The organism is bacterium, assembly GCA_016708025.1.
Lineage (GTDB): Bacteria > Zixibacteria > MSB-5A5 > GN15 > FEB-12 > FEB-12.
In genome coordinates this window covers 170,540-269,009 of record JADJGQ010000005.1, presented here as the reverse complement: position 1 = coordinate 269,009, position 98,470 = coordinate 170,540, and the positions used below count along the sequence as shown (strand labels likewise).

Below are 98,470 nucleotides of genomic sequence, written 5' to 3'. Positions count from 1 at the left end.
AGAGTCGAACTGGTCACCACCCAATCCGAAATTAACAATTGGCTTGTGGACTGTCAATTCCTTTTCTTGGTACCCGTGAAGTGGGCGCTGTAGCCACCATGATTGAGTCATCCACACCCACTGACTGCACCACATCTTTGAGCGATTCCACCGGTCGGATAGACTGAACGATGCAGTTAATCATCGTTCTCTCACAATCCAACCAAAGGAGAGTCATAATAACCCGCCCTACCAAGGCTTCTGACAAGCAGCCGCAGCCGGCCTCTGCACAACAACCGTTGCGTTCTTCAGTAGCAGGGATTCAAATGACCAGGCGACAGGGTGCCTGCCTTAACCGTCAGTTGCGGTAGCGCGGACTGACCAATGAGGAAGCGGAGACCTGGCTCTGCCAAGCTGCCAACCTTGACTCATCGGGAGAGCTCACCAAGCGACAGGCAAGCGCTCTTATCGAGTGCCTGCTCCGCACGACCGATCCGCTTCCTCCTGTCCGGTCAGACGAAGGAGGTGAAGCATGACCAATCTCTGCGAGGCCCAAGTCCAGTGGGCCACTCGGCCAGCAGACGAGCGATTCACGTCGCTCGACCTACTCGCGAACCATGTCCTTGCCAGAAGGCAGGGCTCGCGTGAGGAGGTTGTCAAAGTTCGGGAGTTGTGTCTTTCAGCCGAGGACGGCAGCGGAATCGGCCTGAATCACCACAATCCTAACGCTCCATTTACCCATTGGGCGATTGGACAGCTCTGCACCCCCATTGGAGCACCAGCCAAATACCTGCGCACCTTGCTTCCTGAACTGGCAGGGGATTGCTTACGGCAAGGGATTGCCAAGTCATCTGATCTGTGTAAACTTCTGTTCCGGAACTTCGAGGAGGGGTTTTCGGGAAACGGGTCTATGCAGACGGCAGCCTTCATCGGTCCGGCGTATGGCAGAATTTGGGACTCGGACGTGGTTGCAGCCCTGCAGGAAGCTGTCAGTGGGTCAGCCTGGCACGTACCGGACAGCAGGCATTCGCTACCCAGTGGGCTGTATGCATCTGATCGCGACGTCTTCGCTTTTCTAGTCAGCGACGAAGCTCTGGTGGAGATTGGGATTGCCAGACTTGGCAGGGGGTTCTTTATCTGGAACTCGGAAACCGGGGCTTCGACTTTCGGCCCGACCACGTTTCTCTGCAACTATGTATGTGGCAATCACATAGTTTGGGGGGGGCGAAACAGGTGCAGTAGCTGCGGATCATTCACCGGCATGGCGCATTTCTTGACCGGAAAGTGGCAACGAAAAAAGTCCATTACAACCCTTGATGTGCCACGAGGAAGTTGGCGGCGTCAAGCGGTCTGGAGGTCCAGCAACACTTCTCGTGTCGCAATGATAGAGTCGCGCGTCGACGGGCTCACGCGTATCTTTCAAGGAGTACAACTGAGACAAATCCAGCACGGGGAGAAATATGATTACTATCCAAATTGGTTCCTATGCACGAACCATCGACGCCGCTGACGGGCAGGTGGGTTACCCAACAGGGTGAACCGCCACCGCGCCGATCACCAGCCCTTCTGCGTCCGCGTCACCATCCAAGACGGTGCCATAGACATTGTGTTGAACACGCCGGGATGCCCAACCAGTCGCGGCACGCGCTCACCACGTCCACGGGAGCGCGCGATTTTGGAGCTCTGGGCCAAGCATGGTCTCAATGACCCGAACTTCACCGCGGGTAGTGTCGTCGCGTTCCTCCACCAAGTGAAGCAACTGTTATAGCGTTGCAACAGGAAGGCACTATGGTTAAAGTATTTTTCTCCTATTCGCACCAGGACGAGGACTTCCGCAACGAGCTTGAGGTGCATTTAGCGCCGCTCAAGTGCTCGGGTGTGATCGTCTCGTGGCACAACCGCCGCATCACTGCGGGGCAGGACCTGGATCGGGCGATAAACAAGGAGCTGGAGGTTGCGCAGGTCATCCTGCTTCTGGTCAGTGCGCATTTCCTCGCCTCTGACTACTGCCAGAAGCAGGAGATGCGGCGCGCTCTCGAACGGCACCGCGAGAAGACGGCTGTCGTTATCCCGGTCATCCTGCACCGCTGCGACTGGCAATCGACGCCGTTGGGTCAGCTGCGGGCGACGCCCACAGACGGCAAGCCTATTTCGAAGTTTGCCAATCAGCACGAAGCATTCGCCATTGTCGCCCGTGACGTGCGTGCGGCAGTCGAGGCACTGGCCCCAACGGCGACCGGACCGGCCGCGCCTCACAACGTCGAGGCGGTACAGGCGCAACCAGCCCGGCCCGAGCGTTCGAGCAACCTGCGGGTCAAGCGGCAGTTTAGCGACCACGAGCGCGACGAATTTCTGGACGCGAGCTACGAATATATGGCGCGCTTCTTCGAAGCATCCTCGATGAGCTGGCGGTCAGAAACGGCCAGATTCGGACGAGGTTCAAGCGCCTCACCGCGACGAGCTTCACGGCAGCAATCTATGGCAGCGGCGAGCGCATGGCCCAGTGCACCATCTGGTTCGGCGGTGGATCCTTTACGGCGGCGGGGATTGCATACTCCGTGTCTGCCGACGAGCTGCAACGGAGCGGTTTCAACGAACTGCTCAGTGTTGTCGACGACAGATACACGCTGCAGCTGAAACCGCTCGGCATGCGGATGACCGGGCAGCGCGGGGAGGGCACGCTATCACGGCAGGGGGCGGCCGAATACTACTGGAGCTACCTGATGGAGTCGCTGCAGCGGTAGGAATGGTATCGGAGAGACTGGCAGCATGCCCCTCAGCTTGGTAGGAGCTAGAAGCACGCACGTTAGTTCTGAGAGCGAGTAAGAGGAGTATACAGATGTTTGACGACATGCCGAGGTTTGCTCGCCTCCACTTTGCGCAGTTACGAGCCCATGTGCGCGCAGAGTTGTTTCCGCACGGTTACCTGCCTGCTACAGATCGGGCCCGGCTAAGTCAGCTCGAACAGGTGGAGCGGATGGAGAGAGCACGATCCCTTGTTAACGAAGCGACTGTGGTTGCCTTTGTTTTTGTGATCAGCCGGTTTCTCTCGCGCGGCACGGACATGGCCAAAGCCACTGTGGATCTATTGCGCGAATCGGGAATTCCACGTTTCACCATCGGCAGCGTCGAGTACGCAGAGCGAAATGAAAACGTCATGATGGGACAAGTCCTCGCTGAGCAGTTGATACAATCTCTGCCGACGGAACTCCGAGCATTCCTGGTAGGCAAGAAGTACCTATACGAGGTTCTTATGCCTTACAAGGAGAGAGTGCACGATCAATGAGCTTCTACTTCGATCAACAGACGGCGACAAAGGACTTGCAAGCCTTCTTCGGCTCGCATAAAGCTCAACTGCAACTATTTGGATCGCGGGTGAATCAAACCTTTGAAGCGTTCGTGTTCGCAGCGACGATTCGGCACTACCAAAAGAATGGCTGGGCGACCACGATCGAAAACCCAGGGAGTCCATCTGGCCTACGCCTCAAGTTTTCAACGCGAGGTGCGCCCAAGAACTTCTCCTATTGCAGGGCGCAGAAAGGGCTGGAGACCGTGCAAATTCGACACCAACTGCGAGTCGACATCGCCAAGCGCTACCCGACCCAAAAGAAGCGCTCCAACATCTGTTGCGATGTCGTAATTATGAGAGACGTCAACATTGACCACTACTCGACCGACAGCTCGCTGCCAAACCAAGAGCTCATCAGCTTCGGCGAGTCAAGCACATGTCTGCGTTTGCGGAACTGATTGCGGGGTTCATTGGGCTGGTACACGAGCTCATGCCACAACGCCTTCGCAAGGTGCGTACACGGCGCTTTCAGAGCAACGGTCATTTGGCGCCATTTCTGCACGTTAGTGGGATCATGTACGCTACAGCCGAGGGTGTCTGTGAATCGGTCAATCGCCGCTGCTACGATGTCGACTTCTATTGTTTTGACAAGCCGCTGGCTTGAACGCGCACGAAACTGCTGAAGCTGGTCGACTTCGTTCATAACGAACCTCGAATACAAGGGAGACAAAGATCACTGACTCACTTCCGAATGGAAGGGAGCCGCGGCATTGCCGCTGTCGAATAGGATATAGAGAAAGCGTATTTCACATCAGTTCGTCTATGATTACTTTGCGGATTCGCGAGTTGGCGGTAAGGGCCTGTGCGCCATACCGAGACAGGGATCCTCAGACGTGGCACTCAGCACAGATAAACCTAGCATACGCTTTGGCCCTACATGGGACCACCGAAGAGATCACAAGATCGCTATCGATAGTCGAGAAATTGACCATAAATGCGGACAAGGAATGCCGAGAAGATTTTCACGCTATTAGATACGTGAAACTCTGTTTTGCGATGCTCCAACACGACAACAGCCTAAAGCGGTATTACTTGTTGTCGGCAAAGAGCTTGTTGGCACAAGCGGCTACCAGGCGTACCGCTGGGCTTTCCTCGAACTCAAGGCAGAATTCGACTGGGAGAAGATACTATATTAGTGAATGACGAACTAGAGTCCATAGGTGAGATGTAGACCGCAATTGCTGTAAACGTGTTGAAGTGCACTGGGTCGAATAGAAGTTGTACCTCTGGTGTTGTCAGGCAACAGGGACACACTTTTCAGTTCAAGTATTCTCCTGAGTACTTCGTAGGGAGTCTTATCGCTGTGCGCTCCATGGGGTCGGTCGAAGTTGTGGAAGCGTTCCTACCCTACCAGCTTTCGACTTAGGTCCACGTCGTCACTGTGCTGCAAACTGCTGATAGAATTCCTCCCCGTCAATGCGGTGCAACCGCTCCAACATGCCATTGAGCTCTGTTGAGCGCGGTTTGATGTACACGTGCCGAATGCCGTTATCCACCACGTCTAATTGAAACAGTGCTTGAAACTTGTGACCTTGATCCGTCCTGACCAGGAAGGAAACTGAGGTGGTTGGCAGCGAGCCGACCAACCTAGCGGCCGCCTTCACCAGTCAACGTACGGTCGTATCTGGGACTGTGACGTGCTCACCGCCTTTCTGGAAGCCATCTAGGGGACCGGGTGGCATACTCCGCCTTCATCGGTCGTCGGGCCACGCGGCCTGTACGCATCGGACCGGATTTGGCCTGTATTCGCGTTTCGCTCACGCTACTCGCTCATTCCGTGTGAATTGAAATCGCGTTTAGCGAACCATGTGCTGGAGTCGTCGCAATCAGTTCAGCCTACTTAAACTTCCCGTTCGCTTAGAAACTCAAGCAACAAGTAGATCAAACTCAATTCCATGAGCCTGGGGAAGAACCAAAACGGACCTCTTCAAGGCAAGCCCGCAAGCGGCCTCACGAGTAATCTAATTCATCAAACCTTGATGGCTTGAGGCAGACACGATTGACGTGCCTATACTAAATGAGCGTTTCCCGACTCCGGTCGGCTGCACGGGCGAATAGACATCGCAGTTCCCTCACCATTTCTCGGCTGAGATCATCACCCGCCCTTTTGGACGGCTTTGTCGACAGAGTAATACGATCACCGCTCACCGTGTAGTAGCAAAGCTTTCCTATCTCCATTTTGACTTCCTCAAAGGCTTGTTGGTCTACATGCAACTCGCCAGACTGCAGCAAAGCCGCAAGTTCGGATAGCAAAGCGTAGACGTTCAGTCTCAACTTCAACACCCATTGCGCTTCCCGTTCACTATTCAACGGCTCGGCGTACTGCTTCCAATACAGCTTCCGGTGCTCATTCGTGATGTCACTCTCCGCACTGATGTTCAAACCAAACCTTAGGGTAGTATCTGCGTCCTGTATGACAATCATCGTGGCTGGCCATGCGGTGTGCACCAAAGAATTTCTTCCGAAGGTCGCCACAATCGAGTGAACATCCGAAAGACTCGGCATGCGTCTGGCTACTCGGGCAATGTTCTGGCGATTGGAGTTGCATTCACCGGGATCCCTCAGAAACGATCCTATGTGGTCCATAACCGCGAACAGGGCAGTGGCAAGAACGAAGTTCCCTCTCGCCCTCACCTGCCCTGAGCAAAGTACCGTTGCTCCCTCAAATCCGTTCTCAAGCTCGCCAAGCGTACTGGGCAGCAGCCACTCTTTTCGACAATCCCCAAAGGTCGGAAACTCCTGTACGCCTTGCCAAAAGAGAGGTCTTGTCATGATTACTAACTCCTCGAAAAACATTCTTGAATTTCATCAGGAACCGAACCCGGCTGTTACTATTGGTTTTCGTCACTAGAGCACTTTGGGGCGGGGTCATCAGATGAAAGACAAATTGACTCGATATAGTTGCAGGAGTAATGGTGTAGCGGGGGGGAGGGGGAACGCTGACACCAAAACCCCTGCAACATTAACGTTCTCAACTCGTTAGGAATATAGCTCGCCGACCTCCCTTTATGATCGCTGTACATAGCTAAATGGCTGTCAGTAATATAACCACAGTTTGTTTTTTGTCAATCCTAATGAGCGCGATTTCGCTTCGGGTAACGCCGCTACCTGAATGCACAGAAATTGATCTCAGACAAAAACGTGATTATACTTTTAAGTTACTGCGATTTTCGATTCGTACAGATTCGCATTGATTTTGGTGGTTTGGGGCGCTGAGTAGTCACAAATTGGTCCTAACGTGATTTCTCCATTTCCGAAGTCCACGTTCTGTGACCTTCGGGTTATGAGAGTGATACGATATCCAGACGAGAGACAGCACCGGACAACAAGCCACAGTCTCCCAGTGAGATCGCCGTGACTTACTTGTCCGGTTTTTGTCCACTATTATGGCGTGTGTTGGCAGATCCTGTTAGAAAACTGTTAGAAAGGGGTGATACTTGCCGAATGTGTGTTTGCATCGGTCGAATCAATTCACCTTTCAAGTTATCGAAGCCGACACCGTTCCACATGACCACGGTCATCTATTGACGGCAGCGGTCCGAGATCTCCATAACTTTCCACTTTTGAACATACGCAGCTAGTTCCACGAGCGGCCGTACACCTCGAAAACGACATATCAAGAATATCGTATCTGAGCGCGTGAATGGCACGTTCCCCCCTGAAGTCGGTTAGCACGTGTAATAATTCGGTCACGGCCAAGGACGACACGGTCGAGGTCAGCGAAATGACCATCGGAGCCGGCCCATTGCCTTCAACATAGTTTTCCCGAATTCGTTCTTCCCGGACTTCCGGTGGCATCGATTCGGCGGCAATACGTTTTGCATTCAGATACTGATAACACCAGAGGCATGGCTTGTCAGGACCGATCGCATGAACCACTCCGGTTGCGCCCTGTATGATGCCGGATGGGGCATCCACACGGACCCCCATGTTGACGACGGGGATCAAGTATTGATAACTAATCTGATTTATCACACTGCGCCCCCAGTGTTCGTCAGTGCACAGCATAATGGCATCACAGCCCAGAAGGTGAATGAGATCATCGGTTACGGCGACATTCCCGAATATTGACTCGATTTGAATCCGGGGGTCAATGTTACGTAGATGTTGAGCTACAATCTCAACTTTCGGTGGATGGAGTTTTGTTGCTTTCTTGATCCCGCGGTGTTTCGGCAACTGACCGGGATATGAACCGTACACGCGAGAGAGGTTTGATTCGTCAAGCCGGTCATCATCCACCAGGACTATTTTTCCCACACCTAACCGGGTGAGTTGCTCTGCTACAGCAGAGCCAGTACCTCCCACGCCGACAATACCGATACACGTGCGCTCAAGCAGAGCCTGTCCGTCCGTGCCGAGCATGCGAGCCTGTCTATCGTAACGCGGCCCCGTTGTTGTTGTCGCCGTGGATGAATTGCCCGTTACCACGTGGATAGTATCGCCAATTGTGGTGATCCTGCTTAAACGTACAGGACCTCGCAGGCCTGGAAGCCATATTCGTCCTACGACGGAGTCGGGGAGGGCACAATAGGATACTACCTACAGGTCGGTCTCCTGTACATTCACGGAAGAATCGAGATAGTCGCTCTTCGCCGAAGTCGTCGGAGGGGGAATACCCTAACGAACCTGAACTCTGAATGTGGCTGTGGCACATTATGACGCTAAGACCTGCCCGTTCCGCTGCCGCGGCTACCCGGTTAATCTGCCGAGCGGCTACCTGCATGTGAATTTCGTTGCGTTCGAGATACTGATCCGCGGGGACGACGATAATTTCGCGTGCAAGAAGACGATAACCGTCCCGCTTACGGTGGATTCCGGCCAAAACGAAGGCCGCTGTCTCCCTGTCTGGGTCGGAGAATAACTCGTTCCTGAGTTTCGCATAGAGCCCGTCTGGAAAATCAATAGAATGGGTCATCATTGCCGTGCGCCCAGTCGACAGTTGATAAACTCAATGAACGTAATCAGAGTGCAGCTCCCAGGATTCCAGTTCTTTGGGTGCCAAGAAAACCGGCGCCATGATTCCCCACCAATAGACTCCATTGTTTCTGCTTGACGAGGAATCCCTCCTGCCTCAAAAGTCAGGTTTGGGGAAACCCAGAACATATCGGGTGCCCCCTGTGGGAAAGAAACGGGCAGCTTGATGAGCAGTCGCGTAGTCTGCAAATTATAGACGCCTGCAGGAAGGGGATAATCATCTATTACTATGTGGTGCAGACCGTCCGTCGATAGGTATGCCGCCCCGATACCCGTGGGCGGCAAGCTCTGCAATCGCATTGTCAACTACACTGTTACTCATATCACCGTGCCCCAAAAGTCCCGGATGGAACGACTCGGAACTTATCGCCACTCTTGACCTGTAAGGCACCAGTGATCAGAACGTCGTCAACGGGCGGTTGACCGGGCGCATCGGGGCTCTTCACCTGCTTCCACACCTCGTAATCGCTTGGCGCCGAAGCCAGTGTGCGGATTGCTTCAGCCGAGGTGGTTTCAGAATCCAGGTGATAGGGCCTCTGGTTGACAAGGATAGTGACATTTTCAGGCATGTTTTACTCCTTTGCCTTTGACTGTTACTCGGGGACAGCTGTTCTTTCATCAAGTCCCCTTATTAGCTACTGCTCACTTTCCGCCGATTTTTCCTTTCAATTCGTGGAAAAATCTGATTTTCTTGAGCAGAAGTAAGTAAGGACTGCAGCGTAGAACCCGTCAGCATAAAGGACCGGCATGACCAAAGGGCCCAATCCCCGGCTTAAGGAGGTAACCGACGCGGAGTGGCGCAGCATCGCATTGCGTCTCTTTGACTATGCCCGATATAAACGCCGTCTACTGCCCTCACACGTTACGCCAGAAGACATGGCATGCGAGGCCATCCAGTTGGCGCTCACCGGCGATCGCACTTGGGATACCATCCAGTATCCGGACCTGTTCGACTTTCTGACTGGGATCATCAATAGCCGGTGGCACAATCAATGGCGGAAAAAGGAGCACAAGCGCACGATTTCAGACGAATCGACGCTCGAGATTGTCACCAATCAGCAGGCTATAGATGAATTCGAAAAGCAGGAATCATCCACGCTCGGCCTTATTCCTGATCCGGGCAGCGAAATGGATAAGCGACTTGCACTTATAGAAGCGGCGGCACAGGGTGATGCCGAATGCGAGTCGTTTTATCTAGCTATTGAGTATGGCTGTTGCTCCATAAAAGAGGTGGCGGCAATGCTAGACTGGACGCCAAGCAAGACCTATAAGGTTCGTGTGAAACTTACCGAGAGACTTACTACACACCGTGCAACCAAGGTAGCGACCGATGACGCAGGATAAACGGCGGCCGAATGCCGAAGAAAAGCTAAATAATCTGACCAAAATCCTCTGCGAAACCAACCCCGAGGAAGTTCGAGAATTGACAGATGAGGAGCAGAGATTCATTCAGAAGGCAATGACGTTGGTATACGATTGGCGGCACGGATACCTGATGGATGAAGGACGAAGGCGCCAGAGTATATTTGAGTCATTTGCTGAACCTATTAGAAAGGGTATCGTGGCCGCGCGTAATTCTGGTGGGCGATTTGACATTAAGACATCGGGCCTACAATTGGCAGCTTCCGGAACGTGGTTTCGGAAGCTTGAACAGATTTCTCAATCAGATATCGAGGGAGCCGCGCTCGATGACGAATTGCTAAAGTTGTTCGACGAACTTGACGAACCGCCTGCAATCGACAAGTAAATTGGCAATATCAAATTTACATACCGAAGCCAAGCGTGCTGCACAAGAAATTGTTGATCGCCTGTATATCACGAAACCAGACCAACTGGATTTGGTCGCAATTGCCGCTACCTTAGGGGTTTATTCTCGCGAGGATATACTGGTCGGCTCAGAGGCCCGCATACAAATCGGCAGAAAGTCTGCCCTTGTTACGATTAAGTCGGATATCGCAGAGGAAGGGAAAAAACGGTTTGGCCTAGCGCATGAGCTTGGCCATTATGTACTGCATCGAGATAAGGCGCAAAGCCGTCGCTGTACAGAGGAGGACTTCCTTACCTGGTATCGGTCTACATCTGATGAGCCACAAGCCAATGTTTTTGCTGCTGAACTGCTCATGCCCCAGAAGTTGTTTCACCCGGCTTGCTCAGCCTGTCGGCTCAATTTTGAATCGATTGCTGCCTTATCCGAGACGTTTAAGACCAGCCTCACAGCCACTGCGATCCGCTATGTTGAGCTTAGCAGTCAGCCGTGTGCACTTGTGTCGAGTCGAAGTGGAAAGATTGCTTGGTCCTGCTCCAGCGATTCATTCCACCATGTGATTATTTCTTTCGGTACAAACTGCGAATCGAGTTCCTATGCTGGCGAATATTTTTCCGACGGAATCAGGCCCACAGGAAAGCCACGTTCGGTTCCGCCAATCGTATGGCTTGAGACCCCAGATCTGGTACGAGGATACAGGCTGTATGAAGATGCGATTTGCATGCCTCGGTACGAATGCGTACTGACGCTATTGTGGATCGCACGTTAAACAACTCAATAATGCCGATGATTTGTTCCTCGGAATAACAGGATCGCTTCATGTCCAAACCTCCTACGGGGTAATATAACTCCAAAATTCAGGTTTTACATGGACCAGTTTATAGGGGGAAGGTCAATTGATATCAATCAAATGGTACTCCTAATATAGAAAGCTTTGGACTGCTGTCAATACCAATTAACACCGGCCCATACACAATTCAACCTGACCGTGAAGTCTACACATTCGGATTTAAGATCAAAAAAGCAGGTTTTGCGACGCCGTAAGATCTATGAAGTGTTTGATATGCAATTGGAATAAGTATCAAAGATTCTCTGAAACAGATCTCACCTTCTTTTTCCCATTCCGGGAGGAAAGCCCTTTTCTGTTGCACTAATCACTTTCAAAGTACCTGCGCCACAACAGAGATAGAACCAATTTGGATATCCCCACAGTTAGCAGCACGACTCCAATCAGGCCCAGAAAGCCACCGATCTGATATCCTTTACCACCGAGATAATAAGTGACAAACATTATCGGGGCGTTGCCCAATAGCGTTGCTATCAAGTATCTCTTCCACGACACGCTAGTAAGTCCCGATAGATAGCTCACAATGTCAAATGCCAAGTTTGTGTACAGCCTGAAGCGCGTCCATTCAGCAAGTGAATCCAATCTGTCCAACATCTGCCGCCATCGTAGTGCCCAGTGTGGGATTCGAATTAAGGCAAGCACCCGGCCCCCAAATCGCCGAGAGAGAAGGAATGCACCGAATGCTCCAATCATTTGACCAGTTTGAGCATATAAGAAACCTGGAAGCCAACCAAATAAAGCAATTCCAATGGTGTCCAACAGCAGGCCACTTAGTGGGATAACAATGACTGATAGTCCGCCCAGTAAAACAAACGCCAGATGATCCCACCAAGAACCCCCATGCCGTAGCCTTGTCTAAGCCTAGAGCAAAGAAGGGCGGCAAAGTCCGATGGAAGGGCACAACCAAAGCGCAGCGGAACGAAGCGGCAAGAAGGCTGCCACGGCACGCTGGAAAAAACGCGATAAGTCAAACCTCGTAAGTCGTTGAAAATCAACAAATCATTTGTGGAATAATTTCGCTTGACTTTGCGCAAGCTGGGTGTAACTTACTGCCAAAACTGAGGATATCAAAAATGGCAGATTTTATTCTAAGTGAAAGCGAAGCCAAGAAAGAAATGGAGCCGCTCCGAAATCTTTTTAGCATCACCATCCACAGAGCCTTCTCGGATTACCGCAAACTAATAGGAATAGGTGACGAGTTGTTGAATGGTTGCAGTGGGACTTTCCAAGCAATCTACATGTCAGATCGAATACGTTATTACCTATCTGATGCAGTTGATGGGGACGGTTCTGTAAAATTCGAGCCGAAGAAGCGACAATCAAGCATCCTTATTAGAAACATGATGAGGGCACGAGTAAAGAAAGCAAATTCCTATGGAAGGGGAAGTTTTGGGAAGACTCAAGCAGCCCGTGATTTCTTGGGTCAGGTACAACAGGAAATCAATTTTGAAGGCACGGAACGTCGGATCACGAATGTGATTGTTTGCTACCAATTGAATGCTATGCGCACTGAACTTATGTATATCAGGTGCATTTGTCCTTTCGAAAAAGATATACTATGGTCATTTGATATTACCGGGGAAGAGCTCAATCGACAGCAACCCATGTTAACTCAACTCTCGCAGACAAAACAAGTAAGCATAAGACTAAAATCTCGAAAAGCTCAGGCGAACGAAGTTACGAAATGAGAAATGTAAACGCCGAAATGTTAATTTTGGCCCGCGAATCGCGCGGACTCACTCAGAGACAATTGGCTGATATGGTCGAAATTGCCCAGTCAGCAATATCTAAGTACGAGAATGGATTGTTGGATGTCCCAGAAGAGCATGTCACGGATATTGCCAATGCTCTTGATTATCCGGAGTCGCTATTTAGCAGACGGGACAGTATCGAGGGCTCCGGCAGCACCTGCATGTATCATAGAAAACGGCAGACATTACCAGTTCACGAGCTTCGCCGAATTCATGCCTATACCATTTTGACGATGATTCGCGTCGCGCGGCTTCTACGCAGTGCCTCAATGGAGCCGGCTTATCCATTCCCTCGCTATGATGTTAACGAGTATGGGGGGCCAGACGTGATTGCCGGTCTTGTTCGAAGAGCTTGGCGACTTCCTATGGGCCCGATAAAGGATCTCACCGCTGTAATCGAAAATGCCGGTGGAGTAATTATCCCTCTGAGCTTTGGCACGAGAAAACTGGACGCTATCAGTCAATGGCCGGTCGGCATGCCGCCAATGTTCTTCATCAACTCGGACATGCCATTCGAACGAATACGCTTTTCGCTTGCCCATGAATTGGGCCATTTAATAATGCATGCGATCCCAACTCCAGAACAAGAACCGGAGGCCGACGAGTTCGCTTCGTCTTTCCTGATGCCGGAAGAGGTAATCAGGCGCGATCTCCGATTTCTGTCCATTCCGAATGCCCTCCAGTTGAAGCCGACCTGGCGTGTTTCCATGCAGGCGATAATCTATAGGGCGTACCACCTCGGAGAGATATCCGAGAGTAAGTACCGTCGATTGTTTACTGACATTGGTAGGATGGGCTATCGTTTGAGGGAGCCAACGCCTATCGACCCAGAAGAGGCAACAACATTACAAAGGCTGGCCAAATTGCACTTGGAGGATCAACGCTATTCGCTGAAGGAGCTTTGTGGGTTATTAGACATTAGCGAGGTCGAGTTAAAGCGTGACTTCTTGGGGATGTCTGGTACCAAAATTACGATGATAGGAGAAAAATAAGACTCGGACTGGTTTGCACAATCCGATCTGTCTGATTTGACATTTCCGGAATCTCAAAAACACGCGATCGATTGTTTTTCAAGGAATCTGACCTCCTATGACAGTGTCAAATTGCTATGGCTACCTACTCACAGAGCCAGTAATCTACGCCGCCGTGATGAGAACAAGCGCCACTTCCAGTTGCTGTGTTTAGCTACCTTGATGTTGCACTGCTCAAATACGGTGTACGATTATTAAGCTTCCAATTGTCGCAAGTAATGCAGCTAGTGCCTTTGAAGCACCGTGAAGTTCTGTTTGGTCTCGCGAAGATTGAGCCCCAAAGCTCTAACCGCCACAAATGCGACAAGATTTGTCATCACTGGCTGAAGCGAGTCGAGCGAATACACGTGTGCAACACTCGCTTTAGACAGTGCCGCAAAGGTTAGAATGCCCCCTATTGCATCACACGATTTGCTGACAAATGTCTTGACAAGAAAGTTGTTCAGAATGGCTTCACGGAGGAGTATATTGGCCTTGCCAGTGAGCAGTATCAAAATTAGAAAAAATCCAGTTACTGGAATCCATGTACTTACGTAAAAGCTAATACTGTTCAGGCCTTCTGTGAGCGACAAATGTCTAAACAAGAACAACTCTGTGGCGCTTGTGAGTAGAGTGAAGAGGAGCATGCCCCATTGCCGCATTGTTATCGTAGGTGCCTTCGTTCGAAGATTAATAGTTGCCGTAATACCCCTATTATTATCAGGATCAATCCAACTACGTCTTGCCAAATTAACCCACCCTCAAAAAGAAGGTAGTCCGCTACGATAACTACGACTGAAAAACCAAAGGACAAGGTGGCATATCTAGTGATTTCGACCTTATTCAGGAAGTGACCGTATACTAATGAAGAGCCGACGTGTAACAGACTCCAAATCAGTAATAATGGCGACGCAGACAAGTGAACGCTACCTGCAACACCCAAAAGCCCGATCAGCATCAAACTGAATAGGAATGCGGAATTCCTGTAGAACGCCGCGCAAACCGGGTCGGGTCCACCTTTGCGGACAACCACTAACCATTTGTCTACAATGTGCTCTACTGAGCTTGCCAGTACACCGGCCAGACCTAGGACAAACCACACCATAAGATTAGATAGAGAAGGAAAATGCTGCGTTTGGCAATCGTACCATACCTACCGTAGGACCGCAAAAAATCATCTCCGACGGAAATGCACGTGCAAAAGCACTTTACTTGGTCGAAGTACTCGACTATTTTGATTTCATCTGGTGTGCGGTGGGGTTTCCGATAAGTTGCTGTAATTTATTTTTGGGTGTCCCAAGTTAACCTCTCAGGCAAATGCCCGTCCTGCACAATGGCGTAATAACTAAGGATTATTCTGACTATGACGGATTCTCACAATGTTTCGCGATCCCTAGTTCTCGATCAAGCGGTGGGTCGTCAGATCAATTTCGATGACTTCGATATTGTCACTACCAATAGTCCTGATTTCTTGAATTGCTCGCTTACAGGCACAGTGAAGCGTTCTCATGGTGTGAAGGATCCAAATTTCAAGTACTGTACCTTGGACCAGCTTGTTTTGATTGGAATTGACCTCAATCAGACTGACTTCAACGATTGTCATTTGAGGGCCGTGACTTTTGAGAAGTGCAATATGGATGGAGCCGGATTCAAGGTCTCCAGTATTGAGAATTCAGTCTTTAGAGAGACGAACATTACTTTGACCAATTTCGGCGATTCTGAATTTTTCGACGTTCGATTTGAATCATGTGACTTTTCAAGAATGCTAATTAAGGGCTGTCGCTTCTATCGATGCCAGTTTGTGTATTGCAAGACGACAAACAAGCTCTTTGAGTCATGTATTCTAGTTGACTGCACGTTTGAGGGCATGGAGCTACAGATTCAGAGCATTTGGGACAACTTTGGATTTCGATCTCAACATTTGACAGGAACGCGGCTTAGAACTGCTCGGACGAGTGAGGCATTTGCGTATGTTCTGCCAGATGATCTCGCTACCTATGTTGATACTAAGCTACTGACAGCTCTTCAACTTTTTAGTATTGAGTACTTCTTGCCAGATAACGAGAGCAGAGTCTATGCCGCTCTCGACCAAGTCTTTCATCTAGAGTCCTGGATAGAATATACACGCTCTTCCAGATCGTTTGCACTGGTATTGAACACCTGTGCAGAGTTTCTGCTCTATCTTTTCAAGCACGAGGAGCTGCCCTATACCCCATTCTCAAATGCCACTCTTTAACTTCACAGTTATCAGACATACTGGTTCCTAAGGCGGATATTCATGATGCGGGCCCAGCAGTTTCCTTATATCAGGATGTGGCAGGCACCCATATGCTATTGTCAAGGGTTGTCGAGGAGTACCTCTTTTTACTAGATACTCTTGCAAGGTCTATAGATAGACACATTACATTGGTATCGCCACTCAAAGGCGATTGCAGTTTTTTTGAGATAGCTCTTAGGGAAGCGCTGGATTTGCCGTCTTTCGACGGGAGAGTCGTAGAAGCACGCATCTACAATTCTCCAACGGCAGTTACAATTGACCTAGTTGAGACAGCCAAAGCGATCAGTTTCTTGGCAATATTCTTGGCTTCTCGGTTTAGTTTTCAATTACGAAGGTTAAGAGAAACCCTACCAAACCAAGCTACAAACAATGCGGCGCTGCCTCTCGCCGAACGAGGCGTGGTGCCATTTGAAATTCAGATTGGCTCTCAGGCAGATACCCCAACAGAATACGGATTTCGAGTCAGGGCCCTATTTCCAGGAGAGTTGTATAGCGAACTATCACTCACTATAAACCTAAGTGTTGGTGTTAAGTTGCAGAAGCTCTTCTCATCTATGGTGGAGCGCCAGAAAGCAGCGAGCTAAGAATTCGAGTGCTTTCTGCAAGTTCCTCATACCCCCAGATAATAGTTTATTCGGGCGTATTCCCGGCTATGATCTAGGGCAAAACCCATAGATGCGCCCAAAAGTATGACTGTCCTATGGTTTCGACACAGTTCAAGCAAATAGCGTCTCTTACTTGGTGCAGATCCATTCCAATGCGACATGTCTAGCACATAACAACCCGCGTATCCACCCGAGATCGGTGTCAATTGTAGTCGACTCCCACGCGTTAATCTCGATATTCTGTCGTACATTTTGTTAATGTGAACTCGACAGGTTGATGCTTGCATTCGAAATCTTTCCCAGTTTCCAAGCAACTCTGTGCCATATTCTAGACTGAAGACATCTAATGCTCCTTGACACACCCAGAGTGCATCCTCTACCTGAGCCTTAAGTGATTGATGGTGAATAATCATCGCCAGTCTTATTCCATTAATTCCAAGTCCCTTGCCTATTCCCCTAAAGCGGATCAGACGTCTTCCGCGAAGTCCAGCAGCTAATTGAGAAAGCCAGGATGGTATGCGAGTCTCGCTTGCTTCATCTACAATAACAGTCAAGCACGGAAGGCGGAAAAGTACATCTGACAATCTATCTATATTCTGATTCAGCCCGAGAGCAATTCGAGGCTGAGTAATCCACAGAACAGAGCCGCCGACCTGGCAGGCCGTTTGGATGGTCTCGACTCTCCAGTCGAATTGCGACTTGAAGTAAGTCGGAATCCTAATCACTTTGAATCCAAGAGCGAGAGCTTGACTATAGGTGGCATAATAATAGGGACTTTCCATAATGATCGTAGAATGCCCGTTGGACTTCAGCATGTACAAAATTGCCAACGAAGCAATAGTTGTAGAGTGACACAAGGTCAGTTCTTCGCCGCCGATCTGCATGCTAGCCTCCCAACTAGATATCGACGGAAGCAGTTTGTCATAGTACTTAGCGCAATTTGGTGTTGACCCTGATACATAGGTCACAGTATCTGGCTTTGGCGTGGTAATACGATCAAGCGAGTCTTGAATTGGATTCCTGATCTTCAGGAATCCAGAGGGGTTCAGATAGGGTTCCCCATCACCCATAATGGGTTTGAAGTATTCCTCCAGTAAGGCGTCGTAGTCATCGACCTGGAACGTGTGCTGAGTATCAGGGCTCAACAAGGTTGAATAATCCTTAGTTATTCAGCTATCCCGCTTCTTGTTATTGAGCGAAACTCATCTTGTTCCTTTCATGAAATGTTCTTAGAACCTCCTTCTTCCTGGTTGAACTAACGTGCACATAGATCTGGGTTGTTGTGATACTACTGTGCCCTAGAATCTCCTGAACCGATCTCAAATCGGCCCCATTTTCAATCAATAATGTTGCCATGCTGTGACGTAGACAATGAGGTGTGTAGTGGCGTTTCAGCCCTGCGTGGTCACAAATGCTCCTAAAAACTCGCTCCACCGCACAGTTGCTCAGCCGATTTCCGGACCGGTTCAGTAAGAGAAAGTCATGGCCGCTATTGATACTATTTCGCAGCTTGAGGTATCTTCGTACCAATTTGGTCAACCCATCATTTGGCATGAAGAGCACACGCTCCTTACGTCCCTTCCCAAGGACAAGAATAGAGCCTTCTTCGAAATTGATATCACTAATCCGTAACGAGGTCAGTTCATCGATTCTTAATCCCAAGGAGAAGAGAAGCTCTATTATCAGGGTATTTCGAACACCAAGAAATCTCTGGTTCTCAGTGAGGTTCACGCGCTTCCTACCTCGTTCATAGGCGGTAGCAATTAGCGAACGAATCTCCTCACGAGCCATGACACGCGGCAGCCTTCTGCCAACGTGAAACTTCTCGTCAATAGAAAACAACGGCACGTTTTGAGCATATCCTTTCTCTTTAACGAACTTGAAGAACACTTTGAGGGTGGCAATGTGCCGCTTGATACTTGAAGCAACTAGGCCACGATTTCGTAACACATTCAGGTACTCTGTCAGATTGATTGTCGCTAGGTCGTCGGTATTTTGGTCTGGGAAGAACTTCTTTAGCGACTCGAGATCGCAACGGTAAGCTTTGACGGTACGGATAGAGACATTTTTTCGGGCCCTTTGAGTCTCGATAAATGCTGCAATCATTGTATTCATTTGGATTACCTTTGTTTAAAGATCAAGCCGTGTTCTGCAATACTGTGTTGTCGGCAACCCACGATACATTTGTGACTACCTTCCTTCGCTTTAGTTTCCCACAATTAATAATCGAGTTCGATTGTGGAGCGATTCCATAGGTCGGACGCGAGCGCCCTAACAGAGACGATCGATAGTGCCATAGCCCCTCTAACTTCCATGCGCAGACAATGAACCTGGTTGTCAATAGGTCAGAGGCTGTGCCGAAGAGTCGCACTCAACTTGCACGCGTCAAGATGGTATTCAATAGCACTTAATGTGTTGTGGCACGGAAAATTACGGGAACAATCGTGAGGTCCGCATTCTGGGGGAGCGACTCGAAGCGCAGGAAATCTCACGCTGCCATAACCTGTATCAATCGTTCCGTGGAAAGCAGGGTCATGTCGGATACCATCTCGAATATGGTCCATAAGGCTATGTATAAGCCCGTTGGAAAGACGGTCGATGAGGTGATTGCCTGGTTTGCCTCAAAACCATTCTCGCAGAAGGAGGTATTTCTTGCCCATGCAACGGCTTTGCAGGATGGCGACGATCCGTCAACTCTTTGGAGAATGGTACAGGGGCTGACAGCTTCCGCTCGCTCGCTTCCGCACATAGACGCACGGGTCAGCCTGGAACGGAGGGCGGGGGCATTGCTATGCTGACGGGGAATACCAATCAGTCCTGTTTTCAGGTCGAAAACGCAGTACCCCAGCATTCGAGACTGCCATTCGTTTCGCTCGGATTGCAGGCGGCTCCAATGCATAGATACCTAATTGTCGTCGAAACTTTTGCTGGGATACATAATATCGTCCTACAATCGGATTCCGATTGTACCATGCTGTTCAACACCCGGGCGCTGGCAGAGGCTTACGCCGACGAGCACCCTGTGTCAGACTACCGTGTGATCGAATGGTAGCGTTGTGCACTATTCTTTCTGTACCGATGCCCCGGGATCCCAGTGATTTCGGGGCATTTTTTCGCTACCATTTCTCATATCGACGTTTCCGCAGCACAGGCTGCTTCCACATTTGGTTTAGTGGTTGCCTGTATCGGCTGGAGCAGTTATAATTAGTCTCAGTAATAAGACATTTTGTCAGTAATAACCAACTGGCTTGGGGGAATATGAAAGTCGTAGAAGAACTCATCACATGGGCTAAGACGCTACCCGCTTGGCAAGCTGACGCGGTACGTCGCATTTGGGTAAACCGGACTATCTCTGAAACGGATATCATAGAAGTCTATGAATTGCTCAAGGTCGAAAATGGCATGAGCACCAGTGAGACCGTGCCGATTCCGTTTGGAAAGGATCACGTTGCTTCCGGAACGGTACATCAGAAGCATACTGTACTAAAGGGATTGCTTCCAACTAAGAATGTCAACGCCATTGTTAGCGATGCACCACTTCGTTTTAGCTATCGAGGTGTCACAATTGTCTACGGTGACAATGCCGCTGGTAAGTCTGGATATTCACGAATTCTGAAACGAGCCTGTAGAGCGCGCGGAGCGACTGCACTCATTTATCCAAACGTCTTTGCGGCTACAGCTTCTAAAGAACCGGCGCAAGCAGACATTTATGCAGAAATTGACGGTAAACCAGAAGAAGCACTGCAATGGAGTGATGGTGAAACACCGCCCGAGTGTCTAGCAAACATCGCGGTTTTTGACGCGCAGACAGCGCGTTTGTATGTCGATGAAGCAAACGAAGTCAGATATATCCCATACGGCCTTGATGTGTTTGAAAAACTAGCGGGTTTGTGTAGAGCACTTCAACTCAGGATAAACGGCGAAATCCATGCACTCCCAAAGGATCCTGATATCATGAAAGACTTAGTTGGTGAGGGCAAGCCTATTCCGGTAGTATCAGCCGACACTACAGAAGACCTCATTGACGAACGGACACCTTTTCCCGAATCTGATGCTAAACGATTGGAAGAGCTCCGAAAGGAGTTGGTCAGGCTTAGAGCGCAGGACCCGACAAAGGAAGCGGCTATTTGGAAACGACTGTGCTCCAGAATCCAACAATTGCGCTTGACGCTCGGTCAGGTCCGGCAAATATGCTCCGACGAATCTGTGCAATTGCTGAAGACGAAGCAGAAGGAGTTGAAGGACTCAAAGGTAGCTGCCAGCTTAGCGGCCCAACAAGCGTTTGGCAAAAGAGCCTGTACAAGGAACAGGCAGCGAGACTTGGCGCTTCTTGTTTAATGCAGCCCGCAAATTCTCTGAGACGGATGCCTATCCTCAAAGGCCCTTTCGTTCACTGGCGACGACAGTCGTTGTGTGCTCTGTCAGCAAGTTCTAAACGGTGAGGCTAAGGATCGCTTGAAGCGGTTCTGGGAGTTTATTCAGAAGGACGTGGCAACTACGGTTCGGACCAATGAGGAATCCTTTGCTGAAGCGGTTAAGGGGTTCTCAGCTGTTTCTGGATACCTTGACAGGATCGATCAGTCATTGATGGAAGAGCTTGACGAACTAAATAAGGGGATTGGCGATACTATTCGTACGAACGTCGCGTCGTGCCGTCACCGTTTCGAGACAATCGGCGCTGCGCTCAAGGATGATAATTGGAATGCCGTGACTGTATTGTCAGTAGACGCTTCTGGAGAATTGAATCAATTGGAGACAAACTGTACCGAGAACTTGAAGCGTTGTGAGGCAAATACTAATGCGAGCGAGCGCGAAAGAGTAGAGAAGGAACTCAAAGACTATGAGTTCAGGGAGCTCGCCTTCAATAATCGACTTACTCTTAAAGGACATCTTCGCAATGTGCAAACCAGAGCTAGGCTGAACTCGTGCCTAAAGGCGACTGATACGACGAGTATCACCAGAAAGGGAAATCAGCTTATGGAGGATGCTCTAACCGGTGAGTTGCGTAAAGCACTTCATACTGAATGTGAAAATCTTGGAGCTAGTGGGATTCCTTTGCAGCTTAAGAAGAGTGGTAGTTACGGAAGCACGCTTCACCAAGTTGGCTTGAAGGATGCACAAGTGACACCTTCAGGCGTGTTGTCCGAAGGGGAACAGCGCATCGTAGCGATTGCTTCGTTCTTTGCCGAACTTGGAACGTCAGACCACAGTTGCGGTATTGTCTTCGATGATCCAGTCTGTTCCCTTGACCACCGTTATCGTAGTAAGGTGGCTGCTCGAATGGCCCATGAAGGAGCGAAAAGACAAGTAATTGTCTTTACCCATGACCTGCTATTCCTATCAAGGCTGATGGAAGCGTGTGAGCATGGAAAGGTAGAGTACTTGGTTGAATCGGTCCGACGGGTTGGAAATCGATGTGGTGTTTGCGACGAGTCGATTCCTTGGGATGGCATGAAAACTAGCAAGCGTATAGGAGCGTTAAAGAACACGCACCAAGCGCTGAAGGCTCTCTATGACAAGGGTGACCATGACGAATACGATCGTCTTGCTCGGAACTGCTATGACAACCTAAGGAAGGGATGGGAGCGGGCAGTGGAGGAAGTGCTTCTTGGAGGCTGTATCCAGCGGTTCGCTCCAGAAGTGCAGACGCAAAGGCTGAAATATATAACAGTGACTAGCGAAGACTGTGAAGCAGTTGATAAAGGCATGACTAAGTGTTCCGCCTGGATATCGGGACACGACCATGCGGCTGCGGACAATAGCCCCGTTCCAGAACCCGTTGAACTTCTATCCGACATTCTTGAGCTCGAAGCATTTGTGGTCATGATTCGCAAACGTCAGGAGAATAAGCCGTCCGCGATTGCACAACAGAAACCAGACCTAACTTACGTTACAAAGTCGTCGGTGACAAAAAAGTCCGTTGGCCCTAACTGACCGAGCCGCATAAGGAATGCGCTGTGCGTGATGAAATCCCTCCGTGGCTGAAGGCGATGCAAAATGGATCAATTGGTGAAGCGCGTACTCGCTCATTCTTGATTGACCGCTTTTGGGTGTTAGAGCGAAGTGTCGACATAGATGGTGCCGACTTCATCATTCAACGGCGCATAACTTCCAAGAACCTATTGGATAGAGATCCTCCTCGACTCGGTATAGTTCAAGCAAAGTTCTTTTCGGGACCTGAAACCACTTTTCATATCCCACGTTCATACCTGATTGATAAGGATGGTCGTCTTCGCAAGGAGTTTTTCGTGTTGTGCCACACTGGTGATGCTGGCGAAGCTCGAATGTTCTTACTAACTCCAAATGAACTAATTTCTGATTTCGAGATCGTTGAAGATGATAAGGTTCGAATTCCAGGATGCGTACTGCTCAAATCCGAGAAGTATGAAGTAAAAGCACTTGACCTGGCTCTCGACCGAATTGATCGCACTCTTTCTCTGGCAGAATTCGCTAATAACCGGAACTTTCTGTCTTGGTTCCTGCCCAGGGTAACAATTGATTCGTCTCAAATTGATCCGATCTTCCAGGAACCTATCGACAACTGGTGGGGTGATATACCTGCAACGTTTGCGGAGATGCGGGAAACCGCGCAACAAGCGATTTACACGCTTGACGAGGTGAGAGAGTCTCTGCAAAGTATAGTTGAATCGACCGATCCTGAGCAGGCCCTTGCAGTAGCAGAGCAGATAAAGGCGTGGCACGGCACACCATATGGTATTCGCATCGGACTGCCGGATGATTTGTATAATGAATCATTTCACCTTACTGTGCTTAGGCATAAGGAACGCATAATTGAGCTTAAGAGGGCTGGGTTACTTGATACCTTTATCCTATTGAAGCGACGAATTGGCGAGGAATTGGCTGCGGCCCTCTCCAAATTGTCCCCTATCGATAGTAACTCCGTCTTTCAAGCGACCATCAGATATGAACAAACCAAACTATCCTTGATTGAGATCTCTGTTTCACTCATCCCGGCAGAAGATTTTTCACAGGCACCTACTGAACGCGATCGTTGGGGCCTTGTGAGGTTAGACAAGCACGAATGGTGCGCGAGTGCGATTCCGGGGCACATTATCTATTGCTGGGCAGTGGGAAGATATGCAGATGCCAAAGTAGAGGCCGGCTTGGATTGGAAAGCTCATTTCTTGCAAAGTGGAATTCCGTCGACCAAGTCCCTTATGGACGATATCTACATGTTTCGATTCGGGGAATGATGAGATAGTCTGTCTACAGTGTAGTGCGCGACGAAAACGTCATCTGCCGATAGTTGACTTGCATTGTTCCAGATTCTATGAAGAAGTTTGAATTGATTGACGCGCTAACTGTATTTGAGGTCACGCTCAACCAGTACAAACAGAAGATCAGCGTTTCAAGGAGCCGTGGTATGGTTATCAATCATTACGCCCATTTCACGGTTGCTATTCCTTCAGAAACGCTTGCACGTATCGGCGATACATAAAAGACCTTCCGTACTTCTCTGTCTTATCCTTCTGTTCAAGGATTTCAAGCTCAACAAAACGTTCGATCACTCGTTGAGCGCCTTGGCGCGTGAAGCCGGTCCATTCGCTAACGGTGTTGACATTGACGATAGGCAACGCAAATAGTCTGCGTAATACGAGCACGCCACTTTCTGCGGCAGTCTTGCCAAGAGCCATAACCTTGTTAAGATCTTCCTCACGCAGTACAGTAATATTTTTCGCAGTTATCGTGGCTTGTTGAGCCGTCTCTATAATGCCGTCCAGTACGAAGTCTAGCCATGGTTCCACCTGTCCATTATGGTAGCCGTCGAGACGGTCATAATAGAGCTGCTGATGCTTCTTGAAATATGACGAGAGAAATAGCACCGGTCGTTCGAGCAACCCATGTAGCCATAGGTACATTGTTATGAGCAGTCGTCCCGTGCGACCGTTTCCGTCAAGAAATGGGTGGATCGTTTCGAACTGTGAATGAATCAGTGCTACCTTGAAAAGAGGCAGAACGTCATCCTTCGCCTGCAGGAAGTTCTCAAAATCATTGAGTGCCCGTTGCATTTCATGGGGTGGGGGAGGGACGAATCGCGCATTAGCTGGAGTTGTTCCGCCGATCCAGTTCTGACTACGTCGGAATTCTCCAGGGTCGGAGTGATGACTGCTTCGGGCTCCCTCCATTAAGGCCTTGTGGAGTTCACGAATGAATCGAAGACTCAAGGGGAATTCCTTGAGTCGTTCAAGACCGTAGTTGAGCGCCTTTATGTAATGCAGAATGTCGTCTACATCCTTCGGCAACTTCTCGGCTGTTTTGGATTCAGCTTCTATAGCATCGATCATCGTCGCTTGGGTGCCCTCGATTTGGCTGGATGACGCGGCATCCTTTCGGACGTACATTAGCAGGAAAAAATCCACGTCTGGCAGTAGTTGCGTAATTCCGTCCAGTTTCCCAAGTAGCCGCTCGGCTTCCGAATGTTTGAGGACTAGCTCCTTTGAGCAATCAAAGCCTGAATCGGGTGGGAACTTGTTGGGAATAAACGCCTTATAGCCTTCTGGCTGTTGTTTGTTTTCTCCGACTTGGATTGGGGTGTTTTTCATAGATTCTGTTTACTTTCTATCTTAGATGTAAACAGTTTACGTTGTTTTGTTTACATTGTCAAGAAGAAGTAAACTGGTTTTTCCAGGATCGGTCTAATCTTAGGAACGGGGATCCAAAACGGTCAGAAGACCCAAGAAAAGACAGTGTCCTATGAAACCTTGACACCAATCGAATCGTTTAATATACTATAGACATGAGTACATTCGGAAAGTTGCACCCAACTCAGGAAAAACTGCTCAAGGCCCTGGCTGACTTGGCGGAGTCAAGGCCGTCGCTGAGAGTATTGGCGAAGGAAATTGGGATATTATCTCCAAATACAATAGCCCACCACCTCAGACAACTTGAGAAGAAGGGTTACATTATACCCAGCGAAGACGGGCAAATCCGAATCGACAAGAATCCAGTTCGAGATGTCATATATCTGCCGCTCTACGGCAACGCTGCATGTGGAACGGAAGACTTCTATGCAGATGAGAACATCGAAGAACGCATCCCGCTCCCGGCACGGACGCTCAGGATTGGATCGGACTATTTCTTGGTTCGGGCACGCGGTGATTCAATGGAGCCGAAGATTCATAATCGCGATCTTCTAATCGTACAGCAGTTGCAGACCCCGGAGGATGGGCAGGTTGTTGTCGCCGCGCTGGACGACGGTGTCTATGCGAAGAAGTTTCTAAGAGCTCATGAAAACATTTTGCTAGTATCGTTTAATCAGAACTATAATCCTATAACAGTAGGTTCGCAGCAGGAATTCCGGCTAATGGGTATCGTTCGGGGGGTGCTGAGGCAATCACTTCAGTGATTCTCAAATAAATCCGAAAAGACGAGCTTCCCTAACCAGAAGGAGATATTCATATGGGTAAGAATGTGCATGTAGTTCCTCAAAACAATCAGTGGGCGGTCAAACAAGAGGGCTCAAAGGCTCCTGTGAGCACGCATCGCACTCAACACGCGGCGGAAGATGCGGGCCGTAACTTGGCTAGGCACAACCAGTCTGAGTTGATTACTCATCGGCCCAATGGCCAAATCCGGAGCAAAGACAGCTTTGGTCCGGATCCTAATCCACCTAAAGATAAAGAGCACTAACGAAAGGACAAATTATGATAGATAATACTTCGCAAGATAACTCGCCCACCAAGACCGTCACGATAATCGTTAATGGTCGCGAGAAACAATACGATGGGAAGCGTATTTCGTTCGAGCAAGTCGTCACCTTGGCATTTGGAACGTATGAAGACAACGAAAACATCGTTTACACAGTGACCTACAGCAAGGGCGAAGACAAAAAAGAAGGCAGCATGGTCAAGGGCGATGACGTGAAGGTTAAGGATGGCATGATATTCAATGTCTCAAGAACAGATAAGTCGTAATCCCGATCTCAAACGCCTATTGGATGACGGGTATTCGGTTGAGATACACAACGGCTACCTTTTGCTTCGTGACATCCCGTATGTGAATGCAAGTCGCCAAATTCAATACGGTGCTTTGGTTTCCAATTTATCCTCCTTGTCGGGGGACAAGACCGTTGGACCTATTGCAGATCACATCGCGTCATTTGCAGGCGATGCTCCCTGTGACCGGAGTGGTAAACGCCTCTCAATTTACCATAGTGCGGAAAACCTCCAAATCGGCGATCTTACAGTGCGCCATAAGTTCTCCGGCAAGTTATCCGGTGGCTACCCAGGTTATTATGAAAAGATGGTAAACTACGCCACCATCATCGCGAATGAAGCGAGAGCCCTAGATAACACCGTTACTGAAAAACCGCACAAAGTCATCGAATCAGTTACGACCGAATCAGTATTCAATTACCCTGACACGAATTCCAGTAGGGCAGGCATCGACGCAATATCGAGGAAATTGGGGGGTGCGAAAGTCGCCATAGTTGGCGTGGGTGGCACCGGGTCGTACATTCTCGATTTCGTCGCGAAGACCTGTGTAAAGGAAATTCACCTCTTTGATGGAGACGGCTTCGTTAACCATAACGCATTTCGTGCTCCGGGCGCAGCAAGCAAGCATGACCTCGATCAGTCCCCTAAGAAGGCGGAGTACTTCAAGTGTATCTATTCAAACATGCATTCGAATGTTCAATCGCACCCCTACGACATAACCAATGAGAATCTGGCCGAATTATCAACCATGGACTTCGTCTTCATCGCCGTCGACAATGGAGGTCCGGTAATAAAACGACAGATCGTTGACTTCCTCCTGGCGAACAAGATAGCTTTTATCGAAACCGGGATCGGCGTTCTCAAAATTGACGAGTCGATTCTTGGACATGTCAGAGTAACAACGTGCACGCCAGACAAGTGTGACCACATCAACGAGAGAATCGCGTTTGCGACTGACGGTGAAAAAGACGATTACGCTACGAACATTCAAATTGCCGAGCTTAACGCCTTGGGCGCGATTCTAGCTGTCATCAAATGGAAGAAACTAAATGGTTACTACCAAGACCTCGCGTTGGAATTCAACACCACCTACTCAATCAACGACGGTATTTTAGTTCACAATGATCATCACGCATAAGTTTGTAGAAAAAATTCCTGATAAGCTTGATGAAAAGGTGCTGTACGTCTCAAGCAAATATGGCACCGCTGTGCACAAGTGCTTTTGCGGATGCGGTGAGGAGGTTGTCACCCCGCTTTCCCCCACTGATTGGAAATTGTCTTTCAACGGAAAGACTGTATCACTCTATCCCTCCATAGGCAATTGGAGCCTCAAGTGCCAGTCTCACTACTGGATAAAGAATGGAAGGGTTGTATGGGTTCCAAAGTGGACTCCGGACAAAATCCGCAGTGGTCGAGCCCAGGACGCTCGAATCAAAGATGCTTACTACAGAGAAAATCGGGGCGAATCCCAGCCAGTCACTCAAAGAGTGACCCTATGGCAAAAGATCATTAGATGGTTTGGCTAAGGAGTGCAAAGGAGTCGGCTGCAGATTGAATTACTGACCGCCTTACGTCAGCTTCAAGGCCGCGTTGTTCATATCTTCAATAGATTTTCTAATATCATGCACCAGACGGAGCCATGTGACACAAGTGTCCACTTTCTCACAACGCCCCTCAAACGTCGCACTTTCGGGCCCCTGTTCATCTGCTTTTGGGCTATTTCGCCTTTAGGTTCTGAACACTTTGATTAGATTCGGATTTTTGTTGGAGGCCACCAACTGAGTTTCTTGCACGGAGAACTACATGATGATTGCTCATTTGCAGTCGCAGGGCTGAGAAAGCCTGACTTCAAGGTTACTTTTGTTCTCTGGGACGGCCGTGTTACCGAAGGAGAGCCCTTTAAACTGATACCCTAGTTAGCGTTGGTGGTACTCGGAATGCATCGCTTGTCGTTTCGATCCCAGTGCTAGCCGAGTCACTTTTTTGGTGACAATCGACCTGTAAAGGTGTAGACTGTGGCCGTATTGGGGAATTTTGAACAAACGACCACTATGCAAATCCGTCAGATATCCATTCAGAATTTTCGGGGCATCAAATCCTCTACGTGGGTACCTAAGGGTTCATTTCTGTGCCTTGTAGGGCACGGCGATTCAACAAAGTCTACGCTGTTGGACGCTATAGAGCTCGCTTTGTCTCCACGGTACGGATTGCAGGTGAGTGAAGCGGACTTTCATCTATTGGACGTAGGTAATCCGATTCAGATTGAAGTGACTGTAGGAAATTTGCCAGATAGACTGATTACAGTCGGTAAGTTTGGCATGTACCTAAGAGGATGGAAGCAGGAAACGAGTGAATTGATCGATGAACCTGATGACGAGACGGAAGCTGTACTGACTATTCGATTTACAGTAGACGACTCTTTTGAACCTTCATGGGTCATCATGAATGACCGGACGCCCGAAGGCAAACCGCTTTCAATGAGAGATCGTGAATTGATGGGAGTCGTACGGATCACATCGGACGTAAATCGGCATCTGACCTGGACTCGTGGGTCGGCACTCTCGGGTGCTACAGAGAGTGGTGAAGGAGGTAGACGGGCATTAGCCTTGGCCCAGCAGAGCGCACGACATCAGGTGGAAAAGGCGGAGCTCTCCCATCTCGGCGAGGCCGCAGGAAAGGCAGAGGTAGCTGCCAGAAAAATAGGCGCGATCGTTCGCAACAAGTTTCGACCATCGCTCTACCTTCCGCACTGGGGCTCCCAATATGGAGTCCTTGGCCTTTATGATGGTGAGGTACCGTTGCATTCTGCTGGCCTGGGCACGCGTCGACTGGTCGCGCTTGGCCCTCAATCACTGGCTATCTCTGAAGGTAGCATTGTGTTGATTGACGAAATTGAAAACGGTCTGGAGCCCCATCGATTGCGGCACCTGCTCAGTTCGCTTAGACCGAAAGGTACCGACGGTCAGGTCTTCTTCACAACGCACTCGGCGGTCACGCTAATTGAGTTGAAGGCTGCTGATGTTCAGTATGTAATGGCTCGAGACGCTACGACTTGTGTCACTGTCGTTGCTGACGATCTTCAGCCGATTCTGCGCGCGATGCCGGAGGCATTTCTTGCAAAGCGCGTTGTGATCGCTGAGGGGAAAACGGAATTAGGATTGACCCGGGGCCTTGAAGAAGTCTGGCAAACCGAAAATGAGGGCCTACCGCTAACTCATCGGGGATCTATTGTTGTTGACGGCGCTGGAGGCCCTCAGGCTAAAGTCCGCGCATTGAAGCTTGCTCAACTGGGCACTGACACAGCACTGCTGGTAGACTCAGACAACCCAGAGCTTGTTGTAGACGAGCGATGGCAGCGCGAGACTGGCGTAAAAGTCTTTTGTTGGGAGGGAAACGTCTCTACTGAAGAGCGAGTTGCGCTTGATCTTCCGTGGGATTCCTTCACGGAAATGGTCCTACTCGCCGCGAGGTGTAACGGTCACGAAAGCGTTTGTGCAAAACTTAGCAACGCCATAGGCAACGGGGTACGTATCTCAACTCCAGATCCCAATGATTGGTTGAAGCAAGGGATTTCTGATCTCAATGCGCGACACATCTTTGGTATCACCGCTAAGAGTGAGGAGTGGTTTTAGGATATTTATCGAGGAGAAGAACTCGGTAAATTGATCGGCATATGCTACCAGCAGATTGAAGAAACTCCGCTCGGCCGAACGTTGCGAGTTGTGTCAAAGTGGATGTATGAGTGATCGAAAGGTATTTGAGCGACAAGCCCAAGCGAAACGAGCTGTTCTGGTAGCACCGGCAGGATGCGGGAAGACTCACGCAATCGCACAAGCAGTTGCAATGACCTCCAGTAAGCCGCAGCTGATACTGACACACACTCACGCGGGTGTGGCCGCCCTGCGTCGTCGACTTCATGCCCTAGGTGTTGCCAAATCGCAGTACACCATTGAGACAATCGCAGGCTGGTCATTGAAATTGGCGACTAGCTACCCTATGACATCAGGACTTATCACGGGTGCACCGGAAACAGATGAAGAGTGGAGCAGGCTCAATCCCGCTGCTGAGTCAGTCTCAAAATTGCCGGCAATCCAAAAGGTACTTACCAACTCTTTTGGAGGTATCTTTGTTGATGAGTACCAGGATTGTACTGTCCCACAGCATCGATTCATAATGTCTCTTGCTGAAATACTCCCCTGCCGCATTCTAGGCGACCCCCTCCAAAGTATCTTTGGATTTGCCGGTGAGTCCGTCGATTGGGACCGGGACATCCTGGCGAATTTTGAAAAGCTCCCAGAGCTGGAGACTCCGTGGCGTTGGAGTGGCGAAAATGAGCAGCTTGGCAAATGGCTTACAATAGTGCGTAGGGAATTGCTAGCAAAACGAGCTATAAGCCTCGAGCGTGCTCCAGTTATCTGGAAACACATTTCCATCGAAGAGCAAAGGCGTGTGTGTTATGAACATCTTGGAATTCATCGAGAATCTGTTGTAGCCCTGCTTCAATGGCCCGCTGAATGTCACAAAATGGCCTGTGTGCTCGGTGGCAAATACAAGTCTATGGAGGCGATTGAATGCCCTGATCTTCTCAAATATGCGAAACTGATTCAGGCTAGGACCGGTGCTGAACGAGTCCTTTCATGCGTAAGTTTTGCGAAAATCTGGATGAGAAACTTGTCTAAGTCGACCACGACTCTCGAGAGGGCATTGAAGTCTGGTAGGATGCCTCGGGATACAGGGCAGAAGCACGGCAAACTCTATGCGGCCGTAGCGGGAATCATCGATAGTAACTCGATAGCCAGGGTCAAAGACCTGCTTGTCCAACTCAGATACTGTCCCGAAACTAATGTCTATCGAGAGGAACTCTGGTCCGAGATGCTACGTTCCGTTGAGTTTGCCAAGAATAGCGATGATCCAGACCTAGGAAGAGCGGCCTGGGCGGTCCGAAACATCACGCGCACAATTGGCCGTCAAGAGAGGCTCCGATTAATCTCGAGGACCGTACTAGTCAAGGGACTTGAATATGATCACGTGTTGTTGCTCAATGCAGACACCATGGACTTGAGAAACCTGTATGTCGGGCTGACTCGGGCGCGCAAATCCATAACAGTGTTGTCAGAGTTACCTATGCTCGGCCCATTCAAGGAGGAGAATGCTGCTTGAAGCTTGTTCGTGGGTATGCCCCTCACTGAATAACATATGAAGAATAACGATCATCGCATTTACCTCTCAGCAATTGAATTTTACGACCATCGCTTGTTTCTTCGACAACTTGAATTGTCTTGGGTTGTTGGTCGAGGGGCCGGTGCTGTCTGCGACGGGGGAAATGGTCGATCCAACCTACCCTTGGAAACTGCTCTTGATTCTCAGTGCAAGAACGGTGGACGCATGCTGAATGTAGCAGGCAATTGAAGCGCGAGACGTCGTTTCAAGCAGTCCACGTTCTCTTTGCATGTACCGCTGATTCGCGAAAGCGTATTCTCAATTCCCGAATTGGTGGCGCCTTACTTCACATAATACCTCGACGCCATCGATTATCTGAATACCGGGCAGGAGTTCTGCGTGAACTACACACAGACATTCCTGTTGAGTTCCCTAACTCAGATTGGTCCGGTCCACGGAGTGAAGTCATGCAAGAGAGCAGTATGGGAGATTCCGGGCATTAAGGTTGGGTGGACGCTTGATAAGAGCAGCATAAGCGAGACCTGCAAGGACAAATCCTGTATTCGGCAGTAACCGCCTTCACCCCTGAAAACCCTATTCAGTACCACAGGCATGTGATTGTGAGAGTCAGGAAATGGCTGGCGTGTGTTTCTTCACACAGTATGACAAGGCCACGGTGCCGATAGGTCACAGACCCTCGAATTTCCCTGACTTGATCTTTTCACTTGACAAATGAGATTGCATTATCGACATTCCAAGCAACTAATCAGTCTCCGCTCTGCCTAGCTGACTACAAGTTCGATCGCGCAGACACATCTAGGTGGGAGGGGCTTCTTATCTACGCAATTACGGGGGTTACAAGCATATGCTTGTAGGCGTGCGGTTTGGTCGAAAAATCCTTGGTCTTGGCCCGTCACTTGGGGTTCTAACCACTGTGATCCTCTGTGCAGCCTCCCTTGCATTTGCATATCCTGATATCCAACTTAAGCCTATTAGCCCTAACGTCTTCATCCAGAACTGCGGACAGTGGCCGGATTCGATTCTGTTCCAATCCAAAGTTAACGGTGCCTCGGTCTGGTTCGCCAAGGCCGGAATCTACTATCAGTTCTTTCGAAAGACCGAGGATTCGCTACGGTTGCCCGGGGAACAGCTTACCCGTCTGGTGCACGAGGATTTTGCTGGAGGCAATAGTGTCGCTGAAGTTATAGGAGAGGACCAGTCTCCCTATTACTGCAATTACTTCCTGAGCAACGACTCCAGCAAGTGGGTGCGGCATACTCCAACCTACAAGTCAATTCGATACAAGTCTATTTATGCGGGTGTTGACCTGCGCTATTACTTCCAGAACGGCCATTTGGAATACGATTTTGTGATCGCGCCTGAGGCCGATCCACTGGCGATCAGAATACACTATGAAGGGATTGATTCTCTTTTCACTGGTCGTGACGGCGAACTGGTCGTGGCCACTGATTGGGGGCGGATCACGCAGAAAGCCGCATCCGTGTTCGCCTTGCCATCCAATAGACAAATAGAGTGTTCGTACGTAGTCGAGGGCAAGTCCTTTGGCTTTGCTCTGCCGGACGTATCTACTGAGCTTGCGATTGTGATTGACCCCTTCCTGACTTTCTCTAGCTATTGGGGAGGGAGTGCGGATGATTATGGATACGGAATTGGCCTGGATTCATCGGGAAACGTCTACACCACAGGGAAGACCAGTTCGGCAGACTTTCCAGTCCGACTGGCAATCGACGAGATCAAAGACGTTGATTGGGATGGCTACATCACGAAGTTCTCCCCCAATTGCCAAGACTACCTCTACAGTACTTTCTACGGCGGGAGCGGCTCCGATGTAAGTAATGAAGTTGCCGTCACGCCAGCCGGCGAGCCGGTGGTCGGTGGCGGCACTCAATCGTACGATCTACCATCCATATCAGCCGCCCAACCGATCAAGGGGACGGATGTTGACGGTTTCGTCCTTAAATTGAACCCGGCCGGTACTGAAATAGAGTTCGCTACTTTTTTGGGGAATAGCAGACGAGACTCGGTGACTGGGATCGCGATTGGTCCGAATGGCCATGTATATGCTTCCGGATTTACCTTCTCGGATAACTTCGTGGTTACACGAGACGCCTTTCAAAGATATTCCGGTTGGTACAGCTACGGTTTTATTGTAGAATTGCCGCCCACAGGCGACTCACTTATCTATAGCAGCTATTTTGCTTGTGGAAGTGACAGAACAAAAGTGGCTGTCGATCTTGATGGGAACATAATCCTTTCTGGCAAGACAATGCCGGATAGGTTCTCTGTTCAGTTTCCGTTCAAGAACGCGTTTGATTCAATCAAAGGGGATGGTAATGCAGGCTACATAACGAAGTTTTCCCCTGGCTTTGACAGTGTGGTATTCAGCACCTACATAAGCGGCGACAACGGCACTAGTCTGGAGGCCATGGAATTAGATACTCAGGGTCGCATATATGTGGCTGGCTCAGTGTTTGAAGGTGGGTATCCATTGCTTAATCCGCTGGATCCCAGTGTAAGCCACTATCATGACGGAGTGGTGAGTATCGTGGGGCCGAACGGTGATCTTCAATTCTCGACTTACTGGGGGGACTGGGAGTATAGTGGCGACGTACTTGAGGATATTACGGTGGACGGTTCGGGTAATATTTACGTGCTTGGTGCATTTACCGGCCCAAGATACCCACTCAAGAATGCATTCGACTCATTCAACGAGCATTGGGAGGGTGTTTATTCACCAGAAGCGACGCTCACCAAGTTTTCCCCAATGGGCCGAGGTGTGGAATATTGTTCGTTTCTCGGTGGCTCTGGGATTGATAGTGCAGGCTCGATTGTCGTTGACAAAAACGGAACCGTCTACATAGTGGGGACCAATTACCTCGGCGGATTCCCGATGGTCAACCCGCTGGACAGTACTTTTCAGGGGGTCACCGATTACAATACAGATGCCTATATCGCCATAGTGGGCGATCAAATAACCGATGTAGAAGTCGAAGAAGACCAATCGTTGCCGACGACCTTCGTCCTTCACCAAAACTACCCGAATCCGTTCAATGGAGAGACTGTCATTCAATTCGATCTGCCGAGGGCAGTCCACATCGAACTAGTTGTCTATAATATTCTTGGCAGAAAAATCAAAACGCTGACGGATGGACGATTCGAGGCTGGTTCGCACAAAATCGTCTGGGATGGCAAGGGCAAAGACAATAGACCGGAAGCCTCCGGCGTGTATTTTTACCAACTGCAATACAATGGTCAGTATTTGGGACGAAAATCGTTACTGCTGAAATAGCATTACGTGACATCAGATTTTGATTACCGCACACATGGGTGCCGATGAATGTATTTCGCAATCAGAACGTCAGTACGCACATTTATATTCATATTCCGGAGGTATCGTGAAGTCGCAAAAACTGTTGGTCCGGGGAGTTTTTCTGACCGTCGCCTTTGTCATATGGCCTTGTGTTGTTTTTGCATATGACCCGGGCGGGGATGTCCAGACCGGTCGAGGGAGCCAGAGCGCGACTACTAGTGTGGTCAAGTCATCCGGTGCTGGAGCCTCACTTTGGAGCGATCCTAAAAATTCCGGAATTATCAGTAAATCGGTGAACTTATATACGGGACAACACGTCGAATCGTTTCCACTTTTGTCACTTCCTGGCCGAGACGGATATGGTGCGTCGCTTTCGCTCGACTATAATGGAAATGTTTTCGCTCAGGCTAAACAGGAGAACTACCGCGCACAAGCCTCACCCTTTGGTTTAGGGTTCACGTTAGGTGGGCAGAGCATTGTTGCTGACCACAGAGGAACCGTGGACATCAGCGATGACGACTATCGTTTGATTCTCGACAACACTGTTGTCGGACTTAAGGAAAAGGACGGAGTCGCCAACAGTTATTTGCCGGAATCCGGCGACCCCTGGGCTATTACCAGAGTAGCTGCAACCATCGACGGTGTACCGTGCGTCATTGGGTGGATTATTAAGCGTGAGGATGGCACTATCTACAGGTACGGTGATGGTACTGCGACACCAGCAAGCTGGAATGCGACCCGCAATATTCTGTGTTATGGCACGTTTGTGGGGAATGGGATTACCACTGACGACAAAATCTATCCAACGCAATGGGATCTGAAGGTGATTCACGACCCAGACAGCCTTCACTGGGTGGCATTCAGCTATCTGCGCGACCTCCGTTATCTTACGGTGGGGTATTCCAATGGCACCATTGCGAATTCAGCGCATCAGTATGTATCGGCTTCGTACCTTTCTACCGTCCAATCTGATGACGGCAGAACACTTGAACTCTCTTACTCAGCCAGGCAGGATGCCGACACTGTGCTAGGCTACAACAATTACGAGATTTTCTTTTCAAAAAAATGCGATATGCTGGTCGAAAAGAGTGCAGCCGGCATCGTGGCTCAAAAACTGAAACTTGAATACACCTACCTGAACGCTGGCAAAATGGTAAATCTTGGGGCTCCCTTCGAGAAGCTCCTACTCTCGTCCATAACGAGGTGGACTCCCGACGGAAGCACAGCAAGCCTGCCGCCGGTTCACATTGAATACTTTCTCGACGAAGAAAGTGCTTCGTTCGGCGCTATTCACAAGATCTACTATCCTTCAGGAGCAATCAAGGAGATCGGCTACGATCAAGTGCCTGCCGCGAACAATTTTGCGCGTCTAGATGCGCTGCTGTTGAGTGAAGTTCAGGCACCTGCGCCTGCCTGGTATTCGGATGGAATTTGCATCACGCATCCCTCCGGGAGCAATCAATGGAAGATCGCAATCTGGGATGGTTATTGGCACATCTTGACTATTAGTGGTAGTTCGGAAGTAAAGGACCGGCCCGGTATCCTGCCAGGGCAGGTTGTGATAATACCGGGGGATAACAATGAGTTGATTACCCTTCGTTGGCGTGGTGGATATTGGGAGCAGGATACCATCGAAAATGCGTATACGCGCGGTGGCTATCAAGTCTTTATCTACCCGGGACAGGATTGCTTTCTCATGGTTTTGGGGACCTGGTCGCGAGAAACCGGCACGCGTCACAGACTTTCAAAATACTTCCAATGGGACTATGGAAGTTGGCATAGCAATGACTTTGCTGATACCTATGGCACCAACTATCTAATGTGCGGCGTTCGGATGCGAAATAGTATGGTCATCCTGTCGCTCTTTGACCTGAGTACTCACTACATTGATAATGAACCTTCTCAAGAGGGGCACTATACCTACTTGTATTGGGGCAAATATGTGAATAGTACTTCGTTTGTGGATGGAAATTTCGCCTATGAAACCGCTGAAGTCAACACGGCATACGAGTATGACATACGAGGGAACATCTTCATTGGTCATGATTACATTGGCTGCATGGGTTCAAGGTACTTGTACGCGAATAAGTGGAATGGCATGTCCTGGTCGAGCTTCCTACCAATAGGTGGGGATTCGCCATGGCGTTCAAGAACACTCTCGGAACAGACCAACGGTGTTGTATGGAACTACGTCCGAGATGATGGAAAACGTTCACACTTGGATGCTCTCGTTCCATCAACAGCAGCAACGGGCTTTTCCACGCATTGGCAATGGGCGGGCAACGATCCAGATGACGATGGAGAAGCGATGACTGGTCTGTGGACCAATGGTGCAGGACTGGCATATTGTCTTTCGTCCACCGGAATAGTCGCTATGTATCGCTGGACCGGAAGTCGTTTCACGTATATCTTTGATATTGCTTCCACTGGATGGGACATGACAAAGGCGACTCTTACATTGGGGGATTTCGCGTATACGTTCGGTCCCACCGCTGGCAAGGGTACCTACGATACAGTAATAACTAGACATTTCATTGGAGGTAGTAAGGGATGGCTTGATTCAAAAACCGGAACGAACATTAATAATGGCCGGTGGGGGCAAGACGGCGTGGCGTCCTCTAGTAAGGCCTTCTTACGTCACGGTGGGGATGCGGTTTACGCACACATTTATGATCTTTTCAGGTTTGGCGAACAGAATGCCACTAGGCTCCTACTTAACAAGGACCCAATGAAGCATTCATTGAAGGTCAATTACTCGGTAGACGAGCAAGGGTTCTTTATTGCTCCCCGTCAATGGAGTGACACAACGGACGGGCCGTGGGACTACACGAATGCTGTCGATAATGTTGAGGTCCATAGATTGTGTGACACTCTCTTTTCAGGTGATGCACCGTTTCTGGCTGTAAGTTCGGTGACAACACGTCAATATGTGAACGACCCAGAACCAATTATCACTACATACGCTTACGACGGTGGTCTCCTTGATCGCTCGGTCACCACTCCTCGTTTTGCCAAAGTAAAAGAATCAACTCCTCATTTGATGAGCACCAGTCTTGATTCAATCGGATATGCTGTGCATATGTTCTATAATGATATTGATACATCAGGATTCTATGACAACTCCATCTATAACGGAAGAAGCTTTCCAGATCTAAAGTCGGCTGATCGCTACGGCATTGACAACGGTGCATTTCGGCTCGATGGTACTGAGTATTTGACATACAGCTATGTAGGTGCCACAGAGCCAACGTCAGGAAAGCTGGATTCGGTGCATTCCTATCATTCGCTGTATGCGCCAGCTGGCTATCCCAGCGACGTGTATAGAGTAAGACTCGATAGGGTAGACACGTACAAGGACAGTCTTTTTTCGCGTGTCAGATATGAGTATGATTTGCTAAGTAATCAGGTTATCCGAACCAAGACACAGTACGTGGATACCAATTCGTATATTCTGGACGAGGTCGTCCCAGCCTATACCCTTGCCGAGTACCCCGCGATGATCAATGACAATGCTCTCGTTCAGATCGCGGAGCAGACTCGCACCTTACATCATGGTGAGGACACATTGCTGGCAAAGTCCAGGACCGACTTTATCAAAAACGGCTCCTGGCGGCCATCCAAGAACTATACATATCGTACCGTCCTCCCGACACCAACAGACATCGTCTATACAGATTCTCTCTTGCCGGACAATCAGAGTTTCGACATCCGAGGGAATGTAGTGGCAGCCTGTGGACCAAATGGAGTAATCACATCATCCAAGTACGACGCGCCCGGAAATCGACCAGTGGCCGCCGCCGTCGGATGCAAACCCGGCCAGTTCTTGTACCAGGATTTCGAACAGCCTGCTTCCTGGGACAGTTGGTCGATTGCGACAGGAGATTATCATCAATTAGTGACAGACGCACATACTGGGGGCATGGCATTTAAGCTAATTGACAACCCAGCCACATGGGAGAAAAACTGGGGTCCATCAAGAATCATTCAGAGAGACATGCTCCAGGACAGCGTTTACTACTTTTCGGGCTGGGTAAAGACCAATCACGAGGTCATAGTTTTTTGTTGGTGTCTGGATGACGCTACCCCGCCGGGAACATGCAGTGGTGGGTATAAATCCCTCCAATTCTCGCAATCTCAGGTTGGAAGCGGAGAGTGGACACGTGTTGAGGGGAGCTTTGATATTCGTGAGCAGATGCGAACATCCAACACGTGTTTTAATAAGCTAAGATTTCAATTGGTACTTGCTGACGACGGCAGCGCATCTACAGGAGACTACGCCATATTCGATGATTTCCGGTTCCATCCGGCTCAGACAGCAGTCAGCAGTACGGTCTATGATGAACAGACAGGTATCATTGTTTCCACAGCAAATGGAAGTAATTTCCCGGTTACGACTACATATGATGAGCTGCATCGTCAGGCGGCTACATTCAATTCGTATGGAGATTCATTGTCTCGTGTGGACTATACTCCATCGCTAAGCAGTGCATCGCGGATTGCGGAAGCATCTAACGTTGAACTGGATTCCCAGGTTGTTATTATTGAGTATGCTCAAGCAATCGCTTACACGCTGAGGACAGAAGCTAATGCCAAAGCGAGACAATCGAAGAGCAAGGTATACAGGAACAACGATTTAATGGTGGAGATCGAATGCCCTGGATATGATGACGAATGCTCTGAAACAGCCACTGGGACGTTTGAGGTCGCTAAGTGGGATACGGTTAGAATTGTCGCCCGTTCCTCCCACGTTGGTGCCGATGCATACGCACGCGTCAATTTCAATACCCCGGAAGGATATGATCCGGCGTCCCCTGCACAGGTTAAGACGACCGCATATTCTTACCGCGCAAACCCATCCGGTACCGATCAGCAGAAGGTACGTTCTGTAGCGATATCCTACTTCGACGCCTACGGGCGTACGCTTCAGAATCGTGTGATGGATTCTGTGAGGGGTATGGAGAGAGCCATTGTTGCCGGCCTCAAGACTTATGACGGGCGTGGGCGTGTACTGAAATCCTACCTGCCGTATGTGGACACAGTCGGCCAGACAGGAGTTGCCGCGTTCTCTCCGTGGAGTACAGCAATTACGGAAGTCAACGCCTACTATGATGGAGATTCAACTCGAGGACCCGATTGCGAGGGATACCCATACGCTGAGGTCGCCTACTCCAGAGATGCTGATTCGAAAGTTGTGAGATCAGGCGCATCCGGTCCTGACCTGCGGCTGGGGTCTGCACATCAATCCACGGCAACATCCGGGAGCGAAGATTCCGATCCGAGTGGGCCTTATAGCATTTCAGAAACCATTGATCCAGATGGACTAAGGACTATTGCTCATGCAGATCAGTGGGGGCGCTGGTCCAAACAGATAACACCATATCGAATCGGCGAAGATACCTGGAACGTCACGCTGAAGACTGTCAGCAAGTTGACGCAGAGGCTGGACTCAGTTCTCGTCGATACTTCCCGTGCGACGACAACATCGGAGATACCGCTTCGATGGTCGGCTAAGAACGCACTAGGCCAGGATACTGCTACCTGGAAGGTCGATTATGGAACAATCAGAATGCTATATGACCGCGCTGGAAATTTGCGTTTCATGCAGAATCAGCGCCGACGCGATAGCCTGCAGACCGTGTATTTCAAGTATGACCCGCTTGGACGCAAGATTGAGGAGGGCATAGCAGACTCTCTATATTTCACACAAGCACATGCCGACGACCCAACGCAACCGGCGACTCCGATTCGCATAACATACAAGTGGACCTATGACTATTATCAATCAGGCAATACAACCCTACTTGCACCGGGTAAGCTTGTCCGTATTCAGAATAGTGACAGCAGCTACTATAAGAACTTCACTTACTCATCAAACGGTGAGTGGGATCAGGCAGTAGTCAAACTTCCCCAGGCTGGCACGGCCAAGAGAAAAGTGATTCAGCACTACTTCTCCCGTGACGGAAAACTGGCGAAACTTGTGGTGTACCCGGATTCGGCTAATGCAGTCACAGCGCGCGTGTTCACCTATCAATACGACCAGGTTGGACGGATTGCATCTATTAAACGAGGAGTACTGTCTGGAGAACCGCTTGATACCTTGGCTTACGCCACCTACTATTACAATCCCGACGGCAGCCACAAGCGGACACTTCTTGGGAAATACGACTTATTTGTTGAGGAGCCGCTCATTCCCAGACATGACACTGTCCAACAACTTGACTACAGGTACAAGCCAGAAGGCAGACTCGATTTTCTGAATAAGCTCGGCGATGTCTCTATTGTGAGGAATGGCACGGCTGACCACGTCGCAACTGCATTCGAATATCACCCGGAATCTGATCCTATCAAGTATTACAACGGGCGAGTGCGGAGGAGCACGACAGCCAATTCCATTGATGGTGCGATACGTACCCACGATTGGTACTATGAATACAACGACCTTGGCTGGTTAATCAAGGCGGATAACACGTCCTTTGGCTCCACTTTCGATCAACAATTTACGTATAATGCTTTAGGGCATAGGACACAGATGGTGTCCGGAAGCGGAGCAGTAACTAATTACACGTACGGTACCAGCACGCCTGGGTCATCAAAGCTGATATCGATGACCGGCTCAAGCCAACCGCGGACATACGACATGCTTGGGAATCTGATCTCGGATCCATCACGCGGCGTCTTGAGTATGACCTACGATTATCGTAACTTATTAATTGCTTCGACAGCGACCCCGGCGACACCCGGCGGGTCCAATGTTGCGTTGGGGTTCGGCTATGACGAGACCGGACTTCGGATCAAGAAGGCCAGCAGTTACACCTACTATGTGCAGTGCGACGACGACACCGGGATCGTGATTGAAGGGATGGTGATGGGAGGCGACTCCGGGTTGGTGATGTCCGAGCAATCGATAGTCGGCGGAGAGTTGGACAGTGGGGTTGTTGCTAATGGGAGCGTTCCTCCGGGTCAGTGTCCACGAACATCGCTCACTGAGACCTATTACCTATACGACGGAGGGTTGCTTCTGGCAACCTTCGACAAGAACGACAATGTGGTCGACCTGTTTGTGAATGGGCCGTCGGGGAGGATTGCGAATTACGTGCAGAACAGCAGCAACCAGTTGTACTATTTCTTGAGCGATCAGGTAGGTTCGACACGGATACTGATGAGAGGGGTTCCACCTCAGACTGCGGGCAATGAGTACTACTTGGCGGAGTACTATAATTACTATCCGTTCGGTGAAATGCTTGAGTCTTGGGGGAACCAACCGAGTGCATATCAGTTCTCAGGAAAAGAGCACGACCTGCATGGCGGATTTGATTATGTCTATTTTGGCGCGCGCTATTATGATGCAGAACTTGGCCAATTTGCGTCGATTGACAAAGCGAGTCAATTTGCGAGCGGGTATGTGTATGGTGGAAACAATCCTATCATGGGCGTGGACCAAGACGGAAATTGGTTTTTTGCTGCAGCATTCTGGGCCTTAAGAGCATATTCGACGGTGAAAGGCGTTGAGGCAGGGTTCAAAGAAGGTGGAGTCACTGGTGCGCTGCGCAACCTCGTGGTAGGAGGTGTTACGAGTGCAGTGGCCGGCACTTTTGGAGCGCAGCTAGGCTCAGTTACTAAGATTGGGGGGATGGCTGCTTCAAGCACCATTCAGGGTGCCGGCAACAGCATTATGTATGGTACTGATGTTACGGCTAGTTTTGGAATAGGCAGTTTCAATCTTACAAAGGGAGGGGGGTGGAAATGGGCCGATCTTCAGGGTGACTTTATCTCTGATTTGGGCACAGTCAACGGGTGGGGTGCGGCGGCAAGTGATTACAGCAAGGCGATGAGCTATGTTCATCTTTCCAGAGAAGACCGGCAAAGGCTATCTGGTATAAAGGACAAGTACGGGGCAACAAAGGGATTCGATCAAGATTATCCAAAAGATGCTTCAATTAATGCGGGTGACACAAAGACCTACGGAGGTATCCGCATTTCCAACGATGATTACAAAACCTTGTCGGAAATCGGAGATAGATACCAGAACCACATGTCTATCTTTGACCCTTTGAGTTGGTCAGGAATTAGGCAGGTTAGGAATTATGTCTTTGGAAACGTTGGGCCTATTAAGGTATTTGGAGCGACGATCATTCCATCTGAACATGTGAGCGGGTTTCGATTCCCCAATGACTTTGCGGTAACAATTGATACAGATGGAGCATATCGAGTTCACGGCTGTATAAACGCTATGTCAGTAATCGGGATGATTGGGCACAACGCAGAGAACTTTCTAGCGCCTCAGGAAAAAGTTGCTGCTATGACACTCTATGGGATTGGAGGGCTGTACAACAATGGTGCATTTATCGGTGTATTCTAGTAATTGTAGATTCTTGTCAGTGGTTGCGTTGACTATGTTCAGTTGTTTGTTAATCAGTTGTTTTGGAGTTACTCGAACTCGTGAGTACCTACCAACACAAGGAAGATGTATTCCCCTAATGGATGGTTGGATGCTCAGGCCCGACATTTACGCATACAAAAATGTTACAGGTGCAGATGCTGAAAATTGGTGGCAATTTGTACATGAATTCAGATTCAGCAAGATACGAACCGTAACGAAATCGTCTTTGGGCGACATAACTGTCGCCGAAGTTGATACTCTATCGCTTCAATTCACGGAACCCAAGATGACGATTATTATTCCAGTCAGCAGCAGAAACTTTGTCTCTGGCTGTAGCTATGATCAAATTGTCTATAGAGCGTCCTATCATTGTAACGATTCTATACCTTGTTTTGTCACTTACCCAAAGACTGCCAGGAGTGTGTTGCTACGAATGCGAGTTCTCATGTTTGCCGGAACACATTCACTCACCTATTTCCCTGATGGCGATTGCTATTTGGATTCAGTAGTCGTAGATCACAGTAAGTTCCTACGCGACACCATACTCGAGGTTCCGATGAGCTTGCATCAGTCCGGGACGCTGATTCCTACACTTGTTGGCGGCCCGTGAGAAGAATTGAGTAGTTAGAATCTGGTTCAGCTCTAGGGCGTAGGCACCACAGCGTACGGCATGTAGAACGGATACCACCACCTGACCCGCCGAGAACTCGCTGCCCAGATCGGCTGCGCTGCGCGGACCGTGGCCCGCTGGGAGAATGGACACTTCTGGCCCCGGCATCGGCTCGCCGGTCGCGTGCACGCAGTAACTGGGCTTGCCGCAGCAGCCTGGGGTGGAGCCGTGCAACCGCCCGTTGCTCCTTGAGTTGCTCTGCGTGGTACAAACGTTTTTCTCGGACGCTGGCTGCGTCATGCTTGGCTTCCTCTCGTATGCGTGTAAGCGTCTGTGTGAAGGTGGGTGCACTCAGGTGCTCCTGGTAGAACGTTCGAACATCCTTGACTAGGGTGAGACAGCTCGATTCGTTCTCACAACTCCGCCCGACGCGCGTTCGCGCATCGGAGCTTCGCCGTTCTTATGAAGCCTCGCTTAACCCCACGCGCCCGTGAAGGGCGCGTCCTCCATCGATTGGTTGGCGGACGAGGAGAGGGGAGCGGGGGCGTAAGCCCTTCTCTCTTTTTTCGTGTTCGGTGAAAAGCTGATGTACTCAAGTGCCACATTCTTGTTCGGATGCACTCAAGTGGAGATATCTAAGCTCCAAATTAGGCTACGTAGAACGTTGCGATTCCAGCTTCGTGATACATCGTTCGCACAGAGACACTAATGTACCATCAGAATCGGAAAGGTCTTGCTCTACCTGCCCCTGTATTTCCCTTTTGTGGCAGCCGCTACTCTTCCAATAAGTGGAAGTCTGACGTATTAGCTCAATAGCCCCCGCAAGGGTAATACTGTCAGTCCAGCTGCTAACTATCTCTAAGAAGTCTGTAGCCAGCTGATGCACGAGATAGATGTTGTAGTCTAAGGCGCTTGTGAACCCTGACGTAAAAAGCTCTGCGGCTCTTGTAAGGTCCTTGTTCTCGAGGGCATGCGTACCTTCAATTATGCGGAGCTCGGCGATCAGATGTGGGTATTTGTATCGGCGCGCGAGCCGAGCTGCTTCCGTAACCATGGCATTCAAGCGGTTCGTCTGTTCCATGGCCCGAAGACAACCCGCCATCCTGACCCGTGCCTGTACCCGATGGAAATGCGACGAAGATTTGTCTGCCAGGCGTCCAGCAGCCTCGTACTCCGTTAGTGCGGCATCGAATCGTCCCTGCCTGAACCGGAGGTCGCCCAAATAGACGGAGGTTACGGCAACCCCTCGCGTATAATCCTGGGCGCGCTTCATTTCGCGACTGAGGACTAGATGCTGTTCAGCTTCTTCCAAGCGACCGAGTTGACAGCAGACCGAACCTAGGCTACCCAGGAGCGCTGCGATTTCGCGCTTGGAGTCCATTTTCCGGTGCATAGCAAGGGCATCTCGGTAGCATCCCTCTGCTTTCAGCCACTCACGCTTAAGTCTTGCGACGTTACCAAGAAACAACATTGCATTGGCTCGGCAGTATTCCACTCCAAGGACTTCCATTCTGGCTAAAGCCTCCTTCAGCACCAACTCCGCTTTCTTCCACTCGCCTGAGTGAGCATACACTCGCCCGAGCTGTACAAAGACGGTAGCGGTACCATAATCATCCTTTTTCTCCTCGAAGATCTTGAGGCTGTCTTCAAGGCTCTCAATGGCCAGTTGCGTCTTCCCCCATAGACGGTAGATGTCGCCCAAGCTCTTAAGAGCCCACGCTTCGCCAAGCGCATCCTGGTTCGAACGGCACAATTCTAAATTCTCGTGAGCTTTAGCCTTTGCTCGGCTGTACTTTCCGATTATGGCATACCCCTCGCTGAGTTTACTGAGTGTCTGCCCTAAACCGAATAGGCCGGCAGTTGCCTGCACACTGCGATGAAGCTGACTGGATTCCTCAAACAGACTAACCGCCCTGGTATAGCTCCCTTGACCAATCAACAAATCTCCCAACGTTTCGAGGATAAGACATCGTAGCAGCGCATCCGGGCCTGGAGCGGTCTCCAACTCAAAGAGCAGTTTCTTCGCCGATTCCCACTCGCCTCGATTCATCAGGCGAAATGCCTTACAATATGAACTCCATCGTTGATTGACCCTTCTGTGAAACTCGAAGTCAGCCACTTCGCTCAAAAGGGCATCGCGGAGATCGAATTGCTGTACCACATCCAGCTGTTTCAAAAGGCTTCGGCACGCTTCGATGCCCCGATCTTCATCGGCGCGCAGTCCGTGATAGAGATACTCGACTGCATCTCTCTTGAGCAGCAGTTTTGATTCAGGTTGAGAAAGGCGCTCCTTGTAGTAGCGGCACAACCGATCGTTTAAATCCTTAAAAGTAGTGAGCTTATTCGCACGAAGCTGTAGCACCAAGAAACTTCTGACTATATCGTGAAAGGCCAAGCTGCCATCGCTCAGGACTCTCACAAAGCTGTATTTTCTCAGGTCGTCGTAAATAGCGTCCTTTTCAAAATCCGTGTAGATGCTTTTCACTAGATCCAAGTCAAACCGTCGGGCAACAGTGCAAAGATCGAGCAATGTTTCCATTGCCGATCCCTTGATCTGGCTTATGAGCCTGCTAACAACCCGGTGACCGACGGTATAGATGTGGGGGTCGTCTTCAATGGTTTCCGCCGAGAGTTCGCCGCCGGTTCGGTTGATGTCCGTGAGCAGGGCCAAAGCCCACGGTAGACGCTCAGTGTAGGACAGAATCTTGTCCACTAGGCCGGGGTCGTGGATTCCGGCGTTGCGAAGATACGCGGTCGCCTCGGGTACAGTGAACTTGAGAAGCTCTTTTTCTATCATTACTGTCCCGTAGCGTTGCCAATTCGGGCTCTTTTCAATCAATCGATCTCGCCCAGCGATGACAACAAGAACCTGTGCCGACAAACGGGGGATAAGCAGTTCTCGGACCCATTCGTCAAGGCCAGGTGTCATGTCTTCGTAAGTATCGAGCATCAGTACTACTTTTCCGGCGTCCAGGGCAACGCCGTTGGCCGCATCGACAAACGTATTGGTGAGCTCGCCGACCAGATCAACGAAGAACCGGGCATCATCTCTGCTCAGGCCATGGGCTACCAGTCGAGATATAGCGCCCTGACCCCACGACTGCATGGCAGCCTTGCCGGCAGCGGCACCAAGAACGAGCCCTCCATATGCTCCTACCGGACCCAGGAGAGCCCCAAGCGCGCCACCAACAAGGCCAGATGCTCCCGCAACAACTCCGTCCGTGGATGCGCCAGCCACCAGCGGGTGGCTAGCAGCGAAATTCTTGGCGACTTGCGCCTCCAACTTTGCCAGCCGATCGAGACAACCGTCGAAGGGTTTAAACGCGAAATTTGCCGCCTCAGATCGGCCAACCAGCTGGTCTCGCATGGTTTGGAGAATTGCTCGAAAATCCGGGCCCTGTGCGCGGAAGTCTGAATATGCCGCAGGCACATTATTCTCAGAGCAGACTCGCATGAATTCGCCCAGCAGAGACGACTTGCCAACTCCTCCAAGACCGAACAAATTCAGAAGTGGTCGCTGTAACGCTTCTTCCTGCAAGAGTATGGTAAATATTGTCAGCTCGGCTTCACGCCCCACAAAGGAAGCTTGCTCATGTTCCTGAACCAATTCGGCAATGGTTTTCATCATTTGGTCCCATGCTTGTCCTAGTTTTACATGCGACTAACTGCACAGTAGCGAAATGTAGGCAACTTTTCGGTCTGGCAGTGCTCGAGACCTGAACTCGAACGTGTCAAGCGCGTTCAGCACTCCACACAGGGCAAATCGCGCAATTTCCGTTCCGGGCCCTGTGGAGAGAAGAAGTAGAGTTGTTCTAGCTTTATCGAACCCTTGTTCGCATGGTAATGCTCGACGCCTGCCGGGATTAGAATGGCATCGCCTGGCTGCAGCGTGTATTCCTTAGATTTAGTTACGATACGCCCTTCTCCAGATAGAATATAGATGACCTCTTCGACATCTCGCGTATGCGCCGTCGTTTTGCTTCCTGGTTCAAATGAAACCCAACCCATGGCAAAGTGCTTAGCAGCATTAAGTCCATCGAAAATGATTCGCAATTCCGACCCTGCATCCAGTTGACGTAATGCAGGTTCTGCATTTCTAATGACTTGTGGTTCCATACTTAAGACTCCTTTCTAATGAGCCAGTGTGTATATTGTGCAAATAGATTTGGTGTGACAGCTATACCGAACCGCAATAGCGCCCGTCCAAACGGAGTATACTTGCGTGGGTTCTTCAGATCTCCCTGTTTCCGTATAACTGTGAGGTGCGCCAGGCTTTTGAGCACGCGTTCTTCGAACTCATTCTTGTAGTTGTAAAACTGAAGATGCATTCCTTCACCCGGATTCACATGGAGAAAGTCCTTGGACGTTCTTCCAAGCACAAACCAGACGCGATTCCAGAAGTATGCCACATTTGGAAGGGACACAGCCATCAGGCCGCCTGGTTTGAGGACTCTCCGGGTCTCAGCTAAGGCATGGAGCGGATCCATGATGTGCTCGAGGGTACAGGCAAGCACGGCATAGTCAAAGGTATTATCCACGAATGGAAAGCGATCTCCGGACATATCGCAGTACGCGGTCATGATACCACGCTGTGATGCCAAATCCAACGCGTAGTCACTGATATCTATCCCATGAACTTGACAGTGCAGGTCGCGTATAAGAACCTGGCCAAGAATGCCGTCGCCGCATCCAACGTCGAGAACTTTACCATTGACTGGCGCATATTTCTTTGCAAAGTCCCATCGGCTTCTCCATCGTGAGCTAAGCTCTTGGTACTGAGGCTGGCTGAGCTTTGTCTTCCATTCTTCCGTATAGTACTGTTTGAAATCCACCGCCACGGTCAATCCTCCTTCGGTGACGCTGCTTCCTCGGGACGGGTCTTGTCACAACCTTCACCGGTTCTTCGATCCGTTAGCCGACACGCATTTGGTAATGATACTCCATCGGGGGTCGAATATTCACGTCCATTTTTTTGAATGAGTCTGGATCACGCTGTGGTTTTGACCCACAGACGCATATAGACGACTTAACTCAAGACAAAGACAGGCGACGGATTGGAGCATATAGAGCAAGTGACCATGGGCTCCCCCTATCCTGCTGCTTGTTATAATAGTCAGAGTGAACCATGATGTCAATAAAGCTTCTGTTGAAAGTTGTTCGTCAAAGCGGTTCTGTGCAGCCAAAGTATCCTCTACACGAAGGGCTCTTATGCACCTGAACCTGAACGAGTTGTCTTTGCGCTGGTGTTTTTCTTGGATTCGACCTGGAGAAGACAAGGAGGAGAGTGCCGCTGGATCCGTAGGGCGTGACAGCCAGCTGTCAACCGCGTAACGGGAAGCCCTCCAGTCAGCTAACATATGATGACCTCTTTAAGGGATTCACTGTGAGGTGCGCCCTTATACTTAGCAGGAAGTCTGAGACTCCCTCGGGTGATGCCACAATAATCAGAACTGCGATGGCAATCAAGTAAAGGACAATGTTTTTCACAGGTACCTCCTTTCCGTACCTAGGGTGCATTAATTTATCATATTGTAGCCTAGTCGGCTCGAGAAAAGTATACACCTAGGCAAGAACAGATTACAAGGTACACCCGTATAGCAAAAAAATGGGCGGAGTGTCTCATGACACAACCGCCCTTGCTTCAGTTATCATCATCGTGATGATGAAGCCTTTGGTCGCCATCGCTGGGCTCATGGCGGAAACGAGTGCCGTCACTGCCACCCCCGCGAATTCTCAGGGAGCCGTTGATGCCGCCACCAGAGAAGTAGTTTCCACCTTCTCCTCTGATTTTGGTAGGCTCGTCAGGATCACGGGTTCTGGAGTTGTACATAGACACCTCCGGTAAAATGTTCGTTGCTGTTGCGTTATTGCAACATTAAAATCCTAGCACCGCTAACCTTGAGGATCAAGACCCTTTGCAGATTCACTAAACTGATTATTTGTATTATCCACAAGTTATAGCCTATCTCGACAACTTTTCCTCCCTCCTCATTTCCTCTATTTACGTCTATACTTCTTCTTGTGGGGTAGGGGAGTAAATTCCAATTTATGGCCAAATTTCTGACATAAAGTTCGAACGTCCTTCACTAGGGAGTGATTCCCGCAAGACGTCTGTCAAGAAACAGGCGTGTTTTGATAGGAAATCAGCATGGTTCGAACATCCTTCACTACACCCGGGGGAAGTGGAAATCTCAGAAGATAGTGACCGATTGAATCGATATTTACAAGCGTTTTGTCTGCTAATTGCGGGTTCGAACCCGCATTGACAGACAATCTATTTAGCAATAAGCTACCTTGATATTTTGTTCCTTACAAACTTCCGCCTATTGGGCGGACAAGCCAAGATCACTCCTTTATTTGAGAGCAGCCTTTTGGCATGACCTAAAATAGGTCTCCAGAGGGCTGTTCTCAGAATCGGTAAGCCTTAAGTCGTACCACAAGGGTCGCGATATGAGGTATGCCAAACATAAAGGAGTGTCTAACATGGCACGTTACAAAAGCGAGCTTTTAAGCGCAATGGGTTCTGGCTTTGAAATCCTCAAGGCCATCACTGACGCTGTTATCGAACGCGGCGGGACTGACGACGACGTTCGTCGAGTTCTGAAAGACAAGCATCTCAAAAATGCTATAGCCGAAATACTTGTCGCCGATCAGAAGTTCTTCACCTTCATCGTCGACTTCGACGACCCGAAGTGGAAAGAGTTTCCGTTTAATGGAAATTATGCTGGTCTCAATGTGAACCTAAAAGCTGAACACTTTCCCGTTCGATACAGTGGCAAAGCTGAAGTGACGGTTGAGCTCGTGCGGCATGATGAGGGTTATTCCTTCGAACAGCACTTTGCCGCTATCAAGAAGGAAAACGCCCTTAAAATCGACCGCGCCATTTCAGAGACGTTTCATGCACTGTTTCCCGATGAGCGGAAAAAAGGCCGGATCGTTTCCCCGTGTGGCAATAAGCTCGAGATTGACGGTAATCAGAACCTCGCGTATGTCCTTGCTACCCATAACGGCGTCTCTCTGTACTTCTACTGGATCGACCTTAGGTGGCATGAGAGCCATCAGTTCCTCGTACTCCGCAGTATCAAGCCCTTGTCTGCTTGATTAGTTGGCACTTGATTTATGCCCTTGGTATTTCCCTCTGCGTGAGCTCGGCTCATGCAGAGGGATTTTTTATCCCCTGTCATGTAATTAAAGAGGGGGAACAGATGATTTTGTTTGCGTGTTGAATTGGTAAAAAATGGGCGGCGTGTCTCATGACACAACCGCCCTTGCTTCAATCAACATCTTCAGGATGATGAAGCTTTTGGCCCTGGTCTTCGGAGCCGAGATACTTGGACATCTCAACCTCCATTTGTAGGGTCGCGCAGTGGCGAGCCGTTTTCGAGGGGATCCTTGATCGGTGCATCGCCGGTCGACGGGTACAGATGTCGTTTCATCAGCACCTCCATTAATGGACATTGTTGCGTAATTGCAACGTTCTAACCCTAGCACTACCGAGTCTTGAGATCAAGATCGCAGCAGAGTAATTCAGCAAGGTCTTGTATTATCCACAAGTAGTAGCCTATCCCGACAACTTTTCCTCCCTCCTCATTTCTTCTATTTCCGTCTATACTTCTTCTTGCGGGATAGGGGAGTAAATTCCAATTTATGTGCGAATTTCTGACACAAAGTTCGAACGTCCTTCACTAGGGAGTGGTTTGCACAAAAGCTCACTGTTTTAAGTGGTTTTTTGTGCTTATATGAGCGAAAAAATGCGGGTTCGAACGGAGTCGTTTGATGTCTTTGCGTATCAAGCTCTTCTCTTATTCGCTCGGAGCGGTTCATGGGCTTGTATACGTAGGATTTTGTTCAAAAGCGTGAGGTTCGAACCGACCTGCCGCAAAATAGTTCTTCGCCTTATGGGTAAGGCTTTCTCGAATGCATTAGCCGCAGAACAAGTAAATTTGAAAGCTTAGCAGCGAGATCAACGCCATCAACTGAACTTCGTTGCAGTTGTTCTTCTAGCCGAAGCTTTGATTCATTGAGCTGGTGTCTCTTGGCGGAGAATTCTTCGTCCGGAAGTAATCCGCGTAGCTTCATATCGAGTAAAGAGTCTTGCGCTTTCGCCAATGAAGCTATCCGACTCTCAATGGTCAACAGCCGAGAGCCTGCGGCAGCGGTCTCATCACGTTTAAGGTCTTTGAGAACTCCGAGCGCCCAATTGAGGTAGTCACGAGGGATTGCAATCGACTTCAAGAAGTCGAGGATTTGTGATTCGAGCTCCTTTTCCTCAACGACCCGTTGTGAGGCAATAGGTACCGCGCTTCCGTTTGGTGCAATGGTAGTAAGTGTACTTACTCCCGTATCGATTGACCTTGTTCTCAGCTGTAACGGCAGCTCCGCATTCCCCACAGTTTATAAGCCCGGTGTATGCAAAGAACTTCTGCTTAGGCCTCGGTTGAGTTCGACGGCCCATGAGATACTGCGCGCGCTCGAATTCGTTAAAGGTTATCATAGGCTCATGAGCGCCGTCGACCAACTCTCCGTTCCAGAGGAATTTTCCGTAGTAGAATGGGTTTCCGAAAATGGAATACACGGTCGAATAGGCTACCGGGCCTCCACCCACGTGCTTGAATTGGCGGGTTGTGAGACCCCACTCGTCAGTCGCGATTGTCACTATAGCATTCGGAGTGTGTTCGCCGGTGAGCAATAGATCCCACATGTTTCGTATGAGCGGGAACCGAACCGGGTCTTTCACCACTTGTTTTGTTATAAGATCGTTGAGGTAGCCGAGTGGAGGAGACCTGGCATCAACCTTGAGCCACTTTAGCGCGAAGGCCCCGTTTGACGTTATCGGACAGATCATCAACGTACTTTTTCGCCATGCCAAACTCCAGCTGCATCCAGAATTTATCATTGCCGCTGTTGTCGAATCGTCGCTGGGGAGTATATATGTGTTGGATTTTGCCCTCTTCGACAGCCCAGATGACCGCGCCACCGTCGACCGGATTCCTAGCCAGTCGATCCAATTTCCAGCAGACAAGCCTGTCAAATTCCCCCTTGCTGACTCTCTTAAGTAGTTCGTTGAAGGCCGGTCGACCTGGTGCTTTTGCCGACTTGGATTCAGTAAACACAACGACCTTTCCGAGCTTCTCTCTCGCGGCAAATTCCTGCAATTCCTTTATCTGAGAGTCAATCGAGAGGACTTGACGATCCTCAGATTCTGTTGATTTACGTGCATAAATGGCAATTTGTGGCATAAGCGAAGGGCCAAAGTCAAATCTGATTAATACTATCAGTCTTCGCGTCGAGGGGGCAAGTTGGGAATGTTCGAACTAATTCCAGAGATTCGCGGTCTGATTGTGAGAGTATGCGAATGAGATTGACGAGACGATGCGCCATTGCCCAGGCGTCTTGGTGAGAAAGATCGCGTCCGCATTGCTTCAAGTAAATGGTTTGGAGCGCTTTGATGTGGTGTTCTTGTATAGGCATATAAAGACGATACCCAACAATCGCGTCCGCTGGTAGGGAGGAAAAGTTGTCGAATCCGGCTAATCGGATGTGCCCTTTGGGGTATTGACTAAACTCGTGAGATGCGCTAGCGTATTTCGTTTTCACACTGTGAATTCACTTACCCAAACAGGCTGACGACTCCATGAAGTAGTGGTCCTCTTGAATCCGAAGTCGCTTCGATCCGGGTCACTTCCTTATCCACAGGAAGTAGCCGAAATCGGCAATTGAGCGGATTTCGAACCGCTCCTATGCTACCCGGGTCGTAATGAATCACGAAGTCTATGACCAGAGCAGCAACTAAGCCACTTCCGAATCAAGTCCGCTTCTATAGGCGGAAACGAAATCTCAAATTATGCGAGGTTGCGATGGCTGTTGGCTTGGAGAGCGTTTCTCACATAGCCCATTGGGAGAGAGGTCGAAAATTGCCTTCATTGAAGAACGCGCTCAAGCTCTCTGCGATCATACAGTGTCCGGTCGAGGTACTGTTCTTTGACTTGTTTGATTCATTGCGGGACGAAGTCCGTGAGAGGGCGGATAACTTATCCACTAAGACGAAAACAATATGACAAGCAATCTATCAGAGCTTGACAGATCCAAACGCGCAGAATACTTGGCCCAGGAAATCGCAAAGAAGTTTGGCGACACGAGCCAAATCGATACTTATCGCAGAATCTGCGAGGCGCATGACAGACAGGTTGTGTACCGCGCGTATCGAGAGGCTTCCGATGTACCGTTATCAAAAATCAAGAAATCGCGAAGCGCCTTATTCATCTACTTAATTCGAAAATATGAAGGAAAAGCATAGCCTTATTGCGATTGATCCGGGACTTCGGGAGATTGGTGTCTCTCATTTTGTCGATAGAGAATTGGTAGACTATGGCGTAAAATCACTCCGACGTCCTGGCAATTACACATGCGCCTCAACCGCGTCAGCCCTGACCATTCATCGACTGCTTGAAGAAAAGAAGCCCGACGCACTTGTCTTAGAGAAGAATGTCTTTTCCCAAATACAACAAAACTTGCTGTTGGTAATTGCGATAAAGTGCATTCACAGGGTGGCAAAAGATTGGAGCATTCCCGTGCATGAAATTGCGCCAAACACAATCAAGAAAGTTGTCACCGGGGAATGGCTGGGCAACAAAACGGCAAGTCGCGAGCGTCTTATGTTCACTCTATCCGGAACTGTCCGCCTACCGGAGTCCAATCGGCGATGGCGTTTCCGATATTTCATGAATATGTTTGACGCCGTTGCATGCGGACTAGCTTATATCAAACTCCACGATGAAAAGAAATAGCATAGAAACCACTCCAATTCAGATTACCGACCGCGACAAGAAACTACTTCGGATTGTCAGTGATTATGGCCTTGTCACGACGGAGCAGATTCGGTACTTGCTATTTCCCTCAATTTTGCGAGCAAGAAAACGGCTTCGGCAATTGTGGCAACATAGCCTCTTGATACGAATCGAAAGACCAACCCAACTTGGCGAAGGTACTAAAGCGAAGATTTATAGGATAAGCAGGAAGGGAAATCGCGTCATTGGCTCCCCGGGTGACCAACCATTTCGCGCTGTTTCGTCTCGGGTCATTTCGCCGACCTTTGCAGAGCATCTATTGTCAATCAACCGGTTTCGAGTTTGCCTCATGCGGAGCTCCGAGATCACACCTGGATTGTCCCTGCTGAAATGGGAGTCGGATCGTCAGGTCAAAATGTCAGCCCAGGTTCAGATTCGGGACCGGCGCCTGACCGTGCCAATTGTGCCAGATGCAAGTTTCACCCTTTGGACCGGCAACCGGAGCTTTGCCTACTTCATGGAAATGGATCGAGGAACTGCTTCTTTGGCTCGAATTCGGACAAAGCTACTTGGCTATCACGAGCTGTTCGTCAATCCCGCCCGCGATCGTGCAGTGCCCAGGGCGGGATTTCGGGTCCTGATTGTCACCGATTCTAAGCGGCGAAAACAGCGGATAGTAGACGCAATCCGGACGCTTCCAAGCCGCGTTCGACGGCCAGACATATTTCTGACCGCCCACTCCCAGGACTTCGGCTATGAAGCTCCAGAGCTGGTTTTAGGGCCTATTTGGACCATTGTTTCGAGCACTCGGAGCCTGCTGCGCGGCCAGACGGTTATCCCATCCATTCGACGTTCCCCACTATGTCAGGTAAATCACCTGTGCATGGGCCAAGCGCCATCTTAAGGGATTGCAGCTGGACCTGGCAGCTGAGAGCATTCTCGACCGCCAGGTAGGGGCGCGTTCCCGCTCTAGCTGGTTTAACGTGCCCCAGGTCCGTTGAAATCGATTGACATCCGTTCGTATGTATCCTACTTTGGAGAAGGTAGGACATCGCTCATTCTCCTTAAGCGCTTACGTCACAATTGATTACGTTATCATAGGCTCCGGCGCCAATTCACAGCCAAGACAATTGATCCAAAAACGGAAATGGCTGTGCAAGCCACTCCGTTGACACATCATTATCCCCCTTATATCTACACAAACCTCTCACATGCGCACCCTGCGTATGTCCCACTCTCTCCAATATGAGACAATTCAAGACAAAGTTCAGCTGGTGGTCAATCATTAGACCAATTAGCAAGAAAGAGCCGTCTGTCGCTGAATACGGCCAGCTGTCAAATGCGCAGTACTCATTGACTGCCTGTGAAATCAAGGCACTTGTGGAGGCTGCCAAGAGCCCTCGCGATAGAGCACTAATTCGACTCTTTTCAGAGACAGGAGTTCGCAGATTTGAGGCAGCCAATCTGCTGATCAATGATGTTCATGTGAACTCGAGAATGCTGGTCATACGATGTGGAAAGGGGAGGAAGGCTCGACAAATTCCATTGTCTGCCACTCTCGTCAGAGAACTTGTGCAACTGAGACTGACAGGTCAGTTCTTATTCGAGAACAGTCGGGGATTGCCATTGTCTCTACGACAGATCAACCGAATAGTGGCCTCCACCGCAAGGACGGCAAATATCCGACATCCCAACAGGCAGAGACATAATCTGAATTGCCATCTCTTGCGTCACTCCTTTGCTCGGCTGTGGAAAGCGACGGGCGGAAGTATAGAATCACTTTCAGCAATTTTGGGTCATGCCTCAGTGAAAACTACTTGGGATACATATGGAACAGAGAGCCTAATAGATATTCAACACAATTACGATTCAACCATAGAACTAATGTTTCGGCGTGCCCTCAATGACAACACCTTGGGGACCACCAAAAAGGCAGAGAGGTAGAGCATGAAACGATTGTTAGGTTGTGGCGCCATCACCATGTTTCTGGTAGCCACCCAATTCTCCTGTGGAGAAGACGCCAAGAGCCCCAACTCGCCAACTGTTGACACAACCCCGCCAACGGTCACGAATACCAGTCCGCAAACTTCAGCGACGAATGTAGCGACCAACTCTTCGATTGTCGCCACCTTCTCTGAAAACATGAACCCTGCGACATTCACTAACTCCTCGATTTCGCTCACAGGCGGTATCTTGGGAACCGTGAGCTACACAAACAGAGAAGCGACTCTTGCACCGGCGGCTCTTCTATCAGCAAATACGCAATACACTGTCACAATTAGTAATTCTGTGGAGGACGAGGCTGGCAACGCAATGGCAGCTCCTCATACATGGTCTTTCACCACGGCCGACAATCCAGCCGTTCCTTGCGACATTGTTTTCAATCGACGTGATGTCAGCGGAGCATGGAATGTCACTCGCGTGTATTGCGATGGTTCAGGAATTGCTCAACTAACAAATACAGGATCTGTTGATTGGCCCAGGTGGAGTCAGGATGGTCAGAAGCTGATCTATTCGCTCAATCAATCGGGCTGCTACGAACTTTGGACAATGGATGCAGACGGAAGTAATAAGTTCCAGGTTTATGCTGGTACTTCACCCTGTCTCGCTTACGGAAACCATGAGTGGGCACCGGATGGTACAAAGATCGCCGTGCATGCCACTGGTGCCACTGAATCGATGTACGTGATCAACACTAACAGTACTGGCCTAACTTTGCTATCAGATAGTGCCGAAATGGCATTGTGGAAAGGCGATGGCTCGAAGCTAGCGATAGTCAAATCTGGACGTATAGTCATATCCAACCCGGATGGTTCAGGGCAACAGACCGTTTTCAGTCCTGGCAATCATCGTTACGTGAAGTCAGTCATTGGTTGGAAAGGATTAAGCGATTCTGTCCTTTTTGTTAGTCGCGACAGCCTAGGTAGTGGTGACAGTTTAGTCACTGTAAGGTCAGATGGTTCGGGCTATAGGAATTGGGCTGCCTGTGAGTTTGCAAATGATGATGTAGCTATCACAGCCTCAGGGAATCGTGTTGTTTATGTCAGATCAGGCATACTGTATGTGCAGTCTCTCTCGACGGGGATTGAACAGGTCATCCCAGTTTCTTTGCCAACTTTTCGGGACATTGCGATATCTGAAGACGAGTCGTGGGTAGCGGTGAGGAGTAGTGCCAATAACGATGCCGATATTGTGCTCTTTCATTTTGACGGTTCAGGCCAGGTTAACATTACTAATTCACCTACTTTCAAAGAAGTAGGGCCTTGCTTCAGGCCAGGTCAGTGAACCTTTGAGTTGGTTTAACTCAGCATAGCGTACGTTGGGTTCAGTCTCTGTGGTGGGTGGATTGCGTTCACATGCCATGCTGTCGTTGTGCGGTCGGGCGGGGTGCGGTATACCAGTTATCAACTGGTATAGTTGGGCGAGTATCCTATACACAACTATTGTACTTTCAACGAATTAGCGAAGGAGGGGTGTACTTTTTGAGAATACAGCCGATATACAGGCAGTATACAGTGTCAGTGTATAGGCAAAGAAGCTCATGGAAGCACCTCTCTTTATCTTCTTGGCGATTGTTGTAAGCGTTCTTGTGGGACTGGCCGCAAACAAATCCAAGTACCATGCTGAACGGTCGGCCTACCTCCTTAAAGCACATAAAGAGCGTCTCAACGAGGAGCGAAGACGGGTCCTTGACTGTGAGTCATTGGTTGCCTCATTTCGGATCACCTACAGATACTTAGGCTCTCTGGAGATTCCAACCAAAGAAATCGATCAGATGATTGAGGACGGGGCCACGCCATACGAGGTTGGGGAGCGCCTAGTACAGTGCCTGAAAATGCCTGGATTTATAAATCTCGGGCCCACCCTTGACCGGCCCCTAGGAATGCTCTTATCTCCTCATCTTCGTAATCACCATATCTACATGGTCGGGAAGTCCGGCATTGGGAAGACCAATTTGATGAGGCATATGATTCTGCAGGACCTTGCCTCGGGATCTGGTTTCGGCGTCTTGGCACCGGAATTTGAGTTGATTCGCGATCAGATTTTGCCCCATATCCCCCAAAATCGGCTTAAAGACGTCATCTATTTTGACCCGACCGATACTGACTGTCCAGTTGTCATGAATCCGCTCCATCGCGATCCCGGTGACAACATTGATATACTCGTTGACGAGGTCTTTACCATTCTCCAGCGAATCGTTGGGGAAGGAGGGCCCCGCATGGACGAGATATTGCGGAATTGTTTGTATGCGCTTATCGAACGCCCGGGATCGACGCTTGAGGATATTGAACGGCTGCTTGATCGTGAGGATCCGACGTTACGCAACGAGATGATTCAAACGACTGATCGTGAACGCATCCGAAAGTTTTTTGCGACCACCTATCTCCAATTTCCGAAGGACGCACATCTTCCTATTACAAACCGCATTGGCAGGTTTGTGGGGGCCGATGTTGTGAGAAGCTGTCTGTGTCCGCCGAAAGACACCGACCTTTCTCCAGCAGAGGTATCAAAGCGACTACTCAATATCAGGCGGGCGATGGATGACAAAAAGATTCTTCTCTTTAATGTGTCGGATGGACTGCTCGGTTCGGCTGCCAGTCAGCTCATAGGTCAATTTATCGTATCTAAGTTTCAGACGGCGACAATGAGCCGAGCCAATGTCCCGGAGGACGAACGAGTACCATTCTACTTGTACCTGGATGAATTCCAGAACTTTTGCGGTACGGCGTCTGAATCTTATGAGAAGATGCTCTCTAGGTCTCGTAAATATAAACTTGGACTTATCCTTGCTCACCAGCAGACACATCAGATCCCGCCGGCATTGCTTCGGGAAGTATTCGGCAATGTTTCAACATTGATTGCATTTCAGATATCTCACGGTGATGCCAATGTGCTTGCCAAGAACTTAGGAACACTTCCTTCACTTGCGCGAAGCATTGAATCGGGGTCACATATATCAAATGATTCTGATCCCGCGCAACGCCTCACACACTTGCCACGTGGCGTGTGTTTCTGTCGAAGCGGACTCGAAACTCTCACGGTTCAAGTTCCGCTGGTTTCTGAGAATGGCTCGAAGGATATCCGAGATCGGGCGATTGAGCATAGTCGCAACAGCTATGGCATTTCAAGACGCTCATTGGACAAGCACAACAAAAAGCCCCAGTTGCCACCGAGTACGCTGAGAGATATCGATCCAGGAAACGTGTTTGAATGAAAAAGTCAGTGATCAAGCTCACGGCTCGGGACTGCGATCTCTTGGTCGACCTGTACAAGCACCGGTTTCTGTCCATTTCTCAGATAGAGCGATTACACTTTCCGTCACTTCAAACTGCCTACCGGAGAATGCGCATCTTAAAGAGTGCAGGATTAGTCTCATCCTTTACGGTTGCCAATATTGACGAAGCATTGTTCATGGTCTCAACGAAAGGATTGCACACGGTGGCGGCAACAATCGGCGTTGATCGAGACGATCTGAAGTGGAATGAAACCCCGAGCAAGCCGCGCGACTATTACTTCATGCGTCATTTTCTGGCTATCAATGATTTCAGAATTACGCTGCGGAAAGCATGCACAGCAGCCGATATCAAACTGCTTGGATTCATTCCAGACTATTATGGTGAACGCACCAGCAATGGTGCAGTCGAAAAATACATCAAGGATTTAGTCCTCGACATGCCTGTGAGCAATGCACCTGTGTCACACATACCCGATGGTGTGTTTGCACTTGAGAGCAACGGCAAGGCCGCGCTGATGTTTTTGGAAGTGGATAGGGGAACGGAAGTATTGTCCGATGCTAAGACCGGTGTCCTCAAAGCGCTCCGGTTTTATACCGCCTATCTTTTGGATGGAAAATTCCAACGCTTTGCCAAGGACTTCAACGTCCCAGCCTTCAAAGGATTCCGGTTGCTACTGATTACTACCACTAAGGAGAGGGCTCAGAATATTCGTTCGGCCTGTGACGCATTGCCAGCACCGGACAAAGCTAAGCAGTTCCTGTGGATTGCGTCAGTGGATGACATAAGCGAGAAGACACTATTTACGAAGATCTGGCGTTCACTTGATTCGCGAGACGAATCATTCTACGGCATTCTCTAGCCGCGACACTTCTTTATAAATTGAAAGGTTAACTGATAGAAGCCGCTGGCATACAAGGAATCTGCAGGCTTGATGTTAACTCCGACGTAGAAGTCTTGGCGTGCATGCGACTTGAATGGGATTCCTTCATAGGTAGGCTGTGCTTTCTTATCAAGCATGACCAGTATGCCGCCATAGGATACAAACCGACTTAATAGCCCTTCCGGCTTCGCCAAATCGCTTGCATGGACGTAGTTTGGCGAGCCGTTTTCATTCGTGTAGATATAGCCGCCGTGCTTTCCGGTTCGAATACGAGTATTCCTCTGTTTTTTTATCGACACATTCGGTAGAAGTGCATCATTGTTTATAATCGACTTGAGGACGACGCACTGGTTCTTCGGCATGACCATTGCGACCCTGCAGTATCCTTTGGCAACCGGTATCCTGACGGTGAATGTTGAATCATTTTCAAATTGCGGCGTGACCACAAAAGCTTTTCTGTCAGGGATGAAATAGGTCTGGAGTTTGGTCACATCGATTGGTGTGAGGATGTGTATGCCCAACGCCCCGTCCAGAAGCCAGGCAGATAGAAGAAGCGCCAGGGCAATTGCTCCCCATCGAAAACCGGTGACCATGGCTTTGTGCCGAATCCATTCTGGAATCGCGTGACCCAATTGGGTGGCTTCTCTTTCAGCTTCAGCTCGAAGCCACTTTTGTACCTGATATTCACCAATACGCTGCTTGTTCATATAGATATAGCATTGCTCGGGCTGAAGCGGCCATAGGTTTCAACCATGTCTTGGTTGCTCATGTGGAGGTAGTTTTGTGTCACCACAAGCGAGGTATGACCAAGAATCTTCTGCAGAATCACAGGCGAACCACCCTGGCGAATGAAAAAGGTCGCTGCACTGTGTCTGATGAGGTGGGGATAGAGTTCAATCCCGGCATGATTGCCGATGTCTTGGACAATCTTGTGGCAATGTCTGGATGTAATCGGCTTTCCATTGCGCTGGCAGAAGACGAGCTCACCGGACCGATCTTCGCGCCAGCGGTTGAGGTAGAAGTGTAGGACTTTGATTGTCCTGGCGCCCATCGGCACTTGACGTTCCTTGCGACCCTTGCCATAGACTTTTATCAAACCAGCCCGCAGGTCGACATCCTGAAGCTTCAAGGTGATCAGTTCTTCCTTTCGAATCATCGAGTCCCAGAAGAGCATGATCATTGTCAGGTTGCGATAACCTTCATAGGTAGACTTGTTGAGCGTGGAGAGAATTTTCTGAATCTGTTCCGGAGTCACAACCGGTTTGATGCGCTTAGAGGACTTGATGAGCTTCAGTTTCTTAGTGGGGTTGGCCTTTTCCCAGAGGCCTTCTTCTTCGAGATAGTTGAAGAAACGGCGATAGACACGTATGCGCCCATTCACGGTTTCGTCAGAGACGCTCCCGATCAGTGACATCAGGTAATCTTGCAGATCCTGCTTCGTCACGTGCTCAATATCGACGCCTTTGTGTTCAAGATGCCGAACAAGATAGCCCAGCCGCTCTGCATAAACGCTCAAAGTGCGTGGTGCCAGATTCCTGATCCTGCAACCAAAGACAAACGCGTCGACGTATGTCTTCCAGTGATTCCCCACCTTACATGCATCGACCATCAGGTACAATCGCTTGACATGATCTTCCATGACGACTCCTATCAGTCAGAGGCCCTTTTAGCCAATTCTGACCTCATCTATGAGGTTATGCTGTCACTGGAAGTTGTTGCAGGGGAGTTAATTAAATACCCCCGACAGGACTCGAACCTGTTACCCTCTGCTTAGAAGGCAGATGCTCTATCCACATGAGCTACGGGGGCATACACTTATCTCAAACCTACGGAAATTCTCATCCCCTCGCAAGTGGGAACTCGCTCCTCCCGATTGCCGGTCAGCCGAACAGGAACCAGGCATTGACATCAGTCCCTTTCCTCGCTATCTCTTACTGTGCCAACGCCAAATAGTGGCGTGGCAGATTTCACGGCCTGAAGCGGAGAAGCGTGCGTGTCCAATTCATTCATCGTCACCGGCGGCGCCGGCTTTATCGGATCCAACCTGGTCAAAGCGCTTAATCAGCGCGGCTACTCTGATATCATAGTTGTCGACCACCTCAACCACCCAGACAAACAGGCCAATCTGGACCGTCTCCGCTTTCGCACCTACATGGACAAGTCCGAATTTCGGCAGAAGCTCCTCGCGGGAGAGATCCCGAATGTCTCCGGTCTGTTTCATCTCGGTGCCTGCAGTTCCACGCTGGAAACAAACGAAGAATATCTCGCCGACAACAATTTCCAGTACACCGCCGATCTTTGTGAGTGGTCACTGAAGACCGGCGCCCGCTTTGTCTATGCCTCCAGCGCCGCCACGTATGGTGATGGTTCGCTCGGCTACAGCGACCTGGATGCTGCAACTCCCGCACTGCAACCGCTGAATGCATACGGCCGTTCCAAGCAGCGCTTTGACCTCTGGGCGATGAATAATGGCATGATCCGCCAGATAGTCGGACTGAAATATTTCAACGTCTACGGCCCAGGCGAAGATCACAAGGAAGAAATGCGCTCGGTGGTCAACAAAGCCTATCCACAGGTGATGACCAAAGGGGTGGTGAAGCTCTTCCGCTCACATCGCCCGGATTATCGCGATGGGGAACAGGTGCGCGACTTCATTTATGTTACGGATGCTGTCGCGGTGACGCTTTTCTTTTATGACCACCCCGAGATCAATGGCCTGTTCAACTGTGGAACCGGGAATGCCCGAAGCTGGGTTGATCTGGCGAAAGCGCTTTTCGTCGCTGCAGGGAAAGAGCCGAAGATCGAGTTTGTGGATATGCCGGAGTCTATCCGCGAGAAGTACCAGTATCATACCGAGGCCGACCTGAGCAAACTTCGCTCTGTCGGCTATACTGCCCCATTTTTGTCTATTGAAGAAGGGGTCCAGCGGTACGTCGCTGAGCACCTCAGAGAGCATCATTCAACGCGCTAAGATTTGTCGCGTAACTATTCTCTTTAGAGGGATAAGGGAAAAAAGAGAGAGCCGACCGTCTGCCCGGATACGGCCGGCTCTACTTCATACAGGATATCTACCTGGCCGAATACTGGCCCGGAGGCATCTTCTTGAAATCACGAGAATCATCGTGACAACTGTCGCACGTCGGTCGCTTATCGAATTTCTTCTCGATATGACAGCTTTCGCAATCCATCTCGATATGCACATCATCTAACGCCAGGCCAACTACGACATGCTTAAATCCGCCCGGTTTCCAGTTCTGGTGGCATCCGGTGCAGTCATTGTTGAGGCGGGCGATCTTTTTGCCGGTCGGGTGGCATGAGCGACAGCCGAGTTTGGCGTGGAACCGGTTGAGCGGCCATCCGGTCGAGGCATGAACAAACGCCGCTTTTTCTGAAGTACCGTGACATTTCGCGCAATTGTCGGTGGCATGGCAGTTGTCACTGCAAACCGCGTGAACTTCCTTCATGCTCTTGCGTGAAGCAGCGGTTTTGTTCAGGTCGTGGCAGTAGCTGCATCCTTCTTTCTGATGGCAATCTACGCACCGCAGCCCGAACAATTCAACATGCTCTTCGTGATGGAACGTCACGATCGGCCCTTGCTTGTAGGGCGTGGTATACACTCGCGTGACCGGAGCTTGTATTTTCGGGTGCGAAAGCCCCATGATGTCGGTCTTGTCCGAAGGTGACGACAATTTTTTTCCTTCGGTCGGGAGATGGCAGATCACGCACTTGGTGTCATGGCTCCACTCGCGGTGGCAGCCGAGGCACTGGCGGTGATAAGCTCCCTTGAGTCCCGGCTGACGAAGATTGGTTTCTTCGCCGGTCGGTTTGTGGCAGTCTTTGCAGGGAGGGATGTGTCCTTCCGGGCTGTAGTGATGGCACGTGCCGCAGTTGTTGCCCATCTGCGCCATACCGGCGTGCAACTTGTGGTTGAAATCGACCGCCTGGTAAAGATCGGCGATCTCATCCAGCACCATGGTATCCGGAGCCTCGGACAGTTCGTGTTTCGCCTTTTTGGTATTGTGGGCGATCTGCAGGGTCGGACATGGCTTGAGGCACATATCTTCCGGCGTCGGATTTTTGCAGGTATGGCAATTCAGGCAATCCGGCGCCTGCGGGTGGGTCACTGCGGTGGGCGCGGCCTGTACCGAAACGGATGCGCCGACCAGCGTCAGGACCAATATCAGTCTATACACGATGCTTTCCATTCGCATGTCACTTGTTCCTCTTTGCACCAGCCGGCGACATCTCCACTCCGGCTGACTGTTTCGCTCGATCGACCGGGTGAACTGCGATCACCGGGAAGGTGATAACGAAGAACCGGTAGACCAGGACCAGGATAGCAACCAGTCCGATCGTCACCATCAACTCAATGATGGACGGAAAGTAGGTCTTCACTGAATACAGCGGCGTGTATGCCACCAGGAAGACATTGATCCGATTCAGGAGAACTCCCAGGATGATCACCAGGGTTGCGGAGATAAAGAGCCCTTTGACCGACTTCCGTACTTTCGGTATGGAGAGCAGGACGATAGGCAGTATGACTCCACCGCCAACCTCAATCATCCACATGAACGATTGCAGAGAACCCTCGAACAGGTATCCCCATGCATTCCGCAGGGTCAGGTCCAGAATCTTGGCCACCAGGTAGGCCCCCAGAAGCATGGGCGTATAGTTGGCGAGCGAGGACAGCACCTTGGTCTCCGGCGGCAGTTTGAACGAGCGGGAAGCGATGATCGACTCAAAGATGACCATCGGGAATCCGACCGCGATCGCGGACATCAAAAAGAGCAGCGGAGAAATACTGGTATACCAGAGCGGATGCATTTTGGTCGGCGCGATCACCATCAGCGTTCCCAGCGAAGACTGGTGGAGACAGGAGAGAACTACTCCCATGATGATGAAGACAAAAACGAAGCGTCCCAGCAGTCTGTCGGCGAGCGCAAGCATCGCTTCAGTCAGTTTGTTGAACGCTTTCAACGGTCCGGGCCAGGCGACTCTTCCTCTGAAACGTTCACTCACTATCGGCAAGAACTCGATGTAGAGGACGGTCAGGTAGACCATCACGCACATGCCGACCTCGAACAAGACCGAATTCCCCTGCCACATGGAAGGAAGCATCGGATGCCAGACGTTGTAGTAACGTCCCAGGTCGGCCAGAAGTCCGATCACGACAAAGGTGTAGCCGAGCAATGCGGTCAGCAAAGCAGGGCGGGTGATGACGTGGTACTTCTCTTTATGAAATATCTCGGCCAGAGCCGCAGTCGTAAAACCGCCGGCGGCCAGCGCGACACCGGAGGCGACATCGATGGCGATCCAGATCCCCCAGGGCCACTGGTCATCGAGATTGGTAGCCGCCTCCAGACCAAAGAACATTCTATACAGATAACCGAGCATTCCCATCAAGGCGACCGCGCCGACAATTAATGTCCCGCGCGTCCAGTACTTGACCGTCATTGGAGTGGGAACTTCGTGCACTTCATGCGCTTTCATGACCATCCTCCTCTTCATCCGCGCCATGGCGCTTGGTATACATGATCAGCCCGAGCAGACCGTACAGGGCCAGCGGGGGGAGGAAGGACTTGAAAATACCATGCTGTATTGACTCAGTCTGTTTCGGGATCTCATCATTCGACAACAGCGGAAGTTCTGTTTTGCTGAAGTCGCACGGCGCGAGGTACATCCAGCTGGTACCACCAGCTTCAAGTTCGCCATACACGTGTTGATAATACTTGTCCGGGTTATTCCGAATTCGCTGATAGGCGACATCAAGCAACTGCTCACGGGTACCGAAGGTCAGGGCCTCATTCGGGCAGATGGAAACGCAGGCAGGCTTTTTGCCGTCTTTGGTGACGCGGTCAAAGCAGAAAGTGCATTTCCGCACCTGCGGATCGAGCGCGTTGCTGTACTCGTAGGCCGGGATCTGGAAGGGGCAAGCCACCATGCAGTAACGGCAGCCGATACATTTCCAGGAGTCGTATACAACAGGGCCCAGTGGGTCCTTTTCCAACGCCCCGACAATGCACGCCGATACACAGGCCGGATGATTGCAGTGCATGCACTGCACCTTCATGGTGAACGGCTTCTCCGGAGTGTTCGGGTCCGTGAATTTGTTGACGACCGTATAGGCCGCTTTATCTGGTCGCCGATGCCGGGCAAAAACCGACTTATCGTCGAACGCCTTCAGCTCCTGCGTCGGTAACTTGTTCTCGTCATTGCATGCCCATTCGCACTTGCGACATCCAATGCAAACAACGGTGTCGACCAGCACTCCAAGTGACGACTTGAAGTCCTGGACCTCCGAATCCGTTGAGGCTGTCGCCTTGCCGGCTAATAGTGCTGCCGACCCGGCTGCAGCTATTTTGAAGAAATCTCTTCGCTGCAAACTCATCTGCCCAATCTCCTCAGTACTGTGAAAAAATTCACAATCACCGTGACTATACTACCATTGTCGACATATTATACCATGATTCTGAATAGCTGTCAACGCCAGTTCAGACAAAAACAATCCTTTTGTCGGAAATTGTGCAGCTATCTAACACAAAAACACTCTCGTATACGATACTGACTTGTATGTTATTGACCGAAAATGCCTTCAAACCCGGTATCCATAGCCTGTGACTCAATCAGGCATTGCAGAAAAGAAGAGAAGCAGCCGATCTCGGCTGCTTCTTGTGTATTTGGGTAGATCACTGTCGCAATCGACCGGGTTAACCGACCTGGCAGATATAGCTTTTGAGATAGGATGATTCCGGGAAGTAGATCGAAACCGGATGATCGACTGATTGTCTGACCACCTGAAGAAGGTGCAGGTGGATTCCATTTTGTACTGATGCCCGCCTCAGTGTATGGCTGAAGTCATCTTCGGTGAAAAAGGCGGAGCAACTGGAGGTGATGAGCAGGCCTCCCGGATTAATCAGTCGCATGGCGGCCCGATTGACGAAATGATAAGCGCGACGACCCGCTTCGGCATCCCGTTGTGATTTAATGAGCGCCGGTGGGTCGATCAGGACCATGTCGTATCTCTCTTCCGGGTTGGCGCCAAGCCATTTGAAGATGTCGCAACTCTCGGTAGTCGTCTGCTCTTCTTTGAAACCGTTAAGCAAGAGGTGTTTCCCGCATTGGGCCAGGGCAGGCTCCGAAGCATCCAGTTGGTGCAGACGAGTTGCGCCGCCGGCAATTGCCGCAACGCCGGCCGAGCCTGTGTAGCTGAACAGGTTGAGGACCGACCGTCCTCTGGCTAGTACTCTGATTTGGCGGCGCAGATCCTTTTGGTCGAGATAGAAACCGGTTTTCTGGCCATCCATCGGATCGGCCAGAAATTTCAGGCCGTTTTCAGCGAACTCAACCCGACCCGCGTGTTCGCCGTAGAGCAGGTTAGAGATATCATTCAACTGCTCATCGCGGCGGGAGACCACATCGCTGCGTTCGATGATCGCTTTCGGTTTGTAGGCCGCGATCAGGGCATCGACAATGACCGGGCGCAGATGTTCTGACCCCGCAGTTGAGAGTTGGATCACCAGCGTTGAGTCATATCGGTCGACCACCAGACCGGGGACCGAATCGGATTCTCCGAAAACGACTCGATAGCCGGTAGTGGCGGATTCACCGCCGAACCCCCAGAGGTGGCGACGTTGCTCCGCTTCTTTGAATTTCCGAATGAACCAGTCAACATGCAATTCTGCTTTACCGAATTCGAACACGCGAATCGCAATCGTGCCATGTGCAGAGTAGGTGCCGGTTCCCAGGATCACACCGTTCGGATCGGTCACGTAGACGATCGAACCATGTGGCAGATCTTCCGGGCGACGAACGAGAGCGCCTGAGAAGATCCAGGGATGTCTGAATGAGATTGAGGCGAGTTTGTCGGGTTTCAGCATTAGCGACTGATACATAGTCCATACCCTCAGCGATGTCCGCGACAAATAGTACCGTAGGCTGTAATGGCGAGTTGTGAGCTTGCAGGAAGACCGGTTCCGTGAATACGAACGAGCATATTGACGACACGAAGACCGATAGTGGCCGGACTTGTCCTGTAATATCGGGGTGAGAGGATTTGAACCTCCGACACCTTGCTCCCAAAGCAAGTGCGCTACCAGGCTGCGCCACACCCCGATTTCCCTCAAAAATGATACCCCGTATCCCGATGAAAGTCAAGGCGCTTCTGCGAATTCAGCCGGTTTTGTCCCGTCCCCCTTTTTCGTCCCTGTGCTTGTCAAATGAGTATAATTGAGTACATTGCATTCTTATGACCAGACAGAACCTTCTTGGATATACATTGCCCCAGTTAGTGCAGGCAATGGAGCGTCTTGGCGAGCGACCCTTTCGCGCCCGGCAACTCCATAAATGGCTCTATCTGTCCCGCCAGTATGATTTCTCTCTGATGACCGACTTCAGCAAACAGCTACGGTCCCAATTGGAGGAAAATTACCAGTTTACCCCGCTCCAACTGGAGTATTCGGCCAGGTCAAAAGATGGTACTGAAAAATACCTATTCCGGCTTCCCGATGGTCGACCGGTCGAAACCGTTCTGATCCCGGACGACTACCGTCGGACGCTCTGTATCTCGTCGCAGTCCGGTTGTCCCCTCGGTTGCCGATTTTGCGCCACCGGGACACTGGGCTTGCTCCGCAATCTTACCGTGGGAGAGATAGTCGGCCAGTTGATGTATGTGCGCGATCTGCACGGCGACGAGGCATTCACCAATGTGGTCTTTATGGGGATGGGGGAGCCGATGCACAACTACGATACGGTGATGGAGGCGATCGGGATCATGACCGATCCGATCGGGCTGAAAGTCTCCGCTCGCAAGATCACGATCTCGACCTCTGGCGTCACGCCCAAGATCAAAAAACTGGCAGACTCCGGCAGCAAGGCTCGATTGGCGCTTTCGCTCCATGCCGCCACTCAGGAAAAGCGGCTTCGCATTATGCCGATCGCCGAGACATTTGGTCTCGATAAGTTGATGGAGGCGATCCGCTACTACACTGAAACCACTGGTCAGCGGGTGACCTTCGAGTATATTCTCTTTGATGGGTTTAATGATACGCTTGATGATGTCAAGGCACTGGGGAATCTGGTGCGGGGGATCCCCTGCAAGATCAACGTGCTTGCCTATAATGAAGTCCCCGGACTTGATTTCAAACGACCATCCGATGACAAGGTCGACTGGTTCGGACGGATGCTGCAGCCGCGGACACCGGCAGTGACGGTCCGAAAAAGTCGGGGAAGAGATATTGATGCTGCCTGCGGTCAATTGGCTGCCAGGCAATCGAAATAAGCTGGAGGAACTCGACTCATGCGTAGTGTGCTATCCTGTCTTCTGATCCTGTTCTTCGCCTGCACTCCCCTGATCGCACAACCGGATGTCCAGGTGGGGAAGATCGACCCGATCAAAGTCATCTGGGGTCCTCAGATCATCTATGCAGAAGTCACCAGTTCGGTTGATTATCCGAAATTCCTTTCTGCCAGCGTGCATATACAGTTTAATGGACGGTATCTGCATCCGAAGCGCGCCTATCGCACCAATTTCCTTCTCGAGCCAGCGGGCACGGTCGCAATGCCGATCAATTTGGAGATCCCGCCGAATTTCGGCGAAGCCAACATCACCGTTGAGCTGTACGATGTGGTCGATACTCTCGATCCCTATTTCCCGGACCAGAAGCTGACGGAGCAGCGGTCGCGGCTGGTTTTCGCGGTACCGGATGAGCTCTTCAGCTATATGCAGGAACGGATCACGATGCCGCCGTTTGCTGACAACAGCCCACTTTTTGACACCGAGGTGGCCCGGCTGGCGTTTCTTCTCTTCCGCGAAGGGAAGGAGGACCGTGAGATCGCCCGCATGGCCAAGATCGACTCGGTCTACCTGCGACAGATCATCTGGAAATGGAAATACTACAATTTCCTGCTCGAAACTGCACAGGACACCACGCTTCGCCCGACCTTTCCAATCATTTCCACCGCCGAGGCCGAGGAACTGAAGCCGGTTGCCGACAAACTGTCGGAAAAATTGTCATCCCTGATCCAGAAGAATATGAAGGGGTATCTCAAGGTGAGGGATAGCCTGGTGGCGGCCGGTAAGGTCAACGAAGGGGACAACAATGTCCTGAATCCGGGCACCCTTATCAATCGTCCTTATCCGATGGTCACGGCGATGATGCTCTGGTATTCCCTCGGGCGCGGGTTTATCGCGGGTACCCAGGGAATAGATTTCTACAATGACACTGATCCCTGCAACGTGCACATTCCGCTCTGGATGTACGCAGTCCGTGGCGGAGATCTGTTCAACGGGTATCAGTACGCCAGCTTTTCTATAGACCAGGGATCTCCTCTGGTCGTGTTCGCCGATACGATACCGGTGGTCAAATGCCCCGAGTTGTATCCCTACATAGATCGCCTTCAGCCTAACGACTGGCAATATGCGCCGGATGGTGGTCCGGAGTTCTGTGCGCTTGATACATCACTCGCTCATCCCGTACTGAGAGCACTCAGTGTCGGCACAGATAAGATCCTCCAGCCCGCCTATGGAGAACTGCAACGGATCGTCGAAAAACATGAACCCGGCTCATTTGTACCGGGAGTTCGCTGGTGGTTCTGGAATCTCGTGGCCACTCGCACGACCGAGATACTGGTGAAGAACGGGACGATCACCCGCTTTGGGAACGGTCACTATCGGATGGAGGTGATCAAACGATGAAGCGCATCACCTGGCTTCTGCTTGCAGTCGGTTTGATCGGGATAGCCCCGGGCTGTAAAGACAAAACGCCCAACCGCGACTATATCCCGGTGATCAAAAAGCAGGTATTCCTGCTTCAGGAAGCGATCAAAACCCGAAGTCGCATATCGCTCGATTCTTTGTTGACAGTTGAGTACGCGGCGAATGCCGGGGCAGATTCGGTCGTCCAATTCGCTTATGGCGACAAACCGGAGTTCCAGTTCGATCGATTTGGTCGAGTTGAGATCTTCTACACCGATTCGCGCGCAAGAGTAGATGGACAGATCGTCGGTGCCGATGGTTCAGTTCTTACCGATGTCATGCTGACCTATCAGCATGTGGGGGAGAAGTGGCTACTGAAACGGATCAGTCACGGCCAGCCGACCGGTGTGGACAGTCAGGGCGCGGCCATTGATTCTATGATCAAGGACAGCGTGAATCGAGGGAAATAGTCTTTCGCAGCGATTGAATAGAGGCGCCCGATCTCTCGGGCGCCTTTTTCTTAGAGAACTTCTCAGCTATTTGGCGGGCAGCATCGCTGTCCAGTTCTGTACGAGCACAAAACTCGCCTGTTCCCCAGTAGTTGACACGCGATTGACCAGGAAACGCTCTCCGTCGGGAGCGACATCATATCGTTTATCCGCGTTGCCAGTCATCTCCAGGGTAGTTTCAAATAGCGTTACTGTCGGTCCAAGCGAAAGCGTCTTCCCCAATGTAACCGAAACCGCTCGCAATTCGTTGTCTCGCGTTCGGTAGAACAGTTCTTTGCCGTCGGGCCGCCAAACGGGCATAGATGCAGTCTCGGTCGAAATCTGCCACTTCTCACCATCGCCGTCCAACTGCCGCACGTAGAGCTGTCGGGAGCCTGACTCGTCACTCGTATAGGCGAGAAACCGTCCATCTGGAGAGTAAATCGGATTTAGCTCCCAATAGGGTGTCGTCGCGATCCATTCAAACCGGGGAGGATTTCCAGGGAAACAGATCCCAATGTCGGTATGTTCTCCCGCTCTTTGTTGCCTGACAACTGACAGACTTCCGTCTCGTGATGACCAGCTATTGGCCGACAGCCCACCCACACCACTCTGGTCCAGCGATACGAACGGCTCGCCGTCTCCATCCACACTCATTTTCTTTCGGTAGAGGTTCCATTTGCCGGTTTGGCTGGTGTACACTATGGAAGCACCATCCGGCGACCAGATCGGCCAGGAATCCATTTCTTTGGAAAACGTAGCTCTCATGCTGACACGACGGCTCAGGTCCAGCGTCCAGATATCTTCAGTTCCCAAGGTCGCATCGGTGGCCGCATAGACCAGCCTCTTCCCATCATTCGACAGATCGATATCTCTGAATTGTTTGCCTGTCGCAATCGTATCAACGAGACTCCCGGAACGATCCAGCAAGACGAGTTCGCTTCCACCAGACCGTGTCGATGGAAGATAAATGAGTGTCCCGGCATCGCTGACGCTGAAATCCGCTTTACCAGCCGAACCACTGGTCGCAATCTGTCCGACCGGGATCGGTTCTCCTTCAATCTTGCCTGCATTCGGATCGAACTTCCTCGCTGTGAGGACTTGCCCATCAACCGAGAGGATATACCCCGATTTATCGTAAATCACTCGGCCATTGGCCGTGAACAGCGATTCCGGATTATTGCCCGACAATGATCCAAGCATGACCGTGTGTGGCTCTATCGCGCCATCTTGTGCTCCGATCGATAGCTTCAGGTAAAGATAATGTTCTCCATCCGGAAGAAACTCCGGCCAGGCCACACCTGCCCAATTGGAGTCACTCCCAACGCTAATAGCTTCGGAAACAATCCCGCCGGAAGAACCGACCCGCCAGATCGGGTCAGCCGCGCCACCGTCCAGCAGTATGACGTCTTTGCTCCCCCAGGTACCGTCAGACGCATTTCCCGGCATCTTCGCGATCAACTGTATTGGGCCACCATTGGCCGCTACTTTCATCAACTGCCCATTCTGCATGAAGGCGATCTGCTTGCTGTCCGGCGACCAGAAGGGTCTTCTCGCTCCGTCTGTGCCCGGAATTGGTTCCGCTTTCAGCGCATCAAGACGGCGAATCCACACCTTGGTACGTCCACTGGTATCTACCGCGTGAAACGCCAACATACTGCCGTCGGGCGAAAGCATCGGCCAGTTCATACTCCGGATGCCGGGGTCTGCCTCAATAGTGAACCGCGCTAACTGTGGCGCGACCTCAGTACGGCCAAAATGAAGCAGAGCTAATCCTGTTGCCAGCAATCCAAAGATCCCTGCCAGCACCCAGGCAATTTGCATGTTGGTTTTGCGGCGTGCCGCAATAGGCGCGGGGATACCTGCCAGCGAGCCACCCTCGTTGATCCATTTCAACTGGTGCAATAGATCGCGGGCGCTTTGCCACCGCTCATCGGGATCTTTCGACAGACATTGCCGAATGACACGCACTAATGCAGGAGGAGCGTCGGGCTGATATTCGGTTACCGAGCGCGGATCTTCTCTCATAATAGAGGCGATCAAGCTCGCCTGACTCGGACCGGCGAATGGCTTTTTGCCGGTGACCATTTCATACAGTACCACGCCAAACGAGAAGATGTCCGATCGCGAGTCAGCTTCTTTCCCTTCAAGCTGCTCGGGCGACATATACTGCAAAGTCCCGACAATTGTCCCTTCACCTGTCAGCGGTGTGCTGTGCGTGGCGCCGGTCATGCCGTGGACCACTCCGGGTATCTGAAGCTTGGCTAGACCGAAATCCAGCAACTTGGCGCCGTTTTTGGTGAGCATGACATTGAGGGTCTTGAGGTCACGATGGATCAGCCCCTGGCGATGAGCCTTGTCCAGTGCATCCGCGATCTGGGTAGCATAGGTCAGCGCTTCTGCGGTTGGCAGTGGCCCGCGTTCCAATCGCGCCGCCAGCGTCTCACCCTGCAAATGCTCCATCACCAGGTAGTCCAGGCCATCCTGATTCCCCACATCAAAGAGGGAACAGATGTTCGGATGATTCAGGCTGGAGATCGCCTTGGCTTCGCGTTCGAAGCGCAGGCGAAGGTCGGGATTGCTCGCTACATGAGGCGGCAAAACCTTGATGGCGACGGTACGGTCGAGACGGGTGTCTTTGGCGAGATAGACCTCGCCCATCCCGCCTGCGCCCAGAGGGGAGAGGATCTCATACGGTCCCAGTTTGGCGCCGGCGCCAAGCGCTCCTGAATTCATTGGTGCCTCAATTCGCTGGAGTGAAAAATGGATACCATAGACTTAGTCGGTCCAGAATATAGCCTGTGGGCCGGGCTGGTCAAATCTAAAAGTAACAGGCGGAAGGGCCAGATTTGGCGGAAAATCGACCCGGAAGTGACGGTCAACAGAAAGGCGCCCGGTGAGGGGCGCCTTCTGCTACCAGTACTGTGGGGTGCCGATCACTCTTTCGAAGCGCGTTTCGTCTGCCCTTCGGTGATCAGGCGGGAATATTCTTTCGGCGCTTTCAGGATCTCAACTGCGCGCTGGACCGTCTTGTCGGTCCGGAGAACGATGTTCTCGTACACGCCGCGTTCACCCGCGATCGAGGAGACTATCTCGCGCTTCATCGCGCGCTTGATATAGTCTTTCGACTTGTCGAAATCATGCTCTTTCTCTTTCTCCACCAATCCCTCGAGACCGGTGATTGCGGAGGCGTACAGCGTGTCATTTTTGCCGGCTTCGGAGGTCTTTCTCAGATCTTCCAGCGCAACCTGCATGGATGACTTATAGGAGAAGTCTTTCGACTTGATGAACTGGCGGAAGTCTTCGACCATTTCATCCGTGACGGTGAAGTCGGGCTTGATCTCCGGATGTTTGGTGACATATTCGATCGCAAAGTCGAAGAACATAGATTTCCGTTCGAGATTGATCTCGATCGGCTCCCAGGTCTCACGATCGACTTCGATATCCGGTACGATCCCGCCGCCGCCATAGACGATCCGTCCACCGTTGGTGTAGTAGATCTCGCGTTCAGCGATACTCAGGGTGTCTGCCAATGCGCTGTCAGCCGACTCCGGCTCGCTCAGATCCAGGTCTGCGTGAGGGTTATTTTTCCCCTGTCGTTCCGGTCGCTGGATGCACCGGCCGGACGGGACATAGTATTTGGCGGTGGTCAATTTCAGGGCCATCGAGCCATCGTTTGAAATCGGGAAGATCTGCTGAACTAGCCCTTTGCCATACGTCGTGCTTCCAACCAACAGGCCGCGGTCCCAGTCCTGGACTGCACCGGCGACGATCTCAGAGGCCGAGGCGGTGCCTTCGTCGATCAGAATAATGAACGGCTTATCGGGGAAGAGCGGGGGGCGTTCGGACTTGTAGTGACGCTCGCTGTCGGCGTACCGTCCGCGCGTGTAAACGATCTCGGCGCCTTCTTTGATAAACAGCTCGGCAGTTTCTTTGGCCTGGTCAAGCAGGCCGCCACCGTTCGATCGCAGGTCGAGCACCAGTCCGGAGACGTTCTGATTGTTCAGGTTGGTGATCGCTTCGCGCAGTTCGTGGCTGGTCTCTTCCGCGAAACGGGAGAGACGAACATAACCGATATTTGTTTCCGGGATGATCCCGGCGTAATTGACTGACTTCAGTTCGATAGTGGCGCGTTCCACATCAAAGTCCATCAGGTCGGCCATGCCTGGACGTTTGATCGTCAGCTTCACGCTGGTGCCGGATTTACCGCGCATCAATTTGGAGGCATCGGAGGTTTTCATTTCGTGCGTGTCATGGCCGTCGATCTGCCAGATCACGTCGCCCGCGCGCAAGCCGCGGCGATAAGCGGGGGTGCCCTCGATCGGAGAAATGATCACCACGCGGTCATCGCGCTGGTCGATCATCATCCCGAGACCCTCGTACTTGCCGTGAGTCGATTCCATCAACGCGTCATAGGAGGATTTCTCCATCAGAACGGAGAAACGATCGAGATCGGTCAGCATGCCGACGATACCAGCCCGGATGATCTTGTCGACATCGACCTCTTCCATGTACTGATTGCGGATGTTGAAAGCGGTTTGCGTCAGTTTCCTGACATTCTTCATGAAACTGTCGCGAGTCTGGGTAGCAGAGTCCGGCGTCAGATTCAATTCATTAAGATTGATCTGAACGGTATCCGCCCAGAGGACCGGTTCGGCTGACGCCTGCGATAGCTGGCCGGCATCGCCGGGTCCGGCGAGCCAAATCAAGACTAACGCAAAGACCGTCACGCCCAAAAGCTGGCTGGTATAGCGCAACATGAAACCTCCACAGACTGGTTATGGCACCAATGTACGGCCATCGGCGTTGTTGTCAAGTTGACCGCGTCGAAGTAACTGACATCTATCTCGTTGTAGATTTAACACTTATCCCGGTCACCCGGTTTCAAAATCGGAAACTGATTTTGTGTGAAATAGCTAACTCTTTGCTCTTCCACTAGTTACTTCATCCATTCAAGATACGTTGTAACTTTCCAGCAGTTGCCGTCTTCCGTATATTAGTCGAACATCCGGTAACAGTTGTTTCTGTATCGGCTTAGATGCCGGTGCGCAAGAGTCGCACAGCCGAAATTGTCCAACTTGTCAACAGGTCCAGAACCGATGAAGGCCACATATAGAACGACGCTTCCATTCGCACTCCTGCTTAATCTCTTGCTGCCAGGCGCAGGACATTTTCTCTGGCGCGAAACGCTCTTTGGTCTCTTTGTATTTCTGACCATGTTACTAGCGGCCGCGCTGTTTGTCGTCCAGTATCTGATCTCGTTGCCGGCGCTGGCGATCTGGTTTTTGCTCGGCTTGCCCGGTCTGTTCTACCTTTTCACGTTTGTAGATCTGACCAGAACAGTGCGGACCCGCCGTGCCAAGGTCACTCCGACCAAGTACGCCGCGCTGGTTTGTCTCATTATAGGAATAATCTATCAGGTGGCGTCCCCCTCAGCGGCAGTGAATTTTACTATCCGGAATTTCCCGGACATTTTCAAGATCAGCGACAGTCATCTCAGTCCGCTGTATCGTCAGGGAGATATTGCCGTCGCCAACCGTCTAGCTTATACCGCGGAGATTCCGTTCCTCAAGCGGCCAGTCCTGCACAAACTACCGGAACGGTTTGATCTGGTCCGCTTTTCAGACGACAATGGTCGGCTAAAGACCGGATTTGTGATCGGTAAGCCGGTCGAGACGATCTATCTTGTCGATGGCGTCCTGACTGCCGATGACCTGCCGATCGTGGTGACGCTTCCCACCGGATTTGCGCTCACCGGAGAGTGGCCGTTGACAGTGGTGGAGGATTATTCTATTTTGGTCGGAACCTTTAACTTGGGCACGCTGGATGACCTGCACCAAGTCCCTCTGGACCAAGTGGTGGGTCGAGTTGGCAGTTATCACCAATGACGATTCGGTCGCTGATTTTCGACCTCGATGGTACTCTGATCGATTCCTCCGACGGCGTAGTTGACGCCGTCAATTTTGCATTCCGCCAAATGGGACTTCCGGAACATTCTGCCGATGTGATCAAACCGTATATCGGTTATCCGCTGATGGAGATGTACGCCGACCTGACGGATGCTCCTGCCGGCCAGTTTTACCATCATTTTCAGACCAGGGCAATTACCAGCGTAGTTGATTCATCGGTCATTCTTCCCGAGGTATCCGATGCCCTGACGGAACTTCGCGCCCGCGGATTCCACATGGCGATCGCTACCACCAAGATCAGGGTGCATGTTGACGCGATCGTGCAGAAATTCGGATGGAGTGACATTTTTGATGCCTCGGTCGCAGGCAATGAGGTCCGGGAGGTCAAACCCAACGCGGAAGCGATTCATTTGGCAATGCAGCGACTCAACGCGATTGCCTCGTCAACTCTGGTCATCGGCGACACCGAAAACGACATCCTCGCCGCCCAGGGAGTTCCAACGCGAGTCGTGGCGGTCAAATCACCGTACGGAGGGGATGAGAAACTGACCCGACTAAAACCGGATTTCTTTATCCAGCGTCTGCCGGAGCTCCTGCCGATCCTGGAGCGAACAAACGGCGGGCGGACTGCTGTACATTGAGTGAAACCTGAGCGTCAGCTGTTTTGGTACGACAGCGCGCGCTCTCTCGAATAGAGAAACGGCCGTGGTCGGTCCGTATTGGCCGGCAGCGCCGAACTAAATGGAGACCTATCATGGATCAACGAGTACAACGGCTGGCTCACCTGCTGGTGCATTATTCCAATGAGATCAAGAAGGGAGACCTGCTTAAAATCCAGGGCGAGGCAGTCACCCTGCCGCTGATCAAGGCGATCTACGAAGAGGCGGTCAAGGTCGGCGCCAATCCGTACGTGCAGATACGCCTTCCCGAGTGCGAAGAGATGATGCTCAAGCATGGGAATGACGATCAATTGTCATTTATCAACCCAATGACCAAATTGGAGACCGAGAAGATGGATGCCTACATTTCCATCTGGGGTTCCTCCAATACTAAGTATTTGACGGGTGTCAAACCGGAACGTCAGGCATTCCAGCGCAAAGCGATGCGCCCGGTGATCCACAAGATGTTTGCCCGGATGGGGAATGGCTCGCTCCGCTGGTGTGGTACACAGTTTCCGACTCAGGCCGATGCCCAGGATGCTGAAATGTCCCTTACCGATTACGAGAATTTCGTCTACGGCGCCGGGCATCTCGATTCCGCCGACCCGGTCAAGCACTGGTTGACCGTAAAGAAAGAACAGGAAAGACTGGCCAAGATCCTCGACCGGATCGACCAGTTACATGTCCGCTCCAACGACACCGACCTGAAACTTCGGGTCAAGGGGCGCAAATGGATCTCCTGTCACGGCACCGAGAATTTCCCCGATGGTGAGATCTTCACCGGGCCGATCGAAAATACGGTCGAAGGATATATTCACTATTCGTATCCCGCAGTGTATATGGGGCGCGAGGTTACCGATGTTCGCCTGACTCTGAAAAAGGGGAAAGTGGTGAAAGAAGAAGCCTCCAAAAATCTCGACTACCTGACCGCCATGCTCAATATGGATAAAGGGGCGCGGTTTGTCGGGGAGTTTGCGATCGGCACCAACTACGAGATCACCCGTTTTTCGCGCAACACGCTGTTCGACGAAAAGATCGGCGGCACCTGTCATATGGCGGTCGGCGCTTCGATCCCCGAAAGCGGCGGAATCAACAAAAGCTCGCTTCACTGGGATATGGTCTGCGACCTGCGCAAGGGGAGTGAGATCACCGGCGATGGCAAAGTGATCTACCGCAACGGCAAGTTTACGATCTGATAGACCAGAACTATCTGAAGGCAAAGAAAAAGGCCGGCGAATTCGCCGGCCTTTTCATTTTCATGACACTGTGGGTACAGTGATCACGGATTAACCGGACCAGGTCCGGAAACACTCATGAACGATATCATGGCGGAGAGATCCGAGAGGTCGACCGTCAGGTCAGCATTAAAATCAGCAGCCTGCAGAGTCACCGGGATCGGATTAAATGTCGTCAGATAGCTGATTAGCCAGCTGAGGTCGGTGAGGTCCACGAGATTGTCGCGGTTCATATCCGAACGACGTATGAACTTGGTCCGCATTTCGCCCTGTACGCGGGTCGGTTCGTAAGTTGCGGTGGCCGCGAATAGTTCAAGACGCGTCCCATTATAAAGCGCGGTGTCAACGACACTGGTTCGTCCACCCAATTCATAGTAGTCGTAGTGGTAGTAGACACGCAATACCTCGCCACTTCCGGGTGCCAGTGGTTGTCCTGGTCCACCGAGGTTGGCGATCAACTGGACCGCATACCGCATGGTCTCCTGCTCATATTGCAGATAGTTGAATCCTTCAAAAGTGGATGTCCGGCTTCCCAGACCGATCGAATCAATCACCACGTCAACTCCGGCCGTATCGACGCTCAGAGAGATGATCATCTGATTCAGGGTCTGTGTATTGGCCAGGGAGACCGACAGGACGCTGCTTTCACCCGCGAAGGCTGAGTCCTTTTCGTACCAGACCGTATCGGCATGCACCATAACGTAACCGACTTGCTCATTGGTCAGCTCACCAAACGTCGTCTGGCGGGACAGCGTGACATCATAGAGACCGGGCTGAGTGTAGATGTGTGACGGATTCGTCACGGTCGATGTGCCACCATCGCCGAAATCCCACAGTATCGATGTGGCCGGAACGGTTGATTCATCGGTGAAATTCACTGTCAACGGCGCGCCACCGAGCTGGACATCAGCGGAGAAACTTGCTCCCCAGCTATTGGCTGCGTTGGTGCTGATGATCCCCCAACCATAGGTGTTATCCGGAATGGTCGAGCGAGAAGCCGTCTCTTTTAAGGCGGTAATGATCTGGGTCGGCGTCCAGGTTGGATGCGCTTCGATCAGGAGGCAGACGGCGCCCGCGATCAAAGGAGTCGAAAGCGAGGTGCCATTGGCAAAACCATAAGCGTTGTCGGCCGAGGACGATGCCCAATAGGTGCTGACGCCGCGGGCACAAACTTCCGGCTTTATTCGGCCATCGGCTGTCGGTCCGCGGGAAGAGAAACTGGCAATACTGCCGGTCGAGCTGACTGCTCCACAAGAGAGAATATCGTATGCATCCGCCGGCGGGCCCAACGTACCAGCTCCCGGACCTTCATTCCCCATAGCATTGCAAACCACAATACCGAGTCCGGCCGCGGTGTTGGCGGCCAACGTAATGGTGGTGGTATTTCCATCCAGATCCGCGTAGGTCCAGAGATCAGGATAACTCAGCGATGATGTGATGACATCGGCACCGATTGAATCCACCCACTCCAGGGCGGCTACCCAGTTATCTTCTTCAGCCGAAGTCTCCGAGCGGACGTCTTCGGTTTTGCACAGGATGAAATTGGAGAGATAGGCCGGACCGTAGATGTCTCCATCTTTATATCCACCTGCTGTCCCCCAGCATCCGGTGCCGTGGTTCCACTGACTGGAGTTGTCGGCTGGTTCGTTAGCGGTATTGCCATCCTCAAAGATGAAGTCCCACTCTGCCAGCACTCGTCCGGCGGCATAGTGGTTGGCGAACGCCTGGTGGGTCTTCCGATATCCCGTGTCAAATACGGCGAGCGTAACGCCCTGGCCGGTGTACCCTTTATTGTGCATCTCCGGAACGGTGATCTGAGCCAACTGTTGCGCGGCGTTTCCGTAATTTAATGCGCCGGGGGAGAGTACCGACTGAATCCCTCCTCTGAGCGGCGGGGTCAATTCTTCGGTGACATTCTCTCGGGTATAGCGAGCAACGGGGGCAATTCTCCGGACAAAGGAGAGTCCCGCCAACTGATCGAGCTGGTCGTGTGAGATCTCAATAGAGACGGCATTCAGGTACCGTGAAACCCGGCGAATCTTGGCTCCGACGGACTGCACCGCGGAGACATACTCGGTGTTCACCGGAATGTCCGCAAAAACCGGTTCCGTCTGGCCGACCTTGGCGCGACGGTTCAATGTCCGCTCGGTGAGATTGACTGACGCAGTGGCGGCCTGGAATCCCGACCTGGTGGTGATTCCCTTGTCAGTGAAGAAGACCCAGACGGTTGCCTTGTCAGCATCGCGCTGAGTAAGGAAGGCGCGCTCCTGAGCGGTAATGATCTCAGAGGCTCGTTCCAGAACGACAGCCGACTTGCTTAAGGCAGGGTTGGATGGCGCCGCGGCAATTGCCGGCAATGCCACCAGACATATGGCAGTTACGAAGAGTGAGGTGAGGGTCGTAAACTTCCGCGAGCGTGTGGTCATCGACCAATCCTTTCGGTCTCGAGGGGACCTAATGTGGTAAGTAGTTTGGTACCAATCAATTTAACCATTTTGGCCGGGATGTCAATATGATTTGACTGAAGCCAGTCTGTGTAGGACTCATCCCATATCTTTTGCTGCGAAATCGCTATCATCCATAACCATCGACCGTGACAGCTGTTCCAGAGTCCGCTGAATCTCGCTGCCCCACAAGAACCTGCTTGTCCTGATCGCTTCTGGACCTAGAAAATCATCGGCAGGGCATAGTCTATGCTCTACTGCTTGACGATGCATTGCCCTCATATCGGGGGCGACGCGGTCAATAAAGGGATTGTGTATATGAAGAGTCCATTAAGCTCCAGACAGATTGCCGGGTTCACGATGGTCGAAATGATGGCCGTGGTCGTCCTTGTCGGACTGGCCGCAACCATGGCAGTTCCCGGATTACAGAAAGCGTTTGAGCGAATGAAGTATCGCGCGGCGGTGCGTGATGTTACCTCGACCCTCCGGGTCGCTCGCTCGACCGCGATCTCCACCAAGCAGCAGATCGGTGTCATGCTGGATGACCAGACGCGAACCATCACGGTATTCGCGGACCGAGTTAATCCAGAAGATTTTGCTTTTGAGAGCGGCGATTCGGTCATGTCGGTAGACACCCTCCCGCCCGAAATAGTCTGGCTCGGGTCAGATTGTACGAATGATGTAATTGCTTTTGAGCCAAACGGATCCTGCGGGTTTGATGGCGGCGGCAATTTTTATTCGCTGGCCTATACGCATGACATGACGGCCTTCCACACCTCCAACGTGCTGGCCGCAACTGGCCGAGTGGCTACGAGTTACAGCTTCTACTAAGCTCTTTACTCCTTTCGTGAGCTGCACGCCCCCCGGAAAGCCTGGCTTTTCGGGGGGTATTCTTTTCCGGCATTTCCATCCATTGTGCAAAAAAGGTAAAGGGGGAGGGGATTATGGCCGATACAGGAATCGACAGCCTGCGAGAGAACAGCCCGGATCCGTCCGACCGCTGCCGCTCCAGTCAGTCAGAAAAACCATGCGAGCCGGTTAATTGTCGGGCTGGTACGCCGATATACGGAAAAGTAGTGATAAGGCACTAAAGCGACAAATCAGACACTTCAAATAAAGAGTGGTGTATGTTGTTCTCACGAAAGAGTAAGAGCACCGTCGGATTGGACGTGGGGGCTAGTTCAATCAAGTTGGTGAAGCTCGATCACACTCGGAATGGGTACTCGGTTTCCGCCATCGGGATCCGCGAACTCCCTCCGGAAGCGATCGTAGCAGACGAAATTCGTGATCGTGAAGCGGTCATTTTCAACATCCAGTCGCTGATCGATCAGACGGACCCGAAGATCCGTGATGTCGTGGTGTCTATCTCCGGGCATGGTGTCATCACCGACAAATTCACGATCGACAAAAAGACCGGCCCCGAAGCGGATCAGGCGATCCTCTTCGAAACCGAACAGCGGGCGCCGTTCGATGTCGATGACGTGACGCTCGACTATCACATCATCAAAACCGACGACGATATCAACAAGATGGATGTCTTGTTGGTGGCGGCCCGCAAAGAGTATCTCAAGATGTACCTCGGCCTGATCGAGGATTGCGGTCTGCGTCCGATCGTGGTGGATGATGATGCGTTCGCCATCCTGAACGCGTACGAGCACAACTACGACGTTGACCCTTCCCGCGTCACCGCCCTGCTCAACATCGGCCACGATGTGACCAACATCACGTACGTGGCGGAGGGTCTGTTCAAGGCGACCCGTGATGTGTCAGCCGGCACGCGCGAGATCTTTCAGGCTATCCAGCGGGAATTCCGCCTCAGCCCCGAATTGACCATCAAGGCCATGAAGGGTGAGATGGGTGATTCCGTTGATCAGGATATGCTTCGCGCTACTATCGAATCGGCGACCGATGAATTGATCGCCGGAGTAGAGTTGGCGTTTTCGTATTTCAAGTCACAGTCAAAAGTCGATCAGATCGATTGGATCGTGCTTTCCGGCGGCGGCGCATTGGTGCCGTACCTCGCGGAGCATCTCCAGTCGAAACTGAATATCCCTCTCGAACTGGCCAATCCGCTTCGCAATATCGATTACGATCCGGAACTGTTCCAGTATCTGCAACCCGAGAAGATCGCTCCATTGCTGGCGGTATCAGTCGGCTTAGCAATGCGGAAAGCGAGGTAGTAGGACCATGATAGAGATAAATCTACTTCCCAAGGATTACCTCAAGCGGTCCAGCAATTTCTCTTTCGGGAAAAAAGAGATTTATGTGGTCGCCGGAGCGGTCGCCGTGGTCGCCCTCTTGGCCGTGGTTACCCTCTACCAGATGCGACAGGTAGACACGCTCGAAGCCTCGATCCAGAAGGCGGGCGAACGCGCCGCCATGCTGCAGCGGGATATCAAGCTGGTCGACGCCCTGCTCGACGTCAAAACCAAGATCAGCGATCGCCTCTCGGCAATCGAAAAGCTGGACCGTCATCGGTCCGTCTGGGTCCGCCTGCTCCAGGAAGTCGCCGGCAATGTGCCCGACTTTGTCTGGCTCGGCGAACTGCGCGAGAAGGCGGAAGAGAAGCGGTCGACTAACGACAGCCGGAAATCGGGCAACAAGGCGGAGAACACCGCCCCGGCCGAACCGGTCGTCGACAGTTTGCCGTCGTTTGTATCGGCCGAGGTTGAAGGTCACGCGTTCACGCTGAATGCGCTGGCGTCATTCATGATCAACCTGATGCGCTCGGACTACTTTGACAAGGTGGAATTGGTCTCGACCAAAGAGATCACGTTCCCCGGCAGCGAGCGGGCCTACAACTTCATCATCAGTTGCAATATTCATTATTTGAGCGACGATCAGCTGCGCAACATGGTCGCTCAGGCGGAAGACGAAGAGAGCTTCAATGAAGCCGACTTCCAGGAAGCCGAATATCAACCCAGCGTGCCGTCGCCTGCGCCGGCCAATCAGGAATAAGGGAGCGACCACATGGATCTGAAAGATTCAAAAACCCAGAAGCTCGTGCTGGCTGCCCTCGCCTTCCTGGTGATCTGCTATTTCTGGTATACTCGCCTGTATAGCAAGCTGGATGAGGAGATCGCGCAGAAGAGCCAGGAATTCGAGACGATCACGACCAACCTCAAAAACGTCGAGATGAAAGCGAAGTCGCTCGAGGCGTTGCAGGGTGAGTACGCTGATCTGATCGAACGCTACCACGAGATCGAAGCGCTGCTTCCCGAAGTGAAGCAGATCCCGTCGATGCTGGTGCAGCTCCATACGGCCTCGTCGCTGACCGGGACGAAGATCGTCCGCGTCCAGCCGATGCCGGAGAAGCCGCAGCAGTTCTATAATGTCGCGACGTTTGAACTGGAGATGACCGGGACCTACCATGATTTCGGCGCTTTCCTCAGTTACGTCGCCAATTTCCCCTTTATCGCCAATATCACCGCTGTTGATATCAAGGCGAAGAATATCGCGATCAATGGCGCCCAACAGGCGACACAGGAAGAGGGGGGACGGTTGGAGATCGGCCGGAAGAAGGAGACCATGACGGCGACCTTCCAATTGTCGACTTACTATGTCAAGGAAGAAGAGCGGCTCAACGAGCTGGTGCTATAGGAGATGATGAGACCATGAAAACGTGTCTACCAATAACTATACTACTGGCGCTGGTACTGGCGACGTCCGCCTCCGCTGCGCAGGTCGGGTCACTCCGACTCGCGTATGAGAATGGCGCGACGGTTGCCCGCATTGACGTGCAGGGGCCGTTCCAGTTCACCCATGCGACCGAAGTTCCCAAGGATGGCAAGCCGGATCGACTGATCGTCGATATCATCGGCGCTACCCATTCCTGGGGTCCGAAAGAGTGGGGTTCTCTGCCGCAGTGCAGCGTGACCAAACTTCGTATCGGGCAATATTCGTCCAAGCCGGAGAAGGTCGTGCGAGTTGTGTTCGAACTGACCAAAGCGCCGGTCTATCAGGCTGATTCCGACGGCAAGACGATCACCATCCGGTTGACCGATGCTTCGGCCAAGCAGTTTGCCGCCTGGAGTTCCGGTCCTGCGCCGGTTGCCGCTCCGGTTGTACCGGCTGTCACTTCCGCGCCTGCCGTTGCGAATGCAACACAGCCGGCCGTCAAGCCAGTCGTTCCGGCCACTACGCCGAAACCGGCGGTGACAACACCGTCCACTACTCCGGCGATCGCATCGGCTCCCAAGGCTGACGTGAAACCCGCGGAGAAACCGGCCAATCATTCTACGTTTGCGCAGCAGCAGCCTGTGGCTGTGAAATCGACTCCGTCGACGACACAGTCAACGCCGCCTGCCGCTCCGGCGACCAAGCCTGCCGTGGTGAATCCTCCAGCAAGCAAGCCAGCGCCGACCGTGGCTGCCAACGAACCGAAATCAACTCCTGCCACCACGCCTGCACCGGCTGTCAAACCTGCAGTCAGTGCGCCGAAGGTTGAGTCGAAACCGGCTCCGGTGGTTGCGAATGCTGATCAGAAATCTGTTCCTCCGACCGCATCGACCCAGGCTGTCAAGCCGGCGGTAGTTGCGCCGAAGGTTGAATCTAAGCCTGCTCCGGTAGTGGCCACTGCGCCGGCCAAGTCTGCGACGACGCCGACTCAGCCAGCGACAGCGACTCCTGCCGCAGTCTCGCCAAAGGTTGAAACGAAGCCTGCCCCGGTGGTAGCTTCGCAGCCTACTGCTCCGTCACCGGCTGTCAAGTCGGCGACTCCAGTCGATGTCAAACCGGTTGCTCCGGTTGTTGCGCAAGCAACACCGAAAGCAGAGGTGAAGGCTGACGCTCCGGCAGTCAAGCCGGTCGCACCAGTCGTAGCTGCAAAGCCAGACCAGTTGGCCAAGGCCGATCAGTTTAAGGCTCCAGTAGCGACCCAGACAACTCTGGCCGACAAGGCTGCCACCCAGCCGAACGCGGCGGTGAAGCCGGTTGCGCCGGTCGTGGCGACTGCCAATGACGTGGTTGCGAATAAGCCTGCCGATGTCAAGCCTGCCGCGACTGAAGCGGTCAAGCCGCAGACGGCTGATCCCGTCGTGAAAGCGCCGGAAAAACCGGTGCTGGCCGACGCGAGTGATGATGCTGATGCTACAGGTATCGCGACACCTGCTCGTCAGACGGCTCGTTTCCGTCGTACAGCGACCGCGAGCGCCCGGATGAAATCATCCCTGGTCGCCGAATTCCCGCAGCGCCTGGTGATCAAGTATGAGAATATGGGATATCGTGATCCGTTCGCGACCCTCATTGATGATACACGCACGTACGATACGCCGATCGAGAAACGCCTCGCCAACGTCGAAGGACTGCGGCTGGTCGGTATTCTCGAAAATTCGTCCGGCGACAACCGCGCGCTCTTCCAGGATAAACGCAATTTCAGCTATATGCTCAAAGCCGGTGACAAAGTGGAAAAGGGATATGTCCTGCGGGTAGAATCCGACAAGGTCTATTTCCAGGTCTTCGAATACGGCTGGAGCAGAACTGTCGCGTTGACCTTTGATAATCGAGACTAACGAAAGGCTGGTGCTGATATGGCTTCGATGAACAAACGAATCTCAGTGGTCTGCTGGCTGACCGCAGCTCTGGTGACCCTGCTGGCTGGGCTGGTAGTGTCACAGGAGACAAAAGAGTCAGCGCCGCCGTTGCGGAGTATCGAATTCCAGGCGGCCGACATTCGCTACGTTTTCAACTCTCTGGCTGATGAAGGCGATGTCAATATCGTGGTCGCTCCGGAAGTCACCGGCAGTGTTACGATCAAGCTTCGCGAAGTCACCTGGCGGACCGCCATGGACATCATCGGCAACACCTACAACCTTGCGGTGGTCGAAGAGGTCTCCGGCTATTTCCGCGTCCTGCCGCAGGAGCAGTATCGCAAGGAAGTGACCGAGCGGGAAAAACACAACCAGGAGCAGCGCCAGATCGCCGCTCTGGAGACCCGCATCGTTAAGATCTCGAATTCTAACTCGAATGACGTCGAGAAGGCAGTCAAATCGCTGATGACCGATCGCGGCAAAGCGACCAGTGACGCCCGCTCGAATTCGATCATCGTTCAGGAAGTCCCGACCAACCTGCAGAAGGTGCTGGACTATATCACCGAACTGGACAAACCGGCTCGCCAGATCAAGATCTCGGCCCAACTAGTAGAGATCTCCTCGGATAACCTCCAGGAGCTCGGGCTGCAGTGGATCGCGGAAGGTACTCATTCGACTGCCACCGCTACTGATGCTGGTCGTACCTATACCCAGGAAGGTGGCGTACTGGCAAATCGGACGTCTGACGCGGTCGGCAAGTACACCGTCACCGCCCTGCAGAGAGGCTGGTCGATCGAGGCGATCGTCACGGCTATGGTGAAAGATGGTAAGGGAAAGATCATCGCCCATCCGGAGATCACCACGATCGACAATTCCGAGGCCAAGATCCAGATGGGTCAGAAGGTCCCGATCAAGCAGTTTGACGAATCAGGTAACGTGGTCACCCGTTTCGAAGAAGTGGGTACTATCCTGACCGTCACGCCGCATATCACCGCTGAGAATCAGGTTTTGATGCATCTTGCCCCGGAACGGTCGACCTATACGTTTGACCCGAACGGCGTGATCATCAATACCAGCAACGCCGAGACCCGCGTGATCGTCGCCAACGGCCAGACGGCCGTTATCGGCGGCCTGACGACGCAGGACGAGGTGGAGACCAACCTCGGCGTCCCCGTGCTCAAAGATATCCCGATCCTTGGCAATCTCTTCCGCTACAAAAACAAGCGGTCAGAGAGCCGGGACCTGGTCATCTTCGTCACCCCGACCATCGTCGACGACAATCTGGCTATGAAGCCATAAGTTTTCCGAACATTGCAAGATCGCCCGAGTTCTTCGGAACTCGGGCTTTTTTGTGTCTAAATCCCCGGACAAATCGGCCGATAATCAGAGAGAAAACGGCAAACGTCGATTCCAATGGAAATAAACAGATTTCATAGCTATAGGAGACGTCATGCTCAGTAACAGACTTCGTGGCGTATCGATCTTTTCTCTGGTCTGCGTCATGCTTGCAGTCATGCTGCTCGCTGGATGTAGTTCGACCAGCAAGAAAGATGAAACGCCCGCCAACAGCTCAATGACACTGAGTGCCAGTCCGACGACCGTCAACACTGGCTCTACTTCAGTGGTCGAGGCCGCTATCACCGCGGGTGGAAGCCCGGTTGCGGACCAGGTAGTGACCTTTGTAGTTTCCCCGTCGACCGTCGGCTATTTTACGCCTGCGTCCGACACAACTGATGCCACTGGTACCGCCGCCGCTGTTTTTACAGCGACCAATTCCGGCGCCGCCACGATCACTGCCACCGTCTCCGGCTCCAGTCTGAGCCGTTCGGTTGGTATGCAGATCGAAGAGGGTGGTCCCGCTACCGGTACCGGCAACGTTACCATCTCGGTAACGCCGAGCCTGCTGCTGGCTAACGGCGCAGACACTGCCCAGGTTCGCATCACGGTGCGCGACCAGCTTGGCCAGTTTGCTCCGGATTCTACGGTCGTCAAGATCGTGGCCGGTGAGAAGTTCGTCGATGTCGACGGCAACGGCTACTGGTCGAATGGCATCGATTCGCTCGTGTACGACGCCAATAACAACGGTAACTGGGATGCTCTCGGGCTGATCCCGTCGAACGCTTACGTGACCGGCGGCGCCGGCCAGGTGACCGTCAACTACATCTCCGGTTCCGATGCGTTGACCGTTTATGTCAGAGCGACTGTCGATGGCGCCGGCATCACTGGTTTTGGCGAAACGCCGCTCCAGTTGTCGCCCAATGCGTCGATCGCCTCGATCTATCTCTCCTCGGACTCGATGAATCTTGCCGTGAAGCAGACGGGCGGTATCGAAACCTCCCTCATTCGCGCGCTTTGTTTTGATCCGGGTGGCAATCGCGTCCCGGAAGGACTCGCGGTTAATTTCATTATTACCGACGGTCCTGGTGGCGGGGAACATCTGGCGAACACCGGCTATGGCCCGTACCAGGCGGTAACAAATGGTCAGGGCATGGCGACGGTCTCCATCCACTCCGGCACCCGTTCCGGTACCATCCGCATCCGCGCCTGGTCCGACACCGTTCTCTCTAACGCTACTCAGGTCATGGTTTCGGCCGGACCGCCCGCCCACATCGTGGTTGGCGCGGATACCTGCAACGTTCCGTACTGGAATGTTGTGGCTGGCGTGAATCGAGTCACCGCTGTGGTGTCCGACGTCTATCTCAATCCGGTGAACGATTCGACCGTTGTCTACTTCACCACCGACGAAGGAACGATGAAGTCCCACGAGAAGCGTACTGAGAATCATGACGGTATCGCTACCTCGGTCTGGTACTCGGGTAACAACGTTGATACCGCCGACGGTATTGTGAAAGTTATTTGCGAGACCAGTGGTGGTACGGTTGCGGATACTTCCTGGTTCTATAACTCCGGACCATGCGGCTTTGTCGAAATTCCAGTCTATGAGACCTCTGTTCTGGCCGATGGCCGCAGTAAGTTCGAAGTTCTGGTACAGGGTTGGGATATCAATCATAATCCGATGCCTTACGCCACGTCTGTTTTTGCCCGCGCGAATCTCCTCGCGGTGCAAGAAGGCGGATTGACTGATGGCTGCAACACTTCCTCATCGGTTCTGGAAGTTGGTCCCGTGAAGCTTGATCAGGACTATGTTATGACCGGCGGTAACGACAATGGTGTCGGCGCAATAGACATCGTGACCTATCGCGTTGGTTTTGCCGCTGCCAGCTTCCCGTGTTCGTTGTTGACCGGGCCGGCCTCGCGCACGGCTTCCGTTATTGACGGACCGACTAACGTCGAGACCGCTGCGTCGATCGATATCAGCGCAATTATCAAGGATCGCTACGGCAACCCGCTCGGCGATCATACCTTGGTTATGACCGCCACCGGTGGTCTCGTCGCTGGCGCAAGCCAGGAGACGAACAGCTATGGCGAAGCTTTCGGATTCCGCTGGACCGCTCCGGCCTCCGAAGGAACCCATACGATCTCGATCACTGATACCGACCCGCGTGGTGGAATAATCCTCCAGCTGACGGTAACAGTTGCTGCTCCATGATGATTCGGTAAGCTCGTATCATAAACCGGCAGAGGGTCTTACTCTCTGCCGGTTCTTTTTTGGGGACACTCGACCCGACAACCGTCTTCAGTTTCCACTTTTGATTTCTGCCGATCTTCTGTACTTTTACCCTATGTCATTACCGATTGGGATAGCCGCATCTCAGGCCACACATCTTATTGAGCTGTTTGCGGCGGCGGCAAAGGAGCATCGGGGAAAGCTGGCGCTCAAAGCGTTTGGCGGTCGGGGAGAGACCTACACCTTTGAACAGGTTTACACGATGGTCCGTCGGCTTGCCGCTGGGCTCCGCGCACCGCAGTTCGCGGACTCCAAAGTTGTCGGACTGCTGTCTGAAAATCGGCCGGAATGGGCGATCGCTTATCTTGCGATCCTTGCGGCGGGGAAGAGTGTCGTTCCGATCGACGCCAATCTCAAAGCGACTGAGATCGCCTATATAATATCGGACTCACGACTGCAGTTGATCCTTCTCTCCGGCAAGTTCGAACAAGCGGTTGGCGAGCTCTTTCCATCGATGACATACTTTTCTTTCGAGCAGAGTTCACCCCGTGCCTGGCGATCGTTGCAGGGCGATCCAACCGATCGGCAGATGCCAATGAGCGAAGTTGCGGCTCTCATCTATACGTCCGGGACAACCGGCGCTCCCAAGGTCGTGCAACTGACTCACCGGAATTTGATGAGCAACCTCGAAGGGGTGGAAGGAGCGCTCCAGTTTGGCAGCGAAGATCTCTTCCTTTCTGTCCTGCCGCTCCACCATACCTTTGAAGCGACCTGCGGATTCCTGACCCCATTGATGAGCGGCTCGACTGTCGTGTATGCTCGCTCCCTGAAGTCGAAAGAGATATTGGAGGACTTTTCGCACAATGGTGTGACGATCATGTGCGGAGTGCCGCTTCTCTATGAGAAGATGCACTCTGCGATCATGCGCAAGGTCCAGGAGGCTCCACTCCATCGCCGCCTCCTCTTTAAGACTTTGTATGCCTGTTCATCGATCGGCTGGAAACTCGGCTTTCCGTCGCTCGGCAGAAAGCTCTTCCGCCCACTTCGAGAGAAAGCCGGCCTTCATACATTACGGATGCTGGTCTCCGGTGGCGCACCGCTCCCGCCGTCCATAGCCCGCTTTTTCAATCTGATCGGGATCACCTTTCTGCAGGGATATGGTATGACGGAGGCATCGCCGGTCATCTCGGTCAATCGACCGGATGATATAGAGTTTGGGTCAATCGGACTGCCTTTGGACAATCTTGAGATCAGGATCGACCAGCCGGACGAAAACGGGATCGGTGAGATTCTGGTGAAAGGGGATTCGGTCACCCCAGGCTATTTGAATAATCCGGAGAAGTCCGCTGAACTGCTGGCCGGAGGATGGTTGCATACCGGCGATCTGGGTCGCTTCAAAAGCGGTCATCTCTGGATCACCGGGCGGCGCAAAAATGTCATTATTTCAGCCGCCGGAAAAAATATTTACCCTGAAGAACTCGAGGAGAAGTTGGTTGAGTCGCCGTACGTGCTCGAAGCTCTGGTCTTCGGGCGACGAAAAGATGCCAAGCAGGGGGAAGAGGTTCGTGCGGCGATCGTCCCGGATCTCGAGCAATTCAAAATGGAGTTTGGAATTGACCCGAACGCGCCGGAGCTTGAGAAGATATCCGAGGTGATCAGCAAAGTAGTTGCGGAACTCAACCACCATGTTGCCGATTACAAGCGGATCACCGGGTTCGATCTCCGGATCGAGGAATTTGAGAAGACTTCGACCAAAAAGATCAAACGGTTTGCTTATCAATGACGAGAAAGAAGCTGCATAGATGCACATACAATCGATAACCCGCTCCGATGGCGGCGTGAGGTTGCTGGACCAGACCAAACTCCCGACCGAGGTGATCTACAAAGTACTGACCGATTATCGGGAGATCATTCTTTCGATCAAGCGTCTGGAAGTTCGCGGCGCTCCGGCAATCGGCATTGCCGCCGCGTATGCGCTGGCGATCGCCGCTAAGCAGACCGGCGTGACATCAATACCCGAGCTGACGAAATTGGCGGACGAGATCAAAGCAGCCCGCCCGACTGCTGTTAACCTAATGTGGGCGATCGACCGTATGGTCGCGACAGCGACATCCGGATCGGCAACCTCCAACCAGCGTCTGGTCGACCTGCTCTGGTCAGAAAGCCGAAGCGATTCACGCGGAGGACAGAGAACTTTGCCGCAAGATCGGGGAATTCGGCGCGACGCTGATCAAGGATGGCGATTGCATCCTGACTCACTGCAACGCTGGCGCCATCGCGACCGGGGGGATCGGCACTGCGCTGGGCGCGATCTATACCGCGCATCAGCAAGGGAAGAAGATCGCAGTGGTGGCGGATGAAACTCGACCACTCCTTCAGGGAGCCCGTCTGACCGCCTGGGAACTGCAGCAAGCCGGAATACCGATCACTCTTATTTCCGATAATATGGCCGGAATGATGATGAAACAGGGGAAGATCAACCTCTGCATGGTCGGCGCAGACCGGATCGCGAAGAATGGCGATGCCGCCAACAAGATCGGCACATATTCAGTGGCTGTCCTGGCCAAATACCACGGGATCCCGTTTTATGTTGCCGCCCCCTATTCTACATTCGATGATAACACTCCGAATGGCGACGCTATAGTCATCGAAGAACGAGACCAGGCGGAGATCACCAACGGCTTTGGCCGAAAGACTGCTCCTGACGGTATCGCGGTTTACAACCCGGCCTTTGATGTCACGCCATTTGAACTGATCACCGGCTACGTGACCGACCGGGGAATTAAGCCCGGCGGACGGGCATAACAGGCGATCTGCCGCCGAAAGCATGGAATCAACTGCTTGGACTTTTCTGCCGATACTGAAAAAACGGGGAGGATGACCCGTTGACTATGAAACCGAAGAAAACCAGACTTCGCGCAATAGCGCTCAACCTCGATCTGTTTCAACCTGAAACGCTGACCCCTCCGGCGCCGGCGACCCTCTATACCAAGATCCTTCAGGATGCTTCGAGGGTCATTCAGATCGAGACGCCAGCCACGCCGATCCAGACCTCCACGGAGCTGCCACCGGTCGCCGAGCTCTATCGGCTGTACGATGCACTGAACTTCCGTTACTGGAATGGCAAGCTTCCGGCGGTGACCATTCAGTACTCTACCCGAATGCTTTCCGCCGGCTCCTATACACCACATAACAAGGTGATCAAGCTTGGCCGGCGATATCATGAGTTGTTCCCAGCCGAATTGGTGGATACACTCAAGCATGAGATGATCCATATCCTGCACTATTACCATGATGCCGCGTTCAAACGCGAAGCGGAGCGGGTCGGCACGACGATCAAAGCGACATTTCATCCGTCTCTGCAACGCCCGCCCAAATTTGTCTATGTCTGTCCGGCCTGCAAACGGGAGTACCCGCGCCACAAGCGGCTCATTATGCACTCATGTGGTACCTGCTCGCGTGGAAGCTTTGATTTCCGTTACAAACTGCGGTTGCGGAAACCCTGATCTTTTCTTCGCTCCGGAAACCCCATGCTAAACCTATTCAGGGTCCTGGTCTTGATCGTCCTGGTGACGGTGATCTCGTTCGCTATCACCAGCCCGGTCGAAGATAGCCTTGCCGCACTCTACTCCGCCGGTGGCAAGCGGTTCCCTGCGCGCAAGATCGTTGCCTTTCCCTTGATCCTTGAGACCTCATCGCTGGCATATGACGATAGTTCGGGGACTTTCTATACGACTGCCGATAAAGGGAAACCGCACATCATGCAGTTTCGCGTTAAGGGGAAAGAGGTCGAGATCATCCGGGCTGACACGATCAAAGGGATCAAGAGGAATTACGACTGGGAAGGGATCGAGTTGATCGCGCCTCCGAAAGGTCCGCGCTTCCTGCAACTGTCGACCGAACGGTTCAGGCAGAAAGACGCGATTGTCAATCCGGCAGTCTCGCTCGACAGCTTTACGAACCTCCCCGATCAGGCTTTTGTGGTCAAAGCCGAGGGGATAGGGCAGAACAACAATTTCGAGTCGGTCACCTATCTCCCGCCATTCGAACTCTTTTTATTCGGTAAGGAGCGCCAGCCGATCGGGCTGTATGGTGCCCGGAACGGCCAGCCGGCCTTTAAGATATTTGGCCAGACCGAATTCCAGTTCGCTCATGACCGGTTTATCGATTCGGCTCTCGGATCAAACTATGCGGTCGACCGGATCTCCGTCCTGAAGGGGATTGCGTTCTCCGGAATGGCATACGACAATCAGACAGGAAACCTGCTGATTCTCAACCGGTTTGGCCGGTCGGTGATCTCTGTCAGGTTAACCGAAGGCTCGACCTTTGGCTGGCAAATCGTTGACGTGTGGCCATATGACGGCATCGATGACGAATCGGACGAGTCACTCGAACCCGGCTCCCTGATCTATGGAGTTGGCGAGGGACTGGCGGTTTACGGAACGGGGGAGGAACGCACCCTTGCCATTATCACCGATCCGGGGAAAGACAACCGCCCCACATTATATCTCTTCCCGTACCCGCGTTAGAGGCCGTTAAGCCGCTGTTTTCTTTCGTTTTAGGCCCCACACGGGAATAAACCGGTCAAAAAAAGTTCTGTGACAGCTTGACATTTGGGTCCAGGCCATTATACTTATGGTCTTTTGTTTTAGGGATTTCCGTGAAAACTCTAAGGTTAAGAAGCAGATGAAGACATTTTTACCGAAAATTGACCCGGCCAACCGGCGCTGGTTTCTGGTGGATCTCGGCGGCGTGACTCTCGGTCGCGCAGCAGTACAGGTCGCCGCAGTGTTGCGTGGCAAGACCAAGCCGATCTTCACCCCGCACATCGATACCGGTGATCATGTGATTGCCGTGAACGCCGGCGGTCTCCGTGTGAGCGGGCATAACAAGCCCGAACAACTCACGTACTATCGTTATACCGGCTATCCGGGTGGACTTCGTGCAACCACCTATGCCGAACAAATGCGGAAGCGTCCCGAAGATGCTTTCTCCCATGCCGTCTGGCGCATGATGCCGAAGACGAAGCTGGGGAAGAAGCAGTTCACCAAACTGCATATCTATTCTGGTTCGGAACACCCGCACCAGGCTCAGAAACCGGAAAAATTGGACCTGAAGTAAAGCAAGGTTATGGAACAAAACTTAATTGGTGCAACGGGACGACGCAAAGAAGCGGTCGCTCGCGTTCAGCTCACTCCGGGCAAAGGGACATTCGTCATTAACGACCTTCCCGTGCTGGATTATCTCCAGCGCGATATGCTGGTCAGTTTGGCGCAGGGTCCGCTGGTGCTCACGGAAATGCTGGGACGTGTCGATATCGTCTGTCATACCAGAGGTGGTGGCAAGGCCGGTCAGGCCGATGCGATCCGTCTGGCGATCAGCCGTGCGTTGACTTTGTTGAATCCGGATCTTCGCCGACCGCTGCATGCCAACGGCATGATGACGCGCGACCCGCGCTCGGTTGAGCGGAAGAAATACGGACGCCCGAAAGCCCGTAAGCGCTTCCAGTACTCGAAGCGTTAGACAAATACCATCCCCCGCTTCGGCGGGGGAAATACACAACCTCGGCCGACCTGCTGGATGGTCCCACCGCTACGGGAACCAGTCGGGAATGACGCCGAGGTGACGAACAACCAGAATCTCTACGAGGGATCAGATGCTTACACCCAAACTCAAGGAGTTCCTCGAGGCTGGCGTCCACTTTGGTCACCAGACCCGTCGTTGGAACCCCAAGATGAAGCCGTTTATCTTTGCAGCTCGCAACGGCATCTACATCATTGACCTGCAGAAAACCATCAATGCCCTGGAACAGGCGAAGAAGAAAGTCCGCGAGATCGTCTCCGCCGGACGTCCGATCCTGTTTGTCGGCACCAAAAAACAGGCCCGCGAGGTGATCCTTGAACTCGCGCCGAAGTGCAATGGCTTTTATGTCACTGAGCGCTGGCTCGGCGGCATGCTGACCAACTTCAATACCATCAAGAACTCGATCAAGAAGCTCAAAGATATCGAGCGGATGCGCGAAGACGGCACTTTCGAGAAGTTCACCAAGAAAGAACGGTCCGGCATGGACAACGAAGCTGAAAAGCTGAATGAGATCCTGTCCGGTATCAAGGAGATGAATTATCTCCCCGGTCTGGTGATCATTGTTGATGCCAAGAAAGAGAAGATCGCGGTCTCCGAGTGCAAAAAGCTCGGCATCCCGATCATCGCTATCCTCGATACCAATGCCGACCCGGATCCGATCGATTTCCCGATCGCCGGCAACGATGACGCGATCAAGTCGATCCGCATCCTGTTGCGTGAGTTGGTGGATTCCGCGGCTGATGCGCTCGGCTCAATGCCGAACATCGGCGATATCAGCGTGGAACCGGATCGTGTTACGCCCCTGAAGACCTACGTCTCCGAAGAGGAGTCCGGTCGCGGGAAGTCGCCTGAGAAACAGTAAGGATCAGTGACCATGGAAATAACTGCACAACAAGTCAAAGAACTGCGCGAGAAAACCGGCGCCGGCATGATGGATTGCAAGAAAGCGCTGGCCGAAACGCAGGGTGATGTCGAAAAAGCGGTCCACCTCCTTCGGGAAAAAGGGATCGCAAAGGCCGCCTCAAAAGAAGGGCGCACGACCTCCGAAGGAACCATCGCTTCGCTCGTCGCCAACGGCGACAAGCTCGGTGTTTTGGTTGAGATCAATTGCGAAACCGATTTCGTCGCTCGTACCGATAAGTTCAAACAGTTTGCCTCGGATATCGCGCAGCATGTCGCGACCAATGCACCGAAAGATCTCGATGCCCTGAACGCGCAGACGATGCCGAATCATGAAGGCAAGTCAGTCTCTGATTACGTCAAAGGATTTATCGGCTCGCTCGGCGAGAATACCCAGATCAAGCGATTTGTCCGGATGGAATCGACCGGCTACCTGACCACCTATATTCACCCCGGTGACAAACTGGGCGTATTGGTGGAGATGGAAGCCTCAAGCAAAGTGACTGGCAATCCGGAGTTCAAGCAGTTTGCGCGCGATATCGCCATGCAGATCGCCGCGACCAG

General features: G+C 51.7%; 76 protein-coding genes, 2 tRNA genes and 2 pseudogenes (1 of these 80 only partly in view). 56 read left to right on the top strand and 24 right to left on the bottom strand.

Translation table 11 applies throughout. The annotated features are described in order from the left end of the window. The first annotated feature begins 1,767 nt into the window (after positions 1-1,767). The 4 genes and pseudogenes from IPH75_16220 (at position 1,768) to IPH75_16205 (ending at position 3,932) form a co-directional block, all read left to right on the top strand. Positions 1,768-2,723: pseudogene (locus IPH75_16220) on the top strand (toll/interleukin-1 receptor domain-containing protein). 95 nt (positions 2,724-2,818) lie between these two features. Then, a complete protein-coding gene (locus tag IPH75_16215) occupies positions 2,819-3,265 on the top strand; it encodes a hypothetical protein (GenBank protein ID MBK7143608.1) in 447 nt (148 codons plus the stop codon). Then, complete coding sequence (locus tag IPH75_16210) at positions 3,262-3,726, top strand: hypothetical protein (GenBank protein ID MBK7143607.1); 465 nt, start codon at positions 3,262-3,264, stop codon at positions 3,724-3,726. Before IPH75_16215 ends, IPH75_16210 begins: the two co-directional genes overlap by 4 nt. After that, the gene (locus IPH75_16205) at positions 3,705-3,932 is read left to right on the top strand and encodes a hypothetical protein (protein ID MBK7143606.1); all 228 of its coding nucleotides are present in this window, start codon (positions 3,705-3,707) and stop codon (positions 3,930-3,932) included. The genes IPH75_16210 and IPH75_16205 overlap by 22 nt, the downstream gene beginning before the upstream one ends. Positions 3,933-5,341: 1,409 nt before the next feature. On the opposite strand, the gene IPH75_16200 is transcribed toward IPH75_16205, so the two are convergent. Continuing rightward, complete coding sequence (locus IPH75_16200) at positions 5,342-6,124, bottom strand: hypothetical protein (protein ID MBK7143605.1); 783 nt, start codon at positions 6,122-6,124, stop codon at positions 5,342-5,344. Between the two features lie 687 nt (positions 6,125-6,811). Beyond that, positions 6,812-7,690 (bottom strand): ThiF family adenylyltransferase, encoded by an 879-nt coding sequence (locus IPH75_16195; GenBank protein MBK7143604.1) that lies wholly within the window; start codon positions 7,688-7,690, stop codon positions 6,812-6,814. 277 nt (positions 7,691-7,967) lie between these two features. Between IPH75_16195 and IPH75_16190 the strand changes: the two genes are divergently transcribed. Further along, positions 7,968-8,189, top strand: a complete 222-nt coding sequence (locus tag IPH75_16190; protein ID MBK7143603.1) for a hypothetical protein — start codon at positions 7,968-7,970, stop codon at positions 8,187-8,189. A 53-nt stretch (positions 8,190-8,242) separates the two neighbouring features. Here IPH75_16190 and IPH75_16185 read toward each other — a convergent pair whose 3' ends face one another. Both IPH75_16185 and IPH75_16180 read right to left on the bottom strand, forming a co-directional pair. Beyond that, entirely contained in the window at positions 8,243-8,602 is a 360-nt protein-coding gene (locus tag IPH75_16185) for a hypothetical protein (protein ID MBK7143602.1), read from the bottom strand. Positions 8,603-8,625: 23 nt separating this feature from the next. Then, entirely contained in the window at positions 8,626-8,871 is a 246-nt protein-coding gene (locus IPH75_16180; GenBank protein ID MBK7143601.1) for a hypothetical protein, read from the bottom strand. Between the two features lie 178 nt (positions 8,872-9,049). Between IPH75_16180 and IPH75_16175 the strand changes: the two genes are divergently transcribed. The 3 genes from IPH75_16175 to IPH75_16165 are packed head-to-tail and all read left to right on the top strand — an operon-like array spanning position 9,050 to position 10,836. Then, positions 9,050-9,646, top strand: coding sequence for a hypothetical protein (locus IPH75_16175; protein ID MBK7143600.1), 597 nt, complete (start codon positions 9,050-9,052; stop codon positions 9,644-9,646). Next, positions 9,633-10,049 carry a hypothetical protein gene (locus IPH75_16170; protein ID MBK7143599.1) on the top strand — a complete coding sequence of 139 codons (417 nt, stop codon included), beginning with the start codon at positions 9,633-9,635 and terminating at the stop codon, positions 10,047-10,049. The genes IPH75_16175 and IPH75_16170 overlap by 14 nt, the downstream gene beginning before the upstream one ends. Next, positions 10,021-10,836: an ImmA/IrrE family metallo-endopeptidase gene (locus tag IPH75_16165; protein ID MBK7143598.1), complete on the top strand. Its 816-nt coding sequence runs from the start codon at positions 10,021-10,023 to the stop codon at positions 10,834-10,836. Before IPH75_16170 ends, IPH75_16165 begins: the two co-directional genes overlap by 29 nt. A 381-nt stretch (positions 10,837-11,217) precedes the next feature. Here the strand turns inward: IPH75_16165 and IPH75_16160 are convergent, their stop codons facing one another. Then, positions 11,218-11,673, bottom strand: a complete 456-nt coding sequence (locus IPH75_16160; GenBank protein MBK7143597.1) for a TVP38/TMEM64 family protein — start codon at positions 11,671-11,673, stop codon at positions 11,218-11,220. 314 nt (positions 11,674-11,987) lie between these two features. On the opposite strand from IPH75_16160, the gene IPH75_16155 reads away from it, so the two are divergent. The 4 genes from IPH75_16155 to IPH75_16140 all read left to right on the top strand — a co-directional run bounded on the left by IPH75_16155 (position 11,988) and on the right by IPH75_16140 (position 16,537). Beyond that, entirely contained in the window at positions 11,988-12,602 is a 615-nt protein-coding gene (locus IPH75_16155) for a hypothetical protein (protein ID MBK7143596.1), read from the top strand. Then, a complete protein-coding gene (locus tag IPH75_16150; protein MBK7143595.1) occupies positions 12,599-13,657 on the top strand; it encodes an ImmA/IrrE family metallo-endopeptidase in 1,059 nt (352 codons plus the stop codon). Before IPH75_16155 ends, IPH75_16150 begins: the two co-directional genes overlap by 4 nt. A gap of 1,381 nt (positions 13,658-15,038) precedes the next feature. Beyond that, complete coding sequence (locus IPH75_16145) at positions 15,039-15,911, top strand: pentapeptide repeat-containing protein (protein ID MBK7143594.1); 873 nt, start codon at positions 15,039-15,041, stop codon at positions 15,909-15,911. Between the two features lie 77 nt (positions 15,912-15,988). Beyond that, positions 15,989-16,537 carry a hypothetical protein gene (locus IPH75_16140; protein MBK7143593.1) on the top strand — a complete coding sequence of 183 codons (549 nt, stop codon included), beginning with the start codon at positions 15,989-15,991 and terminating at the stop codon, positions 16,535-16,537. A 26-nt stretch (positions 16,538-16,563) separates the two neighbouring features. Here IPH75_16140 and IPH75_16135 read toward each other — a convergent pair whose 3' ends face one another. Both IPH75_16135 and IPH75_16130 read right to left on the bottom strand, forming a co-directional pair. Beyond that, entirely contained in the window at positions 16,564-17,442 is an 879-nt protein-coding gene (locus IPH75_16135; GenBank protein MBK7143592.1) for an aminotransferase class I/II-fold pyridoxal phosphate-dependent enzyme, read from the bottom strand. Positions 17,443-17,746: 304 nt separating this feature from the next. Next, entirely contained in the window at positions 17,747-18,673 is a 927-nt protein-coding gene (locus IPH75_16130) for a tyrosine-type recombinase/integrase (GenBank protein ID MBK7143591.1), read from the bottom strand. Between the two features lie 419 nt (positions 18,674-19,092). On the opposite strand from IPH75_16130, the gene IPH75_16125 reads away from it, so the two are divergent. From IPH75_16125 to IPH75_16110, 4 genes are all read left to right on the top strand, one after another. Next, the gene (locus IPH75_16125; protein ID MBK7143590.1) at positions 19,093-19,356 is read left to right on the top strand and encodes a hypothetical protein; all 264 of its coding nucleotides are present in this window, start codon (positions 19,093-19,095) and stop codon (positions 19,354-19,356) included. A gap of 460 nt (positions 19,357-19,816) precedes the next feature. Continuing rightward, positions 19,817-20,896 (top strand): hypothetical protein, encoded by a 1,080-nt coding sequence (locus IPH75_16120; protein ID MBK7143589.1) that lies wholly within the window; start codon positions 19,817-19,819, stop codon positions 20,894-20,896. 75 nt (positions 20,897-20,971) lie between these two features. Further along, positions 20,972-22,492, top strand: coding sequence for an AAA family ATPase (locus IPH75_16115; GenBank protein MBK7143588.1), 1,521 nt, complete (start codon positions 20,972-20,974; stop codon positions 22,490-22,492). 23 nt (positions 22,493-22,515) lie between these two features. Next, on the top strand, positions 22,516-23,772 hold the full coding sequence (locus IPH75_16110; GenBank protein MBK7143587.1) for a hypothetical protein: 1,257 nt from the start codon (positions 22,516-22,518) through the stop codon (positions 23,770-23,772). A 204-nt stretch (positions 23,773-23,976) separates the two neighbouring features. On the opposite strand, the gene IPH75_16105 is transcribed toward IPH75_16110, so the two are convergent. Next, positions 23,977-25,122: a Fic family protein gene (locus IPH75_16105; GenBank protein MBK7143586.1), complete on the bottom strand. Its 1,146-nt coding sequence runs from the start codon at positions 25,120-25,122 to the stop codon at positions 23,977-23,979. Positions 25,123-25,316: 194 nt separating this feature from the next. On the opposite strand from IPH75_16105, the gene lexA reads away from it, so the two are divergent. The 10 genes from lexA to IPH75_16055 all read left to right on the top strand — a co-directional run bounded on the left by lexA (position 25,317) and on the right by IPH75_16055 (position 44,247). After that, the gene (gene lexA, locus IPH75_16100; GenBank protein ID MBK7143585.1) at positions 25,317-25,925 is read left to right on the top strand and encodes a repressor LexA; all 609 of its coding nucleotides are present in this window, start codon (positions 25,317-25,319) and stop codon (positions 25,923-25,925) included. Between the two features lie 53 nt (positions 25,926-25,978). Next, positions 25,979-26,209 (top strand): DUF2188 domain-containing protein, encoded by a 231-nt coding sequence (locus IPH75_16095; protein MBK7143584.1) that lies wholly within the window; start codon positions 25,979-25,981, stop codon positions 26,207-26,209. Positions 26,210-26,223: 14 nt separating this feature from the next. Beyond that, positions 26,224-26,493 (top strand): multiubiquitin domain-containing protein, encoded by a 270-nt coding sequence (locus tag IPH75_16090; GenBank protein ID MBK7143583.1) that lies wholly within the window; start codon positions 26,224-26,226, stop codon positions 26,491-26,493. Further along, entirely contained in the window at positions 26,468-27,652 is a 1,185-nt protein-coding gene (locus tag IPH75_16085; GenBank protein ID MBK7143582.1) for a ThiF family adenylyltransferase, read from the top strand. Before IPH75_16090 ends, IPH75_16085 begins: the two co-directional genes overlap by 26 nt. After that, a complete protein-coding gene (locus IPH75_16080) occupies positions 27,636-28,040 on the top strand; it encodes a hypothetical protein (protein ID MBK7143581.1) in 405 nt (134 codons plus the stop codon). The genes IPH75_16085 and IPH75_16080 overlap by 17 nt, the downstream gene beginning before the upstream one ends. 687 nt (positions 28,041-28,727) lie before the next feature. Further along, entirely contained in the window at positions 28,728-30,146 is a 1,419-nt protein-coding gene (locus tag IPH75_16075) for an ATP-binding protein (protein ID MBK7143580.1), read from the top strand. A gap of 106 nt (positions 30,147-30,252) precedes the next feature. Then, the gene (locus IPH75_16070; GenBank protein MBK7143579.1) at positions 30,253-31,674 is read left to right on the top strand and encodes an AAA family ATPase; all 1,422 of its coding nucleotides are present in this window, start codon (positions 30,253-30,255) and stop codon (positions 31,672-31,674) included. A 934-nt stretch (positions 31,675-32,608) separates the two neighbouring features. Continuing rightward, positions 32,609-34,984 (top strand): SBBP repeat-containing protein, encoded by a 2,376-nt coding sequence (locus IPH75_16065; GenBank protein ID MBK7143578.1) that lies wholly within the window; start codon positions 32,609-32,611, stop codon positions 34,982-34,984. A 106-nt stretch (positions 34,985-35,090) separates the two neighbouring features. Next, the gene (locus IPH75_16060; protein MBK7143577.1) at positions 35,091-43,364 is read left to right on the top strand and encodes a hypothetical protein; all 8,274 of its coding nucleotides are present in this window, start codon (positions 35,091-35,093) and stop codon (positions 43,362-43,364) included. 712 nt (positions 43,365-44,076) lie between these two features. Then, positions 44,077-44,247 carry a helix-turn-helix transcriptional regulator gene (locus tag IPH75_16055; protein MBK7143576.1) on the top strand — a complete coding sequence of 57 codons (171 nt, stop codon included), beginning with the start codon at positions 44,077-44,079 and terminating at the stop codon, positions 44,245-44,247. Between the two features lie 400 nt (positions 44,248-44,647). On the opposite strand, the gene IPH75_16050 is transcribed toward IPH75_16055, so the two are convergent. The 3 genes from IPH75_16050 to IPH75_16040 all read right to left on the bottom strand — a co-directional run bounded on the left by IPH75_16050 (position 44,648) and on the right by IPH75_16040 (position 48,833). Next, positions 44,648-47,623: a tetratricopeptide repeat protein gene (locus tag IPH75_16050; protein MBK7143575.1), complete on the bottom strand. Its 2,976-nt coding sequence runs from the start codon at positions 47,621-47,623 to the stop codon at positions 44,648-44,650. A 113-nt stretch (positions 47,624-47,736) separates the two neighbouring features. Continuing rightward, positions 47,737-48,111: a cupin domain-containing protein gene (locus tag IPH75_16045; protein MBK7143574.1), complete on the bottom strand. Its 375-nt coding sequence runs from the start codon at positions 48,109-48,111 to the stop codon at positions 47,737-47,739. 2 nt (positions 48,112-48,113) lie between these two features. Further along, the gene (locus tag IPH75_16040; GenBank protein MBK7143573.1) at positions 48,114-48,833 is read right to left on the bottom strand and encodes a class I SAM-dependent methyltransferase; all 720 of its coding nucleotides are present in this window, start codon (positions 48,831-48,833) and stop codon (positions 48,114-48,116) included. A 1,645-nt stretch (positions 48,834-50,478) separates the two neighbouring features. Between IPH75_16040 and IPH75_16035 the strand changes: the two genes are divergently transcribed. After that, positions 50,479-51,096, top strand: coding sequence for a hypothetical protein (locus tag IPH75_16035; protein MBK7143572.1), 618 nt, complete (start codon positions 50,479-50,481; stop codon positions 51,094-51,096). 1,168 nt (positions 51,097-52,264) lie between these two features. On the opposite strand, the gene IPH75_16030 is transcribed toward IPH75_16035, so the two are convergent. Both IPH75_16030 and IPH75_16025 read right to left on the bottom strand, forming a co-directional pair. After that, positions 52,265-52,840, bottom strand: a complete 576-nt coding sequence (locus IPH75_16030; protein ID MBK7143571.1) for a recombinase zinc beta ribbon domain-containing protein — start codon at positions 52,838-52,840, stop codon at positions 52,265-52,267. Beyond that, the gene (locus IPH75_16025; protein ID MBK7143570.1) at positions 52,785-53,234 is read right to left on the bottom strand and encodes a recombinase family protein; all 450 of its coding nucleotides are present in this window, start codon (positions 53,232-53,234) and stop codon (positions 52,785-52,787) included. Before IPH75_16025 ends, IPH75_16030 begins: the two co-directional genes overlap by 56 nt. Before the next feature lie 534 nt (positions 53,235-53,768). Here IPH75_16025 and IPH75_16020 point away from each other — a divergent pair. The 7 genes from IPH75_16020 (at position 53,769) to IPH75_15990 (ending at position 60,878) form a co-directional block, all read left to right on the top strand. Beyond that, positions 53,769-54,053: a helix-turn-helix transcriptional regulator gene (locus IPH75_16020; protein ID MBK7143569.1), complete on the top strand. Its 285-nt coding sequence runs from the start codon at positions 53,769-53,771 to the stop codon at positions 54,051-54,053. Between the two features lie 222 nt (positions 54,054-54,275). Further along, a complete protein-coding gene (locus IPH75_16015; GenBank protein ID MBK7143568.1) occupies positions 54,276-54,782 on the top strand; it encodes a hypothetical protein in 507 nt (168 codons plus the stop codon). Beyond that, positions 54,769-55,686 carry a replication-relaxation family protein gene (locus IPH75_16010; GenBank protein ID MBK7143567.1) on the top strand — a complete coding sequence of 306 codons (918 nt, stop codon included), beginning with the start codon at positions 54,769-54,771 and terminating at the stop codon, positions 55,684-55,686. The genes IPH75_16015 and IPH75_16010 overlap by 14 nt, the downstream gene beginning before the upstream one ends. A 341-nt stretch (positions 55,687-56,027) precedes the next feature. Beyond that, positions 56,028-56,726, top strand: a complete 699-nt coding sequence (locus IPH75_16005; GenBank protein MBK7143566.1) for a tyrosine-type recombinase/integrase — start codon at positions 56,028-56,030, stop codon at positions 56,724-56,726. Positions 56,727-56,729: 3 nt separating this feature from the next. Further along, positions 56,730-58,067 (top strand): Ig-like domain-containing protein, encoded by a 1,338-nt coding sequence (locus IPH75_16000; GenBank protein ID MBK7143565.1) that lies wholly within the window; start codon positions 56,730-56,732, stop codon positions 58,065-58,067. Between the two features lie 256 nt (positions 58,068-58,323). After that, positions 58,324-59,997, top strand: a complete 1,674-nt coding sequence (locus IPH75_15995; GenBank protein ID MBK7143564.1) for a TraM recognition domain-containing protein — start codon at positions 58,324-58,326, stop codon at positions 59,995-59,997. Next, entirely contained in the window at positions 59,994-60,878 is an 885-nt protein-coding gene (locus tag IPH75_15990; protein ID MBK7143563.1) for a replication-relaxation family protein, read from the top strand. The genes IPH75_15995 and IPH75_15990 overlap by 4 nt, the downstream gene beginning before the upstream one ends. Here IPH75_15990 and IPH75_15985 read toward each other — a convergent pair. From IPH75_15985 to IPH75_15975, 3 genes are all read right to left on the bottom strand, one after another. Next, positions 60,875-61,606: a hypothetical protein gene (locus IPH75_15985; GenBank protein ID MBK7143562.1), complete on the bottom strand. Its 732-nt coding sequence runs from the start codon at positions 61,604-61,606 to the stop codon at positions 60,875-60,877. The two genes, IPH75_15990 and IPH75_15985, sit on opposite strands and share 4 nt — an antisense overlap. Then, complete coding sequence (locus IPH75_15980; protein ID MBK7143561.1) at positions 61,603-62,538, bottom strand: tyrosine-type recombinase/integrase; 936 nt, start codon at positions 62,536-62,538, stop codon at positions 61,603-61,605. The genes IPH75_15985 and IPH75_15980 overlap by 4 nt, the downstream gene beginning before the upstream one ends. A gap of 96 nt (positions 62,539-62,634) precedes the next feature. Next, positions 62,635-62,708, bottom strand: a tRNA-Arg gene (locus IPH75_15975). Positions 62,709-62,892: 184 nt separating this feature from the next. Here IPH75_15975 and rfaD point away from each other — a divergent pair. Continuing rightward, positions 62,893-63,870, top strand: a complete 978-nt coding sequence (gene rfaD / locus IPH75_15970; protein ID MBK7143560.1) for an ADP-glyceromanno-heptose 6-epimerase — start codon at positions 62,893-62,895, stop codon at positions 63,868-63,870. A 97-nt stretch (positions 63,871-63,967) separates the two neighbouring features. On the opposite strand, the gene IPH75_15965 is transcribed toward rfaD, so the two are convergent. The 5 genes from IPH75_15965 to IPH75_15945 all read right to left on the bottom strand — a co-directional run bounded on the left by IPH75_15965 (position 63,968) and on the right by IPH75_15945 (position 69,011). Then, positions 63,968-65,092: a hypothetical protein gene (locus tag IPH75_15965; protein ID MBK7143559.1), complete on the bottom strand. Its 1,125-nt coding sequence runs from the start codon at positions 65,090-65,092 to the stop codon at positions 63,968-63,970. A 19-nt stretch (positions 65,093-65,111) separates the two neighbouring features. Beyond that, positions 65,112-66,389, bottom strand: a complete 1,278-nt coding sequence (hybB, locus tag IPH75_15960; GenBank protein MBK7143558.1) for a Ni/Fe-hydrogenase cytochrome b subunit — start codon at positions 66,387-66,389, stop codon at positions 65,112-65,114. After that, positions 66,376-67,287: a 4Fe-4S dicluster domain-containing protein gene (locus IPH75_15955; GenBank protein ID MBK7143557.1), complete on the bottom strand. Its 912-nt coding sequence runs from the start codon at positions 67,285-67,287 to the stop codon at positions 66,376-66,378. Before IPH75_15955 ends, hybB begins: the two co-directional genes overlap by 14 nt. A gap of 319 nt (positions 67,288-67,606) precedes the next feature. Beyond that, positions 67,607-68,791, bottom strand: coding sequence for a class I SAM-dependent rRNA methyltransferase (locus IPH75_15950; protein ID MBK7143556.1), 1,185 nt, complete (start codon positions 68,789-68,791; stop codon positions 67,607-67,609). A gap of 146 nt (positions 68,792-68,937) precedes the next feature. Next, positions 68,938-69,011 (bottom strand) — tRNA-Pro (locus IPH75_15945). Positions 69,012-69,144: 133 nt separating this feature from the next. On the opposite strand from IPH75_15945, the gene rlmN reads away from it, so the two are divergent. From rlmN to IPH75_15930, 3 genes are read left to right on the top strand one after another with little or no spacing between them, the layout of a single operon-like run. Next, positions 69,145-70,176 carry a 23S rRNA (adenine(2503)-C(2))-methyltransferase RlmN gene (rlmN, locus tag IPH75_15940; GenBank protein MBK7143555.1) on the top strand — a complete coding sequence of 344 codons (1,032 nt, stop codon included), beginning with the start codon at positions 69,145-69,147 and terminating at the stop codon, positions 70,174-70,176. A gap of 18 nt (positions 70,177-70,194) precedes the next feature. Further along, complete coding sequence (locus tag IPH75_15935; GenBank protein MBK7143554.1) at positions 70,195-71,592, top strand: hypothetical protein; 1,398 nt, start codon at positions 70,195-70,197, stop codon at positions 71,590-71,592. Continuing rightward, entirely contained in the window at positions 71,589-72,062 is a 474-nt protein-coding gene (locus IPH75_15930) for a hypothetical protein (protein ID MBK7143553.1), read from the top strand. The genes IPH75_15935 and IPH75_15930 overlap by 4 nt, the downstream gene beginning before the upstream one ends. A gap of 66 nt (positions 72,063-72,128) precedes the next feature. On the opposite strand, the gene IPH75_15925 is transcribed toward IPH75_15930, so the two are convergent. Both IPH75_15925 and IPH75_15920 read right to left on the bottom strand, forming a co-directional pair. Further along, entirely contained in the window at positions 72,129-74,816 is a 2,688-nt protein-coding gene (locus IPH75_15925) for a protein kinase (GenBank protein MBK7143552.1), read from the bottom strand. Between the two features lie 200 nt (positions 74,817-75,016). Then, positions 75,017-76,840 (bottom strand): S41 family peptidase, encoded by a 1,824-nt coding sequence (locus IPH75_15920; GenBank protein ID MBK7143551.1) that lies wholly within the window; start codon positions 76,838-76,840, stop codon positions 75,017-75,019. A 339-nt stretch (positions 76,841-77,179) separates the two neighbouring features. On the opposite strand from IPH75_15920, the gene IPH75_15915 reads away from it, so the two are divergent. The 3 genes from IPH75_15915 to IPH75_15905 all read left to right on the top strand — a co-directional run bounded on the left by IPH75_15915 (position 77,180) and on the right by IPH75_15905 (position 79,844). Further along, entirely contained in the window at positions 77,180-77,968 is a 789-nt protein-coding gene (locus IPH75_15915) for a hypothetical protein (GenBank protein MBK7143550.1), read from the top strand. Further along, positions 77,965-78,630 carry an HAD-IA family hydrolase gene (locus IPH75_15910; protein MBK7143549.1) on the top strand — a complete coding sequence of 222 codons (666 nt, stop codon included), beginning with the start codon at positions 77,965-77,967 and terminating at the stop codon, positions 78,628-78,630. Before IPH75_15915 ends, IPH75_15910 begins: the two co-directional genes overlap by 4 nt. Positions 78,631-78,740: 110 nt before the next feature. After that, the gene (locus IPH75_15905) at positions 78,741-79,844 is read left to right on the top strand and encodes an aminopeptidase (protein ID MBK7143548.1); all 1,104 of its coding nucleotides are present in this window, start codon (positions 78,741-78,743) and stop codon (positions 79,842-79,844) included. An 83-nt stretch (positions 79,845-79,927) separates the two neighbouring features. On the opposite strand, the gene IPH75_15900 is transcribed toward IPH75_15905, so the two are convergent. Next, positions 79,928-82,309: a S8 family serine peptidase gene (locus tag IPH75_15900; protein MBK7143547.1), complete on the bottom strand. Its 2,382-nt coding sequence runs from the start codon at positions 82,307-82,309 to the stop codon at positions 79,928-79,930. A gap of 336 nt (positions 82,310-82,645) precedes the next feature. Between IPH75_15900 and IPH75_15895 the strand changes: the two genes are divergently transcribed. The 15 genes and pseudogenes from IPH75_15895 to IPH75_15825 all read left to right on the top strand — a co-directional run. Next, entirely contained in the window at positions 82,646-83,158 is a 513-nt protein-coding gene (locus IPH75_15895) for a GspH/FimT family pseudopilin (GenBank protein MBK7143546.1), read from the top strand. 296 nt (positions 83,159-83,454) lie between these two features. Then, positions 83,455-84,507, top strand: a complete 1,053-nt coding sequence (pilM, locus tag IPH75_15890; protein ID MBK7143545.1) for a type IV pilus assembly protein PilM — start codon at positions 83,455-83,457, stop codon at positions 84,505-84,507. Between the two features lie 7 nt (positions 84,508-84,514). Then, entirely contained in the window at positions 84,515-85,285 is a 771-nt protein-coding gene (locus IPH75_15885) for a PilN domain-containing protein (GenBank protein ID MBK7143544.1), read from the top strand. 12 nt (positions 85,286-85,297) lie between these two features. Continuing rightward, on the top strand, positions 85,298-85,927 hold the full coding sequence (pilO, locus tag IPH75_15880; GenBank protein MBK7143543.1) for a type 4a pilus biogenesis protein PilO: 630 nt from the start codon (positions 85,298-85,300) through the stop codon (positions 85,925-85,927). Between the two features lie 14 nt (positions 85,928-85,941). Next, positions 85,942-87,837 (top strand): AMIN domain-containing protein, encoded by a 1,896-nt coding sequence (locus tag IPH75_15875; protein MBK7143542.1) that lies wholly within the window; start codon positions 85,942-85,944, stop codon positions 87,835-87,837. A gap of 27 nt (positions 87,838-87,864) precedes the next feature. Then, positions 87,865-89,154 (top strand): hypothetical protein, encoded by a 1,290-nt coding sequence (locus tag IPH75_15870; GenBank protein MBK7143541.1) that lies wholly within the window; start codon positions 87,865-87,867, stop codon positions 89,152-89,154. A 151-nt stretch (positions 89,155-89,305) separates the two neighbouring features. Beyond that, positions 89,306-91,405 carry a hypothetical protein gene (locus IPH75_15865; protein ID MBK7143540.1) on the top strand — a complete coding sequence of 700 codons (2,100 nt, stop codon included), beginning with the start codon at positions 89,306-89,308 and terminating at the stop codon, positions 91,403-91,405. 133 nt (positions 91,406-91,538) lie between these two features. Next, on the top strand, positions 91,539-93,206 hold the full coding sequence (locus IPH75_15860; protein ID MBK7143539.1) for an AMP-binding protein: 1,668 nt from the start codon (positions 91,539-91,541) through the stop codon (positions 93,204-93,206). A gap of 19 nt (positions 93,207-93,225) precedes the next feature. Next, a pseudogene (mtnA, locus tag IPH75_15855) lies at positions 93,226-94,228 on the top strand (S-methyl-5-thioribose-1-phosphate isomerase). A gap of 86 nt (positions 94,229-94,314) precedes the next feature. Next, positions 94,315-94,929, top strand: coding sequence for a hypothetical protein (locus IPH75_15850; protein ID MBK7143538.1), 615 nt, complete (start codon positions 94,315-94,317; stop codon positions 94,927-94,929). A gap of 24 nt (positions 94,930-94,953) precedes the next feature. Then, a complete protein-coding gene (locus tag IPH75_15845) occupies positions 94,954-95,952 on the top strand; it encodes an SdiA-regulated domain-containing protein (GenBank protein ID MBK7143537.1) in 999 nt (332 codons plus the stop codon). Between the two features lie 157 nt (positions 95,953-96,109). Then, complete coding sequence (gene rplM / locus IPH75_15840) at positions 96,110-96,544, top strand: 50S ribosomal protein L13 (protein MBK7143536.1); 435 nt, start codon at positions 96,110-96,112, stop codon at positions 96,542-96,544. Between the two features lie 9 nt (positions 96,545-96,553). Next, a complete protein-coding gene (rpsI, locus tag IPH75_15835) occupies positions 96,554-96,946 on the top strand; it encodes a 30S ribosomal protein S9 (protein MBK7143535.1) in 393 nt (130 codons plus the stop codon). Between the two features lie 133 nt (positions 96,947-97,079). Next, a complete protein-coding gene (gene rpsB, locus IPH75_15830; protein ID MBK7143534.1) occupies positions 97,080-97,868 on the top strand; it encodes a 30S ribosomal protein S2 in 789 nt (262 codons plus the stop codon). Between the two features lie 12 nt (positions 97,869-97,880). Then, positions 97,881-98,470 carry the 5' portion of an elongation factor Ts gene (locus IPH75_15825; GenBank protein ID MBK7143533.1) on the top strand. It continues 280 nt past the right edge of the window, so the window shows 590 of its 870 coding nt (coding positions 1-590); it begins with the start codon at positions 97,881-97,883; the stop codon falls past the right edge of the window.

Coding starts and splice junctions, on each gene's coding strand:
- IPH75_15850 (MBK7143538.1), top strand. CDS start 94,315: ATGAAACCGAAGAAAACCAGACTTCGCGCAATAGCGCTCAACCTCGAT.
- IPH75_16180 (MBK7143601.1), bottom strand. CDS start 8,871: ATGCCTGAAAATGTCACTATCCTTGTCAACCAGAGGCCCTATCACCTG.
- IPH75_16090 (MBK7143583.1), top strand. CDS start 26,224: ATGATAGATAATACTTCGCAAGATAACTCGCCCACCAAGACCGTCACG.
- IPH75_16020 (MBK7143569.1), top strand. CDS start 53,769: ATGACCAGAGCAGCAACTAAGCCACTTCCGAATCAAGTCCGCTTCTAT.
- hybB (MBK7143558.1), bottom strand. CDS start 66,389: ATGAAAGCGCATGAAGTGCACGAAGTTCCCACTCCAATGACGGTCAAG.
- lexA (MBK7143585.1), top strand. CDS start 25,317: ATGAGTACATTCGGAAAGTTGCACCCAACTCAGGAAAAACTGCTCAAG.
- IPH75_16125 (MBK7143590.1), top strand. CDS start 19,093: ATGTCGGATACCATCTCGAATATGGTCCATAAGGCTATGTATAAGCCC.
- IPH75_16035 (MBK7143572.1), top strand. CDS start 50,479: ATGGCACGTTACAAAAGCGAGCTTTTAAGCGCAATGGGTTCTGGCTTT.
- IPH75_16000 (MBK7143565.1), top strand. CDS start 56,730: ATGAAACGATTGTTAGGTTGTGGCGCCATCACCATGTTTCTGGTAGCC.
- rpsB (MBK7143534.1), top strand. CDS start 97,080: ATGCTTACACCCAAACTCAAGGAGTTCCTCGAGGCTGGCGTCCACTTT.
- IPH75_15920 (MBK7143551.1), bottom strand. CDS start 76,840: ATGTTGCGCTATACCAGCCAGCTTTTGGGCGTGACGGTCTTTGCGTTA.
- IPH75_16045 (MBK7143574.1), bottom strand. CDS start 48,111: ATGGAACCACAAGTCATTAGAAATGCAGAACCTGCATTACGTCAACTG.
- IPH75_16130 (MBK7143591.1), bottom strand. CDS start 18,673: ATGAATACAATGATTGCAGCATTTATCGAGACTCAAAGGGCCCGAAAA.
- IPH75_16175 (MBK7143600.1), top strand. CDS start 9,050: ATGACCAAAGGGCCCAATCCCCGGCTTAAGGAGGTAACCGACGCGGAG.
- IPH75_15875 (MBK7143542.1), top strand. CDS start 85,942: ATGAAAACGTGTCTACCAATAACTATACTACTGGCGCTGGTACTGGCG.
- IPH75_16145 (MBK7143594.1), top strand. CDS start 15,039: ATGACGGATTCTCACAATGTTTCGCGATCCCTAGTTCTCGATCAAGCG.
- IPH75_16050 (MBK7143575.1), bottom strand. CDS start 47,623: ATGATGAAAACCATTGCCGAATTGGTTCAGGAACATGAGCAAGCTTCC.
- IPH75_15885 (MBK7143544.1), top strand. CDS start 84,515: ATGATAGAGATAAATCTACTTCCCAAGGATTACCTCAAGCGGTCCAGC.
- IPH75_16120 (MBK7143589.1), top strand. CDS start 19,817: ATGAAAGTCGTAGAAGAACTCATCACATGGGCTAAGACGCTACCCGCT.
- IPH75_16095 (MBK7143584.1), top strand. CDS start 25,979: ATGGGTAAGAATGTGCATGTAGTTCCTCAAAACAATCAGTGGGCGGTC.
- IPH75_15955 (MBK7143557.1), bottom strand. CDS start 67,287: ATGAGTTTGCAGCGAAGAGATTTCTTCAAAATAGCTGCAGCCGGGTCG.
- IPH75_15865 (MBK7143540.1), top strand. CDS start 89,306: ATGCTCAGTAACAGACTTCGTGGCGTATCGATCTTTTCTCTGGTCTGC.
- IPH75_16025 (MBK7143570.1), bottom strand. CDS start 53,234: ATGCCACAAATTGCCATTTATGCACGTAAATCAACAGAATCTGAGGAT.
- rplM (MBK7143536.1), top strand. CDS start 96,110: ATGAAGACATTTTTACCGAAAATTGACCCGGCCAACCGGCGCTGGTTT.
- IPH75_16185 (MBK7143602.1), bottom strand. CDS start 8,602: ATGCGATTGCAGAGCTTGCCGCCCACGGGTATCGGGGCGGCATACCTA.
- IPH75_16010 (MBK7143567.1), top strand. CDS start 54,769: ATGAAAAGAAATAGCATAGAAACCACTCCAATTCAGATTACCGACCGC.
- pilM (MBK7143545.1), top strand. CDS start 83,455: ATGTTGTTCTCACGAAAGAGTAAGAGCACCGTCGGATTGGACGTGGGG.
- IPH75_15845 (MBK7143537.1), top strand. CDS start 94,954: ATGCTAAACCTATTCAGGGTCCTGGTCTTGATCGTCCTGGTGACGGTG.
- IPH75_16155 (MBK7143596.1), top strand. CDS start 11,988: ATGGCAGATTTTATTCTAAGTGAAAGCGAAGCCAAGAAAGAAATGGAG.
- rpsI (MBK7143535.1), top strand. CDS start 96,554: ATGGAACAAAACTTAATTGGTGCAACGGGACGACGCAAAGAAGCGGTC.
- IPH75_15995 (MBK7143564.1), top strand. CDS start 58,324: ATGGAAGCACCTCTCTTTATCTTCTTGGCGATTGTTGTAAGCGTTCTT.
- IPH75_16135 (MBK7143592.1), bottom strand. CDS start 17,442: ATGCAGATCGGCGGCGAAGAACTGACCTTGTGTCACTCTACAACTATT.
- IPH75_15980 (MBK7143561.1), bottom strand. CDS start 62,538: ATGGAAGATCATGTCAAGCGATTGTACCTGATGGTCGATGCATGTAAG.
- IPH75_15925 (MBK7143552.1), bottom strand. CDS start 74,816: ATGAATTCAGGAGCGCTTGGCGCCGGCGCCAAACTGGGACCGTATGAG.
- IPH75_15950 (MBK7143556.1), bottom strand. CDS start 68,791: ATGTATCAGTCGCTAATGCTGAAACCCGACAAACTCGCCTCAATCTCA.
- pilO (MBK7143543.1), top strand. CDS start 85,298: ATGGATCTGAAAGATTCAAAAACCCAGAAGCTCGTGCTGGCTGCCCTC.
- IPH75_16105 (MBK7143586.1), bottom strand. CDS start 25,122: ATGAAAAACACCCCAATCCAAGTCGGAGAAAACAAACAACAGCCAGAA.
- IPH75_15935 (MBK7143554.1), top strand. CDS start 70,195: ATGCGTAGTGTGCTATCCTGTCTTCTGATCCTGTTCTTCGCCTGCACT.
- IPH75_15895 (MBK7143546.1), top strand. CDS start 82,646: ATGAAGAGTCCATTAAGCTCCAGACAGATTGCCGGGTTCACGATGGTC.
- IPH75_16170 (MBK7143599.1), top strand. CDS start 9,633: ATGACGCAGGATAAACGGCGGCCGAATGCCGAAGAAAAGCTAAATAAT.
- IPH75_15915 (MBK7143550.1), top strand. CDS start 77,180: ATGAAGGCCACATATAGAACGACGCTTCCATTCGCACTCCTGCTTAAT.
- IPH75_16015 (MBK7143568.1), top strand. CDS start 54,276: ATGAAGGAAAAGCATAGCCTTATTGCGATTGATCCGGGACTTCGGGAG.
- IPH75_15985 (MBK7143562.1), bottom strand. CDS start 61,606: ATGAACAAGCAGCGTATTGGTGAATATCAGGTACAAAAGTGGCTTCGA.
- IPH75_15990 (MBK7143563.1), top strand. CDS start 59,994: ATGAAAAAGTCAGTGATCAAGCTCACGGCTCGGGACTGCGATCTCTTG.
- IPH75_16030 (MBK7143571.1), bottom strand. CDS start 52,840: ATGATCTGTCCGATAACGTCAAACGGGGCCTTCGCGCTAAAGTGGCTC.
- IPH75_16205 (MBK7143606.1), top strand. CDS start 3,705: ATGTCTGCGTTTGCGGAACTGATTGCGGGGTTCATTGGGCTGGTACAC.
- IPH75_16085 (MBK7143582.1), top strand. CDS start 26,468: ATGTCTCAAGAACAGATAAGTCGTAATCCCGATCTCAAACGCCTATTG.
- IPH75_15870 (MBK7143541.1), top strand. CDS start 87,865: ATGAACAAACGAATCTCAGTGGTCTGCTGGCTGACCGCAGCTCTGGTG.
- IPH75_15930 (MBK7143553.1), top strand. CDS start 71,589: ATGAAGCGCATCACCTGGCTTCTGCTTGCAGTCGGTTTGATCGGGATA.
- IPH75_16070 (MBK7143579.1), top strand. CDS start 30,253: ATGAGTGATCGAAAGGTATTTGAGCGACAAGCCCAAGCGAAACGAGCT.
- IPH75_16150 (MBK7143595.1), top strand. CDS start 12,599: ATGAGAAATGTAAACGCCGAAATGTTAATTTTGGCCCGCGAATCGCGC.
- IPH75_15860 (MBK7143539.1), top strand. CDS start 91,539: ATGTCATTACCGATTGGGATAGCCGCATCTCAGGCCACACATCTTATT.
- IPH75_16195 (MBK7143604.1), bottom strand. CDS start 7,690: ATGCTCGGCACGGACGGACAGGCTCTGCTTGAGCGCACGTGTATCGGT.
- IPH75_16080 (MBK7143581.1), top strand. CDS start 27,636: ATGATCATCACGCATAAGTTTGTAGAAAAAATTCCTGATAAGCTTGAT.
- IPH75_15900 (MBK7143547.1), bottom strand. CDS start 82,309: ATGACCACACGCTCGCGGAAGTTTACGACCCTCACCTCACTCTTCGTA.
- IPH75_16215 (MBK7143608.1), top strand. CDS start 2,819: ATGTTTGACGACATGCCGAGGTTTGCTCGCCTCCACTTTGCGCAGTTA.
- IPH75_16210 (MBK7143607.1), top strand. CDS start 3,262: ATGAGCTTCTACTTCGATCAACAGACGGCGACAAAGGACTTGCAAGCC.
- rlmN (MBK7143555.1), top strand. CDS start 69,145: ATGACCAGACAGAACCTTCTTGGATATACATTGCCCCAGTTAGTGCAG.
- IPH75_16200 (MBK7143605.1), bottom strand. CDS start 6,124: ATGTTTTTCGAGGAGTTAGTAATCATGACAAGACCTCTCTTTTGGCAA.
- IPH75_16005 (MBK7143566.1), top strand. CDS start 56,028: ATGAGACAATTCAAGACAAAGTTCAGCTGGTGGTCAATCATTAGACCA.
- IPH75_15910 (MBK7143549.1), top strand. CDS start 77,965: ATGACGATTCGGTCGCTGATTTTCGACCTCGATGGTACTCTGATCGAT.